Below are 115,343 nucleotides of genomic sequence, written 5' to 3'. Positions count from 1 at the left end.
GCCGGGCTCCTCGGGGTAGCCGCCCTCGACCTTGTGGAGGCACAGGTAGTTCTGCCAGCCCTTGAGCAGCGCGATGCGCGGCGGGCGCGGCAGGCTGTCCGAGAGAGCGTCCGCGACGAGCGGGAGGTCCCGCGTGAGGACCTGCCGCTGGAGCGCGAGCGTCGCGGTCGAGACGACGACGCGCTCGCCGGCCGTCACCGCGTGGTGGACGGCCGGGACGAGGTAGCCGAGCGACTTTCCCGTGCCCGTGCCCGCCTGGACGAGCAGGTGCTCGCCCGTCGCGAACGCGGTCGCGACGCGCTCCGCCATGGTCCGCTGCCCCTCGCGGGGGCTCCCGCCGAGCGCCGCGACCGCGGCTTCGAGGAGCGGTCCGACCGCTGCGGCGACGTCGGTCTCGGTGTCGTCGGGCGTCGGGGTCACCGCGTCATCCTAGCCATCGCGCCGCCCGTGCGGGCGCGCCTCAGGACGGGCTGTGGGCGACCGCGACGGCGTCGAGCTCGGTTGCGAGCGCCTCCCCTGCACGACCGCGCAGGCGTGTGCCCGCGGGCGTGTGCTCCTCGAGGTCGATCTCCCCCTCGTGGTGCATGCGGTGGACGAGGTCGCCGCGCGTGTAGGGCACGGTGAGGTCGATCTCACGGTCGGGCCGCGGCAGCGCCGCGGCGATGTAGGCGAGGAGCTCGGGGATGCCCGCGCCCGTGTGCGCCGAGACGACGAGCGTGCGTCGCTCGCGGCCACGGACGCGCGCGATGACGTCCGGGTCGGCCGCGTCGGCCTTGTTGAGGACGATGACCTCGGGCACGTCGAGCGCGCCCGGGATCTCCGCGAGGACCTCCCGCACCGCCGTGATCTGGCCCTCGGGGTCCGGGTGGGACGCGTCGACGACGTGGAGCAGCAGGTCCGCGTCGGCGACCTCCTCGAGCGTCGAGCGGAACGCCTCGACGAGCTGGTGCGGGAGCGACCTCACGAAGCCGACGGTGTCGGCGAGCGTGTAGATGCGGCCGTCGGCCGTCTGCGTGCGGCGCACCGTCGGGTCGAGCGTCGCGAACAGTGCGTTCTCGACGAGGACGCCCGCGCCCGTGACCGCGTTGAGCAGAGAGGACTTGCCGGCGTTCGTGTAGCCCGCGATCGCGACCGCGGGGATCGCACCCTTGCGACGCGAGGACCGCTTGGCCTCGCGCGCCGGGGCCATCGCCGCGATCTCGCGGCGCAGCTTGGCCATGCGGTCGCGGATGCGCCGGCGGTCGAGCTCGATCTTCGTCTCACCGGGTCCGCGCGAGCCCATGCCGGCCCCCGCGCCACCGACCTGGCCACCGGCCTGGCGGGACATCGAGTCGCCCCAGCCGCGCAGTCGCGGCAGGAGGTACTCGAGCTGCGCGAGCTCGACCTGCGCCTTGCCCTCACGGGACTTCGCGTGCTGCGCGAAGATGTCGAGGATGAGGGCCGTCCGGTCGACGACCTTGACCTTGACGACGTCCTCGAGCGCGCGACGCTGCGAGGGCGCGAGCTCCCCGTCGATGACGACGGTGTCGGCGCCGACGGCCGCGACGATCTCGGCGAGCTGGGCGGACTTGCCCTTGCCGAGATAGGTCGACGGGTCGGGCGTCTGGCGGCGCTGGAGCAGCCCGTCGAGGACCTCGGACCCCGCGGTCTCGGCGAGGGCCGCGAGCTCGCGCAGCGAGATCTCGGCGTCGGTCGCGGACCGGCCGTACCAGAGGCCGACGAGGACGACCTTCTCGAGGCGCAGCTGGCGGTACTCGACCTCGGTGACGTCCTCGAGCTCGGTCGAGAGCCCGCCGACGCGACGCAGGGCCGCGCGCTCGACGAGGTCGAGCTGCTCGCCGTCCGCCCGGGTGTGGACCGTGCTGCCCTCGTCGACGGCGGTCCCCGCCCGGGCCAGCACGCGCGCGACGACGTCGTCGGCGATGTCGCGCTCGGTGCGCGAGGGCTCGGGTGCGGGATGCGTCATGGAGGTCCTTCCGTCGGTGTGGTGCGGCACCAGCGTGTCACGCCCAGGCCCTGCGGGACCAACGATTTCGCAACCGGCGTGACCGATCGCACGGGCCGGGCGCGGTCGCGGGCCCCGGGAGGGCCCGGCCGACGCACTAGGCTCGCGGGGTGAGCGAGGACCACTACTTCACCGCCCGGCCCGCGTCCGCCGACGAGCGCCGTCACGTCACCGTGACGCTCGCCGGCCGCGAGCTCGAGGTCGAGACCGCGGCGGGCGTGTTCTCGCCCGGGCACGTCGACCTCGGCACGCGCGTCCTGCTGCGGACCGTGCCGAAGGCTCCCGCGACGGGCGACCTGCTCGACCTCGGCTGCGGCTGGGGCCCTGTCGCGCTGACGATGGCCCTCGACTCGCCCGGCGCCCGCGTGTGGGCGGTCGACGTCAACGAGCGCGCGCTCGACCTCGTGCGCCGCAACGCGGCACGGCTCGGGCTCACGAACGTGGAGGCCGTGCGGCCCGAGGACGTCCCGGCGGACGTGCGGTTCGCCGCGTTGTGGTCGAACCCGCCGATCCGTGTCGGCAAGGACGTGCTCCACGACATGCTGCGCACATGGCTTCCGCGCATCGCGCCCGGCGCCGAGGGCCTGCTCGTCGTCCAGCGCAACCTCGGCGCGGACTCGCTCGCGGCATGGATCGACCGCGAGGTCGCGCCCGGCACGTCGAAGCTCGCGTCCGCGAAGGGCTTCCGCGTCCTGCGCGTCCCCGGCCCCGAGGCCTGAGCCCGGCTAGAGCATTGGGGCCCGCTCCCGACCGGAGCGTCGGGGGCCTGGCTCCCGGCTAGAGCGTCGCGCCGCGCACGAGCGCCGCGACGTCGACCTCACCGTGCGCGACGAGCTCGGCCGGTCCGGCAAGCTCGACGCGGTCGCCGTCGAGCATCGTCACAGTGACCGTGCCGCCCGGCACGTCGACCCGCCACACGCTCGGGGCCCCGGACCCCGCCCACGTCGCGACCGCGAGCGCCGCGGCGCACGCGCCGGTGCCGCACGAGCGGGTCTCGCCGACGCCGCGCTCGTGCACGCGCATGCGGACGTGCCCGACGACGCCGTCCGGCGTCGCCTCCTCGCCGAGCGGGACGACGAGCTCGACGTTGGTGCCCTCTGGAGGGACCGGCGTGACGGCCGGTGCGCGCGTGAGGTCGAGCGCGTCGAGCTCGGCGTCCGAGGCGAGCGCGACGACGGTGTGGGGGTTGCCCATGTCGACGCTCAGCGCGGGCCGCTCCCCCACGAGCCCTGCCGCGCTCACGAGCGCGTCGTGCCCGGCCGTGCGCGCGGCCTCGCCCCCCGGCAGGTGCCAGACGCCCATGTCGACCGCGTAGCCCTCGACCACGCGCGTGACGTACCGGACGCCGGCGCGGGTCCCGATCGCGAGGCGCGCGCCGTCCGAGAGGTCGGCGAGGCCGAGGTGCTCGAGGAAGCGCACGAAGACGCGCACGCCGTTCCCGCACATCTGGGCGAGGGAGCCGTCGGCGTTGCGGTAGTCCATGAACCACTCCGCGGCCGGGTCGGCCGCGAGCACCGCGGCGCCCTCGGGCAGGTCCGCCGAGCGCACGACACGGATGACGCCGTCACCGCCGACGCCCGCGCGCCGGTCCGCGAGCGCACGCACGAGATCCGCGTCGAGCTCGAGCGTCCCGGTGCGGTCGTCGAGCAGGACGAAGTCGTTCTGCGTGCCGTGGCCCTTGGTGACGGCGAGCGTCGCGGGTGTGGTCATGAACCCAGGCTACGGCGCGTGGGCTCGCCCGTGCGGGGCACGTCCAGCGTGCCCGCGTCCGCGCGGGCGACGACGTCGAGAGCGCGCTCGAGCAGGTCGGGGGCACCCGCGGGGAGCCACACGGTGCGCGCGTCGCGGCCGAACCAGCCCATCTGCTTGCGCGTGAGGCGGCGGGTCGCGGCAGCGGTGGCCTCGCGGGCCTCGGCAGCGGTGAGGCGGCCGGCGAGGTGCTCGAGCGCCTCGGCATACCCGACGGCGCGACGGGCCGTGCGGCCCATGCCCGCGGCGTCGAGCGCCCGGACCTCGTCGAGCAGCCCCTGCTCCCACATCCGCTCGACGCGGGCCTCGACGCGGGCGTCGAGCTCGTCCCGCGGCGAGTCGAGTCCGATCTGCACCGTGGGCCGCAGGTGCTCGGCGACGGGCAGATGGGAGCTGAAGAGGCCGCCGGTGATCTCGATGACCTCGAGCGCGCGCACGATGCGCTTGGTGTTGCCCGGCAGGATGCCCGCGGCGGCGACGGGGTCGAGCCTCGTGAGCTCGTCGTGCAGCGGGCGCGGACCCTCGCTCTCGGCGCGTGCCTCGATGCGGGCGCGCACGCCGGCGTCGGTCGGCGGGAAGTCCATGCGGTCGAGGAGCGACCTCACGTAGAGCCCGGAGCCACCGACGACGATCGCGCGGCAGCCGCGCGCGTCGAGCGCCGCGAGGTCCGCGCGGGCCTCGCGCTGGTAGACGGCGACCGACGCGTCCTGCGCGGGGTCGAGGACGTCGAGCTGGTGGTGCGGCACGCCGCGACGCTCGGGGGCCGTGAGCTTTGCGGTGCCGACGTCCATGCCCCGGTAGAGCTGGTAGGCGTCGGCGTTGACGACCTCGGCCGCGCCCAGGGCGAGGGCCAGGTCGACCCCAAGGTCGGACTTCCCGGTCGCGGTCGGGCCGACGACGGCGACGACGGTTCTCTCGCTCACGAGGCGAGATGTTATCCCGCGGATGTCCGTGGCGTTCGCTAGTGTGACGCCGATGCAGGTCGTAAGCCTGCCCGCCACGAGCAAGGGGACGACATGGGTTTCTTCACCAAGCCGGGGGCCGAGCCCCTCGCGACGAACGCACCGGTGACGCAGGAGCGCATCCAGGCTCTCCTCGAGGCCTCGGGATGGCGCTTCGGCACGGACGACGACGGTGACACCTACGGCTTCTGGGACGGTCACCAGTTCTACTTCTTCCTCATGGGCAAGCAGGAGGAGATCCTCCAGATCCGCGGGCGCTACGCCGGCACCGTCCCGCTCTCGGAGCAGACCTCGGTCCTGCCGCTCGTCGACGAGTTCAACCGCGACCGCATCTGGCCGAAGGTCTACACGCGGCCGGACGACTCGGAGACGGGCGTCTACACCGAGGTCTCGACGGACCTCGAGCACGGCGTCGCGGACGACCAGCTCGACCAGCTGCTCAAGTGCGGCATCTTCACGGGCATCCAGTTCTTCGACCACCTCAGCGAGGCGCACCCCGACTGGGCCCCGGCGGACTCGGAGTGACCTCCGCGGCCCGCGAGGGCGCACCAGACTCGCGGGCCGCGTTCCAGGTCGACCTCCACGGCGTCGTCGACCTCCTGGCCCGCCATCTCTACTCGAGCCCGCGCGTCTACCTGCGCGAGCTCCTCCAGAACGGCGTCGACGCGCTCACCGCGCGCGGTCTGCTGCCCGAGGCTCAGCGCGGTGCGGGCGGCATCCTCGTGACGCCGTGCGCCGACGGGTCGCTCGAGGTGCGCGACGACGGCGTGGGCCTCACGCCGACCGAGGCCGTCGAGCTGCTCGCGACGATCGGCCGGTCCTCCAAGCGCGACGAGGACCTCGGTGCGGGACGTGAGGAGTTTCTCGGCCAGTTCGGCATCGGGCTGCTCTCCGCGTTCATGGTCGCCGAGACGATCGAGCTCGTCTCGCGCTCGGCCCGCGACACCGGCGCGCCGCCCGTGCGATGGCTCGGGCACGCCGACGGCCGCTACGAGCTCGCCGAGATCGCGCACGACGACCCGGACGTCCCCGCGGACGGAGGAAGCCTCGTCCGGCTGCACCCCCGCCGCGACATGGAGCACTGGCTCGCGGCAGAGACCGTCATGGCGCTCGCCGAGGACGTCGGCGGGCTGCTGCCCGTCCCCGTGATCGTCACGACGACGCTCGAGGACGGGACGTCCGTGGGGCGTCGCGTGAGCGCTCCCGCGCTCCCCTGGGCCACGGGCACGGCGCCGGCGGTCGAGCGCGACCGACGGCTCACCGCGTACGCCGAGCGCACGCTCGGCTTCACGCCGCTCGCCCGCATCGACCTCGACATCCCGCTCGCAGGCCTCACGGGCGTCGCGTACGTCCTGCCCGCGGCGCTCGCGCCGACGAGCACTGCGCACCACCGTGTCTACCTGAGGCGCATGCTGCTCTCGACTGCGACGGCCGACCTGCTGCCGCCCTGGGCGTTCTTCGTGCGGTGCGTCGTCGACGTCGCGGCCCTGCGCCCGACGGCCTCCCGCGAGGGCCTCTACGACGACGAGGTGCTCGTCGCGACGCGTGACGCGCTCGGCCGTCAGGTGCGCGCGTGGCTGCTCGCCACGCTCGCCGAGCGCTCACCGCTCGCGACGGCGTTCCTGCGCACGCACCACCTCGCGGTGCGCGCGCTCGCGCTCCAGGACGACGAGATGCTCGAGCTCGCGGCCCAGGTGCTCCCGTTCGAGTCGACCCTCGGCACGACGACGCTCGCGGACGCGGCCGACCGGCTCGCGGGCGAGCGGCTGCTCTTCACGACCGACCTCGAGGAGTTCCGTCGGCTCGCGCCCGTCGCCGCCGCCCAGGACCTGCTGCTCGTCAACGGCGGCTATGTTTACGACGACGAGCTCCTTGCCCGCGTCGCGGCGCGCTTCCCCGCGTGGCGCGTCTCCCGCGTCGCGGCGGACGACGTCGCGCACACGCTCGAGGAGGTCGAGCCGCTGCGCGAGCTCGAGGTGACCGACGCGCTCGCGGCGGCGTCCACGGCGCTCGGGTCGGCCGACTGCGACGTCGTGCTGCGCCGCTTCGAGCCGACGACGCTGCCCGCGCTGCTCCTGCGTGACACCGAGGGCGACCACGCACGCGCCGCGGCCGCGACGGCCGCTGCGGCGGACGACCTGTGGGGAGGCATCGTCGCGGGGCTCGCGAAGCCCGCGCGTCCCCGGCGGCTCGTCCTCAACGACGACAACGCGACCGTGCGCGCGCTGCTCGCCGGCGACGCCGGCCCCGTGCAGGACGCGGGCGTCCACGCGCTCTACGTCACGAGCCTGCTCGCCTCGGGCCGACCCCTGCACGACGGCGAGGCGCGTCTGCTCGACGGCGCGCTACGTACCCTGCTCGACGGCGCGTTCGCGCCGCCGTCGTCGACCGACCCCTCTGCACCGCCGCACGAAGGAGACCCCCGATGACCCGTTCGAGCTTCGAGGCCGGCACGGCCCTCAACGCCGTCAACAACCTCCCGTACGGCGCGACGCGCTCGGCCGCGGCCCTCGCCGAGGTCGAGCAGATCGAGGCCGAGGGTCCCGCCGAGGTGCTCGCCTACGCGTACAACACCCTCGTCGACTCCTACGTGTGGGGCGAGGAGGTCGACAAGGCCTTCGTCCCCTTCACCCGCGCGCTGCGCCTCTACGACGAGCGTCCCGACCTCTTCGACGAGCAGGACTCCCACTCGCTGTTCTGGTCGTTCAAGTGGATGACCGGGCACCTCATCGACTTTCCGACGGTGACCGCGGAGCAGATCGCGGCGACGCTCGCCGACATGGAGCAGCGCTTCGCCGTCTCGGGTCGCGGCATGAACGCAGTACGGCTCAGCGCCTACAAGTGGCTGCGACACTCGAGCCCCGACGACGCGGCCGTCGACGCCGCCTACGACGCGTGGGTCGCCACGCCGCGCGACGACTACTCGCAGTGCGAGGCGTGCGAGCCTGGCGACCGGGCCGCCTACCTCGTCGACGTCGGACGGAGCGAGGAGGCCGCACGCCTCATCGAGTCCGTGCTCCCCGACGACCCACACTGTGCGACCGAACCTGCCGACATGCTCTCCTACCTGCAGCTCGCGTACCTCGAGCTCGGTGACGTCGAGGGCGTGCGGCGCGCCCACTTCCGCGGCGTCCGCCACCTCGACGGCCCCTACGACCTCTCGGGCCCGACCTCGCGGTATGTCGAGGTGCTCGCGCGCACCGGGAACACCGAGCGGGCGCTACGCATGCTCGAGCGCATCGCCGACGTCGTCACCGGATCGCGCGACCCGGGCGCGCGCCTCGCCGTCCTCACCCACGTCGGGATCGCCGCCCGCGTGCTCGAGGCGGACGAGCCGCGGACCGCGGTGTCGCTCCCGGGCGTGCCGGCGTCCGACGTCGCCGGCCTCGCGGCCTGGGTCGACGTGCAGGCCGACGAGATCGCGGCCGCGTTCGACGCCCGCAACGGCAACGACGTCGCCTCCCGGCACCTCGCTGACGCGCGGGAGCGGGCGGGCCGGACGCTCGACGTCGACCTCGGCGTGCTGAGCTTCGACGCGGCCCCGGCGGCGGGCGCCGCGCCGGCCGCCGCCTCCGAGGACGACAGCGACGAGGACGTGGTCGAGAGACTCCTCGAGGCGGCGGCCGAGGCCGAGGAGGACGAGCCGCTCGCCGCGGCCGGCCTCTACCGCGAGGCGGCCCGGGAGGCCGAGGCGGCCGGGCTCCTCCACACGGCAGGCATCGCCCTCGCCGAGGCTGCGGCCCTCGCGGCCCGGCTCGACGACCACGACGGTGCAGCGACCGGCTTCCGACGTGCGCTCGCGCTCCTCGTCGCGGACGAGGTCGACCCACGCGACATCGGCCAGATCGCGCGGGCCGCGGCGCGCTCGACGACCCGGGACGACGACGTCACGGCGCTCCTCGGGACGATCGACAGGCTCGTCGCGCAGCTCACGGAGCCCGCGGCGGACGCCGCGACGGCGCCCGGCCACGGCAGCGCGCTCCCGGAGCGGGAGGTCCGCCTCAACGGGCTCGAGGCCCTCGAGCTGCGCGACACCCGCGCCCGGCTGCTCGCGACGGTGGGTCGCTTCACGGAGGCCGCCGCCGAGGCCCGCGCGACCGCGGAGGCGCACCGCGCCGCGGGGGTTCGGGTCGACGAGGCCCACGCAACGTGGCTCCTCGGGAAGAGCCTTGCCGCCGCGGGCGACCTCGCCGGCTCTCTCGAGCCGCTCGCGGCGGCCGCGACGCTCTTCAGCGCGACGAGGCAGACGCGGCTCGCGTCGTCCGTGAGCGACGAGGCGCTCGACGTGCTCGGCCGCCTCGGTCGTGCGGACGAGGGGCCTGCGCTCCTCGCGCGCATCGCGGACGACGCTCGCTGACGGACGTGGGACCGGCCCCGTCACGCGGTGAGCGAACGGTGCCGGTCCACGCCGCGACGTCCCCGTGGAACGACTAGCCTGCTGGCATGTCCTTTTGGAGCCGTCGACCCAAGAACACGCCGGAGCCGTCCGCACAGCGGCCCGCGAAGCCCGAGCCCGTGCCCGTCTCGCCGTTCGACGGGGCCGACCCCTCACCGACCACGTCGGACCCCGGTCTGTTCCCCACGCCGATCACGTCCGAGCGCCTCGCGCAGATCCTGCGCGCTGACGGCGCGCACTTCGGCGTCGACGACGACGGCGACTGCATCGGCTTCTGGCAGCTGCGCATGTTCCTCTTCGTCCTCTACGGGGACGTGCCGACCTTCCTCCAGATCCGCGGGACGTGGAGCCGCGAGGCGAGCATCGAGCGCCTCGACGAGATCCTCGACTTCATCAACGACTGGAACACCGAGCGGATCTGGCCGAAGGCCTACGTCCGCGTGCGCGACGACGGCGCCGTCTCCGTGAGCGCCGAGGTCGCGGTCGACCTCGAGAAGGGCGCCAACGACGCCCAGATCCGTCAGATCGTCAGGTGCGGCCTCGCCTCGGGCACGTCGTTCTTCGACGCGCTCGACGAGCGCTACCCCGACCCCGTCGCCCAGTCCCCCGCCCTGTGAGGTCCACCGTGCACACCCCCAACACCGGCCCCGTGCCGCTCCCGCTGACCCGCGAGATGGTCCAGGGCATCCTGGATGCGCACGAGTTCCACTACGTCACGGACGACGACGGCGACTTCGGCGGGAACTGGGACGAGCACCGCGTGTGGTTCATGCTCATGGGCGACAAGGAAGAGATCTTCCAGGTCCGCGGCACGTGGAGCCGCTCGGTCGAGCCCGAGCACAAGGCGACGCTCCTGCGGGCGCTCAACGAGTGGAACCGCGAGCGCGTCTTTCCCAAGATGTATGCGCGCGTCAACACGGAGACGGACCTGCTCGACGTGCACGCCGAGTCCTCGACCGACCTCGAGCACGGTGTGACCGCGGAGCAGCTCGACGTCATCCTCATGTCCGGCCTCGAGACCGCGATGATGGCGTTCGAGCACCTCGACACGCAGGCGCCGTCCTTCGGGCTGCCCGAGCTCCCGCCGGCGGGCGAGGAGCAGTCCGAGGGCTGAGCCGCCGCGACGCAGGTCCGACGACAGACGCCCGCCACGATTCTTCGTGGCGGGCGTCTGTGCGTGCGGGTCCGGCGGTGCCGGCCCTCGGGCCCGAGGTGACGGGCGTGTCAGGACCGTCGGACGACGGGGTCAGGACCGCCGGACGACGGGGAGCCCGAGGACGACGGGCGTGCCGGGTGCGGGTGCCGAGCCGTGCGAGTGCTCGTCGCCGCCGAGGCCGAGGCGGGCACGCTCGCGCGTGACCCACGCGTCGCCCGAGCGCGTGCGACGGACCTCGAAGCGGTCGTCGCCCTCGGTGCGGTCGGCGACGAGGTGGTAGGGCGCGGTGCGCGTGATGCGCGTGACGACAAGATCGCCCGGACGCGGCAGGCGCGGGCCGACGTCGTCGGCGAGGCGCGGGTCGTCGATGCCCTCGACGGCGTGCGGAGCACCCGCGGGCAGCTCGACGTGGACGAGCCTGTTGTCGCGGGCGCGACCCGTGACGCGGTGGGTCTCGGAGTCCTTGCGGCCCGTGCTCTCGGCGACGAGGACCTCGACCTCGCGGCCGAGCTGGGCCGCGGAACCCTCCTCGGAGATGCGGTCCTGCAGCGCGACGAGACGCTCGAAGCGCTCCTGGACGACCTCCTTGGGCAGCTGGTCCGGGAGGTCTGCGGCGGGCGTGCCGGGCCGCGGGGAGTACTGGAACGTGAAGGCGTTGGTGAAGCGGGCGGCCTCGACGACGCGGAGGGTCTCGAGGAAGTCCTCCTCGGTCTCCCCCGGGAACCCGACGATGATGTCGGTGCTCACGGCCGCGTCGGGCATGCGCTCACGGACCTTCTCGAGGATGCCGAGGAACTTCTCCGAGCGGTATGAGCGTCGCATGGCGCGCAGGACGCGGTCGGAGCCGGACTGCAGCGGGAAGTGGAGCTGCGGCATGACGTTGTGGGTCTCGGCCATCGCGTCGATGACGTCGTCCGTGAACGCGGCGGGGTGCGGGCTCGTGAAGCGGACGCGCTCGAGGCCCTCGATCTGGCCGCACGCGCGCAGGAGCTTCGCGAACGCGCCACGGTCGCCGAACTCGACGCCGTAGGAGTTGACGTTCTGGCCCAGCAGCGTGACCTCGATCGCGCCCGCGGCGACGAGGGCCTCGACCTCGGCGAGCACCTGGCCCGGTCGGCGGTCGCGCTCCTTGCCGCGTAGGTGGGGCACGATGCAGAACGTGCACGTGTTGTTGCAGCCGACGGAGATCGACACCCAGCCCGCGTAGACGGACTCGCGGCGCGTCGGGAGCGTCGACGGGAAGACCTGGAGGGACTCCGCGATCTCGACCTCGGCGGCCGCGTTGTGGCGCGAGCGCTCGAGAAGGACGGGCAGCGCGTCGAGGTTGTGCGTGCCGAAGACGACATCGACCCACGGGGCACGGTCGACGATGCCGGCGCGGTCCTTCTGCGCGAGGCAGCCGCCGACGGCGATCTGCATGCCGGGGCGGTCGCGCTTCATCTCGGCGAGCTGGCCGAGGTTGCCGTAGAGCTTGCTCGCCGCGTTCTCACGGACGGCGCACGTGTTGATGACGACGACGTCGGCGCGGCTCGCGGCCTCGTCGACGGCGCTCGCGCGGACGTAGCCGGCCTCCTCGAGCATGCCGGACATGTGCTCGGAGTCGTGGACGTTCATCTGGCAGCCGAGCGTGCGCACCATGTAGGTGCGTGCGGCAGTGGCGTCGGCTGCGGGTGCAGCGGGCGCGGCGTGGGGTGCGGGCGTCGTGGACATCGCCGTCCATCCTAAGCCGCGGTCCGACCTTGCCCCGCGCGGCCCCTCCCCCGACCGCGCGACCGCACCGGGGTGATCGGCAGGGTGACTTTGCCGGGTTGTGACGCGTTCGTGACCCCTTGCTGTGGCGCACGTCACAGCAGGTCAGTACGGTCGACAGATGGAAGACGTCACAGGCGGGACCATCGATCCTGGCGCCAGGCCGCTCGTCGAGCTCGTCGACGTGCAGAAGCACTTCGGCGAGCTCCACGTGCTCAAGGACATCAACCTCACCGTCAGCAAGGGCGAGGTCGTCGTCGTCATCGGGCCCTCCGGCTCGGGCAAGTCGACGCTCTGCCGCACCATCAACCGGCTCGAGCCGATCGACTCCGGCACGATCCACGTCGACGGCTCCGAGCTCCCCGAGGAGGGCAAGGCGCTCGCGAGGCACCGTGCCGACGTCGGCATGGTCTTCCAGTCCTTCAACCTCTTCGCGCACCGCTCCGTCCTCGACAACGTCACGCTCGGCCCGGTCAAGGCCCGCGGCATCCCCGCCGCCCAGGCGAAGGCCGAGGCCATGACGCTGCTCGAGCGCGTCGGCGTCGCGAACCAGGCGAGCAAGCTGCCCGCGGCGCTCTCGGGAGGCCAGCAGCAGCGCGTCGCGATCGCCCGCTCCCTCGCGATGCACCCCAAGGTCATGCTCTTCGACGAGCCGACCTCGGCCCTCGATCCCGAGATGATCAACGAGGTCCTCGACGTCATGATCGACCTCGCGCACGAGGGCATGACGATGATCGTCGTCACCCACGAGATGGGCTTCGCCCGCAAGGCGGCCGACCGCGTCGTCTTCATGGCCGACGGTCAGATCGTCGAGGAGGCGTCGCCCGAGGAGTTCTTCACGGCTCCGCGCTCCGCCCGCGCCAAGGACTTCCTCTCGAAGATCCTCACCCACTGATCCCCCGTCACCGACGGCCCCGCCGTCACCTTCCGCAGCACGGTCGACACAAGGAGAAGCACATGCGCACCAAGGTCATCGCCGCACTCGGGTCCGTCGCGCTCGCCGCCACCCTGCTCGCAGGGTGCGGGGGCGACGACGACGACAAGATCACCGTCGGTATCAAGTTCGACCAGCCCGGGCTCGGGCTCAAGTCGGGCGACACGTACTCCGGCTTCGACGTCGACGTCGCACGCTACGTCGCCAAGGAGCTCGGCTTCAGCGCCGAGCAGATCACCTTCAAGGAGTCCCCGTCGCCGCAGCGCGAGAACCTCCTGCAGTCCGGACAGGTCGACATGATCGTCGCCACCTACTCGATCACGGACACCCGCAAGGAGAAGGTGTCGTTCGCGGGTCCGTACTTCGTCGCCGGCCAGGGCCTCCTCGTCCAGGAGAGCAACACCGACATCACGGGGCCTGAGACCCTCAACGGCAAGAAGCTCTGCTCCGTGCAGGGATCGACGCCCGCGCAGAAGATCAAGGACGAGTTCGCGTCCGAGGTACAGCTCCAGGAGTTCGACACGTACTCCAAGTGCGTCGAGCAGCTCGCCGCGGGCACGATCGACGCCGTGACCACCGACGACATCATCCTCGCCGGCTTTGCGGCCCAGACCCAGTACAAGGGCAAGCTCAAGGTCGTCGGCACGACCTTCTCCCAGGAGAACTACGGCATCGGCCTGCCCAAGGGCTCCGACAGGTGCCAGAAGGTCACCGACGCGATCACGAAGATGATCTCGTCCGGCGAGTGGGCCAAGGCCCTCGAGGCCAACACGGGCGCGGCCTACACGCCCAACAAGGACCTCAACCCGCCGACCCCCGCCGCCTGCTCCTGACCACGTCCCGTCGGCCGCGCACGCGCGCGGCCGACGGGCCCTCCCCAGGAGGTGATCGACCTGGCCCCGCTCCACGACACCGTCGGGACGCTCTTCAGCGACTACGACGTGCTCGGCGCGTTCTGGATGACAGTGCGTCTCACGGGCTACTCGCTTGTCGGCTCGCTCGTCCTCGGCACGCTGCTCGCCGTCATGCGCGTCTCACCGATCCCCTCGCTGCAGCTCGGTGGCTCGATCTACGTCAACCTCGTGCGGAACACGCCGCTCACGCTCATCATCGTGGGCTGCTCGCTCGGCCTCTACACCCAGCTCGGACTCGTCCTCGCCGACCCCGACTCGCACACGTTCATCGTCGACCAGAACTTCCGCCTCGCGGTCGTCGGGCTCTCGCTCTACCACGCGGCGTTCGTCTGCGAGGCGCTGCGCTCGGGCGTCAACACGGTGCCGCTGGGCCAGGCCGAGGCCGCCCGGTCGATCGGCCTGACGTTCACCCAGTCGCTCACGCTCGTCGTCCTGCCCCAGGCCTTCCGCGGGGCCGTCGCGCCGCTCGGCAACGTCGTCATAGCGCTTACGAAGAACACGACCGTCGCCGCGACGATCGGCGTCGCCGAGGCTTCCTACCTCATGAAGGTGATGATCGAGTTCCGGCCCGACGTCCTCTTCCTCATCTTCGGCATCTTCGCCCTCGGGTTCGTGTGCCTCGTCCTGCCGGTCGGGATCCTCATGACGGCGCTCTCGCGCAGGCTGGCGGTGGCCCGATGACCACTGCGTCCCCGCTCTTCGACGCTCCCGGCCCCCGCACCCGGCGCCTCTTCGCCGTCGCCAACGTCGTCGCCGTCGTCGTGCTCGGGGCAGGCCTCGCGTGGGTCGTCTGGACGCTGGGGCGCAACGGACAGCTCACCGCCGCGAAGTGGACGCCGTTCCTCGAGAGCTCGACGTGGATCGACTACCTCCTGCCCGGCCTCCTCGGCACGCTCGGCGCCGCCGCGATCTCCGTCGTGCTCGCGGGCGTTCTCGGGATCGTCCTCGGCCTCGGGCGACTCTCGGAGAACCGCTGGATCTCCGGGACCGCAGGCGCGATCGTCGAGTTCTTCCGCGCCGTCCCCGTGCTGCTCATGATGGTCTTCTCGTACTGGCTGCTCGTCAGCTACCGGCTCGTGCCGTCCGACCAGCTCGCACTCACGGCCGTCGTCATCTCGCTCACGGTCTACAACGGCTCGGTCGTCGCCGAGCTCGTACGCTCGGGCATCACGTCGCTGCCGCGCGGACAACGCGAGGCAGGCCTGTCGATCGGTCTCACGCACGGGCAGACCGTCCGGACCATCCTCCTGCCCCAGGGAGTCGTCGCGATGTTGCCTGCACTCGTCAGCCAGCTCGTCGTCGTCGTCAAGGACTCCGCTCTCGGCTATCTCATCGGGTACGCCGAGCTGCTGCGGCAGGCCGAGTACCTCGCGACGAACTTCGCGAACTACATCCCCGCAGTCATCGTCATCGCCGCGATGTTCATCGTCGTGAACTTCTCCGTCGGACTCTTCGCCGACAGGCTTGCGCGCCGCCTGCGCTCGCGCACCTCGGGCGCCGTGACCACACAGGTGCCGGGGCTCGTCGCAGCCGACGACTGAGGTCCCATCTGGCGCCCGTGCGCGCCGCTGTCACGCCGTCCGCGTCGTCCCGTCCGGGACGACGCGGACGCTGCCGTGCACGGGTCGGGAGTCCGTCGGCGGCTCTCCGACCTCGTCGACCGTGTGCCCGCTGCACGGAACTGTCGTGACGTCGGCACGCTCGACCCGCTCCACGGCGAACCATCGCATCGCGTCGCGCAGCCGGCACCAACCCACGAGGTACCACGCACCGCCGCGCCGAGCGAGGAGCACCGGCTCGACGTCGCGGAACGTCGTCGAACCCTTGCCGGAGGTGTAGCGGATCCGCACGACGCGCTGGGAGGCCATCGCCTCCTCGAGCGCGGACCACACACGGCGTGACGCGCGGGACGACGGCGAGTCGACCCACACGCGGCCAGCGAGGTCGAGCGCCCGGGCCCGCGTGCGCGGATCGAGGACGTCGACGATCTTTTCGATCCCGGCAGCGGCGAGATCGGCATAGGGCGCGTCACGCGACGCAGAGACGGCAGCCATGAGGGCGACCGCCTGCGCCGGGGACAGGGTGACCGGCAGAAGGGACGTCCCTGCCGCCAGGCCGTAGCCGCCACCCGGCCCTCGGCGCGACCACACCGGCGCACCGCTCGCCTCGAGCGCGTCGAGGTCACGCTTGACGGTACGTTCCGAGACCCCGAACTCGGCCGCGATCTGCGCGGCCGTGCAGCCGCGTGCGCCGCGCCTGCGGAGAAGCTCGGTGAGGGCATGGAGGCGCTCTGCGCGTCTCACCGGGCACCCCGCGACAGATTCATGACAGAGATCGTGACACACCGCTGTCCGGGTGGCGTGCGACGGTCGTACCATGACCACCACGACGCACCGTCCGACCATCCTTCTCGTCCCCGGCTACTGGCTCGGGGCATGGGCATGGGACGAGGTCATCGAGCACCTTCTCCCGCACCACCCTGGCACCGTCCCGGTGACCCTGCCTGGCCTCGACCCCGACGATCCTCGGCGGAGCGAGGCAACCCTCGAGGGGCAGGTGTTCGCGCTCCTCGACCTTCTCGCGCTGCACGGCGTCACCGAGGCGCAGCCGGCCGTCCTCGTCGCGCACAGCGGTGCGAACGCGCCCGTGAGCCTCCTGCTCGACCGGCACCCCACGCTCGTCGCACGCGTCGTCTGGGTCGACTCGGGGCCCCTGGCACCCGGGCAGGCCGAGGAGCCCGGGAGCGCCGAGGAGCCGCGCGAGCCGGGTGCGGGCGAGGTCCCCGACGGGGTCGACGCCGCGCTCGAGCTGCCGCCGTTCGACGTGCTGGCCCAAGGTGCGAGCATCGAAGGGTTGGACGCCGCGATGCTCGCGAGATTCCGTGCCCGCGCCGTGCCCGAGCCGGGAGGCGTGGTGCGTGCGGCGGTGACGCTCACCCACGATGCGCGCCGCGCGGTGCCGACCACGCTCGTGTGCTGCTCGATCCCTGGCTCTCAGGTGCGTGAGCTTGCGGCTGCGGGCCACCCGATGTTCGCCGAGGTCGCGCTGCTCGAACAGGTCGATGTCGTCGACCTACCGACGGGTCACTGGCCCATGTGGAGCCGCCCGCGCGAGCTCGCGGAGATCATCGCGGCCGAGGCCGCCCGGGTGGGCTGACCCGCCGGGCGAAGTCAGCCGGCCGTCGCGGTCGCCCGGAGCTCGCGGACGACGGTGACCCGCACCTCGCCCGGCACCGCCTGGGTCTCGGAGATCGCCGACGCGATCCGCTCGGCGAGCGACGTGAGCTCGTCGTCGCCGACGACGTCGGGCTCGACGACGACGCGGACGTCGTGGCCCGAGGAGAGTGCGAGGGCGCGTGCGACGCCGGGGTGGGCGGCCACGGCGCGTTCGAGTGCCTCGAGCCGTTCGACGTGCGTCTCGGCGTCCTCGCGCCGCGCGCCGGGTCGCGACGCGGAGATGGCGTCGGCGATCTGCACGACGACGGCCTCGACGGACTCGGCCTCGACCTCGCCGTGGTGGGCGGCGATCGCGTTGACGACGACGTCGCTCTCCCCGCACCGTGCCGCGAGCTCTGCGCCTGCGCGGGCGTGGGATCCCCGCTCGCCCGAGGGCACGGCCTTGCCGACGTCGTGGAGGAAGGCGGCGCGCGCGGCAACCTCGGCGTCAGCTCCGATCTCGGCGGCGATGGTCCTCGCGAGCAGCGCGCTCTCGACGAGGTGCTGCTGGACGACCTGGCCGTAGGACGTACGGAGGCGCAGCCTGCCGATGTGCTCCTCGAGGTCGGGGTGGAGCGGCCGGATACGGGCCTCGTCGATCGCAGACCGTGCGGAGTCACGGCTGCGTTCGGCGGCCTCAGCCGTCACGGTCGCGACGACCCGCTCCATGCGCTCGAGGTTGATCCTTCCGTCCGCGAGCATGCGCTCGAGGCTCTGCTGCGCGATCTCACGACGCTCGGCGTCGAAGCTCGAGAGCTGCACGTGGTCGTCGGACTCGTCGACGATGAGGTTGACGCCCGTGAGCGCCTCGAACGCCTTGATGTTGCGTCCGTCGCGGCCGATGATCGGGCCCTTGAGGTCGGGCGAGGGCAACGGGACGACGGTGACGGAGAGCTGGCTCGAGGTCGGGACCGCGAGCCTCTCGACGGCGGTCGTGAGGATCTCTCTCGCGCGCGCTGCGGACTCCGTGCGCAGTCGACGTTCGCTCCTGCGCAGACGCGACTCGACGTCACGAGCTGCCTGGTCGGCGAGGGCGTCGGCGAGGCGTGCCCGCGCGTCGGCGACGGTCGTGCCGGCGAGCTGGGCGAGGTCCTCGGCCACGCGAGCCTCGTGCGCTGCGCGCTGCGCTGCAAGCTCCGACTCCTGGACGCGGAGGGTCTCGGTGCGGGTGTCGAGGCGTGCCACGAGCTGTTCGACCCGCGCGCTCGCATCGGCGAGTCGGGCGCGGTCAGACTCGAGCCGCGAGCGTTCGTCGTCGAGCCGCACTGTCCGCCGGTCGGCCTCGACGGCCCGGGACTGAATCTCGTCCTTGAGCGAGGCGACGTCCTCGCGGGCCTGGGCGCGCACCGCGGCGGCCTCGCGACGCGCGACGAGCACGAGGACGAGCGCGACGAGACACGCGAGCAGCAGCACGAGCACGAGCAGAAGCGCGGGCCAGTCCTCGATCACGTCAGCTCCTCCCCTGGGCGGACATCGTCGGACACGGTGGCGTCCATCCTCACGGGTGAACGTAGCGGAGCGCACGATCGTTCCGCCTGACGAACGTCCCGCAGAGAGCCTCGTGCGACCGACGTCACTGAAACGCACGAGGTCACGGCACCCACGGGCGGGTCAGTCGGACCGGTCGGTCTCTGTCGAATCGTCGAGCGCACCCTCGAGGCCCGCACGCGCGGCGTCGAGGCAGAGCGTGGGCGGATAGCCCTTCCGGCCGAGGAAACCGACGAGCCGTCGCAGCGCGACGTCCCGCTCGAGCCCCACGAGCCGACGGGCGCGCACGCGGGCGAGGTCGAATGCCGACCGCCGCTCGTCCTCATCGTCGACCTGGATGAGCGCCTCCTCCGCGACGTCCGCCGCGATGCCCTTGCGTCGCAGCTCCGTCGCGATGCGCCGGCGTGCGGCGCCCGACTCCTGGCTCCGTGTCCGCACGATCGCCTGCGCGAGCGCCGCGTCGTCGATGAGACCGACGTCGGTGAAGCGGTCGAGCAGCCTCTCGGCGACGTCCTCGGGGACATCGCGCGAGGCCAGCCCGGCCGCCAGCTGCTGACGTGACCGCGCCGACGCCGTGAGCGACCGCAGAAGATACTCCCGGGCCGCGTCCTCGACCTCGAGGTCGGTCGGCGCAGGCTGCGAGACCCCGCGCTCGTCCATCGGCGCACCACGCTCCGTCCGCCGCAGACGCGGCGCCCGTCGCGGAGCGGCAGGTTCCGGGGTCCCGCCGGCCGGCACCGCGGCGATCGCTGCCCTGAGGGCGTCGATCGTCACGGCGCCGGACCGGCGGGTCCGGGGCGTGGTCCCGGGTGCGGGCGCTGACCCGTCGCCGGACGTGCCCGTCACAGGCTCGCGGGTCAGAAGTCGACCTTCGCGGCCTTGGCCCGGCCCTTCTTCGGGGCCGCCTCGGCAGCAGGGGCCTCGGGGTCTGCCCCCGCGACGCCCTCGGCAGGGGCCTCGGACGGCGGGATGATGCCCAGCTTCTCCTTGATGCGGCGCTCGATCTCAGCAGCGAGCTCGGGGTTGTCGCGGAGGAAGCCCCGCGAGTTCTCCTTGCCCTGGCCGAGCTGGTCGCCCTCGTAGGTGTACCAGGAGCCGGACTTGCGGACGATGCCGTGCTCGACGCCGAGGTCGATGAGGCTTCCCTCGCGCGAGATGCCGACACCGTAGAGGATGTCGAACTCCGCCTGCTTGAAGGGCGGGGCCATCTTGTTCTTGACGACCTTGACGCGCGTGCGGTTACCGACCGCGTCCGTACCCTCCTTGAGGGTCTCGATGCGGCGGATGTCCATGCGGACCGACGCGTAGAACTTCAGCGCCTTACCACCCGTCGTCGTCTCCGGTGAGCCGAAGAACACACCGATCTTCTCGCGAAGCTGATTGATGAAGATCGCGGTCGTGCCCGTCGAGGACAGGGCGCCCGTGAGCTTGCGGAGCGCCTGCGACATGAGGCGGGCCTGGAGACCGACGTGGCTGTCACCCATCTCGCCCTCGATCTCCGCCTTGGGCACGAGCGCGGCGACCGAGTCGACGACGATGATGTCGATCGCGCCCGAGCGGACGAGCATGTCCATGATCTCGAGCGCCTGCTCGCCGGTGTCCGGCTGGGAGACGAGGAGCGCGTCCGTGTCGACGCCGAGCTTCTTCGCGTACTCCGGGTCGAGCGCGTGCTCGGCGTCGATGAACGCAGCGATGCCGCCCTGGCGCTGCGCGTTGGCGACCGCGTGGAGCGCGACTGTCGTCTTGCCGCTCGACTCGGGGCCGTAGATCTCGACGATGCGCCCACGAGGCAGGCCTCCGATGCCGAGCGCGACGTCGAGCGCGATCGATCCCGTCGGGACGACCTCGACCGCGGGGCGGTCGTCGTCACCGAGACGCATGATCGAGCCCTTGCCGAACTGGCGGTCGATCTGGCTGAGCGCTGCCTCGAGCGCCTTCTCGCGGTCCGCGGATGCTGCCATGGTTCACCTCTGTCGTTCGGGGCGGCGCGTGCCGCCGGAGAAGCTCTGCGATCTTGATGGGCCCGACACTAGGACGACCCACCGACATTCACGTGCGATCGCTGCGAGGACGTGGACCGCCCGGCCGCCGTCGACCTCTGTGGTCAACAGTACCGAACACATGTTCGACCGTCGAACGTGCTGCTCCGGCGTGTCGCGCGGCTGCGTGTCGCCGCAGGTCCGGAACGCCCCGGGGGGCCGAGGGTCGGCGCGTCCGGCACCAGCCGGTGCGTGCGCGGCAGGCAGCAGACCTCCGGACTCAGCGCGGCGGAGCCTGCCGGTGCGGGTCGCTCCCCCAGCGCTCGGCGTCAGGCACCTGCATGGCGTCGCACAGGGCGTGCCACACGAGACGCGGCTCGACGCCGTCCTCGATCGAACGCGCGGCGGTGCGGCCGCCCAGCTCCTCGAGCACCTGGTCCCCCGCGATCGACCGCCCGTAGGCGCGCCCGAAGACGTCATCGACCAGGTCCCAGAACTCGCGATACCTCACGCCCCCAGGGTGCCACGCCGTCGTCGCCCCGTTCGCGCACGTCCCACGCCGAATGTCGGTGGTCCGCGCCACAATGGTCCCCGTGACACCCACTCCCCGGACCACCGACCTGCTCGCCGGGTTCGGCGCGCCCACGCGCGCCTGGTTCGGTGGCGCGTTCGCCGCGCCGACGCAGGTCCAGACGGAGGCCTGGTCCGCGATCCGGGGCGGATCCCACGCCCTCGTCATCGCACCGACAGGCTCGGGCAAGACGCTCGCGGCGTTCCTCTGGGCGATCGACCGCATCCTCGCGCGCGACGCGTCGTCGGACGGACCGCGGACGGACCGCATCCTCTACGTCTCGCCGCTCAAGGCTCTCGCAGCGGACGTCGAGCGCAACCTCGCGAGCCCGCTCACGGGCATCCGCAACGCGGCGGCGGCGGCCGGCACGTCGCTGCCGCCCGTCACCGTCGGCACCAGGACGGGTGACACCACGCCCTCCGAGCGACGCCGGCTCGCGGTGCATCCGCCCGACATCCTCATCACGACGCCCGAGTCGCTCTTCCTCATGCTCACCTCGTCCGCACGCGAGGGGCTGCGAGAGGTCGGCACGGTCGTCGTCGACGAGATCCACGCCGTCGCGGGCACCAAGCGCGGCGCCCACCTCGCGCTCTCCCTCGAGCGGCTCGACCTCCTTCTGGACTCGCCCGCGCAACGCATCGGTCTCTCGGCGACCGCCCGCCCCACGTCCGTCGTCGCAGAGCTCCTCGCAGGTCACCGCACGACAGCCGACGGAGGCCGTCCGGTCGTCGTCGTCGAGCCACCCGCACGGCGCCAGGTCGACCTCGAGATCGTCGTGCCCGTCGAGGACCTCACTGACATCGGAGCGACGCCGCTGCCCGGTGCCGAGGCAGCCGACGACGGCCCCGACCTCACGGGCGCCGCGACGTCGCCGCTCGCGCGCGCATCGGTGTGGCCCCACGTCGAGGAACGCATCGTCGACCTTGCCACGACGAGCCGCTCGACGATCGTCTTCACGAACTCCCGACGGGGTGCCGAGCGCCTCACCTCGCGTCTCAACGAGATCTGGGCACGACGCCAGGGGCTCGACGTGCCCGACACGGGCGCGTCGCAGCCCGCGGCCGTCCCTGGTCAGGCAGGAACGTCAGCGGGGGTCGACGGGGTCTTCGCGCGTGCGCACCACGGTTCGATGTCCCGTGCCGAGCGCTCGTTCACGGAGGGCGAGCTCAAGGCCGGCCGTCTGCCCGTCGTCGTCGCGACGAGCTCTCTCGAGCTCGGCATCGACATGGGCAGCGTCGACCTCGTCGTCCTCGTCGGCTCCCCGCCCTCGGTCGCGTCAGGCCTCCAGCGCGTCGGGCGCGCGGGCCATGCCGTCGGGGTGCCGAGCCACGGCGTCCTGGTGCCGACGCACACGGGCGACCTCGTGCCGGCCGCCGTGACGGCCGCACGCATGCGGGCGGGCGAGCTCGAACCGTTGCGGCTCGTGCGCAACCCGCTCGACGTCCTCGCGCAGCAGATCGTCGCGATGGTCGCGCTCGAGGACTGGCCCCTCGACGAGCTCGAGGCGACCGTGCGCCGCGCCGCGCCGTTCGCACAGCTGCCGGGCTCGGCGCTGCGCGGGGTCCTCGACATGCTCACGGGCCGCTACCCGTCGGAGGCGTTCGGCGAGCTCCGCGCACGGCTCACCTGGGACCGCGGGCGGGACGTCCTCCAGGCGCGACCGGGCGCTCAGCGGCTCGCGGTGACGAGCGGCGGCACGATCCCCGACCGCGGGCTCTACGGCGTCTTCCTCGCGGCATCTGCGCCCGCCGGCGCCACGGACGAGGTGCGCGCCGACACGACGCCCCGCTCGCGCGGTGGACGCCGCGTCGGCGAGCTCGACGAGGAGATGGTGTACGAGTCACGCGTCGGCGACACGATCACGCTCGGCTCGACGACGTGGCGCATCGACGAGATCACCCCCGACCGCGTCCTCGTGACGCCCGCGCCCGGCCTGCCGGGCCGCATGCCGTTCTGGAAGGGAGACTCCCCCGCGCGTCCCGCAGAGCTCGGGCGCGCGATCGGCGCGTGGACGCGCACGACGGTCGCGCGAGTCATCCCCGTGGCCCCGGCCCGCACGGAGTCGGCGCTCGCGCACCTCGCGGAGGAGGGGCTCGACCCGTGGGCGGCCGGCAACGTCGTCGGGCACCTGCGTGAGCAGCACGCCGCGACGGGCGTCGTGCCGGACGACCGCACGATCGTCGTCGAGCGCTTCCGTGACGAGATCGGCGACTGGCGCGTCGTCGTCCACAGCCCCTTCGGGGCGCGCATCCACGCGCCGTGGGCGCTCCTGCTCGGCGCCCGGCTCCGCGAGCGTTACGGGGTCGACGTCGCGGCCATGCACGCGGACGACGGCATCGTCCTGCGCCTGCCCGACATCGGGCTCGACGGCGTCGGGGCCGACGGCACGTGGTCAGGAGTCCTCACGGACGGCGCTGCGCCCGAGGTCGCCGACGAGCTCTTCACGGACCCCGCCGACGTCGCGGGGCAGGTGCGCGACGCGCTCACCGGCTCGGCGCACTTCGCGGCACGCTTCCGCGAGGCCGCGGCGCGTGCGCTCCTGCTGCCCAGGCGCTCGCCCGACCGTCGGCAGCCCCTGTGGCAGCAGCGGCAGCGCTCCGCGCAGCTGCTCGAGGTCGCGGCGGGCTACCCCGAGTTCCCGATCGTCCACGAGGCCGCGCGCGAGTGCCTCCAGGACGACTTCGACGTCGAGTCGCTCACGACGCTCATGGCGGACGTCGCCGCGGGGCGCATCGACGTCGTCCACGTCGACACGACGCAGCCCTCGCCGTTCGCCCGCTCCCTCCTGCTCGGCTACACCGCGCAGAACCTCTATGGCGCCGACGCGCCGCTCGCCGAGCAGCGGGCCGCGACGCTCGCGCTCGACCCGACCCTGCTCGACGAGCTGCTCGGAGGCTCGTCGGGCGCCCAGCTCGCGGACCTCCTCGACCCGACGGCCGTCGAGCAGGTCGCGGCCGAGCTCGACGGGCTCGCCCCGGAGCGCCGCGCACGCGGGCACGAGGGGCTGCTCGACCTGCTGCGGCGCCGCGGGCCGTCGTCGCTCGCGGAGCTCGTCGCGCGGTCGGAGGACGGCGCGGACGTCGCCGAATGGCTCGCGACGCTCCGGTCGTCACGCCAGGTCGCCGTCGTGCGGCTGCCAGGTCTCGCGCACGCGACCGCAGCTGACGACGCCGAACGGTGGCTCGCCGTCGAGGACGCGGCCCGCGTGCGGGACGCGCTCGGCGCAGCGCTCCCGGTCGGGCTGCCCGACGCGCTCCTGGCACCCGTCGACGATCCGCTCGGTGACCTCGTGCGGCGGCACGCCCGCACGCACGTGCCGTTCCCCGCGGACGACGTCGCGGCGCGCTACGGCCTGCCCGTCGCCGTCGTGAGGGAGATCCTCGACCGGCTCGTCGCGGCGGGGGAGCTCGTCCGCGGCCGCATGCTGCCGGCAGTGCTCGGCGGCACGGGCGCGGAGTACGCGGACCGTGACGTCGTGCGACGGCTGCGCAGGAGGTCGCTCGCGCTGCTGCGTGCCGAGGTCGAGCCCGCGCCCGCGGCGGCGCTCGGGCTGTTCCTGCCGCGCTGGCAGCGGATCGGCGACCTGCGCGGCCGCGCCGGGCTGCTGCGCGCGATCGAGCAGCTCGCAGGCGCGCCCGTGCCGGCCTCGGACCTCGAGCAGCGGATCCTTCCCGGCCGGGTCGTCGACTACTCCCCCGCCCTGCTCGACGCGCTCACGACGAGCGGCGAGGTGCTGTGGGCCGGGCACGCGCCGCTCTCCGCACCCGGCAAGGGCGCGGGCGACGGCATCGTGAGCCTCCACCTCGCGGACACCGCGCCGCTCACGCTGCCCGTGCCGTCCGACGTTCCCGGTCCGGCCGCGACGGCCTACGTCCTCACCGCGCTCGACGGCTCGGGTGCACACTTCCTCGACCGGGTCGTCGACCGCGCCCGCCTCGCGGCCGAGGACGCGGACGACCGGGCCGCGCTCGGGGACGATCCCTCCGAGGCGGTCCGGGAGGCACTGTGGCACCTCGTGTGGACGGGGCGCGCGACGAACGACTCGCTCGGCCCGCTGCGGGCTCTCCTCGGCGCGTCCTCGCGCGCCCCACGCACCCCGGCTCGGCCGGTCCACCGTCCGCGCGGACGCTTCGGGCTCGCGGCGCTCTCGCGCCCGCCGTCGTCCGAGGTGCTCCACGGCGGTGGCCGCTGGTCGCTCCTGCCCACCGTCGAGCCCGACCCGACGGTGCGCGCGCACGCGCTCGCCATGGTGCTGCTCGACCGGCACGGCATCGTCACGCGCGCGCTCGCGCCCGCTGAGCAGGTCGTCGGACGCTACCCCGACCTCTACAAGGTGCTCACGGCGCTCGAGGCCGCAGGGCAGGTCCGTCGCGGCTACTTCGTCGAGCACCTCGGCGGCTCGCAGTTCGCTGTGCCCGGTGCGGTTGACGTGCTGCGGGACGACGCGCGTGCTGTCGAGCGGCGGACCGCGGGTGCGCCGGCCGAGGCCTCGGTCCGCGACGGTGCGGCGGTCGAACCCGGCATCGTCCTCGCGGCGTGCGACCCTGCCAACCCGTACGGGGCCGCGCTCGTCTGGCCTGCAAGCACGACCGAGGTGCGCCACCGCCCCGGGCGCAAGGCGGGCGCCGCGGTCGTCCTCGTCGACGGCGTGCTCGCCCTCTACGTCGAGCGCGGCGGGCGCACGCTGCTGTCGTTCACCGACGACGCAGGTCTGCTCGGGCGCGCGGCGCACGCGCTCGCCGCCTCCGCCGCGACGGGCTACCTCGGGCGCATGACGGTGCGACACGTCGACGGCACCGAGGTGTTCGGGCTCGGCGGGCCGGTCGTCGAGGCGCTCACGGGCGCGGGCTTCGCACTCACGCCGCGGGGCCTGCGCGTCCGCGGAGCGGTCCGGCCATGACGCCGTCGCAGGGAGGCATCCGTGCCCGAGGGTGACGTCCTGCGGCTCACGGCCGCGCGCCTCGACGCCGCGCTGCGCGGCGCGGTCCTCGTGCGAGCCGAGCTCCGCTGGGCCGACCTGGGCGACGTCGACCTCACGGGCCGCGAGGTCACCGAGGTCACCGCGTACGGCAAGAACCTGCTCGTGCGCACGACGGACGGCTGGACGGTCCATGCTCACCTGCGTATGGAGGGCCGCTGGTACGTCGCGCGCACGGGGACGCCCGAGGCGTCGGGCAGGGCGCCGCACGTCAGGGCCGTGCTCGCCTCAGCACGGTGGACAGCGCTCGGCGAGAACCTCGGCATGCTCCACGTCGTCCGGACGCGCGACGAGGGCCGCCTGCTCGGGCACCTCGGGCCCGACCTCCTCGCGGACGACCTCGACGTCCCCGCGGCGGCGCTGCGGCTGCGCGACGCGGGCGACGGCCCGGGGGTGAGCGTCGCGGAGGCTCTCCTCGACCAGCGTCGCGTCGCGGGCATCGGCACGATCTACGCGGCCGAGTCGCTCTTCGCACGTCGCACCGACCCGTGGCGGACCGTCGGCACCCTCGGTCCGGACGAGCTTGCCGCGCTGCTCCTCACCGCGCGCACGCGCATGGCGCGCGTCGTCGCGCACGGGCTCGGCGCGCTCGACGCCCGGGCCCACGGACGCGTCGGGCGGCCGTGCGTGCGCTGCCGCACCGCGATCGCGGTGGGACAGGCACGCAGGCCGCCCTTCGAACGTCCGATCTTCTACTGCCCGCGGTGCCAGGCACCGCAGCCAGGTGTCAGCCGATCGGTGTGAGCTCCCGCCGGGCCGGGATCCGGCCCACCGCGGTCGCGAAGTCGTCCGGGACCGTGTCCGGGACGAACAGACCCTCGGCGACCGCAACCCGGTCGCTCACCTCGCGCAGCACGGTCGACAGCGGGACGTCGAGCGCCTCGCAGATCGAACCGAGCAGCTCCGAGGAGGCTTCCTTCTGGCCACGCTCGACCTCGCTGAGGTAGCCGAGCGACACACGTGCCGCGGACGACACCTCGCGCAGGGTACGACCCTGCCGCTGGCGCGCGTCACGCAGGACATCACCGATCTCTCGTCGCAGGACGATCATCTGGCGCCCCCTCTCCGTCGTTCCACTCCGCTGCGTCACGGTCTGGTGAGGATACAACGTCCCACGGACAGCCTCGCGACGTCCGGCCGGTCCGCGCGCAGCGCGAGACGGCCCCTTCGTGGCGATCGTGGCTGTCCTGGTCGTCGTGTCCATGTCCTGTCCAACTACCGCAGGGCCGCGAGTGTTCCCGATGTGCCGGGACTCACCCGGTGACGATCTCGTGAAGCATCTCGAGCGCGGCGGCCGTCGCCCGGGCGCGGATCTCCGTGCGGTCGCCCGGCAGGTCGAGCCGGCGCTCACGGACGAGGCCGTCGAGCGACGCCGCGACGTGGACCCGACCTGCGGGGACCCCGTCCTGTGGGCCGGGGCCCGCGACGCCCGTCGTCGCGACGCCGCACCGTGCGCCGAGCACGCGCGCCACGCCGAGCGCCATCTGGCGCACGACCTCCGGGTCGACGGGCCCGCACGTCGCGAGGAGCGCCCGGTCGACGCCGAGGACGGACGCCTTGACGTCGGTCGCGTACGCCACGATCCCGCCGCGGACGACGTCCGAGGCCCCCGCCGGGGTGACGAGGGCGCTGCACACGAGGCCGCCCGTGAGCGACTCCGCGACCGCGACGGTGAGGCCCCGCTCGCGTGCCGCGGCAAGCACGGCTCCGGCCGCCGCGACGAGGTCCGGCGCAAGGTGTTCGAGCGCGAGGGGGTCCGTCGCGCCGGGTTCCTGCTCGACAGGTTTCGTCACGCGTGGCCGTCGCGCACGACGGGGTTGCGCAGGGTGCGGACGACGTAGTCGACGCCCGTGACGAGCGTGACGGCGACCGCGAGGCCCATGACCGCGTATCCCGCGGTGTGGACGAGCTCCGGCAGGACACCGCGCGGCAGGAGGAGGATCGCGAGGGCGACCGACTGCAGGACGGTCTTAAGCTTGCCGCCGCGCGACGCGGCGAGCACGAACCGGTCCATGACGAGCAGGCGCATGACCGTGATGCCGAGCTCGCGCACGAGGATGAGGATGGTCACCCACCACCACAGCTCGCCGAGCAGCGAGAGCCCGACGAGCGCGGTACCGATGAGCGCCTTGTCGGCGATCGGGTCGAGAAGCTTGCCGAGGTCGGTGACGAGGCCCCGGCTGCGTGCGAGGTGGCCGTCGACCTTGTCGGTCGCAGCCGCGACGACGAAGAGGACGGTCGCGACCGACCGCCAGAGCGTCGAGCCACCGCCGTCGACGAGGAGCGCCCACGCGACGAACGGGACCATGGCGATGCGGGCCGCCGTCACCGCGTTCGCGATGTTCCACTGCGTGCGCCACATGCTCACGTTGCTCTGCGTCATCCTCACAGGATAGGCGCTGGCACCCACCGCGGCGGGCGGTAGTCTCCCCTGTGTGATGCGCCATGCCCAGAACCGCTCCGCCCACGCGACGGCCCCCCGGAGATGGGCCGCCGTCGCGGCATCCGTCGCGGTCGTGGGGGTCGCCACGGCGCTGGTCGCACCCGGCCTCCTCGACGGCCGCACGGACGCCGACGTCCCGGTGACGACGACCGGCGCGCCGGCGCCGACGGCCACCTCACCCTCCCCGGAGCCGTCGCCGACGCCCACGCAGGTCCCGGACGTCGACCTCACGATCCTCGCGGCGGGCGACGTCCTGCCGCACTCGCCCGTCATGGCGTCCGCCCGCATGGGTTCGGGCTACGACTTCAGGCCGTTGCTCGCGGGCCTCGACTCGTGGGTGCAGGGGGCGGACCTCGCGCTGTGCCACATGGAGGTCCCGGTCGCTCCCGAGGGCAAGCAGGTCTCCGGCTACCCGATGTTCGGTACGACGCCCGCGCTCGTGCGCGACCTTGCTGCTCAGGGCTGGGACGGCTGCTCGACCGCGTCGAACCACTCGGTCGACAAGGGGTTCGCGGGCCTGGCACGCACGCTCGACGTCTTCGATGCCGAGGGTCTCGGCCACACCGGCACGGCCCGCACGAAGGCCGAGTCCGCGACGGCCCAGCGCTACGTGCTCGAGTCGGAGGGTCAGAAGACGGTCGTCGCGCACCTCTCCGCGGCCTATGGCACGAACGGCATGCCGGTCGACGGCGACAAGCCGTGGTCCGTGACGATGCTCGACGCGGACGCGATGATCGCGTCCGCGCGCGCCGAGCGTGAGCGTGGCGCCGACCTCGTCCTCGTCTCGATGCACGCGGGCGCCGAGTACGTCACGGCCCCCACCGAGGCCCAGAAGGAGTTCGCCGACGCGCTCGCGCGCTCGGGCCAGGTCGACCTGCTCATCGGTCACCACGCGCACGTCCCGCAGCCTTTCGCGGAGCTCGACGGCGGCCCGGACGGCGCCGGCATGTGGGTCGGCTACGGCCTCGGCAACATGATCTCCAACCAGGACGGCAACTGCTGCGTCGCCCAGACCGCCAACGGTCTCCTCATGCTCGCGAAGGTCCACCGCACGGCCGGCGGCCCCGCCCGCGTCACGGGCGTCAGCTGGGTCGGCATCACCGTCGACCGTCTCGGCGGTCACCGCGTCCATGCGTTCGCGGACCTCGACGGCAAGGTCGGCAAGCTCTCCGCGGCGGCACTCGCGACCCGCGAGGAGGACGTGCGACGCGCGGTCGACGGCTCCGCCCCCGAGCTGCGCGAGGCGCCCATCGCGACCGCGACCGTCACGGTCGAGAAGCGCGCGACGCAGAACGACTGAGCGCCGGTCCCCGACGGCGACCGACGGCCCACCGCCTCGGTAGCTGCCGTCGCCGAGCGCCAGGAACCGTCAGCGTCCCGTGAGCGACCAGGCGTCCTCGGAGCCGTCCTCGTCGTCGCCGTCGTTCCAGTCCTCGACGACGGGCGGAAGACCCGAGTCGACGCCGTCCGCGTAGCGGTCCACGGGAGCCTCCTGGTCGAACGCCCGCTCGCCGGTCGCGGGCGCGTCCTCGCCACGGAGCATCGCGAGCGCGGCCGGCAGGCCCTCGGGCTGGACGAGCACGTCGCGCGCCTTCGAGCCTTCCGACGGGCCGACGATCTCGCGCGACTCGAGCAGGTCCATGAGGCGTCCGGCCTTGGCGAAGCCGACGCGCAGCTTGCGCTGGAGCATCGACGTCGAGCCGAACTGCGACGTGATGACGAGCTCGGCAGCCTGGAGCAGCACGTCGAGGTCGTCGCCGATGTCGTCGTCGATCTGCTTCTTCGCCGCGGCGACCGTGACGTCCTCGCGGTAGACGGGCTTGAGCTGCTCCTTGACGTGCGCGACGACCGCCGCGATCTCCTTCTCCTCGACCCACGCGCCCTGGACACGCGCGGGCTTGGCCTCGCCCATGGGCATGAAGAGCGCGTCACCCTGACCGATGAGCTTCTCGGCGCCGGGCTGGTCGAGGACGACGCGGGAGTCGGTGAGGGAGCTCGTCGCGAACGCGAGGCGGGAGGGCACGTTGGCCTTGATGAGGCCAGTGACGACGTCGACGGACGGGCGCTGTGTCGCGAGGACGAGGTGGATGCCTGCGGCGCGCGCGAGCTGCGTGATGCGCTGGATCGAGGCCTCGACGTCGCGCGGGGCGACCATCATGAGGTCCGCGAGCTCGTCGACGACGACGAGGAGGTACGGGTACGGCGCGATCTTGCGCTCCGAGCCAGGCAGAGGCGTGACCTTGCCCGCGCGGACCGCCGCGTTGAAGTCGTCGATGTGCTTGTAGCCGAACATCGCGAGGTCGTCGTAGCGCGCGTCCATCTCTCGCACGACCCACTCGAGGGCTTCCGCGGCCTTCTTGGGGCTCGTGATGATGGGCGTGATGAGGTGCGGGATGCCCTCGTAGATCGTCAGCTCGACGCGCTTGGGGTCGACGAGGACCATGCGCACCTGGTCAGGGGTCGCGCGCATGAGCAGCGAGACGATCATCGAGTTGACGAAGCTCGACTTGCCGGCGCCCGTCGCGCCGGCGACGAGGATGTGCGGCATCTTGGCGAGGTTCGCGACGACGTAGCCGCCCTCGACGTCCTTGCCGATGCCGATGACCATGGGGTGCTCGGTGCGGCGCGCGACCGAGGAGCGCAGGACGTCGCCGAGGACGACGGTCTCGCGGTCGGCGTTGGGGATCTCGATGCCGATCGCGGACTTGCCGGGGATGGGCGAGAGGATGCGGACGTCCGCGCTCGCGACGGCGTAGGCGATGTTCTTCGAGAGGTTGGTGATCTTCTCGACCTTCGTGCCGAGGCCGAGCTCGACCTCGTAGCGCGTGACCGTCGGGCCGCGGGAGAAGCCCGTGACCTTCGCGTCGATGCCGAACTGCTCGAAGACGTTCGTGAGGGACTCGACGACGCGGTCGTTCGCGGCGGAGCGCACCTTGTGGGGCGGGCCGGTGAGGAGAGTCTCCTCCCCCGGCAGGACGTAGACGATGTCGCCGCCGAGCATGGGCTGCTCGCCGCGGGGCACGGCGGTCGTCGGCGGCGCCTCCGGCTCGGGGGCAGGGACGTGCGCCGCGACGTTCGCGGGTGCCGTCGGCGCGGTCGGCGCGGTCGGGGAGGCAGCAGGCGGCGCGGGGACGTCGGGCACGACGTCGTGGCCGAGGACCGCGGTCGCGTCGGTCGCGCCGGGTCCGCCCTCGCGCATCGCGGCGGACTCGAAGGGACGTGCGCCCTCGCCCTCGGCGAGAGCCGTGGTGGGGGTCGAGTCCGCGTCCGGCTCACGGCGTCGTCCGAAGCGTCGGCGGCGCGGCGCGGCCTCGATCTCGTCGGAGCCGTCGTGGCGGGAGACGCCCGCAGCGAGCTCGAGCGGTCCCGCGTCGTCGGCCTCCTCGCCCTCGGCCACCTCGAGCCGGAGCAGCCTGCGCACGCGCGGGACGATCTGGTTGATGGGCGTCGCTGTGAGAACGAGCAGCCCGAAGAACGCGAGCAGGAGAAGCACCGGCACGGCGATCCACGCGCTGAGCGCGGCGACGAGCGAGTTGCCGACCGCGTAGCCGAGGATGCCGCCGGCCTCCTGGAGACCCTCCCAGCCGGCCTTCGGTGCGGGACGGCCGGAGGCGATGGCGACGATGCCGCACACGGCGACGAGGATCGCGGTGATGCCGATGGCCTTGCGGCTCGTCTCCGCGCCCTCCTGCGGGGCGCGCATGAACCGTACGGCGAGCCAGCCGAGCAGGACGGGCAGGACGACGCCGACGACGCCGAGCAGGCCCGCCACACCGAGGTGCACCCACTCCATGACGTAGCCCTCGAGCCCGAACCACTCGCGGCCCGCGACGATGATCGTCAGCGCGAGCAGGAGCAGCGCGACGCCGTCGCGCCGGTGCGCGGGGTCGAGGTCGCGCGCGCCGCGGCCGACGCTGCGGAAGCCGCCGCCGACGAGGTGCGCGGTGCCCATCCAGGCGCCCTTGGCCATGCGGAGCGGCAGCGCGGGCTGCGTCGGCTCCGGGTCCGGGATGCGCCTGGACGACGACGAGCCCTTCGCGGACGAGCCTCTTGAGGACGAGCCGCCGGACCGTGCGCCGCCCGAGCCACCCGAGCCGCGCGACGGCGCGCCGGCGCTGCGCGCCGGCGTCGAGCCGCGCTTCGCGGAGGGTGCTGAGGAGCCACGTGTCGCCATGGTCCCGAACCTACCAACCACCACCGACACAGCCCGGGAGCGGCACGGCGGAGAACGTCACACACCCGGGTACGGCGAAGCCCCCGGACCGTACGGTCCGGGGGCTTCGCCGAGCAGCAGCCGTCAGGCCTCGACGACCACCGGGACGATCATGGGGCGGCGACGTAGACGGTTCGAGACGAACCGCCCGACGACCCGGCGCATGACCTGCTGGAGCTGGTGCGTGTCGACGTTCCCGCCCGCGGCCGCCTCCTCGAGGGAGTCGGAGAGCTGCGGGAGGATCGAGTCGAACACGGCCTCGTCCTCGGCGAACCCGCGCGCGTGGATCTCGGGGCCCGCGACGATCTTGCCGGTCGAGGAGTCGATGACCGCGAAGATCGAGATGAAGCCCTCCTCGCCGAGGATCCGGCGGTCCTTGAGCTCGGCGTCCGTGAGCTCGCCGACGCTCGAACCGTCGACGTACACGTAGCCGCACGGCACCGCACCGACGATCGACGCCTTGCCGTCGACGAGGTCGATGACGAACCCGTCCTCGGCGAGCACGACACGCTCGGGCGGGACGCCCGTGCGCACGGCGAGCGCCCCGTTGGCGACGAGGTGGCGCACCTCGCCGTGGATCGGCATGACGTTGCGCGGCCGCAGGATGTTGTAGCAGTAGATGAGCTCGCCCGCGCTCGCGTGGCCCGAGACGTGCACCTTGGCGTTGCCCGAGTGCACGACGCGCGCACCGAGGCGCGTGAGGCCGTTGATGACGCGGAACACCGAGGACTCGTTGCCCGGGATGAGCGAGGACGCGAGGATCACCGTGTCGCCGGGGCCGACGGACACCTTGTGGTCGCGGTTGGCGATGCGGCTGAGCGCGGCCATCGGTTCGCCCTGCGAGCCCGTGCACATGAGGACGACCTGGTCGTCCGGGAGCGTGTCGACCTTCTTGAGGTCGACGAGCAGGCCGTCGGGCACGTGGAGGTAGCCGAGCTCGGACGCGATCCCCATGTTGCGGACCATCGAACGGCCGACGAACGCGACCTTGCGGCCGTGGGAGTGCGCCGCGTTGAGGACCTGCTGCACGCGGTGGACGTGCGAGGCGAAGGACGCGACGACGATGCGGCCGTCGCACTGGTCGAAGACACCCTCGAGGACGGGGCCGATCTCCTGCTCGCCCGTGACGAAGCCCGGGACCTCGGCGTTCGTCGAGTCGACCATGAAGAGGTCGACGCCCTTCTCGCCGAGGCGCGCGAACGCGCGCAGGTCGGTGATGCGACCGTCGAGCGGGAGCTGGTCCATCTTGAAGTCGCCCGTGTTGAGGACGGTGCCTGCCGGCGTCGTCACGGCGACGGCGAGCGCGTCGGGGATCGAGTGGTTGACCGCGATGAACTCGCAGTCGAACACGCCGATGGACTCCGTCTGCCCCTCCTTGACCGCGAGGGTCACGGGGGTGATCCGGTGCTCCTTGAGCTTGGCCTCGATGAACGCGAGCGTGAGCTGCGAGCCGACGACGGGGATGTCGCGGCGCATGCGCAGGAGGTACGGGACACCGCCGATGTGGTCCTCGTGGCCGTGCGTGAGGATGATCGCCTCGATGTCGTCGAGACGGTCGGCGATGTACTCGAAGTCCGGGAGGATGAGGTCGACGCCCGGCTGGTGGTCCTCGGGGAAGAGGACGCCGCAGTCGATGACGAGGAGACGGCCGTCGAACTCGAGGACGGACATGTTGCGTCCGACCTCACCGAGCCCGCCGAGCGGGACGACCCGCAGCCCGCCTGCGGGGAGCGGCGGGGGTGCGGGCAGCTCGGGGTGAGCGTTGCTCATGGGGGTGCCTTTCAGTGGGACGGGTCGAGCAGTCCCGCAGCCACGAGGTGACCGCGGACGACGGCGACCTCGTCGTCGGTGGCTGCCACCTGGGGCAGCCGGAGGTTCCGGGTGGGCACGAGGCCCAGGAGCTCGCACGCGGCCTTCGCCATGACGGCCTGGAAGCCCGCGCCGTTGACGGCGTCGATGGCCTCGGTGATCGTCGAGAAGACGGACCAGGCGCGTGCGTGGTCGCCCTCGTCGAAAGCGCGCGTGATCTCGGCGAGCTGGTCGCCCACGACGTGGCCGACGACGGAGACGATGCCGCTCGCGCCGTACGCGAGGTAGGCCGGGTAGAGGGCGTCGTCGCCGCAGTACCAGGCGAGGCCGGTCGACGCGATGAGCTTCGACGCGCCGTAGATGTCGCCCGTCGCATCCTTGATCGCGACGACGTTGTCGTGCTCGGCCAGGCGCGCGATGGTGAGGGGCGCGAAGCGCACTCCGGTGCGACCGGGCACGTCGTAGAGCATGACGGGCACGTCCGTGGCCTCGGCGACCGCGAGCGCGTGACGGTAGACGCCCTCCTGGGAGGGGCGCGAGTAGTACGGGGAGACGACGAGGAGGCCGTGCGCGCCTGCCTCGGCGGACTGCTCGGCCATGCGGATGGCGTGGGCGGTGTCGTTGGAGCTCGCGCCCGCGACGATGCGCGCACGGTCGCCGACGGCCTCGACGACGGCCGCGACGAGCTCGGCCTTCTCGGGGGCGTGGGTCGTGGGCGACTCTCCCGTCGTGCCGTTGATGACGAGACCGTCGTGACCGTGGTCGACGAGGTGCTTCGCGAGCGAGACCCCGGCCTCGACGTCGACGGCGCCGTCCGGCGTCATCGGGGTGACCATCGCGGTGAGCACTGCGCCGAACGGGCGCGCGGGGGTCTGCGTCATGGAGGTCAACCTATCGCGACACGACCACCGGGCGCTGCTGGGCACGCTCTGCGGGCATCGGCACGCGCCCAGGTCCGGACCTCCTCTCGTCGAGCCGTGGAGGTTGGTAGCATCGCGGCCTATGGGGCAGGGGAACGACGACGTCGTGCGCGTGGACGCGGACGCAGCTACGCACCGGAGCGACGAGACCGCCGGGGAGCACGTGCACCCCGGCAGGCGGACCGTCCTGCGCGGCGTCGCGACCGTGGCGGTCGCCGGGGCGCTCGGCGCCGCGGGCGGCGCCGTCGCCGAGGCCTCCCGGAAGGACCACCGCTCCCCCGTCTACCGCGTCTCGCCTCGGCCGGAGACCCGCACGACCGCGTGCGGTGCACGCGTCGTGTGGCGGACGGGGTGCGCCGAGCCGTTCGTCGCGCTGACGTTCGACGACGGGCCCGACCCCCGGTGGACGCCGACCGTCCTCGAGCTCCTCGCGCGGCACGACGCCCGCGCGACGTTCTTCCAGCACGGCTCGGCCGCGCTCGAGCACCCGGACGTCGCCCGCGCGGTCGTCGACGGTGGCCACGAGGTCGGCTCGCACGGCTGGGACCACACCGACCTCACGCGCTTCGAGCCCGCCGAGTGCCTCGACGTGCTCGGGCGTACGCACGACGCGCTCGTCCGGGCGACAGGCACGACGCCTCGCTGGCTGCGCCCGCCGTACGGGCGGATGGACGCCCCCGTGCTCTACGCCGCGGCCGAGCTCGGCTACGACGTGGCCCTGTGGTCGCACCACCTGCCGACCGACGGCGCCGAGGCGAAGGTCGACCGCGACCTCGCGACCGCGAGCCCGGGCATGGTCATCCTCTGCCACGACGGCCGCGGCACCCCTGCGCCGTCGCTCTACGTCGCGGTGGAGCGGCTCGTGAGGACGCTCACGGAGCGCGGCATGCGCTTCGTGACGATGAGCGAGATCTACGACGCAGCACCCGCGCACGCCTGACCGGCCGAGCCGCCGCCTGCCCCGACGACCGGTCGTGCGCGCGGCCCCGGCTCAGGCGCCGGTGCGCTCGTGGCGTTCGGCGGCGTAGCGCTCGACGGCATAGCGCTCGACGGCGTAGCGCATGCCGTTCGCAGCGGTCGTCCAGCCCGTGCCCGGCTCGCGAGCGACGAGCGTCCAGCCCTCCCCGATCTCGGGTGCCCGGACGTCGACCTGGTAGACGTCGTCGATCATCGTGACGACGAGCTCGTCGGCGAGGTCGATGGCCTGCGCGTACACCTGCCCGCCGCCGATGATCCACGCGCGCTCGCCCGCGACGCGCTCGAGCGCCTCGGCGAGCGTCGGGACGATCTCCGCGCCCGGCGCCTCGTAGCCGGTGTCGCGCGTGAGGACGATGTTGCGGCGCCCCGGCAGGGGCCGGACACGGTCCGGCAGCGACTCCCACTGCTTGCGACCCATGACGACCGCGTGCCCGCGAGTCTGCTCGCGGAAGAACGCGAGGTCCTCGGGCAGGTGCCAGGGAAGGTCGCCCCCCATGCCGATGCCGCCCGCGGCGTCCTGGGCCCAGATCATGCCGAGCCACGTGCCGGGCGGGCGCTCGTTCACACCGCCACCTGGGCGGAGATCGCCGGGTGGTGCGCGTAGCCCTCGACGACGACGTCGTCGAAGCCGTAGTCGAGGATCGAGGCGGCCTTGCGCAGCTCGAGCGTCGGGAACGCGAACGGCTCGCGGCTCAGCTGCTCGCGCACCTGCGCGTGGTGGTTGTCGTAGACGTGGACGTCGCCGCCGGTCCACACGAAGTCGCCGACCTCGTAGCCCGCCTGCTGCGCGACCATGTGCGTGAGCAGCGCGTAGGAGGCGATGTTGAACGGCACGCCGAGGAACATGTCTGCCGAGCGCTGGTAGAGCTGGCACGAGAGCCGGCCGTCGGCGACGTAGAACTGGAAGAACGCGTGGCAGGGCGCGAGCGCCATCCTGTCGAGCTCTGCGACGTTCCACGCCGAGACGATGTGGCGTCGCGAGTCAGGGTTCGCCCGGAGGTCCTCGACGACCTTGGTGATCTGGTCGACGTGCCCGCCGTCGGGCGTCGGCCATGAGCGCCACTGGACGCCGTAGACGGGGCCGAGCTCGCCGTCGGCGTCCGCCCACTCGTTCCAGATGCGGATGCCGTGCTCCTGGAGCCAGCGCACGTTGGAGTCGCCACGGAGGAACCACAGGAGCTCGCCGACGACCGAGCGCACGTGGACGCGCTTCGTCGTGACGAGCGGGAAGCCCTGCGCGAGGTCCCAGCGCAGCTGCCGGCCGAAGACCGAGCGCGTGCCAGTGCCGGTGCGGTCAGCCTTGGGCGTGCCGTGCTCGAGCACGTCGCGCAGGAGATCCTCGTACTGGGTATCCGGGCTCCGGGTCATGCCGGGAAGCCTACGGGATCACCCTGCGCCGTCCTCGGACGCGGCGCATGATGGACGCATGGCCCCGACGACGCAGCTCCCCCACGACCTCCCCACCGGTTCCCTCGTCGGCGGCGCGTGGTTGCCGGCGTCGAGCACGTTCGAGGTGCACGACCCCGCGACGGGCGACGTGCTCGCCGAGGTCGCCGACGCGGACGGCGCGACGGCGCTCGCGGCGCTCGACGCCGCGGCCGAGGCCGCTCCCGCGTGGCGCGCCACGTCCCCACGGGCACGCGCCGACGTCCTCCACGACGTCCACCGCACGCTGCTCGCGCGCGGTGAGGAGATTGCCGCACTCATCACGTCCGAGGGCGGCAAGCCGCTCGCCGAGTCGCGCGCCGAGCTCGACTACGGCGCCGACTACGTCCGCTGGTACGCCGAGCAGGCGGTGCGTGTCGACGGCCTCGTCCGCACGGCCCCTGCGGGCGGCGTCCGCCAGATCGTCTCGCGGCGCCCCGTCGGGCCCTCGCTGCTCGTCACGCCGTGGAACTTCCCCCTCGCGATGATCGCGCGCAAGGTCGCGCCCGCGCTCGCCGCAGGCTGCACCGTCGTCGTCAAGCCCGCACGCCTCACCCCGCTGACGACGCTGCTCGTCGCCGAGGTCGTACGCACGACGCTCGCCGCGCACGGCCTGCCGACGGGCGTCCTCAACGTCGTCACGGGCACGAGCGCGAGCGCGCTCGTCGATCCGCTCCTCGCCGACCACCGGCTGCGCAAGCTCTCGTTCACGGGCTCGACCGAGGTCGGCCGCACGCTCCTCGCGGGCGCGGCCCAGGGCATCGTGCGCACGTCGATGGAGCTCGGCGGCAACGCGCCGTTCCTCGTGTGCGACGACGCCGACCTCGACCTCGCTGTGACGAGCCTGCTCCAGGCGAAGATGCGGAACTCGGGGCAGACGTGCGTCGCGGCGAACCGCATCTACGCGCAGGACGGCATCGCCGACGAGCTCACGGCCCGGCTCACCGACGCGTTCGCGCGGCTCGTCGTCGGCCCCGGGTCCCGTGACGGCGTCACGGTCGGCCCGCTCATCGAGGCGTCGGCCGCCGACAGCATGGAGCAGACCGTCGCGGCCGCGCTCGCCGACGGCGCGCGCGTGACAACGGGTGGCGACCGCCCGGGCGGCCCGGGCCACTTCTTCGCGCCGACGATCCTCGCCGACGTCCCCGCCGACAGCGCCGTGCTGCGCGGGGAGATCTTCGGCCCCGTCGCGCCCGTCACCCGCTTCGGCACGCTCGACGAGGGCATCACGCTCGCGAACGACACCGACGCGGGCCTCGTCGCCTACGCCCACACGCGCGACCTCCACGCCGCGATGCGGCTCGCGGACGAGCTCGAGGCAGGGATGATCGGACTCAACCGCGGCATGGTCTCCGACGCGAGCGCGCCCTTCGGCGGGGTGAAGATGTCAGGCCTCGGGCGCGAGGGTGGCGAGGCAGGTCTCGAGGAGTACCTCGAGACCGTCTACGTCGCGCTCTGACCAGGATCCGGGACGTCCGTGCGTCCGTATCGTGCACACCCGGTCGCCCCGCGACGAAGGTGCACCTAGCCTGAGGCCCCCACGACTGACGACCGGAAGGCCGCCATGAGCGAGCTCAGCACCCCCACGCCCGACCCGACCCTCGCCGGCCCGCGCTACAGCTCGTCGCTCGGCGCGATGATCTTCGCCTCCCGCTGGCTGCAGGCCCCGCTCTACCTCGGCCTCATCATCGCGCAGGTCGTCTACGTGTGGCAGTTCCTCAAGGAGCTCTGGCACCTGCTCGTCGGCGGGTTCACGGGCGTCCACACGACCGAGGACCCCGTGACCCACGCGGTCGTCGAGCACGCGTTCGGCGCCGAGGAGATCATGCTCGCCGTGCTCGGGCTCGTCGACGTCGTCATGATCTCCAACCTCCTCATCATGGTGATCGTCGGCGGGTACGAGACCTTCGTGTCCCGCATGCGCCTCGACGGGCACCCCGACCAGCCCGAGTGGCTCAGCCACGTCAACGCCAACGTCCTCAAGACGAAGCTCGCGATGTCGATCATCGGCATCTCGTCCGTCCACCTCCTACGGACGTTCATCGAGTCGAGCTCCGGCCGCATCACGGGCGAGATCATGCTCTGGCAGACCGTCATCCACCTCGCGTTCGTCGTCTCGGCGCTCGCGCTCGCATGGATCGACCGCATGTCGCTCACGGCGCACCAGCGCGCCGCCAACGCCGCCGCGGCCCACTGACGCGCCGCACGCAGCAGCTCGCAGGCACCCGCTCGCAGCGGGACTGTCAGCGGGACGTCCGCGGTCGGGAGAGACTGGACCCATGAGCCTGTTCTCCCCGACCGCGGACGTCTCCGTCCGCCCGGCTGTCCCGGGCGACGAGGTCGCGATGGCCGACCTCCAGATCGCCGCGTGGCGCGCGACGCACGCCGAGGCGCTCGGCGCCGACGTCCTCGACCGTCTCGACCTCGACGGCTTCCGCACGCAGTGGGCGACGGCCGTCGGCACGCCGCCCGGCCCCGGCTTCGCCGTGCTCGTCGCGTGCGCCGGCCCGCGGGTCGTCGGCTACATCGCACTCTCCCCCGGCGCGATCGCCGGCTTCGAGGTCGCGCCCGACGAACGTCGCAAGGGCCACGGCTCACGCCTGCTGTCCGCAGCCGTCGACCGGCTGCGCCAGGACGGAGCCGAGGAGGTCTCGGCATGGGTGCTCGCGGGCGACGACGGCCGCGCGCACTTCCTCGAAGGCGCGGGCATGGCGCACGACGGCCGACGTCGGACGCTCGACGTCGGCGGGCGCGAGGTCGTCGAGAGCCGCTGGAGCGCGACGCTCTGACCGCCCCTCAGCCCTGCGACCGCCCGTGCAGCCGTGCCGCGTCACGGAGCATCGCGCGGGCGCGGCGCCGGTCCCCCGACGCGTCGTACGCGAACGCGAGGTGGTACCAGGCACGCCAGTCCTCAGGGGCGGCCTCGGCCCGGGCCTTCACCTCGGCGAACGCCTCGTCGGCCGCGGCGCGGTCGATGCGGCCGCCGGGCGAGCGCGGGAGGTCGTCGACCGGCAGCTCGTCCGCGGCCGCGAGCTCGTCAGCCATGCGCTGCACGTGCGCGGCGAGCGACCACTCGCGCCATATGAGAGAGATGACGAGCAGCGGGATCGCGAGCACGCCGACGCCGAGCGCGATGCCGATCGGCTCACCCGTGCGGAGAAGCGCGACGCCGCGCCCCGCGATCGCCCACGCGTAGATCCCGAGGAGCACCGTCACCGCGAGTGCGGGCACGAGCCCGCGACGCACCTTGCCCACGGTCAGGAGAGGTCGAGGACGTTCTCGAGGCCGACCGTGAGGCCCGGCCGTGAGCCGATCTCACGGACGCCCAGGAGCACGCCCGGCATGAACGAGACCCGGTCGAAGGAGTCCTGACGGATCGTCAGCTGCTCGCCGACGTTGCCGAGGAGGATCTCCTCGTGCGCGACGAGCCCGCGCAGACGCACCGCGTGCACACGGACGCCCTCGACATCCATGCCGCGCGCCTCCCAGCCGTCCTCGGTCGCGTCAGGGCTCGGCGCGAAGCCCGCCTCCGCGCGAGCGGCGGCGATCGCGTGCGCCGTGTGGCGCGCGGTGCCGCTCGGGGCGTCGACCTTGTCGGGGTGGTGGAGCTCGACGACCTCGACCGACTCGAAGTAGCGCGCCGCCTTCGCGGCGAACGTCATGGCGAGGACCGCGGACAGCCCGAAGTTCGGGGCGATGAGCACGCCCACCCCCGTGCCCTCCGCCGCCCTGCGCGCGAGGTGCTCCGTCACGCGCCCCCGGGACGCGTCGTCCCAGCCGGTCGTGCCGACGACGACGTGGACGCCCGCGTCGATCGCGGCGTGCACGTTGGCCTCCGTCACCGCGGGGATCGTGAAGTCGACGACGACGTCCGCGCCGCTCGCCGCGAGCCCGCCGGCGATGTCGTCGCCAGCGTCGAGCCGAGCGACGAGCTCGAGGTCTGGCGCCGCCTCAACAGCCACGCAGACGTTGGTCCCCATGCGTCCCGCGGCACCGAGCACCGCCACCTTGATCGTTGAAGTCACGGGACCACCCTAGACGTCCTGCGCGGCGCGGGCGTGCGCGTCCCAGGGCTCAAGCCGGACATGGCGGCTGTCGACACACGAGCATGAGCCTTCCCGACTTCACGCGCGAACCAGTCGCCACACGGGTGTCCGCCACAGCACTAGTCGTCCTCGTCGGCACGCTCGCCGTCACCACCGTGGCTCTCCTCGCCCGCCAGGCCGGCGACCCGATCCCGACCCTCGGCCACGGCCCTGCCGTCCTTGTCGCATCGCTGCTCGTCGTCCTCCTCGTGAGGACGCCGCGCGGCGTGGTGCGCTCCCTCGCGCTCGGAACCGTCGTCGCGCTCGTCATCGCCGGGACCCTCGTGCCCGCGGTGACGTTGCGTCACGACACGCTCGCCGTCTACACGGCTCTCGGCCAGGTCGTCCCGGACCCCGCCACCGGACCCGACGGCTACCTCGTCGCCCTCCTTGCATCCGCGACGGTCATCGGCACGGCGTTCGCCGCATCGCGAGCGTCCGTCCAGGTCGCGCCCGTGAGAGCGTCGCCCACGACACGTACCGTCTGGCTGACGATCGCCGGCGGGCTGGTCGTCCTCCTCGGGATCCGCGCGCTCTTCCTCGTCCTGCCCGACGGCGAGGCGGTCCTCAGCACGACGCTGGGCGATCTCCACCTCACGCGGCTCCGCCTCGAGCCGTGGCCGCTCGTCCTTGGCGTCGTCGCCACCGTCAGCCGCGCCGCGCGAAGCGGGGCCGACATGCGCTGGTCGGTAGCGCTCCTCGTCGCGACCGCGTTCCACGTCGGCTCACCCACGCGCTGGGGTACCTCGGTCTCAGGACCGCTCGACAAGGTGCTCTACACCTTCGGTGTCGTCAACCACTCAGTGTCGAACGGCTGGGACGGGTCGGCCGTCCTCGCCGCGCTCCTCATCGTCGCCGCAGGCGCGGCGATGATCTTCGCGGCGCGCCTCGACCGCGCTCCCGCACCCCTCACTGGCGACACCGCCTGACCCCGCCCGGACATAGAGATCAGGGGCGGAGGCTGCCACAGGGCAGCCGCCGCCCCTGATCCTGGGAGCTGCGCGAAGAGTGCGGGTCAGCTCCCGAAGGGACCGACGCGGACCGTCGTGCGCGGGCGTGACGCAAGCTCCTGCGCGAGCGACTGGACGTCCGCGAGCGTCACGGCCCCGACACGCTCGAGCGCCTCGTCGACCGAGAGCAGCTCACCGTACGTGAGCTCGGACTTGCCGAGACGCGTCATGCGCGAGCCCGAGTCCTCGAGCCCGAGGACGAGCCCGCCGCGGAGCTGGCCCTGCGACCTGCGGAGCTCGGCCTCCGTGATACCGCTGTCAGCGAGCTTCTCGAGCTCGGCGACGAGCAGAGCCGTCACCTCGTCGACCCGCGACGGCGCACAGCCTGCGTAGAGGCCGAAGACGCCCGCGCCGGCGTAGCCGGACGCGAACGAGTACGTCGAGTAGGCAAGGCCGCGCTTCTCGCGGATCTCCTGGAAGAGACGCGACGACATGCCGCCGCCGAGCGTCGCGTTGAGCACCGTCATGACGTACCGACGCTCGTCGGACGCCTTGAGACCGACCGTGCCGAGCACGACGTTCGCCTGCTCGACGGGACGCGAGATCTCGACCTGCGCGACCCCGGCGGGGAGCACCACGTCACCCAGGTCGTCGCCGCGTCGCGGACGCGGCGCCGCACCGGCGTCGAGCGTCCAGCCGCCGGCGACGGCCGCCTCGGAGACCTGTCGGCAGAGGTCGTCGTGGTCGACGCTTCCTGCCGCCGTCACGACGAGCGTCTCGGGACGGTAGTGCCACCGGTAGTGCTCCCACACGGCGTCCCGCGGGACGTCGCGGATCGCCTGGGGCGTACCACCGATCGGGCGTCCGAGCGGCGTGTCGCCGAGGACCGCCTTGGAGAACTCCTCGTGGACGACGTCGGTCGGGTCGTCGTCGTTCATGGCGAGCTCTTCGAGGATGACGCCGCGCTCGGTCTCGAGCTCGCCCTCCTCGAGCCGCGCCGACGTCATCATGTCCATGATGACGTCGACCGCCATGGGCAGGTCCTGGTCGAGCACCCGTGCGTAGTAGCAGGTGCTCTCCTTGGCGGTCGCGGCGTTGGCCTCGCCCCCCACGGCGTCGAAGGACTCGGCGATCGCCATCGCGTCTCGGCGCTCGGTGCCCTTGAAGAGCAGGTGCTCGAGGAAGTGCGTCGAGCCGAAGTGGCCCGACGTCTCGTCACGGGAGCCGACGCCGACCCACATGCCAATGCTTGCCGAGCGCTGGCCCGGCATGGACTCGGTGAGGACGCGAATACCGCCGGGCAGGACGGACCGTCGAATGACGGTGCCGTCCTGCCCGGCGGTCAGCTCGCTCCCCGGCTCACCCGCACGGGTGAGAGGAAGGTTCCAGCTCACGTCAGGCGTCGTCCCCGGCGCCCTCGTCCTCGACGACCGCGTGGAGCGACAGCTTGCCGCGCGGGTCGATCTCGCCGATCTCGACCTGGACCTTCTGGCCGATCGCAAGGACGTCCTCGACGTTCTCGACACGCTTGCCGCCGACGAGGCGACGGATCTGGCTGATGTGCAGCAGACCGTCCTTGCCGGGCGACAGCGAGACGAACGCGCCGAACGTCGTCGTCTTGACGACGGTGCCGACGAAGCGCTCACCGATCTCGGGGACGTGCGGGTTGGCGATCGCGTTGATCGCCGCGCGCGCGGCCTCGGCGGACGGGCCGTCGGTGGCACCGATGTACACGGTGCCGTCGTCCTCGATCGAGATGTCCGCGCCGGTCTCGTCCTGGATCTGGTTGATCATCTTGCCCTTCGGGCCGATGACCTCGCCGATCTTGTCGACGGGGACCTTCACGGTGATGACGCGCGGGGCGAACGGCGACATCTCGTCCGGCACGTCGATGGCCTCGTCGATGACGTCGAGGATCGCGAGGCGAGCCTCCTTCGCCTGCGTGAGCGCACCGGCGAGAACCTCGGCGGGGATGCCGTCGAGCTTCGTGTCGAGCTGGATGGCCGTGACGAACTTGCGCGTGCCGGCGACCTTGAAGTCCATGTCGCCGAACGCGTCCTCGGCACCGAGGATGTCGGTGAGCGCCGCGTAGCGGGTCTCGCCGTTCACGGTGTCGGAGACGAGGCCCATGGCGATGCCCGCGACGGGCGCGCGCAGCGGGACACCGGCGTTGAGCAGCGACAGGGTCGCGGCGCAGACGGAGCCCATCGACGTCGAGCCGTTGGAGCCGAGAGCCTCGGACACCTGGCGGATCGCGTAGGGGAAGTCCTCGCGGCCCGGGAGCACGGGCACGATCGCGCGCTCGGCGAGCGCGCCGTGGCCGATCTCGCGGCGCTTGGGCGAGCCCACGCGGCCGGTCTCGCCGGTCGAGTAGGGCGGGAAGTTGTAGTGGTGCATGTAGCGCTTGCGCGTCTCGGGGGCGAGCGTGTCGAGCTGCTGCTCCATGCGGAGCATGTTGAGCGTCGTCACACCGAGGATCTGCGTCTCGCCACGCTCGAAGAGCGCCGAGCCGTGGACGCGCGGGAGGACCTCGACCTCGGCCGAGAGCGTGCGGATGTCCCGCAGGCCACGGCCGTCGATGCGGAAGCCGTCCGTGAGGATGCGCTGGCGGATGAGCTGCTTCTGCAGCGAGCGGTACGCCGCCGAGAGCTCCTTCTCGCGACCCTCGAAGTCGCCCGAGAGCTGCGCGACGATCTCAGCCTTGATCTCGTCGAGGCGGTTCTCGCGGTCCTGCTTGTCCGCGATCGAGAGAGCGTCCCCGAGGGCGGCGGTCGCCGCGGCCTCGACGGCCGCGAACGCGTCGGCCTGGTAGTCGGGGAACGTCGGGAAGACCTGGGTCTCCTTGGCCGCGGCCTGCGCGAGCGCGACCTGAGCCTCGACGAGCGCCTTGATGAAGGGCTTCGACGCCTCGAGACCCTGGGCGACGACCTCCTCGGTCGGCGCGACGGCGCCCTCGTCGTGGATGAGGTTCCACGACGCCTCGGGGGCCTCGGCCTCGATCATCGCGATCGCGACGTCGTCACCGACGACGCGGCCGGCGACGACCATGTCGAAGGTCGCGCGCTCACGCTCGGAGTAGCGCGGGAACGCGACCCACTGGCCGTCGATGAGCGCGATGCGCACACCGGCGACGGGGCCCGAGAACGGCAGGCCGGAGAGCTGCGTCGACGCCGAGGCGGCGTTGATCGCGAGCGTGTCGTACGAGTCGTCCGGGTGGATCGCCATGACGGTGAGGACGACCTGGACCTCGTTGCGCAGGCCCTTGACGAAGAGCGGGCGCAGCGGGCGGTCGACGAGACGGCACGCGAGGATGGCCTCGGTCGAGGGGCGGCCCTCACGACGGAAGAACGAGCCGGGGATCTTGCCCGCGGCGTACTGGCGCTCCTCGACGTCGATCGTCAGGGGGAAGAAGTCGAAGTGGTCCTTCGGGTACTTGCCGGCCGTCGTTGCCGACAGGAGCATGGTGTCGCCGTCGAGGTAGGCGACGACGGCGCCGGCGGCCTGCTTGGCCAGGCGGCCCGTCTCGAAGCGGACGGTGCGGGTGCCGAAGCGACCGTTGTCGATCACGGCCTCGGCGAACTGGATCTCGGGACCCTCCATGGGGTGCCCTCCTCTCGTTCGGCCCCGCGACCCCACGGTCTTCGATCGAGGCCCACGCAACGCTGGTGCGGTGTCGGGGGCCACTACCGAGGACCGGACGAGGCGGTCGGGGCGGGTGGTGCGGGTGGGTGCGACGGCCGGACGGCCGTCACGGGTGGTGCGGGTGGTGCAGGTGGTGACACCGAGCCAGCCCGGACCCATGGGGTCCGGGCTGGCTCGGGAAGTGTCAGCGGCGCAGGCCGAGGCGCTCGATGAGGCTGCGGTAGCGCGCGATGTCGACCTTCTGGAGGTAGCCGAGGAGGCGGCGACGCTGGCCGACGAGGAGGAGCAGGCCACGACGGCTGTGGTGGTCGTGCTTGTGCTCCTTGAGGTGCTCCGTGAGGTCCTTGATGCGCTGCGTGAGCATCGCGATCTGGACCTCGGGGGAACCGGTGTCGCCCTCGTGGGTCGCGTACTCGGACATGATGGACTGCTTGGTGGCCTTGTCGAGGGGCACGATTCTCCTAGTGTTCTGCTCGTTGCGCGGCGCGCCGGGGCTGATCCTCCGGGCACTCTCTGTCCGCGGCCGTTCGAACGGCGAGGTCAAGCCTACCAGCACGGCAGGGCCGGCCCGTGGTGACGCACACCACCCAGGACGCAGGCCGCGGGCCGCGCAGCGCCCGGCTCAGCGGGCGGTCGTCACGGCGCTGATCCGCACCGTCTTCCGGTCGAGCGTCTTGACCGTGACGGTCCCCGAGAACTTCTTCGGGAGCCTCACCGTGTACCGCACGAGGTGCTTCGTCCTGCTCGACGACGTCGAGAACGTCGCGACCCGCTTGGTGCCCGTGTAGACCGCGACGCGTCCGTAGCCACGTCCGCTCGCCGCGGTCACCTGGATCGTCCGGACGTCCTTGGACCTCGTCACGCGCAGGCGCGCGCTCTTCGCCTTGGTCGACCAGGCCACCCCGCGCAGGTAGCGCGTGTCACGGACCGTCGACCAGCCGACCTTCCCCGTCGACCGCTGCACCGAGCTCGGCGCGACGTGCCTCGTGATGAGGGGGAACGACGCCCGCGCCGAGCGACCACTCTTGCCCACCGCGACGACCGCGACCTCGGCGGTGCGTCCGTAGCCCAGGCGCAGCGTGTAGGAACGGGACGTCGTGCGCTTGGCGACGCGCCATGCACCGAGCTTGGCGCCGTGCGCGGCGGAGCGGACGAGGACCTCATAGCTCGTCGCGCGGGCCGCCGCGTTCCAGCGCAGCGTCGAGTCGGCCACGAGACGGACCGGCGCGACCGTGGCGCCGGGCGCCCGGAGCGTCGGCTTGGCGGGTGCGGCCGGGAGCGGCGTCGGGACGGGCGTCGGGGCGGGGGTCGGGACGGGCGTCGGGGCGGGGGTCGGGCTCTGCGTGCCGCCGCCTCCGGGCGGGGACGAGACCGGGTCGCCGGTCGTCGCCCAGCGCGGGAACGCGAGCGACGTGAGCGCGACGCGCGACGCGCTGTCGAGCGTCCGCACCGTGACGGTCCCGGAGACGGCCTTCGGAACGTCGACGACGCGGACGGCCGCGGGCGCGACTGTCGGCGCGTCCCAGCTGACCTCTCCGAGCACGGTCGAGCCGACGGCGACGCTCGCACGACCGTTGCCGGGGCCCTCCTCGCCGACGAGGACGATCCGGCGCGCGCCACGCACCGAGGTCACCTTGACCGTGGCGCCCTTGCCGGTCGTCGCGCGCAGCGCGCCGTCGACAGCACCGTTCGCGGTCTGCGCCTTCCAGCTCGGCGAGAACGCGAGCGAGGACTGCGCGACCGGACGGGTCGCGCGGACGAGGTCGACCATCGCGCCACGCTCCCCCGAGGCCGCGATCGCCCGCACGACGACGAGACGGTTGACGCCGGGGCTCACGGTGAGCGTCGCCCTCGGGTTCGTCACGGTCGCGATCGTGCGCCAGCCACGAGCGTCGGCGAACGCGGCGCCGTGCGACGCCGGGCGCTCGAGGAGCTCGTAGCCGACCGCGCCCACGACGGGCTGCCACGTGTAGACCTGCTGAGTCGTCAGCTGTGCGGGGCTCTGCTGGGTCGTGTGCGCGTCGGGCACGGGCGCGGGCAGGACGGGCTGCGCAGGGCCGTGCTGTGCGAGCGCCGCGTCGACGAGCGCGTCGACGCGGTCACGGATGCTGCCGAGCTTGGCGTAGAGCGTCTTGCCGGGGCACGCCGTGATGTTCGTGTCGCGGTGCCCCTGGATGACGTTGACAGTGATCGTCTCGCCGGGCTTGGCGTGGACACCGCTCTTGGTGCTCGTGCCGGTGTAGAGCCGCGCGGTTCCGCGCGGGTCGAGCCCGTGCTCGTACGCCTTCCACGCGAGGAGCTGTGCGATCGACTCGAGCATGGCCGCCGAGGGTCCGTCGACCTTGCCGTTGGGCTTGCCCACGGGGAGGTTGTCGGCGTTCTCGAAGTTGCCGATCGCGGAGATGCCGATCGTCGTCGTGTTATAACCACCGGCCTGCGCACCGATCGGCAGCGTGTCGATCGCACCGTAGCGGCCCTCGTAGAGGGTCCCGAAGCGGTCGACGAGGAACTGGTAGCCGATGTCCGGCCACTTCATCGACTGCGTGTGGTAGGCGTACACGCTGCGGACGAGCTTCGCCGCGTCCTTCTGCGCATAGTCGTTGCGGTTGACCGTGTGGTGGACGTACATCGCCGCGAGGCTCGCCGACTGGTCCTGCGGGCCCCACGAGCTGCGGAGCTTCTCGTCGGCACCCCACTCGGCGCGCGTGACGACCTTCGGTCGCAGCACCGCACCTGTCGCGGCCGAGGCCGTCGCGAGCGCGCCCGTCGTACCGACGGCGGCATCCGCGCGCGAGCTGCCTGCGTCGACGAGGTCGATGCGCAGCCCTGCCGGCTCGCGTCCCGAGGCAGTGCGGACGCGTGCCTGGACGCCGTCGGCGCCCGCTGAGACGAGGGGCTCGGTGCCCGCGCGGTCGGACGTCGCGAGCGCCTCGCTCACCGGCAGCGCGACCCACTCGCTCCACTCACCGCCCTCGCGGATGCGCACCGTGATCTCGAGGATCTCCTCGCCCGACGACGCGTCCCACGTGACACCGGCCGCGGTGAAGGTCCCTGTGCGCGTGAGCGGCGTGAGCGCCGCCAGGTCAGGGTCGCTCGCGTCGCTGAGCGGCGCGAGCTCCTCGGCCTCGACGACAGGAGTGGGTGCGAGCGCGTCCTCGACCGCGACGGCATGCTCGGTCGCCGCGTCCACGAGGCCCTCGGGCGGTGCGTCGAGCGCGCCCGGCTGGGCCGCGGCGCGCGCGTCGACCCCCTCGATCGCGACGCTCGCGAGCTCGGGCGTCACGGGTGTCGCGACGGCGACGGGCATCGAGACGACCGGAAGCGCGAGGCCCGCCACGGTCAGAGCGGCGACGGTCGCAGCCGAGACGAGCCTGCGCATGCGAGTTCCCCTGATCAGTCGGCGTCGGTCGGCGTTGACGACCGACCCGCGACGAACGATAACAAGGCGGCGGGGATTCTCACAGGCCACAGGCGTCCCTCGAGACACGCTGCGCGACGGGCACGAGCACCGTCACCGTGCCGGTCCACTGCTGGCCGCGACGACGACGCAGGTCAGCGACGCGCGGCGGGGCGATCGTCGGCCGCGAGCACCTCGCGCACCTGCTCGACGTCCGCGTCCATCTGCGTGACGAGCTCCTCGACGGACGTGAAACGCAGCGTCGGGCGCAGGTGCCGGACGAGTTCGAGCTCGACGACCTCGCCGTAGAGATCAAGATCCGTGCGGTCGAGCACGTACGCCTCGACACGGCGCTGGGTCCCGTCGAACGTCGGGTTCGTACCGATCGAGACGGCGGCGGGCAGAACGGCCTCCGGACCTCCCCCGGCGCGGAGCATCCAGCCGGCGTACACGCCGTCCGCAGGCACGAGCCCCTCGACGTCCTGGGAGAGGTTCGCCGTCGGGAAGCCGATCGTGCGGCCCCGGGCATCGCCGTGGACGACCTCGGCCCGCAGCCGGTGGTGCCGGCCGAGGATCCGCGCCGCCCGGGTCACGTCGCCGTCGTCCAGCAGGCGCCGGGCCGCGGTCGACGACCAGCGCCCGCCGCCGACGCCGAGGTCCTCGACCGTGACGACGTCGAAGCCGTGCTCGGCCCCGAGCGCGGCGAGCGTCTCAAGGTTGCCGGAGTTGCCCGCGCCCAGACGCACGTCGCGACCGACGACGACGGCCGACGCCCCGAGCCCGCGCACGAAGCAGGACTCGACGAACTCCCGCGGCGACTGCGCCGCGAGCTCGAGCGTGTAGTCGAGCTCGAGGACACCGTCGAGACCCGTCGCGCCGAGCAGCTCGCGCCGCTGGGACGGGCTCGTCACGAGGCGCAGGGGCTCCTCGGGCAGGTGCACCGCCCGCGGGTGCGGCGTGAACGTCACCGCGACCGCGGCAGCGCCACGGGCCCGGGCACGCTCGACGACGACACCGAGCACCTCCTGGTGCCCGAGGTGCACGCCGTCGAAGTTGCCGATCGTCACGACCGTCGGGCCGAGGTCCGTCGGGACCTCCGCGAGCGAGCGCCACACGCGAGCCCTGCCGTCGTCGACGGGCACGTCCTCGGGCGTCACCTCGTCGGGCGTCATGAAGACGGTCACCGGCTTGAGCCACGCCCCCGAACGCTCGAGCACCGCGACGAGCCTGCCGGCGCCGTCGACGCCCGCAACGGTCGACGCCGTCGTCGTACCTCGCGCGAGACGCCGGCCGTGGACCACCGCGAGAGCGTCCTCCGCGGTGAGCGTGTGCCTCGGCATCGTCCCGGCCAGCGCGTCGGCCGCGCCGACGACGGGCACCGGGAGGTGCTCGAGCTCCGCCCGGGCCACCAGGGCGTCGAGCGAGTGCGCGTCCTCGATCCGCACGCCGCCCACGCGCGTGCGCCGCAGCGCCGTGAGGTGCGCACCCACGCCGAGCGCCGCGCCGAGATCCCGCGCGAGCGCACGCACGTACGTGCCGGACGAGCACTCGACCGTCGCGTCGACGTCGAGCATCGTCACGCCGTCGACCTCGACCCGGCGCGGCTCCCCGAGCTCGAACCGCGCGACGGTCACCGGTCGCGCCTCGAGCTCGACGTCCTCCCCGGCCCGCGCGAGGTCGTACGCACGCCGGCCGTCGACCTTGATCGCTGAGACCGTGCTCGGCACCTGGAGGATCTCGCCAGTGAGGCCCGCAGCGACCTCGAGCAGCGCGTCGGCAGTCACGTGGCCTGCGTCGGAGGTCGTCACGACGTCGCCCTGCGCGTCGTCCGTCGACGTCGACCGGCCGAGCCGGATCGTCGTCACGTACTCCTTGTCCGCTCCCACGAGGTACGTGAGGGCGCGCGTCGCGCGCCCGACCCCGAGGACGAGGACGCCCGTCGCCATGGGGTCGAGCGTCCCCGCGTGACCGACCTTGCGCGTCCGCGCGAGCCAGCGGACCTTCGCGACGACGTCGTGGCTCGTCATGCCGGCCGGCTTGTCGACGACGACGACGCCGTCCGGCGCGGGGGGCCAGGCACGGGTGTCAGGGCGGCGAGGAGCACGGGGGGTCACGTCGGCCAACGGTATCAGCGAGCGTCGGCCCCACCCCCGCCCGCACGGGCCTGCGCCACGTGATGGACGGCACGCCGTCACGACCCCCGAGACGGCCGCAGGGCCCGGAGCATGCGCTCCGGGCCCTGCGGGTGGTCGTGCGAGGCTCAGGCCTCGTCGTCCTCGTCGTCCTCAGGACGGCGGTACGGGTCGGCCTCACCGGCAAAGGTCGCGCCACGGCGCGACTGCTCGAGCTCGGCGTCACGACGACGCGCCTCGTCGAGCGCGGCCTCGAGGTGGGCCGCGGTCTCCGGGACCGCGTCGAGGTGGAACTCGATCGTCGGCGTGAGCCGCGTCCCGAGCTGCTTGCCGACCTCGGAACGGATGATGCCCGTCGCGCTCTTCAGAGCAGCGGCGGAACCCGTCCGGGCGTCCTCGTCACCGAGGACCGTGTAGAAGATCGAGGCGGACTGCAGGTCACCGGTGACACGCACGTCGGTGATCGTCACGAAGCCGAGACGCGGATCCTTGATCCGCGTGTCGAGCATGCGCGCGACGACCTCCTTGATGCGGTCGGCCACCTTGCGTGCGCGGGGGCTGTCAGACATGTGCGTCTCCCTTCACGACCGTCGTCGACGGTCGAGGTCCTGGATCCCGGGGGCGCCGGAGCACCGGTGCCACGAGGGCACCGGCGCTCCGGCCCGGAATCACGCGCGAGGCTTCTCGCGCATCTCCCACGTCTCGATGACGTCCTCGGCCTGGAGGTCGTTGAACGACCCGAGTCCGATACCGCACTCGTAGCCCTCGCGGACCTCGGTCGCGTCGTCCTTGAACCGCTTGAGCGACTCGATCGAGAGGTTGTCGCCGATGACGACGCCGCCACGCAGGACGCGCGCCTTGGTGTTGCGACGGATGATGCCCGACCGGACGATCGAACCGGCGATGTTGCCGAACTTCGAGGAGCGGAAGACCTCGCGAATCTCCGCGGAGCCCAGCTGCACCTCCTCGTACTCCGGCTTGAGGAGGCCCTTCATGGCCGCCTCGACGTCGTCGATCGCCTGGTAGATCACCGAGTAGAACTTGATGTCGACACCCTCGCGGTCCGCCATCTCGGCGACACGCTCCGCGGTGCGGACGTTGAAGCCGATGATGACGGCGTTGTCGACCGTCGCGAGGTTGACGTCGTTCTGCGTGATCGCACCGACACCGCGGTGGATGACACGCAGCTGGACCTCTTCGCCGACGTCGATCTTGAGCAGCGAGTCCTCGAGGGCCTCGACCGCACCGGAGACGTCACCCTTGATGACGAGGTTGAGCGTCTCGACCTTGCCGAGCTCGAGGGCCTTCGTGAAGTCCTCGAGGCTGATGCGCTTGCGACGCTTCGCGAGGGTCGCCGCACGCTCGGCCGCCGAACGCTTCTCAGCGATCTGGCGGGCCGTGCGGTCGTCCGACGCCACGAGGAAGTTGTCGCCAGCGCGCGGCACCGACGTGAGACCGAGCACCTGGACCGGACGCGACGGGGTCGCCTCGTCGACGGTGTTGCCGTGCTCGTCGAACATCGCACGCACACGGCCGTAGGCCGTGCCCGCGACGATCGCGTCGCCGACGCGGAGCGTGCCCTGCTGGACGAGGACCGTCGCGACCGCACCGCGGCCCTTGTCGAGGTTCGCCTCGATCGCGACACCGCGCGCGTCCTTGTTGGGGTTCGCACGCATGTCGAGCGCGGCGTCCGCCGTGAGGAGGACCGCCTCGATGAGCTCGTCGATGTGCAGACCCTGACGCGCGGAGACGTCGACGAACATCGTGTCGCCGCCGTACTCCTCAGCCACCAGGTTGTACTCGGTGAGCTGCTGACGGATCTTCGCGGGGTTCGCGGACTCCTTGTCGATCTTGTTGACCGCGACGACGATCGGGACACCGGCGGCCTGGGCGTGGTTGAGCGCCTCGACCGTCTGCGGCATGACGCCGTCGTCGGCCGCGACCACGAGGATCGCGATGTCGGTGACCTCGGCACCACGGGCACGCATGGCCGTGAAGGCCTCGTGACCCGGGGTGTCGATGAACGTCAGCGCACGGTCGATGCCCTCGTGCTCACGACGCACCTGGTAGGCACCGATGTGCTGCGTGATGCCGCCGGCCTCGCCCGAGACGACGTCGGTCCGGCGGATCGCGTCGAGAAGACGCGTCTTGCCGTGGTCGACGTGGCCCATGACGGTGACGACCGGAGGACGCGGGAGCAGGTCCTCGTCGGACTCGCCCTCGAGCTCGGCGTCAAGGTCGATGTCGAAGGCCTCGAGCAGCTCGCGGTCCTCCTCCTCGGCCGAGACCATCTCGATGACGTAGCCGAGCTCGGCGCCGAGCGACCCGAAGGTGTCCTCGTCGAGCGACTGCGTCGCGGTCGCCATCTCACCGAGGTGGAAGAGCACCGTGACGAGCGAGGCGGGGTTCGCGTCGATCTTGTCGGCGAAGTCGTTGAGCGACGAGCCGTGACGCAGGCGGACGATCGTCGAGCCGTCCCCACGGGGGACCTGCACGCCGCCGAGCGACGGCGCCTGCATCTGCTCGAACTCCTGCCGCTTCGCGCGCTTCGACTTCCGTCCGCGCACGGGGCGGCCGCCGGCGCGCCCGAAGGCACCCTGCGTGCTGCCACGACCGGCACCACCGGGACGACCGCCGCCACCGCCGCCGGGACGACCGGCGAAGCCGCCGCCGCCACCAGCACCGGGGCCACCGCCGCCGGGACGAGCTGCACCGCCGCCGCCACCGCCGTAGCCGCCGCGACCGCCGCCGCCACCGGGACGTCCGCCACCCGCACCTGCGCCGGCACCCGCGCCCGGACGACCGAGCTGCGTCTTGCCGGGCATCATGCCGGGGTTAGGACGGGGACCACCCGGACGCGGGGCGCCCGGACGGGGACCGCCGGGACGGGGACCGCCGGAGCGCTCGCCCGTCGCGGCAGCGTCGGACGCCGCAGGAGCCGGACGCGCACCGGGACGGGGCATGCCCTGGCTGGGCGCGAACGGGTTGTTGCCCGGGCGGGGACCGCCGGAGCGCTCGCCACGGGGCATCCCCTGGCTGGGCGCGAACGGGTTGTTGCCCGGGCGCGGACCGCGAGCGGGACGCTCGGACGCGGGGCCGGGACGGGGCGCGCCGGGACGCGGCGCGGCCGGGGCCGCGGCCGCAGGGGCGGACGGGGCCGGAGCTGCAGGTGCGGGGGTCGGTGCCGCCGGGGCGGCGGGCGCGGGCGCCGCAGGTGCCTCGGCGACGGGCGCGGGCGCCTCGGGTGCCGGGGCGGCCTTCGCGGGCGCCTTGGGCGCCGCAGGACGCTTCGCGGGCGCCTCGGCAGCGGCCTCGGGGGCCTTTGCCGGGAGCGCGTCGCGCAGACGACGAACGACGGGTGCTTCGATGGTCGACGACGCCGACCTGACGAACTCACCCATGTCGTTGAGCTTCGTCATGAGCTCCTTGCTCTCCACACCGAGCTCCTTGGCGAGCTCGTACACGCGGATCTTTGCCACTTCTCTCCTGTCTGGGTCCCGCCCCGGACAGGGAGGGACCTACTTAGTGCTGGGGGCTCATCGCTGAGTACTCATCGGGTGCCCATCGGCCTCTGACCCGCTTTCCTTGGTGAAGTCCTGACCGAGCGCGACCTGGTGGTCACGCGCGTCCAGCGTTGTCCTGCCACGCGTGCTCGACCGCAGAGGTGATCCGCAGCGCACGCACCACTGCCCGCCGTCTGTCGGCGAGCTCGTGGCAACGAGGGTCCGGGTGGACCCACGCTCCCCGCCCCGGGAGGGACCGACGCTCGTCGACGACGACCCTGGGGGTCGCGCCGGGCGAGGCGTCGTCCACGACGAGGCGGACGAGCGCGTCACGCGCGTCCTTCCGTCGGCACCCCACGCACGTCCGGACCGGGCCCGCCACGGGCGCCTCGAGGGCGCGCGGGGACGAGGTCATGTGGTCCGTCGAAGGGGGTGCGTCAGGCACGGCGCGTGATCGCACGTCGTCCAGTCTAGCGCCCCTCGCCGTCGGCGTCGGCAGGCGCGCCCTCGGTGCCCGCGTCGACGACCCCGTCGGAGCGGATGTCGATGCGCCAACCCGTGAGCTTCGCGGCGAGACGGGCGTTCTGCCCCTCCTTGCCGATCGCGAGCGAAAGCTGGTAGTCCGGCACGACGACGCGCGCGGCACGAGCCGCGAGGTCGACGACCTCGACCGACGTGACCTTCGAGGGCGACAGCGCGTTCGCGACGAACCGCGCCGGGTCCTCGGCCCAGTCGACGATGTCGATCTTCTCGCCGTGGAGCTCGGCCATGACGGCGCGCACGCGCTGGCCCATGGGGCCGATGCAGGCGCCCTTGGCGTTGACGCCCGGAACCGTCGAGCGGACCGCGATCTTCGTGCGGTGACCCGACTCACGGGCGATCGCGACGATCTCGACGGTGCCGTCGGCAACCTCGGGCACCTCCATCTCGAAGAGCCGTCGCACGAGCCCCGGGTGCGTGCGCGACAGGACGATCTGCGCGCCCTTGAGGCCGCGCGTCACCTCGACGACGAACGAGCGCAGCCGCTCGCCGTGGACGTAGCGCTCCGTCGCAACCTGCTCGTGCTGCGGCAGCACGGCCTCCGTGCCGCCGACGTCGACGAGCACGACACGCGGGTCGCGGCCCTGCTGGATGATGCCACCGAGGAGCTCGCCCTCCTTGTCGCGGAACTGCCCGAGCACCTGGTCGTCCTCCGCATCGCGCAGACGCTGGACGATGACCTGGCGCGCGGTCGCGGTCGCGACGCGGCCGAAGCCCGAGGGCGTGTGGTCGAACTCAGGTCCGAGCTCGCGCAGCGTGCGCGTCGTCGGCTCGGCGTCCGGGTCCTCCGGGTCGGCCTCGACCGGGACCTGCGTGACGATCTCCTCGCGTGCGAGGACCGTGACGCGGCCCGAGCGGCGGTCGACCTCGACGCGCGCGTGCGCGTATGCGTCGGGGGTGCGCAGGTAGGCGGAGCGCAGGGCCTCCTCGATCGCGGAGACGAGCACGTCGAGCGGGATCTCCCGCTCGCTCTCGAGCAGCCGCAGCGCGGTCATGTCGATGTCCATCGATCAGTCCTCCACGTCGTCGTCGTCGCCCAGGTCGACCTCGTCGATGCGACGCATCTCGAGCTCGACACGACCGCGACGCACGTCGGCGAGCGGCAGGCGGTGGGTGGTGCCGGCCTCGTCGTCAAGGACGAGCGCGTCGTCCTCGACGTCCGTGAGGCGGCCGGTGACCTCGGCCCCGTCGCGCGTCTCGACGCGGACGAGCCGGGTGCGGGCGCGGCGGAAGTGCCGCGCCTCGGTGAGCGTGCGCGTCGCGCCGGGCGACGACACCTCGAGCTGGTAGGCGTGCGGCAGGACGTCCGACGCATCGAGCGCGTCCGAGACGGCGCGCGAGACCTCGGCGACGCGCTCGAGCGGCAGCGAGCCGACCTCGTCGTCGCGCAGGTCCACCGTCACGCGCACGACGCTGCGCGTCGCAGGACCCGTGATCGTCACGTCCTCGAGGAAGAGGTCGGCGGACGCGACGGCGTCGGCGATCGCCGCGGTCACGGCCGCGGCGAGGTCCTCGTGCTGAGGTGCCATGGGAGTCTCCTGTCGATCCAGGCGCACCCGCACCTGACGAACGACCGGTGTGATGTTGTGCGCGCAGCCCACAGCCTATCGGGTGAGCGGGCCCTGGTCGCGGTCCTCACCCTGGCGGAACGTGCGACGTGCCTCACGCCGCACGGCGAGCGAGGCCCGGGACAGGGCCGTCCGCGTGGCATGATCGGCTCCGATGGACACGCCTTCCCGCCCTGCTCCCGTGCGCCGCGCCGCCCGCGCCACGGCCCTCGTCGCGCTCGCGCTCGCCCTGGCGGGCTGCGGGGTCCGGCTCGAGACCCCGCCGCCGAGCGAACCGTCGCTCACCGCGGTCGAGGCCGCCCGTCGCGCGGCCGTCACGGACGTCCTCGACGTCCGTGCGACCGCACGCGCCGCGGCCGCCGGTGCGAAGGACCGCACCGCGAAGATCCTCGAGGAGGTCGTGCGCGCCGCCGACGTGCAGGAGGTCCAGCTCGGCGGCGTCTACGACTCGGGCCTCGTCGCGGCCGACGGCTCGCCCGCTCCCCTGCCGACCGGCACGGCCGCGGGCGACGACCCGGCGGCCGTCGTCGAGCTCCTCGGGCAGGCCGCCTCGCGCGCCCGTGCCGGGCTCGAGACCTCGGAGGACCCCGGCTTCGCACGTCTCACGGGGTCGATGAGCATCGCGCACCTCGTCGCCTCGCGCGCGCTCGCCGCCGCGGCCGACGTCGAGGCGCCGGAGACCGAGCTCCCCGCCGTCGCGCCCGTGCCGACCGCCCTCGAGGGCGTGCCGGCTGCCGACCTTACGGCGCTCGTCGTCGCCGAGGACTCCGCCGGCTACATGCTCGAGGTCCTCGCGTCCCGCCTCACGGACCCGCAGCGCTCTGCGGCGCTCGCCCGCGCCGCGACCCACCGCTCGCGCGCCGACGCCTGGGCCAGGGCTGCCGGGCTCGCCGGCACGCCCGAGGACCCGCGGCGCGTCGCATACGACCTGCCCGACGGCATCACCGCGGCCGAGCCCGACACCGCGCTCGTCGGTTCGGCCGAGGCAGCTCTCACGACCGACCTCGTCACGCTCGTCGCCGTCGTCCCGGCCGCGACGCGCGCCGCGATGATCGACCTCGCCGCCGACACGTGGTCGGCCGCGCTCACGTGGGGCGCCGCGCGCGTCCCTTTACCCGGTATGCCGGAGCTCGCCACCGCGAAGGGCTGACGCCCCGCAGGAACACGCCGGCTCAACGCCCGACGAGCCCGAGGTCGAGCGCGCGCACGACGGCCCGCGTCCGGTCCCGCACGCCGAGCTTGAGCATGATCGCCGAGACGTGGTTCTTCACCGTGCCCTCGGCGAGGTGGAGGCCACGAGCGATCTCCCGGTTCGACCAGCCCGCGGCGAGCAGCCGCAGCACCTCGCTCTCCCGCGGCGTCATGGTGACGGCCGGACCCGCCGGGACGTGCTCGGCGAGCGGCGCGGCCGCGAGGCGGTCGAGCACCCGGGCCGTCACCGCGGGCTGCACGAGCCGCTCGCCGCGTGCGAGCGTCCGGACCGCCTCGACGACCTCGTCGAGCGTCACGTCCTTGAGCAGGTAGCCACGCGCCCCGGCGCGCAGCGCCGCGACGACGAGGTCGTCGTCGTCGAACGTCGTGAGGACGAGCACAGCAGGCCGGTGCTCGGCCTGCGCGAGGGCCTCGAGCGTGCCGAGCCCGTCGAGCACGGGCATGCGGAGGTCGAGCAGGAGGACGTCGGGACGCAGCGCTGCGACGACCTCGAGCGCCTCGCGCCCGTCGGACGCCTCCCCCACGACCTCGATGCCGTCAGCAAGGCCGAGGAGCGCCGCGAGCCCCGCGCGGACGAGCGTCTGGTCGTCCGCGAGGACGACCCGCACGGACGCGCTCACGCGACGTCCCGGGTCTCGGCGCAGCCGTCCAGCGGGACACGCACACGCAGGACGAGCCCCACGCCCGCGGCCGCGACGACCTCGACGTTCCCGCCGAGCGCGTCGACACGCTCTCGCATGCCGCGCAGTCCGTTGCCCTCGACGACCCCGTCGGCGCCGCGACCGTCGTCATGCACCTCGACGAGCACCTCTCCGCCCGAGCGACGTACGAGGACGTCGACGCGCCCGGCACCCGCGTGGCGCACGGCATTCGTCACGCCCTCCTGGACGCAGCGCAGCACGACGTGCGCGCAGCCCGGCACGAGGTTCCCGACGCCCTCCGTCGCGACGACGACGCGCGGGTGCGGCACGGCGTCCGCAACCGCCGCGAGCGCCGCGACGAGATCCGTCGGCTCGTCGTCCCGGAGTCGCGCGACGACGGCGCGCACGTCGCCGAGAAGCGACTTCGCAGCCCCGCGCGCCGCCTCGACGTGGACCGCCGCCTGCCCGTCGGTGAGGTGGGAGGCGACCTCGAGGTGCACCGCGAGCCCCGCGAGCTGGTGGCCGACGAGGTCGTGCAGCTCGCGCGAGATCCGCAGCCGCTCGGCCGCGCGCGACGCCTCCGCGAGATCGTCGCGCGCTGCCCGCAGCTCCTCGTGCGCGGCGGTGAGCTCTGCGAGCGCCTCGGCGTTCTGCTCCCGCAGGCGCCGCTCGGACGCCGACGAGTAGCCCGTCACCGCCGCGAAGACGACGAGACCCGCGTACATCGTCGTGAGGATGAACGCGAAGGACGGCGAACCCTCGGACCGCAGCGCGACCACCGCGATGAGCGCGACGTACCCGACGCACACCCCGACGACCCAAGGGCGCGCCAGGGAGAGCCCCACGGTGGCTGCCGCGACGGAGAGCGGAACTCCCGAGACCCCTCCGCGCGGGTCGAGGAGGAACGCTACGGCAGCGGCGAGGACGACCCCTCCGACGAGCCACACCTCCGGGACACGCAGCTCGTCCTCGGCGAAGGCCAGGACGACGAACAGCACGAGGCCCACGAGGTAGGCGACCCACCACGCGCCGGAGAGCTGCGGCGAGCCCGGCGTGAGCACGTACATCCCCGGCATGAGGTAGGCCCCCGTGCCCGCGACCGCGAGCAGCAGGCCACCCACGTTCCTGCCGCCGGACCTGCGCAGCGGCGCGGGTGCCGTCGCGTCGGGCGCGTCGTCACGCGCGCGTGTCGGTCCTGTCACGTCACCACCCTACGGAGCGGAGGCGGGTCCTGACCCGTGCCAGGAGTCATGGGTCACGACCCGGACGGCCATGACCGACGGCACTGTGGCGGCCCTGGTCGACCCACTAGCGTCGAGGACGGCGGGGAGGAGCCCGTCACGGAGGCCGGCCCGACCGGCCCGACCCAGGAGGCACCATGCACGTGATCGAGGCACACGGCCTGCGTCGCACGTTCGGCGACGTCGTCGCGGTCGACGGGATCGACCTCGTCGTCGAGCCGGGCGAGGTCGTCGCCGTGCTCGGCCCCAACGGCGCCGGCAAGACGACGACGATCGAGATGCTGCTCGGCATGCGCACACCCACTGCGGGGACCGTCACGGTCCTCGGCGGGGAACCGACCGACCGCGCTGTCAGGGCGCGTGTCGGTGCGATGCTCCAGGACACCGACGCGCCCGGCTCGCTCACCGCGGCCGAGGTCGTCGACCTCGTCGGCGCCTACCACCCCGTCCGTATCCCGACCGCGCTCGCGCTCGAGCGCGCCGACCTCACCGAGCATGCGCACAAACGGGTCTCCCAGCTCTCGGGCGGACAGCGTCAGCGCCTCTCGTTCGCGATCGCCATGGTCGGCGACCCCGACGTCCTCTACCTCGACGAGCCGACCGCAGCGCTCGACGTCGCCGCGCGCGTCGAGCTGTGGGAGCACGTCCGGGCGTTCGCGGCGCTCGGCCGGACCGTCGTCTACTCGACGCACAACCTCGCTGAGGTCAAGGGGACCGCGAGCCGCGTCGTCGTCATCGACCGCGGCCGGATCCTCGCCGACGGCACGCCCGACGACGTCCGGCGGCTCGTCGAGGGCGCGACGATCGCCCTGACGACCGATGCCTCCGCCGCCGTGCTCGGGGCGCTGCCGGGCCTGCGCAGCGTCGAGGACCCGGGCGGCGCCGTGCGTGCCGTCGTCCTTCACGTCACCGACCCCGTCGCCGCGCTGCGCACGCTGCTCGCCTCGGACGCGCACGTGAGCGCGCTCGAGGTCACCGAGGCGAGCCTCGAGGACGCGTTCTTCGCCCTCACCGGGTCCGCGCACGCCGACGCTCGCACCCCCCAGACGGCCGAGGAGGCCCTGCGATGACCACGCTCGACCACGTCCGCTCCCCCGAGGCCTACGCGGGCCCCGGCCCCTTCGGCGTCCTCGCCGCCCAGGTGCGCGCCGAGGTGCTCCGCTACCGGCGTCTGCCCGAGTACGTCGTCGGGGTCGTCGTCCTGCCCGTCATCCTCTTCGCGATGTTCGGCCTGCCCAACGCCGAGCAGACGCTCCCGGGCGGCACGAGCGTCGTCGCCCTGCTGTTCGTGTCCTTCGCGTGCTACGGCATCGTCTCGCAGGCGCTCTTCACGTTCGGCGCCGACCTCGCCGAGGAACGCCAGCAGGGCTGGCTGCGTCGCCTGCGCGCGACGCCCATGCCGATGGGCGTGTACTTCGGCGGCAAGCTCGCACTGTCGCTCGTCTGGTCGCTCGTGACGATCACGGGCATCGCGCTCCTCGCGCAGCTCGCGGGGGACGCCGGGTTCTCGCCCGCACGGCTGGCGACGACCGTCGGCGTCCTGCTGCTGGGCACGGTGTGCTTCTCCCCCATGGGGTCCGCGATCGCCTACTGGGCACGGCCGCGTGCGGTGACGACGATCGTCAACCTCGTCTTCCTGCCGCTGTCGTTCCTCTCCGGGTTCTTCTTCCCGCTCTCGCAGCTGCCGGACGTGCTCCAGGGGGTCGCGCCGTGGCTGCCGACGTACCACTTCGGGCAGCTCGCCTGGGGTGCCATGGCTCCGGCCGACGACATCTCGCTGTTCGGCGCGACGACCGGCGGATCGACGTGGCTCCACGTGGTCGTCGTCGTCGGCTGGGGCGTCGCGTGCACGGTGCTCACGGCGCTCGGCTACCGCCGTGACCTCGACCGCGAACGCTCCTGAGCACACCCCTTCCCCCTCGCGACTCGTAGCGGTTCTGCACACTCCCGCAGCGTGCAGGGACGCTACGAGTTGCCAAGCTCCTTCGACTCGAAGGTTCTGAGCACCGTTCGATGGTGCTCCAGCCCCACGAGTCGCCACGGTTCGTCGACTCGTAGCGGTTCCGCACACTCCCGCAGCGTGCAGGGACGCTACGAGTCGCCAGGGGGACGACGGCGGCCTCTGCACACGTCATGTGCAGAGGCCGCCGTCGTGCTTGACCGGGATCAGTCGGCGAGGAGCTCCGCGACGCGCGCAGCGACAGTCTCGACGACCGCGGCGACCTCGAGCTGCTCGGCCTCGCCCGCACGCGGACGGACCTCGACCACACCATCGGCGAGGCCGCGGCCCACGACGACGAGCAGCGGGACACCCAGGAGCTCGGCGTCGGCGAACTTCACGCCCGGCGACACCTTGGGACGGTCGTCGTAGAGCACCTCGACGCCGCGCGCCGAGAGCTCCGTCGCGATGCGCTCGGCCTCCGCGAAGACGGCCGCGTCCTTGCCCGTCGCGACGATGTGGACGTGCGCGGGGGCAACGTGGGCGGGCCAGGCCAGGCCCCGCTCGTCGTTGTTGGCCTCGGCGAGCGCCGCGAGCACACGCGTCACACCGACGCCGTAGGAGCCCATCGTCACGGTGACCTGCTTGCCGTTGACGTCGAGCACCTTGAGCCCGAGCGACTCGGAGTACTTGCGACCGAGCTGGAAGATGTGGCCGATCTCGATGCCGCGCGCGAACTCGAGCTCGCCCGAGCCGTCGGGCGCGACGTCACCCGGGCGGACCTCGGCGGCCTCGACCGTGCCGTCGCCGACGAAGTCGCGGCCTGCGACGAGGTCGACGACGTGCGCGTCGACCGCGTTGGCGCCCGTGACCCAGCGCGTGCCGGTGACGACGCGGGGGTCGAGCAGGTACCGGGTCGCGTCCTCGTCACCCGTGTGGGCGCGACCGAGGACCTGCGGGCCGATGAAGCCCTTGACGAGCGTCGGGTTCTTCGCGAAGTCCGCGTCGGTCGCGGGCTCGACCTCGGCCGGCGCGAACGACGCCTCGGCGCGCTTGAGGTCGATCTCGCGGTCGCCGGGCACGCCGACGACGACGATCTCGCGCTCCCCGTCCGGGTGGGTGAGGGCGAGCACGACGTTCTTCAGCGTGTCCGCGGCCGACCACGTGCGACCGTCGGTGCGCGGGTGGGAGGCGTCGAGCAGCGCGACGAGCGAACCGATCGTCGACGCGTCGGGCGTCGGGACGACCGACGCTGCGGGGACCTCGGAGAAGTCGAGCGCGGCCGGGACCGGCGTGACGACAGCCTCGACGTTCGCGGCGTAGCCGCCGGCCGTCCGCACGAACGTGTCCTCGCCGATGGGGCTCGGCGAGAGGAACTCCTCCGAGCGCGAGCCGCCCATGGCGCCCGCGGTCGCGGCGACGATGACGTACTCGAGACCGAGGCGCGTGAAGATCCGCTCGTACGCGTCACGCTGCGCCTGGTAGGAGGCGTCGAGGCCCGCGTCGTCGATGTCGAACGAGTACGCGTCCTTCATGATGAACTCGCGCCCACGGATGAGGCCCGCGCGCGGACGCGCCTCGTCGCGGTACTTCGTCTGCACCTGGAAGAGCGTGAGCGGCAGGTCCTTGTACGACGAGTACAGGTCCTTGACGAGGAGCGTGAACATCTCCTCGTGCGTCGGCGCGAGCAGGTAGTCGGCGTCCTTGCGGTCCTGGAGCCGGAAGAGGTTGGGGCCGTACTCGGTCCAGCGGCCCGTCGCCTCATAGGGCTCGCGCGGCAGCAGCGCGGGGAAGTGGACCTCCTGCGCACCCGCCGCGACCATCTCCTCGCGCACGACAGCCTCGACCTTCGCGAGGACGCGCAGGCCGAGCGGGAGCCACGAGTAGATGCCGGGGGCCGCCCGGCGGATGTAGCCCGCGCGGACGAGGAGCCTGTGGCTCGCCACCTCCGCGTCGGCAGGGTCTTCGCGCAGCGTGCGCAGGAACAACGTGGACATCCGCAGGAGCATGGGGTCGATCCTACCGCCGCCGGGCGCCACGACCGCGCGCGGGTCCCGCGTCAGAAGAGGACGGTCGCGAACGTCCCGACCTGCTCGAAGCCGACCCTCCGGTACGTCGCGATCGCACGCTCGTTGAACGAGTTCACGTAGAGCGAGACGACGCCGAAGCGTTCGAGCGTGCCCGCGACGACGGCCGCCATCGCGGGCGCCGCGATCCCCTCGCCCCTCCGCGCCGGGGTCACCCACACGCCCTGCACCTGCGCGACAGGGCCCGCGATCGCCCCGAGCTCGGCCTTGAAGACGACATGCTCGCGCGCCGGGAGCCCGCTGCGGACAGCGGCACCCACCACTGCGTCCGTCGGTCCGAGGTCCACGCGCGCACCCGGCGCGGTGCGGACGAACGTCCGTCCCTGCTCCGCGAGCGACCGCACCCGCTCGACGTACGCCCCCGGGGCCGCACCGAGCGGCGAGTAGCCGACCTCCTCGAGGAACATCGCGACGCTCGCGGGCAGCAGCGCCGCGAGCTCGTCGGGCGACGCGAGCCTCACCTCGGGGTCGGGCTCGATGTCCGGGGAGCGGTCGAGAACGAGCGACGGCTGCTCGGGACGCACGTCCCGCACCGGCCCCCACGAGGAACCGAGCCGGTCCCACAGCCCGAGCACGTGCTCTGCGGGCCCGACGATCGACGACGCCCTCCGTCCGCCACGTCGGAGCTCGACGCCGAACGCGTCGAGCGCGGACTCGGCCTCGGCGCCCACGAGGTCACCCAGCACGGGCACGACGTTCGCACCGACCCAGCACAGCGCGCGCGGCTCCCCCGTCGCCGGGTAGAGCCAGCCGTGGCCGCCCGCCACCGCGAGCCCGCCGAGCAGGGCAGGTCGCAGCCGCGACGCCGCGAGGATCGAGGCCACGGGGTCCGCCGCGCACAGCGCGAGCGCGGCCGGGACGTCCGCGTCCGTGAGGACCCGGACCGCAGATCCCGTCGCGGCGCCCTGGCCGCGGAACCACCGTCCCATGAGGCGATTGTGCCGCACGTCCCGTCGTGTCGCGGGGACCGGCGTGCATCGTGCGTGGGAACGCGCGAAGCCCGGCGGGAGGACCCGCCGGGCTTCGTCCGTGGTGGTGCTGGGGTCAGCGACCGACGCTCACCGACGGGGCCGTGCCCTCGACGGGCTCCATCGAGGCCGCGATGCGCATGGCCTCCTCGATGAGGGTCTCGACGATGGCGTGCTCGGGGACCGTCTTGATGACCTCGCCCTTGACGAAGATCTGACCCTTGCCGTTGCCCGACGCGACGCCGAGGTCGGCCTCGCGCGCCTCGCCCGGGCCGTTGACGACGCAGCCCATGACCGCGACGCGCAGCGGGACCTCGAGGCCCTCGAGGCCCGCGGTCACCTGCTCGGCGAGCGTGTAGACGTCGACCTGCGCGCGCCCGCACGACGGGCACGAGACGATCTCGAGCTTGCGCTCCTTGAGGTTGAGCGACTGGAGGATCTGGATGCCGACCTTGACCTCCTCGACCGGCGGGGCCGAGAGGGAAACGCGGATCGTGTCGCCGATGCCCCTGCTGAGCAGGGCGCCGAATGCCGTCGCGGACTTGATCGTGCCCTGGAACGCAGGGCCGGCCTCGGTCACACCGAGGTGGAGGGGCCAGTCGCCGCGCTCGGCGAGGAGCTCGTAGGCGCGCACCATGACGACGGGGTCGTTGTGCTTGACGGAGATCTTGAAGTCGTGGAAGTCGTGCTCCTCGAAGAGCGACGCCTCCCACACGGCCGACTCGACGAGGGCCTCGGGCGTCGCCTTGCCGTACTTCTGCAGCAGGCGCGGGTCGAGGGACCCGGCGTTGACGCCGATGCGGAGCGACGTGCCGGCGTCCTTGGCCGCCTGCGCGATCTGCTTGACCTGGTCATCGAACTTGCGGATGTTGCCCGGGTTGACGCGCACGGCCGCGCAGCCGGCGTCGATCGCCGCGAAGACGTACTTCGGCTGGAAGTGGATGTCGGCGATGACGGGGATCTGCGACTTCCTCGCGATGATCGGCAGCGCCTCGGCGTCGTCCTGCGACGGGCACGCGACGCGCACGATGTCGCAGCCCGCGGCCGTGAGCTCGGCGATCTGCTGAAGGGTCGCGTTGATGTCCGTCGTCGGGGTCGTCGTCATGGACTGCACCGAGATCGGTGCGCCTCCGCCGACGGGGACGGACCCGACGTTGATGCGACGGGTGGGTCGACGCGGGGCCAGGACGGGAGGTGCTTCCTTGACCGCCGGCATGCCAAGACTGATCGGTACGCTCACCCCGCCAGTATCCCCCGTCCGGGCGTCCTGACGTGCATGACACCAGCCACGTGCACGATTCCCACGCAGCCGCGGTGGCGCACGTCACGCGCCGGGCTGTCGCGAGGGCGTCAGCCGATCGTCACCGGTCGCACGATGTCGGCGACGACGAGCAGCACGCTCATCCCGATGAGCAGGACGAAGACGCCGTAGGCGACCGGCATCATGCGGGCGGTGTCCGCGGGCCCCGGGTCGGGCCGTCCGCGACGGCGCGCGATCTGGCGCTTCGCACCCTCGTAGAGCGCCCCGGCGACGTGCCCGCCGTCGAGCGGGAGCAGCGGGACGAGGTTGAAGACGAAGAGCGCGACGTTGAGGCTCGCGAGGAGCGAGAGCCACACCGCGACGCGGTCGCCGATGCCGACCTCGTCGCCGCCGATCGTCCCGACCTCGCCCGCGACGCGCCCGACGCCGACGATGCTCATGACCGACTCCGCTGAGCGCTCCCCACCCGTGACGAGCGTCCGCGCGACGTCCCAGACCTGTCCGGGCAGCGTGACGACGATGCCGGCGGTGCCCGAGACCTGCGCCCAGAGCTGCTGCGGCACGGCTGCGAGCGACCTGTCGGCCTCGACCGTCGGCTGGACGCCGACGTACGTCGACGTCACTGTCCGCTCCGAGCCGTCGTCGGCAAGGATCGGTGCTCCGGTGGCGTCGACGACGGCGCGCGTGAGCTCGACGGGCACGAGGTCGAGGGTGAGCCGCTCCCCCGCGCGCTCGACGACGACGGTCGTCGGGTGCGGGCCGACGGCCGCGATCTGTGCCGTGAGCTCCTCCCAGCCGTCGACGGAGCGCCCGCCGTACTCGACGACGCGGTCGCCAGGCTCGAGGCCCGCGAGCGACGCCGGCGACCCGGGGGCCCCGTCCGCGCACGTGTCCGTCACGGAGGTCGTCGTCGGCGCGCACGGCACGACCGCAGCGAGCGTCGACGTCGCGCTCGCGACCCCCCAGCCGAGCGTGACGACGCTGAGGAGCACCGCCGCGATGACGAGGTTCATGAACGGCCCGCCGAGCATGACGACGAGCTTCTTGGGCGCCGAGAGGTTGTAGAACGCCCGCGCCTCCTCGCCCGGGAGGATCTCTTCGGCCGAGACCTCGCGTGCGTCCTCGGCCATCTCCTCGAAGCGGCCGCGGCGAGGCGTCGCACCGACAGGGACGGGCCGCGCGGGTGCGTACATGCCCACGAGACGCACAAAGCCGCCGAGCGGGATCCACTTGAACCCGTACTCGGTCTCACCGCGCGTCCACGACCGGATCGTCGGACCGAACCCGACCATGAACTGGCTCACGCGCACGCCGAAGCGCTTGGCGGGCACCATGTGCCCGACCTCGTGGAGCGCGATCGACGCGAGCATGCCGACGACGAACACGAGGACGCCGATGACGTAGCCCATGCGACCACCTTCCTTCCGACGGCCGCGCGGCCGTGAGCGTGCGCCTCAGGCGCGGGCGAGCAGCTCGTGGGCACGCGCACGCGCCCACGTCTCAGTCTCGAGCACGAGGCTGGGAACGAGATGGGAGGTTCCAGGGCCGTCGTGCTCGCCGAGCACCTGCTCGACCGTCGAGACGATGTCGAGGAAGCCGATGCGCCCGGCGAGGAAGGCGTCGACGCACTCCTCGTTGACCGCGTTGAGCACCGCAGGGTGCGTCGCGGACGCGGCGACGGCCTCGCGCGCGAGCCGCACCGCACGGAACGTCGACTCGTCGAGCGGTTCGAAGGTCCACTGCTGAGCCTGCGCCCAGTCGCACGCGGGCGCGACGTCCGCGACGCGCTCGGGCCACGAGAGGCCGAGCGCGATGGGCAGACGCATGTCGGGCGGCGAGGCCTGCGCGATCGTCGAGCCGTCGTGGAACTCGACCATCGAGTGGACGACGGACTGCGGGTGGACGACGACCGTGATGTCCGCGACAGGCACGTCGAAGAGCAGGTGGGCCTCGATGAGCTCGAGACCCTTGTTCATCATCGACGCCGAGTTCACCGTGACGACCGGACCCATCGACCAGGTCGGGTGGTTGAGCGCCTGCTCCGCCGTGACGGCGGCCATCTGCTCCCGCGTCCAGCCGCGGAAGGGGCCGCCCGACGCCGTGAGGATGAGCCGGCGCACCTCGTCGCGTCGGCCACCGCGCAGGGACTGGGCGATCGCCGAGTGCTCCGAGTCGACCGGCACGAGCTGGTCCGGGCGCGACACCGCGTCCTTGACGAGCGCGCCGCCGACGACGAGCGACTCCTTGTTCGCGAGCGCGAGCGTCGAGCCCGCGTGGAGAGCTGCGAGCGTCGGCGCGAGGCCGACAGATCCGGTGATGCCGTTGAGGACGACGTCCGCGCCCGACGCTGCGACCTGGGTCGCCGCGTCCGGCCCGCCGAGCACCTCGACGCCCCGTGCGTCCTCGCCGAGCTCGGCGAGGAGAGCGTCACGCCTGGACGCGTCAGCGACGGCGACGACCTCTGCGCGCGTCTGGCGCACCTGGCTCGCGAGCAGCGCGACGTCGCCCCCGCCCGCGGCCAGGCCGCGGACCCGGAAGCGCTCGGGGTTGCGCGCCACGACGTCGAGCGCCTGCGTGCCGATCGACCCGGTCGACCCGAGCAGCGCGAGCGACCGCGGCTCCGCGGTCACTCGACCCCCAGCAGCACCTCGACGGCACGGGTGAGGAACGCGTCGACGGCGCCGACACCGTAGCCGTCTCGGCCGCGCCGCGTCCGGAAGCGAGCCTCGCGCACCTCGGCGCTCGTGAGCGCCTCGCCGCGGTCGAAGTAGCCGACGAGGCGCGCGCACAGCGCGTCGACGTCGTCGGCGTCGTACGACGCCTCGCCACGCGCGCCGGGCGCGAAGCGCTCGCCGTCGGGACGGCCGAGACGCCCGTAGAGGGTGCGCGCCTTCTCCGCGAGCTGCGCCATCCACGCCTGCTGGCCGTGCGTCGCGACGAACTCGGCGCGCTCGCGCGCGACGAACGCCGCCTCGAGCCTGTCGAGCGCCGCGTCGACCGCAGTCGTCTCGTAGGCGTTGCGTCGCACGACGGGGAACGCGACCCGGTGGATCGCCGCCGCGTCGAGCGTCGCGCCGCCGGGGACGTCGCTGCCCTCGTACTCGGCGCGGGCACGCGCGAACAGGGCGTCGACCTCGTCCGCGGCGTACCCGCGGCGCAGCCCCGTCGTCGTGGGGAAGGTTCCGGTCATGAGGCCTCCTCAGCAGCCAGCTGGCCGCATGCGCCGTCGATGTCGGAGCCGCGCGTGTCACGGATCGTCGTGGGGATGCCGTGGCCGCGCAGGCGGGCCACGAACTCCTCCTCGACGGCCGGGTCGCTCGCGGTCCACTTCGAGCCAGGGGTCGGGTTGAGCGGGATCGGGTTGGCGTGCACCCAGCCGTGACCGCGCGCGTTGAGCTTCTTGCCGAGCAGGTCGGCCCGCCACGCGTGGTCGTTGATGTCGCGGATGAGCGCGTACTCGATGCTCACACGCCGGCCCGTGACCTCGTAGTAGGCGCGCGCCGCGTCGAGCGTCTCGTCGACCGACCAGCGGGTGTTGACGGGGACGAGCTCCGAGCGCAGCTCGTCGTCGGGCGCGTGAAGCGACAGCGCGAGCGTGAGCGGCAGGCCCTCCTGGGCGAGCCTCTTCATCGCGGGCACGAGCCCCACGGTCGACACCGTGATGTTGCGCGCCGACATGCCCATGCCGTCGGGCACCGGCGCGACGAGCTGGCGGATCGTGCCCATGACGGCCTTGTAGTTGGCGAGCGGCTCGCCCATGCCCATGAACACGAGGTTCGTCAGACGGCCCGGTCCGCCCGGGATCTCTCCGCGGTCGAGCGAGCGCGCAGCCTCGCGGACCTGCTCGACGATCTCCGCGGTCGAGAGGTTCCGCGTGAGTCCCAGCTGGCCGGTCGCGCAGAACGGGCACGCCATGCCGCAGCCGGCCTGGCTCGAGACGCACAGCGTCGAACGGTGCGGGTAGCGCATGAGCACGGACTCGACGCGAGCCTGGTCGAACATGCGCCACAGCGTCTTCACGGTCGTGCCACCGTCGGCCTCCATGACACGCGTGCTGCGCAGCAGCGGCGGGAAGAACGCCTCGACGAGCCGGTCGCGCGTGGCCGCGGGGAGGTCGGTCATCTCGGCGGGGTCAGCGCTGAGGTGGCCGTAGTAGTGCTGGCCGATCTGCTTGGCCCGGAACGCCTTCTCGCCCACGCCCGTGACGACCTCGACGCGCTCGGCGGGTGTGAGGTCGGCGAAGTGGCGCGGCGGCTTGCCGCGCCGCCCTGCAGCGGGGGTCGAGAGGTCGAGCGTCACGGGTACGCGGCGGTCGGTCATGTGAATCAGCTTCCGGTGGGACGGTTCAGCCGCCGAGGGCGGCCGACAGCATGAGGTACGCGAAGGGCGCGGTGAGCAGGAGCGAGTCGAGACGGTCGAGGATCCCGCCGTGGCCGGGCAGGAGCGTGCCCATGTCCTTGAGGCCGAGATCGCGCTTGAGGAGCGACTCGGCGAGGTCGCCGAACGTCCCGGTGATCGGGGTCGCGAGGCCGAGCACGAGGCCCCACCACCACGGTGCGTCGAGCAGCACCATGCCGACGACGCCGACGAGGGAGGCGAGGAGGAACGAGCCGGCGAGGCCTTCCCAGCTCTTCTTCGGAGAGATCGCCGGCGCGAGCGGGTGCTTGCCGAAGCGCACGCCCGCGAAGAACCCGCCCGTGTCGCTCGCGACGGGCAGGAGGATGAAGAGCAGCACGCGCCACGTGCCCTCGGGCTGCGCGAGCATGAGCATCGCGAAGCCCGCCATGAGCGGCAGGTAGGCCGTCGCGAACGTCGCCGCCGCAGCGTCGCGCAGGCCGCGGGGGCCGTAGCCGTCGAGCGCGCGCCACACGAGCGCTCCGAGGACCGTGAGCACGAACGACACGAACATCGCCTCCGTGCCCGCGACGTACGCGGACACGAGGATCCCGGCCGCACCGACCCACAGCGGGGCGAGCGGCAGGTGGACGTCGCGCCGGACGAACGCCTGGGAGAGCTCCCAGAGCGCGCCGCCGACGGCGAGGACCGCGAGGCCCACGAAGGCCGGGGGCCACACGAAGAGGGCCAGGCCGACCACGACGAGAAGGCCTGCGCCGACCGCGACCGCCGTGGGCAGGTCGCGGCCGGAGCGGCCGGCGGTCGTGGTGGGCGTCGCGCCCTCGGGCATCTCGGTCATCAGACCTCGAGAAGCTCCGTCTCCTTGGCGGCGAGGATCGCGTCGACCTCGTCCGTGTGACGCTTCGTCAGGCCGTCGAGCTCCTTCTCGGCGCGCGTGACCTCGTCCTCGCCCGCGTCGCCGTCCTTGACGAGCCGGTCGAGGATGTCCTTCGCCTTGCGGCGCACGGCACGGATCGAGACGCGGGCGTCCTCCGCCTTCGCCTTGGCGAGCTTGACGTAGTCGCGGCGACGCTCCTCCGTGAGGGAGGGCAGCACGACGCGGACGACGTTGCCGTCGTTGGACGGGTTGACGCCGAGGTCGGAGTCGCGCAGCGCCTTCTCGATCGCGGACATCGCGGTCTTGTCGAAGGGCGAGATGAGGACCGTCCGGGCCTCCGTGACGTTGAACGACGCGAGCTGCTGCAGGGGCGTGGGCGACCCGTAGTACTCGACGAAGATCTTCGCGAACATCGCGGCGTTCGCCCGACCCGTGCGGATCGCGGCGAAGTCCTCCTTGGCGACCTCCACGGCCTTGTCCATCTTCTCCTCGGCCTCGAGAAGGGTCTCGTCGATCACCGGTGCTCCTTGTCTGAGCCGCCCGGAGGCGGCACGTACGGGTTCGTCGTGCAGAGGTCTGGTCAGGTGCGTGCGGGCTCTCAGCCCGCAGTCACCACGGTCCCGATGTTCTCACCCAGGAGCGCCCGGGTCACGTTGCCGGGCTCGCTCATGCCGAACACGCGCATCTTCGCGCCGTTGTCCATGCAGAGGCTGAAGGCGGTCGAGTCGACGACCTTGAGGCCGCGCTGGAGCGCGTCGGAGTACGTGAGCGTGTCGAGACGCGTCGCGCTCGGGTCGGTGTTGGGGTCCGCGGTGTAGACGCCGTCGACACCGTTCTTGCCCATGAGGACCTCGTCGCAGCGGGTCTCCAGCGCGCGCTGGACGGCGACCGTGTCGGTCGAGAAGTACGGCATGCCGGCGCCCGCGCCGAAGATGACGACGCGGCCCTTCTCCATGTGGCGGATCGCGCGCAGGGGGATGTAGTTCTCGGCGACCTGGCCCATGGCGATCGCGGTCTGCACACGCGTCGAGCGGCCGGCCTGCTCGAGGAAGTCCTGGAGGGCGAGGCAGTTCATCACCGTGCCGAGCATGCCCATGTAGTCGGCGCGCGCGCGGTCGAGCCCGCGCTGCGAGAGCTCAGCGCCGCGGAAGAAGTTGCCGCCACCGACGACGATCGCGATCTGCACGCCGCGGGCCGCAGCGGCGGCGATCTCGGCGGCGATCCGCTGGACGACGTCGGGCGCGAGACCGATCTGGCCACCCCCGAACATCTCGCCCGAGAGCTTGAGAAGGACTCGGCGGGGTGCGACGGACTCGGTCATCGGGACTCCTCGGTGCTACGTGGGTGGCGTTGGGCAGGTGCGCCGTCGGCCCGGCCCCGGGAGCGGGGCCGGGCCGACGGTGATGACGACCGGGTCAGTTGCCGACGCGGAAGCGGACGTACGACACGATCGTGCCGCCTGCCTCCTTCGCGACCTGACCGACCTTCTTCGACGGGTCCTTCGCGAGCGGCTGCTCGAGCAGGACGACGTCCTCGAAGAACTTGCCGAGACGGTTCTCGGCGATCTTCTCGATGATGTGCTCGGGCTTGTTGCCGCCCTCGTTGCGCGCGGTCTCCGAGGCGATGCGACGCTCGTTCTCGACCTTCTCCGCGGGGACGTCCTCGCGGGCGAGGAACTCGGGGGCGAGCGCTGCGACGTGCTGCGCGACGTCCTTGGCGATCTCTGCGCCGGGGAGGTCGGTGACGACGAGGACACCGATCGAAGGCGGCAGGTCCTTGGCCGTGCGGTGGACGTAGCTCGTCACCTTGGCGCCCGAGACGGACGCGACGCGGCGCAGGACGACCTTCTCACCGATGCCGGCGGCCAGCGTCGTGATGGTGTCCGCGACGGTGCCCGCGGCGGTCGGGGCGGCGAGGGCGCTCTCGACGTCGGTCGCACCCGCGGCGACGACGGCCGCGAGGACCGTGCTCGCGAGGTCGATGAACTTCTCGTTCTTCGCGACGAAGTCGGTCTCGCAGTTGAGCTCGATGATCGTGCCGGTCTCGCCCGCGTCGGTCGTCTGGATGTCGACGGCGACGAGGCCCTCGGTGGTCTCGCGGTCCTCGCGCTTCGAGACGCCCTTGAGGCCCTTGATGCGGAGGAGCTCGAGCGCCTTCTCCGAGTTGCCGTCAGCCTCGTCAAGAGCCTTCTTGACGTCGAGCATGCCGGCGCCCGTGCGCTCGCGCAGAGCCTTGATGTCAGCGGCGGTGTAGTTCGCCATGGGTGGTCACCCTTTGCGTTCGGTCTGGACGGTGGTCGGTGGTGGACCGGTGCGGCCGGGCGGTAGACCGCCCGGCCGCACGTGGGTCACTCGGCCGCGGGGGCCTCAGCAGCCTCGGCCACGACGGCCTCGGCGGCGGGCACCTCGGCGGCGGGAACCTCAGCAGCGGCAGGGGCCTCAGCAGCGTCGCCCGCGAGGAGCTCCTGCTCCCACTCGGCGAGAGGCTCGGCCGGCGCCTCGGAGCCGGAACGGCCCTGGGCGCGCGAGACGAGACCGTCCGCGACGGCGTCGGCGATCACGCGGGTGAGGAGACCGACGGCGCGGATCGCGTCGTCGTTGCCCGGGATCTTGTAGTCGACGACGTCGGGGTCGCAGTTGGTGTCGAGGATCGCGACGACCGGGATGTTGAGCTTGCGCGCCTCGTCGACCGCAAGGTGCTCCTTGTTCGTGTCGACGATCCACACGGCGGAGGGAACCTTCGCCATGTCGCGGATGCCGCCGAGCGTCTTCGTGAGCTTCTCCTTCTCACGACGGAGCACGAGGAGCTCCTTCTTCGTGAGGTTCGAGCCGGCGACGTCGTCGAAGTCGATCTGCTCGAGCTCCTTCATGCGCTGCAGACGCTTGTGCACGGTGCCGAAGTTCGTGAGCATGCCACCGAGCCAGCGGTGGTTGACGTAGGGCATCCCGACGCGCGTGGCCTGCTCGGCGACGGCCTCCTGGGCCTGCTTCTTCGTGCCGACGAAGAGGATCGAGCCGCCGTGGGCGACCGTCTGCTTGACGAACTCGTAGGCCGTGTCGATGTACGACAGCGACTGCTGGAGGTCGACGATGTAGATCCCGTTGCGCTCCGTGAAGATGAATCGCTTCATCTTCGGGTTCCAGCGACGGGTCTGGTGACCGAAGTGGACACCGCTCTCGAGGAGCTGGCGCATGGTCACGACTGCCATGGCACTTCCTTCCGGCACGGTGGCGGATCCTCCGCCCGTCCGTGCACGTCCAGCGGCCCTGTCGGGCCGCGAGGTGGTTGTCGACCCTGCACCGGGCGGCGAGGGTCCCTGGCACCCCGTCACGCGAGCACCGGCCGAGGCCGGACCACGTCGCGTGACCCTGGGCGGCCCGGCGCGAGACGCGACGGACGTTGACCAGGAGGGAGGTGCGCGATGTCTCCGGGGCGCGTGCAGGCACGGCACACCCGGAGCAGGATCCATCGTACCCGACGCCGCCCTGCTCGACGGACCGCGCCCGGTGTGACGAAGCCACCACCCGGCGCCTCCGGTGCCTGCCCCGACCTGACCACCGCCGGGCCGTGCGCGGCACCCGTCCACAGCACGGCGCCGACGATGTGCAGCAGGTCGACACGGCAGGTCGGATGGGGCGATGACCGCACCCGAGGCCCGTCCTCAGATCCCACCCACGCTCACCCGTTCCGGACCGCTGCGGCGATCGAGCTCACGGGTGAGGCTCGTCGCCGCCCTCGGTGTCGCGACGCTCGTGTGCGCGCCGGCGGCCTCGGCGGCCCGCTCCCCCGCAGCCACGACATCGGCCCCGGACCCCGTGGCCACCGCGCTGCCCTGGCGGACGCCCGTGACCGGCACCGTCGCACGGACCGCGCAGATCCCCAGCAGCCCGTGGGCGTCCGGTCATCGCGGGCTCGACATGCTTGCCACGCCGGGCGTCGGCGTCGTCGCGCCGGCGGACGGCATCGTCGGGTTCGTCGGGCGCGTCGCCGGACGCGGCGTCGTCGTCCTCGAGCACGACGGAGGTCTGCGCTCATCCTTCGAGCCCGTGTCGACGGTCGTCACCGTCGGGACGCGCGTCGCCGCCGGGGACGTCGTCGCCCGGGTCGACGGGGCACCCGGGCACTGCGCCCCGCTCACGTGCCTCCACTGGGGCGTCCGTCTCGGAGAGCGTTACCTCGACCCCGCCGCGCTCCTCGCGCGACCGCGGATCGTACTCATGCCGTTGCGGGCATGAGTACGCCGCAGGCGCCGTCCCCCGGACGGTGCCCGCGGCGTACGAACGTGCCGGGCTTCCCTGGGCCCGGCAGTGAACCCGTCAGCCGCGCTCGACCTCGCCGAGGAGCTGACGGAGCCGCACGACGGCGGCCGAGTGGACCTGCGAGATCCTCGACTCGGTGACCCCGAGGATCGCGCCGATCTCTGCGAGCGTCCGGTTCTGGAAGTAGTAGAGCGTGAGGACGAGCTTCTCGCGGTCCGTCAGCTGGCAGATCGCGCGGCCGAGGAGATACTTCGACTCCTTCGCCTCGAAGCTGCGCGCCGGGTCGTCGCCGTGACCCTGGACGACCGTGTCGAGGATCGACATCGGCTCGGCACGCTCGGCGCCCACGGCGAGCAGCTCGTCGAGCGCGACGACGTTCGCACGCGAGACCTGCGCGTGGACCGCGCGGACGTCGACGACCGGCACACCGAGGTGCGTCGCGACCTCGTCGTCAGTCGGGCGACGGTGCCACAGCGCCTCGAGCTCCGCGTGCGCGCGGTCGATCGCGCGCGCCTTCGAGCGCACCGAGCGCGGGACCCAGTCGATCTGACGAAGCTCGTCGATGACCGCGCCACGGATACGTGCCGACGCGTACGTCTCGAACTTGATCTCGCGGTCGAGCTCGAACTTCTCGATCGCGTCGATGAGACCGAACATGCCGTAGGAGACGAGGTCGGCGTGCTCGACCGAGCTCGGCAGACGCATCGCGATGCGGGAGGCGACCATGGAGACGAGCGGCGCGTAGTGCACGATGAGCTCTTCGCGACGCTGCGGGGAGCCGGTGCTCTTGTACTCGACCCAGATCTCCGCGACGGCGTCACGAGGCGCGAGGTCCGCCTCGAGGTCGGCGAGGACGATGTCGGTGGCGTCGTGCTCCGTTGCAGGACGCGGAAGACCGGTGGTGGTCATGGTGTCTCCGGCTGTTCTCACGCGCGGGGGTGCGCGAGCTCGTAGGACGAGCGAAGCCGCTCGGCGCTGACGTGGGTGTACTTCTGCGTGGTGGCGAGGGCCGCGTGACCCAGCACCTCCTGCACCCCGCGGAGGTCGGAACCCCCGGCGAGGAGATGAGTGGCGGCGGAGTGCCGCAGCCCGTGCGGGGCGATGTCGACGACGCCGGCCAGCCCGGCGAGGTTGTGGACGACCTGACGGATCTGGCGCTGTCCCCAGCGCTGCCCGCGCGTCCCGAGGAGGAGAGCGGGCTCGGCCGCGTCCGTGACGAGGACGGGGCGGCCGCTCTCGAGCCACGCGTGCACGGCACGGCCGGCCGGCAGCCCGAACGGGACGATGCGCTCGCGCGCACCCTTGCCCATGACACGGACGGTGCGCTCGGCGAGCTGGACGTCGGCGACGTCGACGCCGACGAGCTCGCCGACACGGATGCCCGTCGCATAGAGCATCTCGACCGCAGCCCAGTCGCGCAGGTGCGCGGGGTCGCCGCTCTCTGCGCGCGAGCGCGCAGTCTCCATGAGCTTGCGCGCCGCGTCGACGTCGAGGACGGTGGGCAGCATGCGGTCGCTGCGCGGGCTCGCGAGGCGCACCGCGGGGTCCGACGTGACACGTCCTGAGCGGCAGGCCCACTCGAAGAAGGAGCGGACTGAGGCGCCCCGGCGGGCCAGGGTCGCACGGGAGAGGTTCCGCTCGCTCATGTCTGCGAGCCAGGCGCGAAGCAGCGCGAGGTCGACGTCGGCGGGGCCCTCGATGCCGAGCGATGCGGCGTACGTCGCAAGCTGCTCAACGTCGCTCCGGTAGGCGCGCACGGTGTGGGCAGCGAGGCCGCGCTGGACGCCGAGGTCCACGCAGAAACGGGCGAGCGGCTCGTCCCACCCGCCCGCAGCCTGGTACCCAGAGGTCGCGTGCACGAGAAGAGAGTGGCCCGACCTGCGGCGTCGATCAAGTACCTGTTCGTGGGAAGCAGTCACGAGATGTCTGGTTCGTACGAGAAACAGGCGAACTACTGAGCCGCATCACAGAAAACGCACGAGTCGTGGCGCGATCAAACTCGGCGCGCTTGAGCCAGATCGCGCCAGAACTTGTTCACCGATCGCGCCGACCGCCCGTCGCGGCCCGCACGATCCGGCCACCCGTGACGCGTCGGGCGATCTGCCCAGGTCACAGCACCTAACGCGCAGCCGGACGGCGTCCTGTCACGGTGAGCGCCCACCCTCCTGCGGCCCGAGCGACGAGCCCCGCGAGCTCGAGCTCGCCGAGCGCGGCCAGCACGTCCGCGGCCGACAGCCCGACCGTCGGGACGAGCTCGTCGAGCGTGCTCGTCCGCCGGGCGTCCAGACCGTCGACGACCATGCGTGCGGCCTCTCCGAGGCCGTCCTGCGGATCGGTCCCAGCCCCATGCCCACCAGGTCCGGACGGAGCGCCGCCGGGCAGGAGCTCGAGGACGTCGGCCACCGAGGTCACGCACACGGCGTCCTGCTCCCGGAGCAGGCGGTGGCATCCCGTCGACGCCATCGACGTCACCGGGCCGGGCACCGCCCCGACGGGCCTCAGGAGCCCTGCGGCGAGCGATGCCGTCGAGAGTGAGCCCGAACGCCACGCGGCCTCGACGACGACCGTCGCCGACGCGAGCGCCGCTATGAGCCGGTTGCGACGCAGGAAGCGCGAGCGCGTCGGCGTCGCACCGACCGGAACCTCCGCGACGACGGCTCCGCCACGCACGAGCACCCGCTCGAGCAGATCGGTGTTGCCGGCCGGGTAGAGCCGGTCGACCCCGCCCGCCATGACCGCGACCGTCGGACCGTCACCGGCGAGCGCCCCGCGGTGCGCCGCCGCGTCGATCCCGTACGCGCCGCCGGAGACGACCGGGTGGCCGCGATCGGCGAGGCCGCACGCGAGATCGGCGGCGACAGCGGTGCCGTAGCTCGTCGCGGCCCGCGCGCCGACCAGCGCGACAGCAGGCGGACCGGCGAGCGCAGCGGGGTCTCCACGGACCCACAGGCACGCGGGAGCCTCCGGCCCGAGGTCGTCGAGCCCCGTGGGCCACGCGTCGTCGCCACGGACGAGCACCCGGCCACCCAGCCGTTGCAGCGCGAGCGCGTCACGGTCGGTGTCGATGCGTCCGAGCCTCGGCCCCCAGCGGTCGACCGCCGCCAGGAGCCTGCGGGCCGAGAGCTCGTCGGGCGCATCCTCGAGCCGGTCGCGCAGGCGCGCCACGGCCCGCGCACGCGTGCCAGGCTCGCACGCAGCCCGCAGCCACGCGAGCGCCGCGACGGGGCCGACCGCGAGCAGGAGCGTCCCTGCGGTCCGGTCACCAGGCTCGACGAGGCCGCTCCAGGCGGCCGCTGCCCGACGCACGGCCGCGCGGTCCCTGTCGGGCGCTCCGGGCGGCACGAGCCCCGTCACGCGACCGCTCCGCGCGTCCGCAGTGCGAGCGCCCGCCCGACGTCCTCACGTCCGGGACGCTCGAGCCCCGCGAGGTCGGCGACGGTCCACGCGATGCGCAGGACACGATCGGCGCCCCGCAGCGAGATCATGCCGCGGTCGAGCGCCCGGTCGACGTCGGCGAGCACCCCGCCTCCGCGGCCGAGCATGCCCCGGAGGTGTCGGCCCGGAACCTCGCCGTTGAGCCGCCACGGCGTGCCCGCAAGACGCTCCTGGGCGGCGAGCCGGGCCGTCGCGACCCGGGCCGCGACGGTCGCGCTCGACTCCCCCGGCTCCGCCCGGTCGAGGTCGACGCGGCTCACGCCCGCGACCTCGACCTGGAGGTCCACGCGGTCGAGCAGCGGCCCCTGGACGCGCGAGAAGTAGCGGCGCCGCTGCACCGGCGTGCACGTGCACTGCAGGCCCTGACCGACGGCGAGCCCGCACGGGCACGGGTTCGCGGCGAGGACGAGCTGGAAGCGCGCGGGGAACCGGGCGGAGCCGCCCGCCCGGTGGATAACGAGCTCGCCGTCCTCGAGCGGCTGGCGCAACGTCTGCAGGACGCGCGCGCCGAACTCGGGACACTCGTCGAGGAAGAGGACGCCGCGGTGCGCACGCGAGGCCGCACCTGGCCGTGGCACGCCGCTGCCACCTCCGACGAGCGCGGCGGCGGTCGCGGTGTGGTGCGGGTCCTCGTACGGCGGGCGACGCACGAGGCCGTCGCCTGCGTCGAAGGTGCCCGCGACCGAGTGGACCGCGGTCACCTCGACCGCCTCCGCCTCGGAGAGGTCCGGCAGCAGGCCAGGCAGGCGTGAGGCGAGCATCGTCTTGCCTGCTCCCGGCGGCCCCACCATGAGCAGGTGGTGCCCGCCTGCGGCAGCGATCTCGAGGGCGGCCCGCGCCTCGTGCTGTCCCAGGACGTCCTCGAGGTCGCCCGCGGGCTCGTGCTGCACCCGTGCAGGCCGCATCGCCGGGGTCGGCACTGCGGCGGGCTCGGCGATGTCCGCCCCGTAGGCGTACGCGAGCTCCGCGAGGCACGACACGCCACGGACCTCCGCGCCCGGCACGAGCCGCGCCTCGGCGACGTCGGCCGCTGCGACGACGACCCGTCGCACGCCTGCCGCGACCGCCGCCGCGACCGCGGGCAGCACGCCCCGGACCGGGTGGACGCGACCGTCGAGCCCGAGCTCGCCCAGGTGGACGACGCCGCGGGGGGCAGAGACGTCGACGATCCGCGCCCCCGCGAGCACGGCGACGGCGATCGCGAGGTCGAAGCCCGCGCCGTGCTTGGGCAGCGATGCCGGCGAGAGGTTGACCGTGACACGCATCTGCGGCCACGGCAGGCCGCTCGACGTCACGGCAGCGCGCACACGGTCGCGCGCCTCGCTCAGGGCCGTGTCCGGCAGCCCGATGAGCGTGAAGCCCGGCACGGTCGCAGCCAGGTGAGCCTCGACCCCGACGACGTGCCCCGTCATCCCGACGAGCGCGACGCCGCGCGACGTCCCGAGGCCCATCAGAGGATCCCACGCAGGTGCTCGACCCGCGGCGGCTCGCCCGGGCACAGCCACACCGCGACGACGTCGACACGCACGCGCGCGGGATGCTGGGAGTGCTCCGCGAGCCACTGCCCCGTGAGGCGTCGCAGGCGCGCCGCCTTCGCGGGCGTCACCGCCTCGGCAGGATGCCCGAACCCCGTGCCGGTCCGGGTCTTCACCTCGACGACGACGAGGTCGTCCCCCTCGAGCGCGACGATGTCGAGCTCCCCGGCGTGCCCGCGCCAGTTGCGCTCGAGCACGCACCACCCGTCGTCCTCGAGGCGCCGGGCCACGAGGTCCTCCCCCGCGCGTCCCACCGCCTGCCGGTCCGTCGTCCGTCCGTGCGCCACCATGGCCACCACCTCCGTGACAGAGGGTGGGGTGCCTGACGGGCAGGTCGCATCCGCGCCCTGCCGATCCGTGGACGGGGTGTCGTAGAGCCCTCCCTGTGGGCAGCCACGCCGGACGCGGCCCGGCGGGCCGCGCACCGTCAGATCGAGAGCTCGGGCCGAGCCAGCTCCTCGACGTTGACGTCCTTGAACGTCACCACGCGCACCGACTTCACGAAGCGCGCCGTGCGGTAGACGTCCCACACCCACGCGTCCGCGAGCGTCAGCTCGAAGTACACCTCTCCCGCGGCCGACCTCACCTGGAGGTCCACCTGGTTGGCGAGGTAGAACCGTCGCTCGGTCTCGACGACGTAGGAGAACAGGCTGACGACGTCCCGGTACTCCCGGTAGAGCGCCAGCTCCATGTCGGTCTCGTAGTTCTCGAGGTCTTCCGCACTCACGCGACCATCATCCCCCATCCGGGACGGCACCGGGCACCGCGTCGCGCGGCGGCAGGCTCCACGACCGACGGTGCTCGTCGCACGGACCGACGCGACGCAGCTCCGCGAGGTGGTCGGGCGAGCCGTAGCCCTTGTTCGACGCCCAGCCGAAGCCCGGGTGGCGGGTGTGAGCCTCCGCCATGAGGCGGTCGCGCGCCTGCTTCGCGAGCACGCTCGCCGCGGACACCGACGCGCAGCGCAGGTCGCCCTTGACGAGCGTCCGCACCTCGCGCACGACAGCGTCGTCCTCAGGGTCGTCGGCCGCGAAGAGGTCGTCCTGGCCCGCGGCCGTGAGCCAGTCGTGCGAGCCGTCGAGCAGCACCGCACGCACCGTCGGACCGGCGACCTGCGCGGCACGCAGCGCACGCAGACCTGCTGACCGCAGCGCAGCGACGATGCCGTGCGCGTCGATCTCTGCGGGCGAGGCATGCCCGACGCCCCACGCGAGCACCCAGCCCGCGACGGCAGGCTCGATGCGTGCGCGCGCGGACGGGCTTAGCAGCTTGGAGTCCGTGAGACCCGCCGGGAAGGGCTCGGCGAGAGTCGTCGTCGAGACGACCGCGCACCCCACCGTCACGGGCCCGGCGAGCGCGCCGCGCCCGACCTCGTCCATGCCCGCGACGACCTCGACGCCCTCCGCGAGCCACGCGGACTCGACGAGCGTGTCGGGCGGCTGCCTCACGGTGTCGGGGACGGCGCCGGGACGCCTGCGAAGACGTCGCCCGGGTTGCGCATGAACGCGATGCGGTCGATCGGCCACACCTTGGCGAACGCGACACCCACGACGTTGTCGAGCGGGACGAAGCCACCGCCAGCCTTGCCGCCGTTGTACCGCGAGTCGCCCGAGTGCTGCCGGTTGTCGCCGAGGACCCACAGCGAGTCCGCCGGCACCGTGACGTCGAACTCCGTCTGGCTCGGGATCGCCCCGGCCGCGAGGTATTCCGACTCGTCGATCGGGACGCCGTTGACCGAGACCAGGCCCGCGTCGGTGCAGCACGTCACGCGGTCGCCCGGGAGCCCGACGACCCGCTTGATGAGGTGCTCCCCCGCGTCCTGCGGCCGCAGACCGACGATCGTCAGCGGTGTGCTCAGCCACGACGGCATGTTGTCGGCACGGCTCACCGGCACGCCGTCGAGCCAGCCGCCAGGGTCCTTGAAGACGACGACGTCGCCGCGCGAGAGGTCGAACGGTCCCGGTGTGAGCTTCGAGACGAGCACGCGGTCACCTGCGACGAGCGTGTCCTCCATCGACTCCGACGGGATCATGAACGGCTGCACGAGGAACGTCTTGACGACGAACGACAGGACGAGCGCCGAGACGAGGATGATGACCGTCTCCTTGACCGCCGCGGAGAACCGCGACCGCCGGTGCATCGTCCCGCGTGGACGCATCTGCCCCGGGTCGTCGGGCGAGCCGTCGCCCGCGGGCGACTCGTGCGTGTCGTTCTCGTGGATCACGGGGTCCACTGTCGCACCCCGCGCCCCTCGAGGCACAACCGGGCCGCGGACCGGGCACGTCGCTCGACCCGGTCGCCCGGGCCACGGCCCAGCAACGGGAACGCCCGAGGGCGGGCGACCTGTCGGTCGCCCGCCCTCAGCGGTGCTGCGTGGGACTCAGGCCTTGGGGCCGAAGTCGCGCTTCTCCTTGATGCGCGCGGCCTTGCCGCGGAGCTTGCGGAGGTAGTAGAGCTTGGCGCGACGGACGTCACCGCGCGTGACGACCTCGATCGACTCGATGACGGGCGAGTTCACGGGGAACGTACGCTCGACGCCGACGCCGAAGGAGATCTTGCGGATCGTGAACGTCTCGCGGATGCCGCCGTTGCGACGCGAGATGACGACGCCCTGGAACGCCTGGACGCGCGAGCGGTTGCCCTCGACGACCTTGACGTTGACCTTGAGGGTGTCGCCGGCGCGGAACTCGGGGATGTCGGTGCGCAGCTGGGCTGCGTCGACGGAGTCAAGGATGTGCATGATTGCTCCTCGTCCTGCCACAGGTCAGGGACGTGATCGTGGGCCTGCGAAGGGCCCGTCGGTCCGAAAGGGTGGTGCGTGACGGGCGGACCCGTCCTGGCGTGAGGCGCTCCCCTGTGGCAGAGGCCGGCGCGCACCGACGTCCTATCCTGCCACATCGGGGCCTGTCGGCGGTAACCCGCCGGGCGCGGGCCCCACGTGCGTCGCGTCACGCGACGTCGCGCTACTCCCCCGCCGGACGCACGCCGTCGGGGTGCACCCACCAACCGAGGTCGCCGAGCGTCGCCCGGTCCTTCTTGTCAAGCCGAGCGGGGTCGAGCGCCGCGATCATGTCAGGTCGACGCTCCGCGGTGCGCGCGAGCGCCTGGTCGCGCCGCCAGCGGGCGACCTTGCCGTGGTGACCGCTCATGAGGACGTCGGGGATCACGAGACCCTCCCACTCGACGGGACGCGTGTAGACCGGGTACTCGAGGAGCCCCTCGGCCGAGTGCGACTCCTCGACGACCGACTCGGCGTTGCCGAGCACGCCCGGGATCAGCCTGGCGACGGCCTCGACCATGACGAGCGTCGCGACCTCGCCCCCGTTGAGGACGTAGTCGCCGATCGACGCCTCCTCGACGATAACGCCGCGCGCCCGGTGGTGCTCGGCGACGCGTGCGTCGATCCCCTCGTAGCGTCCGCACGCGAAGACGAGGTGCTCGCGCGTCGCCCAGTCCTCGGCGGTGCGCTGCGTGAACGTCGGCCCGGACGGCGTCGGGACGACGAGCGTCGCGCCCTCCGTGAGGACGTCGTCGAGCGCCGCACCCCACACGTCGGGGCGCATGACCATGCCGGCGCCGCCGCCCGCGGGCGTGTCGTCGACCGTGCGGTGACGGTCGTGGGCCCAGTCGCGCAGGTCGTGGACCCGCAGGTCGAGCAGGCCCGACGTGCGGGCCTTGCCGACGAGCGAGAGCTCGAGCGCGTCGAGGTAGGCGGGGAAGATCGAGACGACGTCGACGCGCACGCTCAGCGCTCCTCGTCGCTCGCGCGGTCGTCGGACGAGCCGGGCGTCGGCGGGACGACCTCGAGGTTCGCGACGTCGGACGCGAGCAGGCCGCCGGGGGGCGTGAGGACGACGCGGCCACCCGCGACGTCGACCGTCGGGACGATCGCGTGGACGAACGGCACGAGCGTCCGCTCGCCGCCCGTCTCGAGGACGACGAGCATGTCGTGGGCCGGCAGGTGCTCGAGGCCCTTGACGGTTCCGACGACGGTGCCGTCGGCGAGCTCGGCGCGCAGCCCGACGAGCTCGTGCGGGTACCACGCGTCCTCCTCGTCGGAGTCCTCTGCGTCGACGACGAGCTCGATGCCGCGAGCGTTCTCCGCAGCCGTGCGGTCGGGGATCTCGACGAACGCCGCGTACCAGCGATCGCCCGCAGTACGCGTGTACTCGATCGTGAGCGGGCCGGCCGAGGCGGGGACGGTCTCGAAGACCGTGCCGTCGGCGAGCCGCTCGTCGGGGATGTCGGTGCGGAGCTCGAGCGCGATCTCGCCACGCAGCCCGTGGGGCTTGCCGAGGCGGGCGACGGTGAGGCGCTGGCTGGTCATGGGGGCTCCGGTCGTCAGGTGGTGGGACGCGTCAGGCCCGGCCCTTGGAGGGCCGGGCCTGACGTGGTCGTGCTGGGGTCGCGCGTGCTCAGCGGCGGTCGACGTCGACGACGTCGACGCGCACAGGCTCGTCGGCGAGAGCGCCGACGACGGTGCGCAGAGCGCGCGCGGTGCGCCCGGAGCGTCCGATGACGCGACCGAGGTCGTCGGGGTGCACGCGCACCTCGAGCAGGTCGCCGCGGCGCGTGGCCTTGGCCTTGACCTGGACGTCGTCAGGGTTGTCCACGATGCCGCGGACGAGGTGCTCCAGGGCGTCGGCGAGCATCAGGCCTGCTCCTCCGAGGACTCCTCCGCGGGAGCCTCGTCGGCGGGGGCCTCGGCCGGGGCGGCGGCAGCAGCCTTGGCCTCGGCGGCCTTGGCCTTTACCTTCTCGGCCTGCTCGGCGGCGGCGGCGATCGCGGCGGCGGGGTCGACCTTGTCACCCTTGACGCGCAGCGTGCCCTCGGCACCCGGGAGGCCCTTGAACTTCTGCCAGTCACCCGTGATCTTGAGGAGGACGGCGACCTGCTCGGTCGGCTGTGCGCCGACGCTGAGCCAGTACTGCGCACGCTCCGAGTTGATCTCGATGAGCGAGGGCTCCTCGGTGGGGTGGTACTTGCCGATCTCCTCGATGACGCGACCGTCGCGCTTGGTGCGCGAGTCGGCGACGACGACACGGTAGAACGGGGCGCGCATCTTGCCGAAGCGCTTGAGGCGGATCTTGGTGGCCACTGTGTGGTCTCTCCTGGTTCGTGTATGGGCGGACCCTCGCGCACGCCGGTGGGGCCGGAGGTCGTGAGCGTCCAGGACGCGGCGTCGCACGGAGAGAGGGGCCGGGCACACCGAGTACAGCGCACCATTCTGCCAGATGCCCGGCGCTGCTCCAACCACTCGCCACGCACGTTCTGCGTGCGCCGCGTCACCCCTCCCCCTCCCGACGGATTGACGGGAAGGTGCGGGATCAGGACCCGGCGGGGCCGGGACCCTCAGCGGACGCGGCGGCCGCGGAGGACGACGGCGCTCGGCGCGGCGAGCACCGCGACGTCGTCCGCAGGGTCGGCCGGGAACACGACGACGTCGGCCTCCGCACCCTCGCCGAGCGGAGGCACACCGAGGTAGTCGCGTGTCCGCCAGCTCGCCGCAGCGAGGACGTCGGCCGCCGGGATGCCTGCCGCGGCAAGCTCGGCGCACTCGGCGGCGATGCGCCCGTGGCCGATCGTGCCACCTGCGTCCGTGCCGACGAGCAGCCGCACGCCCGCGTCGAAGAGGTCCCGCACGTGCTTGAACCGGCGCACGTGCATGCGGCGCATGTGGGCGGCATACACCGGGTAGCGGCCGTCGGCCTGCTGCGCGATCGCCTCGAAGCGCTCGATCTGCAGGAGCGTCGGCGTCACCGCGATCCCCCGCGCCGCGACCTCGTCGATCATCGACGCGGTGAGGCCCGTGCCGTGCTCGAGGCAGTCGACGCCCGCCGCGAGCAGCCCGGGCAGGGCCTCCTCGGCGAACGTGTGCGCAGTGACGCGCGCACCGGCCGCATGCGCCCGCGCGACGGCGTCCGCGAGGACGTCGTCGGGCCACAGCGGTCGCAGGTCGGCCGTCGCGCCCTCGGAGCGCTCGATCCAGTCGGCGACGATCTTCACCCATCCGTCGCCACTCGCGGCCTCCTCGGCCACGGCGTCGGGTAGCTCCCTCACGCCCGCGAGCTCGCGGCCGTAGTCACGCAGGTAGCGCTTGGGCAGCGCGAGATGCGCGCCGCAGCGCACGAGGCGCGGCAGGTCGGGCTCGTCGTGCACCCATGCCGTGTCGAGCGGCGAGCCCGCGTCCCGCACGAGCAGCACGCCGGCGTCGCGATCGGCGAGCGCCTGCGCGCGCGCCGCCGCCCGGTCGGTCGCTCCGGTCGACTCGAGACCCACGTGGCAGTGGACGTCGACGAGCCCTGGCACCGCCCAGCCCTCGACGCGCGTCGCGTCGCCGCGTGGCCGATCGAAGGTGAGACGACCGCCGACGACCCAGGCCTCGGCCCGCACGTCGTCGTCACCGAGCCGCACGGGCCCGGCGAGGTGGAGCGTCTCCACGCGGCTCACCTCCCCGTGCTGCGCGTCAGCCGCCGAGCAGCTTGCGCAGCTCGTCCATGTCCGGGGCCGCGTCCGACGCCGCACCGCCACCGCCGAGCCCGAACGCCGAGCCTGCGGCCGCCTGCGGCGCCTCGGCGATCCCGGCTTCCTGCTGGGCCCGCTTGGCCGGATTGCCCGAACGCGCCTTCTTGCGGGCCGGTGCCTGCGCGCGGCCCTTCGACTTCTTGCCGCCCATGCCCGGCAGGGCACCCATGCCGGGCATGCCCGCGCCACCGCCGCGTGCCATCTGCTTCATCATCTTCTGAGCGCCCTCGAAGCGCTCGAGCAGCTGGTTGACCGCCGACGCGGTCGTGCCCGCACCCTTGGCGATGCGTGCGCGCCGCGAGCCGTTGATGATCTTGTGGTTGCGGCGCTCACCCGGGGTCATCGACCGCACGATCGCCTCGACACGGTCGACCTCGCGCTCGTCGAAGTTGTCGAGCGCCTCACGCATCTGGCCCATGCCCGGCAGCATGCCGAGCATCTTCTTCATCGAGCCCATGTTGCGCATGGCCTGCATCTGGGAGAGGAAGTCCTCGAGAGTGAAGTCGTCGCCCTGCGCGAGCTTCGCCGCCATCTTCTCGGCCTGATCGGCGTCGAACGCCTTCTCGGCCTGCTCGATGAGCGTGAGGACGTCACCCATGTCGAGGATGCGCGACGCCATGCGGTCAGGGTGGAACGCCTCGAAGTCGGTGAGCTTCTCACCGGTCGACGCGAAGAGGATCGGGCGACCCGTCACGCGGGCGACCGAGAGCGCGGCACCGCCGCGCGCGTCGCCGTCGAGCTTCGAGAGGACGACACCCGTGAAGTCGACGCCCTCGGCGAACGCATTCGCCGTGGCGACCGCGTCCTGACCGATCATCGCGTCGATGACGAAGAGGACCTCGTCGGGCTGCGTCGCGTCACGGATGTCACGCGCCTGCGCCATGAGCTCTGTGTCGACGCCGAGGCGGCCGGCGGTGTCGATGATGACGACGTCGTGCTGGCGCGAGCGCGCCGTCTCGACGCCGGCGCGCGCGACGGCGACCGGGTCGCCCGTCGGGACCTCGTCCTCCCCCGCGACGCCCGGGTGCGGCGCGTACACGGGCGCGCCCGCTCGCTCGCCGACGACCTTGAGCTGGGTGACCGCGTTGGGACGCTGAAGGTCAGCCGCGACGAGGAGCGGCGTGTGGCCCTTCTCCTTGAGGTGGAGCGCGAGCTTGCCCGCGAGCGTCGTCTTGCCGGCGCCCTGGAGGCCCGCGAGCATGATGACCGTCGGCGGGTTCTTCGCGAGCGTGAGACCGCGCTGGCCCTCGCCGCCGAGGATCGCGACGAGCTCCTCGTTGACGATCTTCACGACCTGCTGCGCCGGGTTGAGCGCGCCCGAGACCTCGACGGACAGCGCCCGCTCGCGTACCGCGGCGGCGAACTCCCGCACGACGGGGACCGCGACGTCGGCGTCGAGGAGCGCGCGACGGATCTCGCGCACGGTCGCGTCGATGTCCGCCTCGGAGAGGCGTCCGCGCGAGCGGAGGTTCTTGAACGTCGACGTCAGGCGGTCGGACAGGGTGGCGAACACCGGGGCATCCCTCACGATCACGGGGCTGTAGGTCAGCCGCCAGCCTACCCGTCCATGGCCGCGAGTCCTCGCGCGGCGAGGTCGTCGACGAGACGGGCCCGCCACGCGGTCCAGCCGTGCGGACCGAGCGACGACGAGTCGGCCTCCGTGAGGGCCCGCAGGATCCGCAGCAGGTCGGGGCGCCCGGCGACGGCCTCGCACAGCTCGGCGACCGTCGCCGGGTCGTCCGGGTCCGCGCTCGTCGCAAGGCGCGCGAGCGTGAGGTGGTGGCGCACGAGAAGCGTGACGTCGCTGACCACGCCGTCGTCGACGCCGCAGCGGCCGAGGATCTGCGGCACCAGTGCAGCGCCCGCGACGGAGTGGTCCGCCGCGCCCGCCCGCTTGCCGATGTCGTGGAGGAACGTCGCGAGCAGCAGCGTGCGGCGCTCGTCGGGCGCGAGACCGTCGACGTGCCCGGCGCGCGCCGCGACCTCGACGAGGTGCCGGTCGACCGTGTGCCGGTGCGCGGGCGAGCGCTGCGGACGGTTGCGCACCCCCGCCCACTCGGGGATCCACGTCGTCACGACGCCCGCGAGGTCGAGCGCCTCCCACACGGGCACCTGCGCCTCCCGGCCGCCGAGCAGCGCGAGGAGGTGCTGTCGCGCGACGGCGGGCCAGGGTTCGGGCAGCGGAGGGCACGCGCGCAGGTTGCCCGCCGTGACGGGCGAGAGGGGCAGGCCGGTCCGCACCGAGGTCGCGGCCGCGCGCAACGGGAGCAGCGGGTCGCGCTCGGGCGCGGCGTCCACCGCGAGGACGAGCTCGCCGTCGAACTCGACGAGGCCGTCCGCGACGGCCCGCAGGCGCGGCGCGACGCGCCGACCCCGGACGACGCGCGGTCCCAGCACGACCGTCCGCGTGAGTGCGTGACGCGCACGGCGCGCAGTCGTCTCGAGCGCCGCCGTCACGGTGCGGCCCGCCTCCGCGAGGCCCGCGAGCAGCTCGTCGGTCGCGGCGAGGGCGGCGTCGTCCGAGTCGGGCGAGGCACGCTCCGCGCGAGCGTCGTCGCCCATGGCACCGCTCTCCCCCGGCGCGAGCCCCAGGACCCGCGCGACCTCGGCCTGGTCGGCCTTGAGCAGCAGGTTCGTCGGGCGACCCGTGACGGACGCGAGCGCGTCACGCACCGTGAGCAGGTGCCCGAGCGCAGCGTCGACGTCGCCGTGCGGCCGGTCCGTGAGCCACGAAGCGGCGAGCGCCGCGAGGACCGTCGCGTCCCGTAGCCCGCCGCGCGCCTCCTTGAGGTCTGGCTCGACGAGGTACGCGAGCTCACCCTTTCGCTCGGCCCGCTCGCCCACCGACGCGAGCAGCTCGGGCAGACGGCGCCGCGCCGCGCCGCGCCAGTCCGCGAGGACAGCGGACGCGGCCCGCGCGGTGAGAGTCGCGTCCCCCGCGGCGTGCCGGGTGTCGAGGAGCCCGACGACCGCGGGCACGTCGCTCGTCGCCACGCGGCGGCACTGCGCGAGCGAACGCACCGCATGGTCGATCTCGAGCCCCGCGTCCCAGAGCGGGTACCAGAGCCGCTCGGCGACGCGCCGCACCCGGTCGGCGTCGCGGCTGCGGCCCTCGTGGAGCAGCACGAGGTCGAGGTCCGAGCACGGCCCCGTGTGGCCGCGCGCGAGCGACCCGACGACCGCGAGGGCGAGCCCCTCACCGTCGTCGCCGTCGAGCACCTCGTCCCACAGCCCCGCGAGGAGCGTGAGCGTCACGTCCGTCGCGCGCTCCCGCAGCGCCGCCGAGGCGGTGTCCGTGAGCGGGGCCGGGGACGAACGCCACAGGTCGAGCCGGAAGGACCGCAGGTCCCGCACCCCGGCGGGGTGCGGGACCTGCTGCCCCGGGCCGACCTCACACGGCGTGAGGTCGTCGGGCACGGTCGCTCCTCTCAGAGGGCGTCGGAGCCGGACTCACCGGTCCGGACGCGGACGACGTCCTCGACCGGCACGACCCACACCTTGCCGTCGCCGATCCGGCCCGTCTGGGCCGCGCCGACGATCGCCTCGACGACGGCCGCAGCCACGGCGTCGTCGACGACGAGCTCGACACGGATCTTCGGCACGAGGTCGACCGTGTACTCCGCACCGCGGTAGACCTCGGTGTGGCCCTTCTGCCGGCCGTAGCCGCTCGCCTCGCTCACGGTCATGCCGCGTACCCCTGCGGCCTCGATGGCCTTCTTCACCTCGTCGAGGCGGTGGGGCTGGATGACTCCGGTGATGAGCTTCATGTTTCTCACGCCTCTCGGATGACTCGGCCGGAGCCGATCGTCTCGTATGCCTGCTCGCCGTGCTCGGCGAGGTCGATTCCCCCGACCTCGGCCTCCTCGGAGACCCTCCAGCCGATCATCTTCTTGATGCCGAACCCGAGGACTCCGGTGACGACGCCAGAGACGAGGATGGCGACGAGCGCGATGACCACCTGGACGACGAGGAGCTTGACGCCGTCGCCGAAGAACAGGCCGCCCTCGGAGGCGAGGAACCCGATGCCGACGGTGCCGACGAGGCCACCGACGAGGTGGACGCCGACGACGTCGAGCGAGTCGTCGAAGCCGAGGCGGTACTTGATCCCGACGGCCATCGCGCAGCAGGCGCCGGCGATCGCGCCGAGGACGAGCGACGTGACCGGGTTGAGCACGCCGGCGGCCGGCGTGATCGCGACGAGGCCGGCCACGATGCCTGACGCGGCACCGAGCGAGGTCGCGTGACCGTCGCGGATCTTCTCGACGAGCAGCCAGGCGAGGATCGCCGCGGCCGTGGCCGACGTCGTGTTGACCCAGGCGAGGCCCGCGGCACCGTCGGCCGCGAAGGCCGAGCCCGCGTTGAAGCCGAACCAGCCGAACCACAGCAGCGCCGCGCCGAGCATGACGAACGGGAGGTTGTGCGGGCGCATCGGCTCGGTGCCGAAGCCCTTGCGCTTGCCGATGATGAGCGCCAGGACGAGGCCCGCGACACCGGCGTTGATGTGGACGACCGTGCCGCCCGCGAAGTCGACCGGGGCTACCGCGGCCGCGCCGTCGACGACGCCGAAGATCTTCGCGGCGATGCCGTCCTCAGAGCCGGACAGGAGGCCACCGCCCCACACCATGTGGGCCATCGGGAAGTACGCGAGCGTCACCCAGAGCGGCACGAAGACCATCCACGAGCCGAACTTCACGCGGTCGGCGATCGCACCCGAGATGAGCGCGGTCGTGATGATCGCGAACGTCACCTGGAAGGCGACGTCGATGACCTGCGGGTAGTTCCCGACCCCCGCGATCCACTCGCCGTTCGCGTCCTGCAGGGTCCCGACGAGACCGAACTGGTCGAACGGGTTGCCGAACAGGCCGAGCACGGACGAGCCGTACGACATCGACCAGCCCCACAGGACGTAGATGACGCCGATGACGGCCATCGCCCCGAACGACATCATCATCATGTTGAGCACGGACCTGCTCCGGACCATGCCTCCGTAGAAGAAGGCAAGACCGGGCGTCATGAGCAGCACGAGGGACGCTGACATCAGCATCCAGGCGGCCGCTCCGGTGTCGAATTCCATGACGTTCTCCCATCGCCAGCCCCTCGGCCGGCCCGGGACCTACATTCGTGCGCGCACGTTTCGACGGCGGGCGGGCGATGTTCCAGACGTGTGACACTCGGTGCCCGCGCGTGAACATCATGTTTCACGCCGCTCGATATGCGTTAAAGATCCGTTGTGGATGGGAGCGCTGCCTCACGTGCGTCGCAGACGACGAAGGGCCGCGACCTCGCAGGTCGCGGCCCTTCGTGCTGCCCACGGGGCGTCAGTCGCCGAGCAGCCCGTCGACGAACGCCTCGGGCTCGAACGGTGCGAGATCGTCCGGGCCCTCGCCGAGGCCGACGAGCTTGACCGGGACGCCGAGCTCGCGCTGCACCGCGACGACGATGCCACCCTTCGCGGTGCCGTCGAGCTTCGTGAGCACGATGCCCGTGACGCCCGCGACCTCGCCGAAGACGCGGGCCTGCATGAGGCCGTTCTGACCCGTCGTCGCATCGAGCACGAGAAGGACCTCGCGCAGCGGGGCCTCCTTCTCGATGACCCGACGGATCTTGCCGAGCTCGTCCATGAGCCCCGACTTGTTCTGGAGGCGGCCGGCGGTGTCGACGAGCACGACGTCGACGCCGTCGGTGCGCCCGCGCCGCACGGCGTCGAACGCGACGGCGGCGGGGTCCGCGCCGTCCTTGTCCGAGCGCACGACGGGCACGCCGACACGCGATCCCCACGTCTCGAGCTGGTCGGCCGCGGCCGCGCGGAACGTGTCCGCCGCACCCAGGACGACCTCGGACCCCTCGGCCACGAGGACGCGCGCGAGCTTGCCGACCGTCGTCGTCTTGCCCGTGCCGTTCACGCCGACGACGAGCACGACCGACGGCACGCGCGCACCGTCCTCGCCGAGGGTCGGGTCGGTCGCCAGCGACCGGTCGAGGCTCGGGTCCACGAGGTCGAGCAGCGCGGTGCGCAGCATCGCGCGCACCTGCGCAGGGTCGGAGACGCCGTAGACGCGGACCTGCGTGCGCAGCGCGTCGATGAGCTCGGCCGACGGGCCCGCGCCGACGTCGGCGAGCAGGAGCGTCTCCTCGAGCTCGTCCCAGTCGTCCTCGGAGAGGTGGTCGCGCGAGAGGACCGCGAGCAGGCGCGCGCCGAGCGGCGAGCCCGAGCGTGCGAGCCGCGCCCGCAGACGGGCGAGGCGGCCCGTGACGGGCTCGGGGACGTCGAGGGCGGGCGCCTCGACCTCGGCCGAGGCCTCGGGAAGCGTCGGCACGGTGTCGACAGGGGCAGTCTCGGCGTCGGTGTCGGTCGCCTCGGGCGTCGTCGGTGCGGGCCGCTCAGCGGGTCGGGGCTCCTGCGGACGACGCGAGAGTCGGGGGGCGAGCAGCGCGGCACCGCCGGCAAGGCCGAGGAGCACGACGCCGAGGACGATCCAGATCCAGAAGTTCTCGGGCATGGCCCTAGTCTCTCAGGTCGAGCCGGGTGGCTGCGCGGCGCTCCGCGCGCCGGATCAGCTCGCGCGGGACGTCGTGCGCGAGGCCGCGGCCTTCGCCGCGGTCGCGGCGCGCCCGACGCGGTCGACGAGGACCTCGGCGTCGAGATACCCCGTACCAGGCGTGACGTTCGCGGCGAAGAAGTCGTCCAGCGACGTCTCGACCGGCTCGGCGCTCACGACGCGCTCGAGCTCGTCGCTCGCGGCGGGCGTCGTCAACGGGCGCCGGCGGCGCACGACGTCCCACGCGCGGCGCGTGTCCTGGCGCAGACCGCGCGCACCACGTCCCGTGCCGAAGCGCTCGGTCGTCAGGAAGGCGGCTGCAGCGATGACGAGAGCTGCTGCAGCAAGGGCGACGACGAAGGTGAGGATGTACTCGGGCACCACTCTATTGTGGGACGACTTTGCGGCCCGGGCCCGTGCGCGCGCCCCGTTGCCCGCGACCCGCACAGGATCTCCACGGCCGGACGACCGCGCCCGCACGCGCCGTCCCTCAGGCCACGTCCTCCCGCAGCCGCTGGCTCACGACGGTCGTCACACCGTCGCGCATCGTCACGCCGTAGAGCGCGTCCGCGATCTCCATCGTGCGCTTCTGGTGCGTGACGACGATGAGCTGGGAGTCCTCCTGCAGCTCACGGAAGACCTCGAGGAGGCGGCCGAGGTTCGTGTCGTCGAGCGCGGCCTCGACCTCGTCCATGACATAGAACGGGCTCGGCCGCGCCTTGAAGATCGCGACGAGCAGCGCGACCGCCGTGAGGGAACGCTCGCCACCCGAGAGCAGCGAGAGCCGCTTGACCTTCTTGCCCGCGGGGCGCGCCTCGACCTCGAGGCCCGTCGTCAGCATGTTCTCCGGGTCCGTGAGGACAAGGCGCCCCTCGCCGCCCGGGAACATCCGAGCGAAGACGCGCTCGAACTGCGCGGCGGTGTCGCGGAACGCGTCGGCGAAGACGCGCTCGACGCGATCGTCGATCTCCTTGACGATCTGCAGCAGGTCGGCGCGCGAGCGCTTGAGGTCATCGAGCTGCTCGACGAGGAAGCGGTGACGCTCCTCGAGCGCGGCGAACTCCTCGAGGGCAAGAGGATTGACGCGGCCGAGGCGCGCGAGGTCTCGCTCGGCGCGTGCGAGACGCTTCTCCTGCTCGGTGCGCACGTAGGGCCGCGTCACGGGGGTGCCGTCCTCGTCGACCTCGGGCGTGCCGTCCTCGGCGAGCGCGGGCACGGGCCGGTCAGGGCCGTGCTCGTCGACGAGGACCTCGGGGTCGAGGCCGAGCTCGGCGACGGCGCGCTCGTGGAGCTGCTCGATGCGCAGGAGCTGCTGGGCGCGGGCGAGCTCGTCGCGGTGCGCGACGTCGGTGAGATCGCGCAGGCGACCCGCGTGGGACTCGACGCGGGCGCGGACCTCGGCAAGACGGCCGTCGCGCGCGGTGCGCTCGGCCTCGGCCTGCTCGCGGGCGACGGTCGCGGCCGCGAGCGACTCCTCGGCCGTGCGGACTGCGAGGGCTGCACCCGTCGCGACGGCCTGCGCGCGCGACGCCTGCGCGGCCCGACGGGCGGCACGTCGCTGAGCCTTCTCGGCGGCCTGCCGCTCGGCAGCCGCCGCTCGGTCGAGCGAGGCGGCACGGCCCGCGAGGGCGCGGGCGCGCTCCTCGCTCGTGCGCAGCGTGAGGCGGGCCTCGGTCTCGGCGGCCCGCGCCTCGGTCGCGCGCTGCTGGGCGGCGTCGCGGGCGGCGGTCGCCTCGGCGACAGCCTCCTCGGAGTCGGCAGGCTCGGCCTCGGCGACCTCGAGGCGTGCAGCGAGCTCGGCGTGCTCGGCCTGCTCGGCGACGAGCGCGGCCTGCGCCTGCTCGAGAGCGGCCCCCGCCCGGTCGGCCTCGGCCTGCGCGGCACGGACACCCGCGCCGAGATGACCGAGCCGCTCGGCGATCGCGGCGATCGCGGCGTCGGACTCGTGGAGCCGGTCGAGCGCCTCCTCGTGGACGTCGGACGCCTCGGCCTCGCGGGCCGCGGCGGTCTCGATCCGCGCGGCGAGGTCCGTCTCGCGCCGCTCCGCGTCCGCGAGCGCGGCCCGCGACGCGTCGAGCGCAGCCTGGAGATGGAGGACGGACGGCGCGGCGGCCGAGCCGCCGTGCGCGCGGACAGCGCCAAGGACGTCGCCCGCGCGCGTCACCGCGGTGAGCGCGGGGTGCGCGGTGACAAGGGTGCGCGCGGCGACGAGGTCGTCGACGACGACGTGGCCCGCGAGCAGCGTGCGAACGGCGCCAGCGAGGGCAGCGGACGTCGTGACGACGTCGGCGAGCAGGACGGAGCCGTCGGGCACGGTCGGACCCTCAGGAGCATCGACGCCCGCGACGACGAGGCTCGCGCGGCCGGCGTCGTCGGTGCGCAGCCAGCGCACGACGTCGACCGCTCCCCCGACCGAGCCGACAGCGAGCGCGTCAGCAACAGGCCCGAGCGCGGCCGCGACGGCCTCCTCGTAGCCGGGCTCGACCGTGAGGAGCGCCGCAAGGGAGCCGAGAACCTCGGCGAGCGCCACGTCGTCGGACGCGAGCACCGCGCCGACCGCGTCCTTGCGGTCGAGGCTCAGCTCGAGCGTCTCGGTGCGAGCACGCGCCGTCACGGCGTCCTGGCGTGCCGTCGCTAGCCGCTCGCGCAGGTCCGTGAGCGTCGCGCGCGCAGCCTCGAGCACCTCGAGCGCGGCCTCGTGCGCCGCGTCGAGCCCTTCCTCGCCCTCCTCGACGTCCTCGACCTCGGTCTCGAGGAGGCCGAGCTCACCCGCGGCGGCCTCGCCGCGCGCCCTGGCGGCGTCGGCCGCCTCGCGCAGCCGCTCGATCTCCGCGGCGCGTGCCTCCGCGCGCGAACGCTTCGCGGCAACCTGCCCGGCGAGCCGGGCGAGCCCCTCGCGACGGTCGGCCGCTCCCCGAAGGAGCGTCGCGACGGCCCGCTCGGCGTCCTTCGCGGCCGTCTCCGCGACGGTGCGCGCCTCGAGTGCAGCGTCGAGCGTCGCGCGCGCCGCCTCGACCTCGGCCTGCAGCTCCGCCTCCGACGCGCGCACACGCTCTGCCTGCTCCTCGAGCACACGCGGGTCCGAGCGCTGCTCGGCGGGCTCAGGCGCCCCGAGGAGTCGCACGCGCTCCGTCGCGAGCTGCTGCGTGCCGCGCAGCCGCTCGCGCAACGACGAGAGCCGGTACCAGGTCTCCGCGATCTCCGTGAGGCGCGGCGCGGCCTCGGCCGCGGCAGCCTCGAGCGCCGCGAGCTCGCTTCGCGCCTCGGCGAGCTCCCGCTCGACGCGCTCCGTCTCGGCGCGCAGCGCCGTCTCGTCGGCCTTCTCCTGCTCGAGCGTCGAGGTGAGCTGGACGAGGTCGTCCGCGAGGAGCCTCGCACGCGCATCACGCACGTCCGCCTGCACCGCCTGGGCACGCCGTGCGACCTCCGCCTGCTTTCCGAGGGGGCCCAGCTGCCGCCGGATCTCCGTCGTGAGGTCGCCGAGACGCACGAGGTTGCCCTGCATCGAGTCGAGCTTGCGGAGCGCCTTCTCCTTGCGCTTGCGGTGCTTGAGGACGCCCGCGGCCTCCTCGATGAACCCGCGACGCTCCTCCGGGGTCGCCCGCAGCACCGAGTCGAGGCGACCCTGCCCGACGATGACGTGCATCTCGCGGCCGAGGCCAGAGTCCGAGAGGAGCTCCTGGATGTCGAGCAGCCGGCACTGCGCACCGTTGATCTGGTACTCGGACCCGCCGTTGCGGAAGAGGGTGCGGGTGATCGTCACCTCGGAGTACTCGATCGGCAGGGCACCGTCGGAGTTGTCGATCGTCAACGACACCTCGGCGCGACCGAGCGGCGGACGGCCCGACGTCCCCGCAAAGATGACGTCCTCCATCTTGCCGCCACGCAGGGTCTTGGCGCCCTGCTCCCCCATGACCCACGCGAGGGCATCGACGACGTTGGACTTGCCCGAGCCGTTGGGCCCGACGACGCACGTGACACCGGGCTCGAGGCTCAGCGTCGTCGCTGACGCGAAGCTCTTGAACCCGCGCAGGGTGAGCGTCTTGAGGTGCACGGGGACGAGCCTATCGGCGCATGCAGCAAGAAAGGCTCAACCCCGGCCCCCTCAGCTGAGGACGGAGCGCACCTCACGGGTCTCAAACCTTGCCGAAGAGTGGGTCGTCGACCCCGTGCCGTCGATCGGACGCCACCCGTCCGTGCCCATGACCCGGAACCGGCCCGACCACGTCGTCGTCAACGTCACCCGGTACTCGCCGACCGTCGTGTACGTGTGCGTCACGGTTCGGTCCGGGTACGCCGCACCCGGTTCCCTCGACGTCACCGGCTCACAACCGTCTCCCGAGTCCCACGAGAAGAGTGTCGGAGTCAGCTCGAGCTCGACCTCCGTCCCGAGCACGGTCGTCCGCATGTGCTCGACGCCCGCGTCCGTGAAGTACGTCATGGGGACCTGCACCGTGAACCACGTCGTCACCGGCGCGATCCGCGCCCGCTTCGCGGGGATCTTCAACGTCCTGAGCTCGCGGGCCATCGCCTCGGCAAGATCGTCCACCGGTTCGATCTCCCGCGCACAGGGACCGTTGAGCAGCCGCCAGCCCGACCAGTCCTCCGCCGTGCCACCCGACGGCCGGACCCGGTACTTCATGGGCGTCACCACGACCGAGCCCTCCGGGCAGACGAACGCCGTGGGCGCCTCGCACCAGGCCCGCAGATCAGGCTCCGCCACCGGGATCGTGATGATCTGGCAGTCCTCGATCTGCCACGGATGTCTCTGAACCAGAGTGTCGGGCGGCGCCGGTTCGTCACGAGGGGTTCCGGTGCCGCCTACGTCCTCGTCGCGAACACGGACCTTCGAGTCATCGTCGAAGTCCGAACCCAGCCCAGCGAGGCGGACAAGAGGCAACACCTCGGCACCCGCCATGGCCGCTGCACAAGGACTCGACGCGAGGCATCCGAGCGAGGACGCCGCGAGGAACGCACCCCAGACCCCGGCACGAAGTCGACGCCTCGTGGCACGCTCAACGATGGGCCTCACTCGTCAACAGTGGTGTCAATGGCGGTGACCGCAAACTCGTCCCCGACCGCGACTTCGACGAGCGCATCGCCGTCGAAGGACCTGAGCTCCGACTTCTCTCCATCGTGCTCGGTGATCGTGGTCAGCGTCTGCGTCATCGTGAGTCGCCACGCCTGGTGTCCGGGGTTCGTGCTCTCGAGGAGCGTGGCGACCTGGATCGCGAACTTGCCACCGGTCACTTCTGCATCGGCCTCGGCAAAGGTAACGATGTTGTCGTCGAGCAGTTGACACATGTGGCAGTTTTTGCCGGACACCGACCGAAGGGGCGCCGGATCCCCCGACTCGAGCCCGTACTCGTAAGCCTTGAAGAAGTTCTCGATGGTGACGAACGATGCGTCGATCTCGTCGGCAGGCAGCGGCTGGAGCCCGGCGGGGTTTGGCTCGACACTCGGGGTCGGCGCCGGCGCCGGCGACGCCGAGGGGGTCGCTGCCGCGGTCGGTGCGGCCGTCGTCGGAGCGGGCCTCAGCAGGGGCTCGTCCTCACCGCACGCGCCGAGCACGAGCGCGAGCACAGCGCTCGCGACGCACGCGACCACAGCGCGTGAGCGGGCATCGTGCGGACGAGTGGCAGGCGTGGGCATAGCGTCCTCCGGGTCGGGTTCGTCGTCGAACCTAGGGCCCATCTCGGACGAACGCATGCGGAGGTGTCGGACTGTGGACAACCTGACACACATGAGACCGCGCCGCCGACCGCGGGCACGGTCGACGGCGCGGAGCAGTTCACGCTGCGCGGGCTACACCGTCACAGGCCCGGGAACCACAGGCCGATCTCGCGTGCGGCCGACTCGGGCGAGTCGGAGCCGTGGACGAGGTTCTGCGCGACGGGCAGGCCCCAGTCACGGCCGAGGTCGCCACGGATGGTGCCGGGCGCGGCGGACGTCGGGTCGGTCGTGCCCGCGAGCGAGCGGAAGCCCTCGATGACGCGGTGGCCCTCGACGACGGCCGCGACGAGCGGGCCCGAGCCCATGAAGTCGACGAGGGGAGCGTAGAAAGGCTTGCCCTCGTGCTCGGCGTAGTGCTCCTCGAGGAGCGCGTCCGGCGCCGTGCGCAGCTCGAGCGCGACGAGGCGGTAGCCCTTCGCCTCGATGCGGCGCAGGATCTCACCGGTGAGGCCGCGGGAGACGCCGTCGGGCTTGACGAGGACAAGGGTGCGCTGGATGGAACTCATACGTCCGACCTTACCGTCCGGACCCGGCGCGCACCGCAGGTCCGCGTTGCGCCGAGGGGTGAGACGTCAGGCGTCGGGAGCGGTCTCGGGGTGAGCGGCGTCGTACTCGGCGCGCTCCCGGTCGATGCGCCCGCCGAGGCGCAGCGACATCACCCACAGCACCGCGAAGACGGCCCCGACGATGAACATCATCGGCACGACGAGTCCGGTCGCGAGGACGACGACCTGCACGACCGAGCCCGCGACGAGCCCTTCGGGGCTCCCCACGAAGCGAGAGAGGACAACAAGAACGACCATGAGGATGGCGCCGGCCGTCCAGATCGTCGCGTCCGACATCTCCGGAACGGCGTCCACACCGGCGCCCGTCACGCCCTGGAGACCCATCGCGACGAAGCACGCGAAGAGCACGACGAACGCCTCGAGCACGAGGATCGTCGAGGTGAACTGCTTGCGGGCGGACGGCTTGGCCTCGATGGGCTGGCCGGGGACGGGGAGACCGGAGGACGCGTGCACGCCCCGAAGGATACCCGCGCCTGCTGGACGCGGGCCCGGACCCGCCGCCCCCGGCCTGTGGCTCAGACCTCGCCGAAGCCCGACGTGACGAGCTCGACGACCGCGTCGACCGACTCCGACGCACCGGCGCCGTGAGCCGTGACCTCGAGCTCCGCGCCCGCTGTGGCGCCGAGCGCCATGAGCGCGAGGACGCTCGTCGCGTCGACGCCGCCGAGCGTCACCGCGGCGGGCAGGCCCGCCGCGAGCTTCGCGACCTCGGCCGCAGGCCGGGCGTGCAGGCCGTGCGGGTTGACGACGGTGACGCTCCGGGCGACGACGCCGTCCGCGCCGTCGTCGGACGCAGGAGAGCCGGGCACCGGACCGTCGGGAACCGGACCGTCAGGCACCGCCCCCGCCGCCTGCGCGACCGAGCCGGCAGCCCCACGCACGACGCCGACGAGCTCCTCCGCACCCGCGCCGCCCTGGGCCGCGACGGCCGCTGCGACCGCACCCTCGACGAACGGCCCGGGAGCAAGGTGCGTCCGGGCCGCGACGTCGTCGTCGACCATCTCGAGGACCGTCTGCGTCGTCAGCACGGCCGAGCCGAGGTCCGCAAGCACGAGGACCTCCCCCGGCGCACCGACGACGGCAGCCTCGATGCGCTCGAAGTCGGTCCCGAGCGAACCGTCGGCAAGGCCGCCGACCGGGACGATGTCGACGTCGGGCGCCATCTGGCCCGCGAGCTCCGCGAGCCCGCAGGCCAGCGCGTCCGCGTGCGAGACGAGGACGATACGCGTCCGTGCAGCGGTCATCCCCGGGCCACCTCAATCGCTGCGGTGAGCAGCACGACGGTCGAGCGCGCACCCGGGTCGAGGTGCCCCTGGCTGCGCTCGCCGAGGTAGCTCGCACGGCCCTTCGTCGCGAGGAGCGGCACCGTCGAGGCGGCACCCTCCTCCGCTCCCCGCAACGCGGCCTCGAGCACACCGGTCGGGTCGGCCCCGGCATCGCGCGCCTCCGCCGCCGCGGCGGCGGCGGGCGTCCACGCGTCGACCATCGTCTTCTCCCCGACGGCGGCCTTGCCGCGCGCGACGAGGCCCTCGAGCGCGGCCTCGAGCAGCGCCACGACGTCGTCCGGCCCGAGCTCGGGCACGGCCGTGACCTTCGCGGCCCGCAGGAACGCCGTGCCGTACAACGGCCCCGCCGCCCCGCCGACCGTCGACATGAGCGTCGTCGCGACGAGCTTGAGGACGTCGCCCACCGTCTCGGCGGGCGCGTCCGGGACCTTCGCCGCGACGGCCTGGAAACCGCGGTCCATGTTGACGCCGTGGTCGGAGTCGCCGATCTGCCGGTCGAGCTCCGTGAGCTCGTCCTTCGCGTCTGCCACGGCCGCTGCCGCCGCCAGCACCCAGGCGCGTGCCCACGCCACGTCGAGAACCCCCGTCACGGCGCTCACCAGCGCAGCGCCGGCGTGTGCACGGGTGCGTCCCACAGCCCTGTGAGCTCGTCGTCGAGCCGCATGACCGTCACCGAGCAGCCCTGCATCTCGAGCGACGTCACGTACGAGCCGACGAGCGACCGCTCGACGGTGACGCCACGCTCCTCGAGCAGACGGCGTGCCGCGCGGTAGACGACGTAGAGCTCCGAGGACGGCGTGCCACCCATGCCGTTGACGAACAGCAGGACCTTCTCGCCGCTCGCGAGGCCGAGGTCGTCGGCCACCGGGTCGACGAGCATCTTCGTGATCTCGTCCGCGGGCGCCGCCTTGATGCGGTGCCGTCCCGGCTCGCCGTGGATGCCGATGCCGATCTCGATCTCGTCGTCGGCCAGGTCAAAGCTCGGCCGTCCGACGTGCGGGACCGTCGGCGCGTGCAGAGCGACGCCCATCGACCGCACCGCGGCCGACGCCCGCTCGGCGAGCGCCGCGACCGTGTCGAGGTCGTCGCCGCGCGCCGCGGCCGCGCCCGCGATCTTCTCGACCATGACCGTGCCGCCGACGCCGCGGCGACCCGCCGTGTAGAGCGAGTCCTCGACCGCGACGTCGTCGTGCACGAGCACCGTGCGCACCGTGACGCCCTCGGCGTCCGCAAGCTCCGCGGCCGTCTCGAAGTTCAGCACGTCGCCCGTGTAGTTCTTGACGATCGCGAGCACGCCCCCGCCCGCGTCGGCCGCGACGAACGCCGCTCCGACCTGGTCGGGCGTCGGCGAGGTGAAGACTGCACCCGGCACGGCGGCGTCGAGCATGCCCTCGCCGACGAAGCCCGCGTGCAGCGGCTCGTGCCCCGCACCACCGCCCGAGACGACCGCGACCGTCCCGTGCGGCGGACGATTCCGCCGCAGGACGAAGAGCGGGTCCGTGCGAACCTCGACGAGGTCCGCGTGCGCGAGGCCAAACCCTTCGACGGACTCGTCGACGGCCTTGGCGGGATCGTTGAGCAGCTTCTTCATGGCACACCCTCCGTCTGAGCGGTGCACGGGAGCGCCCGGCACCGTCGCCTACGGGCGTCCGAGCAGGATGCGCGCCTCCGCCGCGAGGATGACCGAACCTGCGACGACGACGCCGGCTCCCGCGCCGACACCCACCGTGTCCTCACTCTCCGCCAAGGTCGCAGCCGTGTCGAGGGCAGAGGCGAGGTCTGGGAGGACGTGCACGCGATCCTCGCCGAAGACCTCCTCGGCGAGCGCCCCGAGCTCCTCGGCGGGCGTCGCGCGCACCGAGTGCACCTCCGTGACGACAAGCTCGTCGACGTGCGGCTCGAGCACCGAGAGGATGCCCTCGGCGTCCTTGTCCGCGAGGATCGCGACGACCGCGACGACACGCGTGAGGCCGAACGTCTCCTCGAGCGCCTCGACGAGCGTCTCGGCACCGGCAGGGTTGTGCGCGGCGTCGATGATGATCGTCGGACTCGACCGAAGGACCTCGAGCCGGCCGGGCGACGTCGCCGCCCGGAACCCCGCCTCGACGACCTCCGCAGGCAGCGCGGCGCCGCCCGTGACGAGCGCCTCGACCGCCGCGAGCCCGAGCAGCGCGTTGTGCGCCTGGTGCGCGCCGTGCAGCGGCAGGTAGATCTCCTGGTAGATGCCGCCCGGCGTGCGCAGGTCGAGGAGCTGGCCACCGACGGCGACGCGCCGCTGGACGACCTCGAGCTCGAGACCCTCGCGCACGAGGCGCGCACCGCGCGCACCCGCCGCGTCGACGATCTCGCGGTCGGCCGCCTCAGGCTGCTCCGAGACGATGACAGTCGCACCGTCCTTGATGATCCCGGCCTTCGTCCGCGCGATCTCCGCGACCGAGTGCCCGAGCCACCGCTCGTGGTCGATCGAGATCGGCGTGATGACCGCGACCTCGGCGTCGACGACGTTCGTCGAGTCCCAGCTACCGCCGAGACCGACCTCGATGATCGCGACGTCCACCGGGGCGTCCGCGAACGCGGCGAACGCCATGACGGTGAGCACCTCGAAGAAGCTCAGGCGCGGTCCGCCCGCGGCGAGCGACTCCTCGTCGACCATCCGCACGTACGGCTCGACATCCCGGAAGATCTCGACGAATCGCCGCTCCGTCACGGGCTCACCGTCGATCGCGATGCGCTCGGTGATGCTCGTGAGGTGCGGGCTCGTGAACCGACCGGTCCGCAGGCCCTGCTCGCGCACGAGCTGCTCGACCATGCGGGCCGTCGACGTCTTGCCATTCGTCCCTGTGAGGTGGATCGACTTGAAGGCTCGCTGCGGGTCGCCGAGCAGCTCGCACACCCGCTCCACGCGTCCGAGCGTCGGCTCGAAGTCGTGCTCGGGGTTGCGGCCGACGATCTCCGCGTAGACGGCCGCGAGCTCGGGGCTGCGGCCGTCGTCGGGCTGCGTGTTCTTCGCCATCATGCGTCCCGCTTCTCGACGTGCACGGACGGCTCGCCTGCGACGACCGTGAGCTCGACCGCCAGGGTCTCCGACGCGACGAGCTCGCGGTTCGCCTCGAGTGCCGCGACCTTGTCCGCCGCGACAGTGAGCGTCAGCGCGATGCGGTCGCCCACGTCGAGACCGGCCGCCTTGCGCGCGTCCTGCACCTCACGGACGACGTCGCGCGCGTAGCCCTCGGCGAGCAGCACGTCGTCGAGCGCGAGGTCGAGGACGACGAAGCCGCCGCCCGCGAGCACGGCAGCACCGACCTCGGCATCCGCGGCGCCGTCGCCGACGACCGTCGCAAGCTCGTACTCGGCCGGCTCGAGCGGCACGTCACCGTCGGGGGTGACGACGACGACCGTGCCGTCGGCCTCCTCGCGCCAGTCCCCCGCCTTCGCGGCCTTGATCGCGGCCTGGACGCCACGGCCCAGGCGCGGGCCTGCAGCCCGCGCGTTGACCGCGAGCCGCTGGACGACGCCATAGCGCGCCCCAGCCTCCGCGTCGAGCCGCTCGAGCTCGACGGCCTTGACGTTGAGCTCGCTCGCGATGATCTCCGCGTACGGCGCGAGGGCCGCCGGGTCCTCGACGACGACCGTGAGGCGCGAGAGCGGCTGGCGCACACGCTGCTTGTGCGCCTTGCGCACTGCGTGGCTCGACGAGACGACGGCACGCACGCGGTCGATCGCGGCGACGAGCGCGTCGTCGGCCGCGAGCACCGTGCCCGCAGCCGTCGCGACGCCTGCCTCGTCGGCGAGCACGGGCCAGTCGACGAGGTGCACCGACCGTCCACCCGTCAGACCCCGCCAGACCTCCTCCGCGAGCAGCGGCGCGAGCGGCGCCATGACGCGCGTGAGCGACTCGAGAGCCGTCCACAGCGTGTCGAACGCGTCGTCGTCCTCCGCCCAGAAGCGGTCGCGCTGGGTGCGCACGTACCAGTTCGTGAGCGCGTCGAGGTAGTCGCGCACCGACTCGCACGCGCCCGCGATGTCGTAGACGTCGAGCTGGGCCGTCACCGTCCGCACGAGGTCCCCGGTACGAGCCAGCAGGTAGCGGTCCATGTCGCCGAGCGACGCGGCACGCTCGGGCGTCACGGCCTTCGCCGTGTAGCCCTCGCCGCCACGGGCCGCGCCCGCGTAGAGCGTGAAGAAGTAGTACGTCGACCACACCGGGAGCAGCACCTGACGCACCGAGTCGCGGATGCCGTCCTCCGTGACGATGAGGTTGCCGCCGCGCAGGATCGGGCTCGACATGAGGAACCAGCGCATCGCGTCCGAGCCGTCACGGTCGAGGACCTCGGAGACGTCCGGGTAGTTGCGCAGCGACTTGCTCATCTTGCGACCGTCGGAGCCCAGCACGATGCCGTGCGAGACCGCCGTGCGGAACGCCGGACGGTCGAAGAGCGCCGTCGACAGGACGTGCAGCAGGTAGAACCAGCCGCGCGTCTGGCCGATGTACTCGACGATGAAGTCGCCCGGGAAATGGTGCTCGAACCAGTCGGTGTTCTCGAACGGATAGTGCACCTGCGCGAACGGCATCGAGCCCGAGTCGAACCACACGTCAAGGACGTCGGGGATGCGGCGCATCGTCGCCCTGCCCGACGGGTCGTCCGGGTTGGGACGCACGAGGTCGTCGATGTACGGACGGTGGAGGTCAGGCTCCCCGGCCTCGTTCGTCGGCACACGGCCGAAGTCCGCCTCGAGCTCCGCGAGCGAGCCGTAGACGTCCGTGCGCGGGAACGCCGGGTCGTCCGACACCCACACGGGGATCGGCGTGCCGAAGTAACGGTTGCGCGAGATCGACCAGTCACGCGCACCCGCGAGCCACTTGCCGAACTGCCCGTGCTTGATGTGCTCGGGCGTCCAGGTGATCTCCTCGTTGAGCTCGACCATGCGGTCACGGAACTCCGTGACGCGCACGAACCAGCTCGACACCGCCTTGTAGATGAGGGGGTTCCGGCAGCGCCAGCAGTGCGGGTAGGAGTGCTGGTACGTCTCGTGACACAGCACGACCGCCCGGCGCTCGGCCGGGATCGCCGCGAGCGGGCCAGTGCCGTCCTTGAGGTCACGGATGATCAGCGGGTTCGCGTCGAAGACCTGCTCGCCGACATAGTCGGGCACGAGGGCCGTGAAGCAGCCGCGCGCGTCGATCGGCACGACGGGCACGATGCCGGCCGCGTCGCACGCGTCCTTGTCGTCCTCGCCGAACGCCGGGGCGAGGTGCACGAGACCCGTGCCGTCCTCGGTCGAGACCCAGTCCGCCGCGAGCACCTGGTGCGCGGCAGGGTTCTCGGCGTCGTCCGCGAAGTACGCGAACGGCGGCGTGTAGCGGCGCCCGGCAAGCTCAGCGCCCGTGAGGGTGCGCAGGACGGCCGCCTGCGGGTCGTCGCCCAGGCCGAGCTCCGCGGCGTACGCGCCCAGGCGCGCCGCGCCGAGCAGCACCTCCTGGCCAGTGACGACCGAGCCCTCGCCCGCACGCACGACGACGTACTCGACGTCCGGCCCCACCGCGAGCGCCAGGTTCGACGGCAAGGTCCACGGCGTCGTCGTCCAGATGAGCGCAAGCTCGCCCGACTCGAGCCGCACACCCACCGTGAGCGCCGGGTCCTGACGCGACTGGTACACGTCGTCGTCCATGCGCAGCTCGTGGTTCGACAGCGGCGTCTCGTCGCGCCAGCAGTACGGCAGCACCCGGTAGCCCTCGTACGCAAGGCCCTTGTCGTGCAGGCTCTTGAACGCCCACAGGACCGACTCCATGTACGTGACGTCGAGCGTCTTGTAGTCATTGTCGAAGTCCACCCAGCGCGCCTGGCGCGTGACGTACTCCTGCCACTCCTTCGTGTACCGGAGCACGGACGTGCGGCACGCCTCGTTGAACGCCGCGATGCCCATGGCCTCGATCTCGGACTTGTCCGTGATCCCCAGCACGCGCTCGGCCTCGAGCTCCGCCGGCAGACCGTGCGTGTCCCAGCCGAACCGGCGCTCCACACGGCGGCCACGCATCGTCATGTAGCGCGGCACGACGTCCTTCGCGTAGCCCGTGAGCAGGTGGCCGTAGTGCGGCAGACCGTTCGCGAAGGGCGGGCCGTCGTAGAAGACGAACTCGTTGTCGCCGTCCGTGCCCGCGGGACGCTGGTCGATCGACGCCTGGAACGTGCCGTCGGCGTCCCAGTACGCGAGGACGTCGCGCTCGAGGGAGGGAAGATCCGGGCTCGCCGGGACGGCGGAGTCGCGGTGGAGGGGGTACGCCATGACTAGCTCCTGCGGGTGGTCGCGTGCTGCTGCAAAGTGCTGCAGGGACGACGTCACCGCCGCGGTACCACCCCGCTTGACCCCACCTCGCTCCGAGGAGCGCGGCACGGACCGCTCGACCGGCTGTCACGGGCCGTCCCCGTCCGGCTCTACTGAGACTCCCAAAGGAGTCCGTTCTTCCGGAGGCTCGCCGGTGATGGCCGGGTCGACGCCTGTGGGCACCACCTTACCCTCACCCGCCGGCGACGTGCCGAGGGGATCGCGCCGCGGGCGGTCGCCCGCGTCAGGCTCGGGCAAGCCTGCGTCGCGTGAACGCCTCGATGTCACGAGCGACGAGCTCCTCGACCGTCGCGATCGCGGGGCCGAAGATCGAGCGGACGAGGGCGTCGTCGCGGGTCATGGTCGTGCTGGCAGGGGCGCTCAGGAGAGTCGTGGGCATGGCGGGTCCTCGGATGCGGTGCGGGTGCGGGCTGGGGTCGCGTCGTCAGCGACAGCGACAGCACGCACCGGCGAGGAGCGCCGGGGCCGCCGCGGGCACGACGACGCAGCACATTCGCTGCGTCGGGGTCCCGTGGCTCTGGCTCATGGGCACGAGGATGCCGGAACGCGTCGGGCATGCGAAGCATCGCCGTCGGCGTCCCGGATGGTGAGATCTGGCGCAGGGTAGCGCCCTGGTTCTTTGCATCTGGTCCGGGGCCGTCGGCGCCGGGTCCGGGCCGTCGGTGCCGGTGCCGTCAGGCCTAGTTGCGGGCGACGAGCGTGTTCGACGCCTGCGCGCGCGGCCGGATGATCATCGAGTCGATGTTGACGTGGTGCGGACGCGTGAGCGTCCACACGACGGCGTCGGCGACGTCCGACGCGACGAGCGGTGCGTCGACACCCGCGTAGACGGCGGCGGCCTTCTCCGCGTCGCCGTCGTACCGCACGAGCGAGAACTCCTCCGTCGCGACCATGCCCGGCGCGATCTCGATGACACGCACGGGCTCTCCGACGAGCTCGAGGCGCAGCGTGCTCGCGATGATGCGCTCGGCGTGCTTCGCGGCGACGTAGCCGGCACCGCCGGGGTACGTGTCGTGCGCGGCCGTCGAGGTGAGGACGACGACGTCGCCACGCCCGGACTCGCGCAACGACGGCAGCAGGGCGCGCGTGAGACGCAGCGTGCCGAGAACGTTCGTCTCGTACATCTGACGCCACCGATCGAGGTCGGCATCGGCGACGGAGTCCGTCCCGAGGGCGCCGCCCGCGATGTTGACGACCGCGTTGAGCGGGCCGTCGGCCGTCACGCGCGCGACGGCCGGAGCGACCGAGGCGTCGTCCGTGACGTCGCACGCGATCGCGGTCGCGCCCGTGCGAGCCGCGAGCTCCTCGAGCCGATCGACGCGTCGGGCAAGGGCGAAGACGTCCCAGCCGGCGGCGCGCAGCAACTCGACCGTCGCGAGGCCGATCCCCGAGGACGCACCGGTGACGACGGCCCGCAGGCTCGGCGTCATCGGATGCGTGGCGCGGCGGCGGCCGGCGCGCGTCGGGAGCTTCTCGACGGTGTCCTCGCCGTGCTCGTCGACGTCGTAGGGGTTGATGGGGCGCACCACAGTGGCGTCGGCAGGATCGGCGTCAGGAATGGGCTCGATGTCGTGGGTTGCCACCGTCCCGTCCGTCGCGTCGGCGGACACCGCGGAACCGGACGTCGGACCGCCGAGGAGGCCGCGTACGCGCTCGGCGATCTCGTCGCGGACGAGGCGCATGCGCTCCACCCCTTCGACGCCGCGCTCCGACGGCTCGTCGAGCACCCACCTCACGACCGGGGTGCCGTCGTGCGCCTGGACGTCGGCCTGCTCACCAAGCACGACGACGACGTCGGCCGCCGCGATCATCTCGTCCGTGACCAGCTGCGGGACGTGCTCGGAGATGTCGACCCCGACCTCAGCGAGCGCGGCGACGGACTCGCCGTTGAGCGACTCCCCGGGCGCGGTCCCGGCCGAGACGAAGGTCGCGCCGGGCGCGAACGCACGCGCGAGCCCCTCCGCCATGGGCGACTTGCCGCCGTTGCGGCTGCACACGAACAGGACTGACCCGGGGACCTCGCTCATGACATCCATGGTCGCACCACCCACGGACATCGGTCGCCACGAACGCCTGCCCTGCACCCTCCCGACACCTGACGCGGGGCCTGTGGACAACGATTCTATCCACAGATCTCAGCCTGGAGATGCGATCGAACACACGTTCCATATCGTTGATCACATGACACCGGACCCGCACCCCGAGGAGCGCGAACCCACGCGCTCCGTCGCCCCTGACGGGGCGCTGTTCTCAGGTGCGCCGGGAGCGTTCGTCATGCCCGGCGCCCTGGACAGCGCGAGCGGCAACGACAGCACTGATGGCTTCGACGGCGCTGATGGTAGGGCCGGCAGCAGTGGCAACGGCACCCGCGACTACGGTGGCGGCACTTCACCCAACGTGACGCGGAGCGCCCAGGACGGGCGCGGCGGGAGCCAGGGCGGCTCGGACACCCGTCAACGAGCGGGGACCTCGAGCACCCCGCTCCCTGAGCTCACCTCCCACTCCGACTTCCTCGCGTGGCAGGAGCATCTCGCCGACGCGCACGGCGCAGCCTTGCGCGTCATCGAATCGATCGAGGCGGAGCAGCGTGCGACGTCGGCCCTACGACTGCAGACCATGGCGGTGCTGGCGCACCTCAGCGAGGCCGCTGCCCAGGTGGTGTGGGACCCGGTCGCCGGAAGGTCTCGCGTCCAGACCCGGGCCAGCGAGATCCACGCGGCGCGAAGATCGACGGTCGCCGAGGTCGCGACACGCACCCGTACGGCCGAGGGCCACGTCGTGGCCGAGTGGGACCTGGCACAGCACGTGACGGTTCAGCACCCCCATGCCGTCGACGACCTGGCCGCGGGACTGCTGTCGGCGCAGCACCTCAAGGTCATCGCCGAGGAGAGCGCCGTCGTGCCGGTCGAGCACCGCGAGTCCTTCGGGAAGATGCTCGCGACGCAGGCCCGCAACCGGACTCCCGGCCAACTCCGGGCATGGGCGCGCCGACATCGCGAGCTGGCACAACCCGGGTCGCTCAACCTCCGGCACCGAGCAGCGCGCGCAGGCAGGTACGTGACCCTCGAGCCGGGCAGGGACGGCATGGCGTGGCTGAGCGCGCACCTCTCCGCGGTCGCGGCAGCTGCGGTGTTCGACAGGCTCACGGCCGCAGCAGTGGCCTGCCAAGGACCGGAGGAGTCACGGACCCTGGCGCAGCTGCGGGCCGACGCCCTGGCGGACTACGTGCTCGCCGAGGCGCCGGCCCCAGGACCCGAGGGGTGCACCGCAGTCGCCGAACCTGCGGACGGCATGGCGACGTTCAACGTCAACACCTCGCCGAGGCAGCTCCGCCGAGCCGGTCACCCGCCTTCGGAGGCCGCCGAAGGACCTCCATCGATCCCCGTCGTCCCTTTCGAGGAGTCCGCCCGCGCGGTGCTCGCCCGGACTCCGCTCGAGCGGAAGATCGCGGTCTCCACACACCTCGCCGACGCCGATGACGTCCGCAACGTCATGTCCCGCGCGTGCGACGCAGACATCTTCGGGATCAGGCCTGCGGTCTCGGTGACCGTTCCCCACACCCTTCTGCTCGCTACGGCCTCCACGTCCGAGGCCGATCCGGCTGAGGGCCGATCGCAGGATCCGCGTCCGCGAGAGCCACGTCCTCACGCGGGCAAGACGCTCGAACCGCATTCACACGGCGCGCATCCGCACGACCCACACCTCCACGGCGCGCATCCGCACGACCTGTCGCCGCAGACACCCGAGCGAAGCCCAGCGGCCGACTCCTTGCCGACGGCCGCGCTTCGTCCGACGGCCGAGCTCGTCGGCCACGGTCCCCTCGACGACGACACCGCCCTCGAGCTGCTCGCCGCTGCGCCGTCGCTCCGCCGGATCCTCACCGACCCGCACACAGGCATCGCGCTCGACTTGTCCCGCACGGCCTACGCCACTCCGGCACCGCTCCGGGCGTTCCTCGCGCTGCGTGACGTCACGTGCCGTTTCACCGGGTGTCGTCGGCCTGCGATGCGTTCCGACGTCGACCACGTCCACGACTGGGCCGACGGCGGAGAGTCGAGTGCCGACAACCTCGTGCACCTGTGCCGGGCGCACCACAGGCTCAAGCACACCTCGGGGTGGACGAGCCACGTCCTCACGATCGACGACCTCGCCAAACTGGACCCGGCCGACCACGCGGACTCTCCCGAGCTCGCTGCTGTCGTCGCCAGCGCCAGGGTGGCCGTCACCTCGGTCGTCGACACCAGCCCCTCGGACAGGGGCGAGATCGAGCGCCGGCTCGCTCCATCCGTTGTGCGCTGGACCGATCCGCACGGCCACGTCACCGACACGGTCGCGGAGCTACGTCCCGGGCGCTCCGATGCGGTCGCCGCGCCACCACACGGCACGCAGGCGCACGCCGAGAGCCCGCCCCCGGGCACGCCAACAGGCTCGTCACCAAGTCCGCCCACGGACCCGTCACAGCGCCCACTCACCGGCCCGCCACCTTCCCCGCCAACAGGCTCGTCACCGAGCTCGCCCACCGGCCCGCCACCTGACCCGCCAACAGACTCGTCGCCGAGTACTCCCACCAACCCGCCAGCCGGCCACGAAGGAGAAGCACCGCCACCGTTCTGACCACTCATCTGTCGATGCGCATCTGCAGCGGCACCTCTGCCCGCTGGATTCTGCCAGTCCGTAACTGATCGCGAGCGCGTACTCGGGCGGTTCGTCCGGCGTAACCGTCCACAGGTGAGGCCTGCCCCGGTCCTCGTGCACTCGTGCCCCTAGGCTGGGTCCCGCGGCGGCCGCCGCCTGCACACTCGGAGGAGCAACGACATGACGATCGGTTTCATCGGTGCCGGCACGATGGCGTCCGCGATCATCTCGGGAATCGTTGGCCGTGGTGTCGTCGCGGCGCACGACGTCGTCGTGCACGACCCGCACGGCGCAGCCTCGGCGGCTCTCGCGGAGAAGCTCGGCGTGCGCGTCGCCGACTCCAACGAGGCGCTCGTCGACGCCGTCGACACGGTCGTCCTCGCGATCAAGCCGCAGGTCTTCGGCCAGGTCCTTCCCCCGCTCGCGTCGGCCCTCGCGGAGAACGGCACGCTCGTCGTGTCGATCGCCGCCGGGACCCCGCTCGCACGTATCGGGTCGCTCCTCGGCGAGCACGGCAGCTCGCAGCCCGTCGTCCGCGTCATGCCGAACGTCAACGCCCAGATCGGCGCAGGCATGGCCGCCGTCGCCGGTAACGACGTCGCGACCGAGGCCCAGGTCGCCGAGGTCGTCGAGCTCTTCCGTGCTGTCGGCGACGCGATCGAGCTGCCCGAGTCGTCGTTCTCGATGTTCACCGCGATCGCGGGCTCGGCACCCGCCTACGCTTTCCTCTTCATCGACGCCCTCGCGCGCGGTGCCCTCAAGGCCGGGATGCCGAAGGCGCTCGCTACGCGCATCGCCGCGCAGACAGTCTTCGGGTCCGCCCAGATGATCCTCGAGTCGGGCGAGCACCCGTGGACGCTCGTCGACAAGGTCTGCTCTCCCGGCGGCACGACGATCGCCGGGCTCATGGCGCTCGAGGACGGCGGCTTCGTCTCGACCGTCGTCGACTCGGTGAGCGCGACGATCGAGCGCGACCTCGAGCTCGGCGCCGGCGGCTAGTCTCCGAGCGCGAGGTCGCGCGCGATCGTCGCCGGCAGCTAGTCCTCGACCGCAGACCGCCTCGGGCGGCGACGTCGGTCGCGGTCCGCCGCCGGTCGGCGGTCTCGTCAACCTCGTCCGGCAGCCGGGCCGTGTCCGGGACCGAGGCCGGGTCGAGGTCGGGGTCGGGGTCGGGGTCCGGGTCCGGACATGGGATCGAGGTCGGGTCCAGGTCGGAGTCCGGGTCCGGGTCCGGGTCCGGCAACGGGAACGCGTCCGGGTCGGAGTCTGGGTCGGAATTCGGTTCGCAGTCCGGTTCGCAGTCCGGGTCCGATTCCGAGCTCGAGTCCGGGGACCACGATGCCCACAGCGACCCTCGGTCATACCCGACGCGCGACGGTACGCTGGGAGTCGACCCACCCGGCACCGAGTCGTCGGGCGGCGCGGCCCGGATATGGGCCGTCGGTCGTGGATGCCCTTCGCGCGTCCGTCCCTCAGCCACCGTCGTGCGTGACGACCGGGCGAGCGCGTGGCCCCCCGACAGGACCCTTCGTCGCCGGGCCGCCGACGTTCCCGCCGCGGACGCTTCGCGCACCACGCCCCGTCTCGCGCGAACTCTGCACGCGCCGCCACTCGGAGACCTTGTGCCTCGTTCCTTCACCGCTCGGTCGGCTCGCACCACGGCACCTCTCGGTCTGCCTGGCGTCGGGCGGCACCCCAGCGCCTCGCGGTCCCCCGTGGCGGCGCCGAACCCCCGCTCGTCGGCTCTCAGCTCGTCAGAGCCCAGCCCGTCGGGCCCACGCAGGTCAGAGCCCCGCTCGACAGAGCCCGCCTCGTCAGAGGCACACCCGTCAGAGCCCCGCTCGCCGGAGCTCGGTTCGCCGGAGCCCCGTTCGCCGGAACCCGTTTCATCGCGCCAGGCTCGACGACGCCGTTCGCCCATCATCGCCGCGTCGTCCACCCGCTCGTCCGGCACGAGCTCGTCGCACCGGACCCGTCGACGCCGCTCGGCTGTCGTCGCCGCAACCGTCGCTGCCAGCGCCCTCGCCCTGTCGGCCTGCACGCAGTCCGACGCCCAGGTCCCGGCCCCGGGCCCGACAACCACCGGTACAGCGTCGGCCGCCCCCGGCGCGACGACCTACCCGCTGACCATCGACAACTGCGGCACCAAGGTGACGTTCACACAGCGCCCCGGGCGGATCCTCACGATCAAGTCGGCGACGA

102 protein-coding genes and 1 pseudogene (2 of these 103 only partly in view) are annotated in these 115,343 nt (G+C 72.7%); 26 read left to right on the top strand and 77 right to left on the bottom strand.

The genetic code is table 11. The annotated features are described in order from the left end of the window. Both G7063_RS06370 and hflX read right to left on the bottom strand, forming a co-directional pair. On the bottom strand, nucleotides 1-420 hold the 5' portion of the coding sequence (locus G7063_RS06370; RefSeq protein WP_240916210.1) for an ATP-dependent DNA helicase. Its footprint begins 1,626 nt before the window's first position; the window shows 420 of its 2,046 coding nt (coding positions 1-420); its start codon is at nucleotides 418-420; its stop codon lies off the left edge, out of view. A gap of 40 nt (nucleotides 421-460) precedes the next feature. Beyond that, the gene (gene hflX, locus G7063_RS06365) at nucleotides 461-1,966 is read right to left on the bottom strand and encodes a GTPase HflX (RefSeq protein WP_166413647.1); all 1,506 of its coding nucleotides are present in this window, start codon (nucleotides 1,964-1,966) and stop codon (nucleotides 461-463) included. A gap of 149 nt (nucleotides 1,967-2,115) precedes the next feature. Between hflX and G7063_RS06360 the strand changes: the two genes are divergently transcribed. Beyond that, nucleotides 2,116-2,724: a class I SAM-dependent methyltransferase gene (locus G7063_RS06360; protein WP_166413646.1), complete on the top strand. Its 609-nt coding sequence runs from the start codon at nucleotides 2,116-2,118 to the stop codon at nucleotides 2,722-2,724. Nucleotides 2,725-2,782: 58 nt separating this feature from the next. On the opposite strand, the gene dapF is transcribed toward G7063_RS06360, so the two are convergent. Together dapF and miaA are read right to left on the bottom strand one after the other, a co-directional pair. Beyond that, nucleotides 2,783-3,715, bottom strand: coding sequence for a diaminopimelate epimerase (gene dapF, locus G7063_RS06355; RefSeq protein ID WP_166413645.1), 933 nt, complete (start codon nucleotides 3,713-3,715; stop codon nucleotides 2,783-2,785). Next, nucleotides 3,712-4,677, bottom strand: coding sequence for a tRNA (adenosine(37)-N6)-dimethylallyltransferase MiaA (miaA, locus tag G7063_RS06350; RefSeq protein ID WP_166413644.1), 966 nt, complete (start codon nucleotides 4,675-4,677; stop codon nucleotides 3,712-3,714). The genes dapF and miaA overlap by 4 nt, the downstream gene beginning before the upstream one ends. Before the next feature lie 93 nt (nucleotides 4,678-4,770). On the opposite strand from miaA, the gene G7063_RS06345 reads away from it, so the two are divergent. From G7063_RS06345 to G7063_RS06325, 5 genes are all read left to right on the top strand, one after another. Then, on the top strand, nucleotides 4,771-5,241 hold the full coding sequence (locus G7063_RS06345) for a YbjN domain-containing protein (protein ID WP_166413643.1): 471 nt from the start codon (nucleotides 4,771-4,773) through the stop codon (nucleotides 5,239-5,241). Next, complete coding sequence (locus tag G7063_RS06340) at nucleotides 5,238-7,145, top strand: HSP90 family protein (protein WP_166413642.1); 1,908 nt, start codon at nucleotides 5,238-5,240, stop codon at nucleotides 7,143-7,145. Before G7063_RS06345 ends, G7063_RS06340 begins: the two co-directional genes overlap by 4 nt. After that, nucleotides 7,142-9,073 (top strand): hypothetical protein, encoded by a 1,932-nt coding sequence (locus tag G7063_RS06335; protein WP_166413641.1) that lies wholly within the window; start codon nucleotides 7,142-7,144, stop codon nucleotides 9,071-9,073. Before G7063_RS06340 ends, G7063_RS06335 begins: the two co-directional genes overlap by 4 nt. An 86-nt stretch (nucleotides 9,074-9,159) precedes the next feature. After that, nucleotides 9,160-9,729, top strand: coding sequence for a YbjN domain-containing protein (locus G7063_RS06330; protein ID WP_166413640.1), 570 nt, complete (start codon nucleotides 9,160-9,162; stop codon nucleotides 9,727-9,729). An 8-nt stretch (nucleotides 9,730-9,737) separates the two neighbouring features. Continuing rightward, nucleotides 9,738-10,226: a YbjN domain-containing protein gene (locus G7063_RS06325; RefSeq protein ID WP_166413639.1), complete on the top strand. Its 489-nt coding sequence runs from the start codon at nucleotides 9,738-9,740 to the stop codon at nucleotides 10,224-10,226. A gap of 132 nt (nucleotides 10,227-10,358) precedes the next feature. Here G7063_RS06325 and miaB read toward each other — a convergent pair whose 3' ends face one another. Next, nucleotides 10,359-11,978, bottom strand: a complete 1,620-nt coding sequence (gene miaB, locus G7063_RS06320; protein ID WP_166413638.1) for a tRNA (N6-isopentenyl adenosine(37)-C2)-methylthiotransferase MiaB — start codon at nucleotides 11,976-11,978, stop codon at nucleotides 10,359-10,361. Between the two features lie 160 nt (nucleotides 11,979-12,138). Between miaB and G7063_RS06315 the strand changes: the two genes are divergently transcribed. The 4 genes from G7063_RS06315 to G7063_RS06300 all read left to right on the top strand — a co-directional run bounded on the left by G7063_RS06315 (nucleotide 12,139) and on the right by G7063_RS06300 (nucleotide 15,406). Then, nucleotides 12,139-12,912, top strand: a complete 774-nt coding sequence (locus G7063_RS06315; RefSeq protein ID WP_166413637.1) for an amino acid ABC transporter ATP-binding protein — start codon at nucleotides 12,139-12,141, stop codon at nucleotides 12,910-12,912. A 62-nt stretch (nucleotides 12,913-12,974) separates the two neighbouring features. After that, nucleotides 12,975-13,784, top strand: a complete 810-nt coding sequence (locus G7063_RS06310; protein ID WP_166413636.1) for a glutamate ABC transporter substrate-binding protein — start codon at nucleotides 12,975-12,977, stop codon at nucleotides 13,782-13,784. Between the two features lie 60 nt (nucleotides 13,785-13,844). Continuing rightward, nucleotides 13,845-14,546, top strand: coding sequence for an amino acid ABC transporter permease (locus G7063_RS06305; RefSeq protein WP_370520743.1), 702 nt, complete (start codon nucleotides 13,845-13,847; stop codon nucleotides 14,544-14,546). Further along, complete coding sequence (locus G7063_RS06300) at nucleotides 14,543-15,406, top strand: amino acid ABC transporter permease (RefSeq protein WP_166413635.1); 864 nt, start codon at nucleotides 14,543-14,545, stop codon at nucleotides 15,404-15,406. Before G7063_RS06305 ends, G7063_RS06300 begins: the two co-directional genes overlap by 4 nt. A 30-nt stretch (nucleotides 15,407-15,436) precedes the next feature. Here G7063_RS06300 and G7063_RS06295 read toward each other — a convergent pair whose 3' ends face one another. Further along, complete coding sequence (locus tag G7063_RS06295; protein ID WP_166413634.1) at nucleotides 15,437-16,168, bottom strand: YafY family protein; 732 nt, start codon at nucleotides 16,166-16,168, stop codon at nucleotides 15,437-15,439. Between the two features lie 73 nt (nucleotides 16,169-16,241). Here G7063_RS06295 and G7063_RS06290 point away from each other — a divergent pair, with 73 nt between their 5' ends. Continuing rightward, the gene (locus tag G7063_RS06290; protein ID WP_166413633.1) at nucleotides 16,242-17,021 is read left to right on the top strand and encodes an alpha/beta fold hydrolase; all 780 of its coding nucleotides are present in this window, start codon (nucleotides 16,242-16,244) and stop codon (nucleotides 17,019-17,021) included. A gap of 14 nt (nucleotides 17,022-17,035) precedes the next feature. Here G7063_RS06290 and G7063_RS06285 read toward each other — a convergent pair whose 3' ends face one another. From G7063_RS06285 to G7063_RS06270, 4 genes are all read right to left on the bottom strand, one after another. Further along, on the bottom strand, nucleotides 17,036-18,529 hold the full coding sequence (locus tag G7063_RS06285) for an HD domain-containing protein (protein ID WP_240916209.1): 1,494 nt from the start codon (nucleotides 18,527-18,529) through the stop codon (nucleotides 17,036-17,038). 162 nt (nucleotides 18,530-18,691) lie between these two features. After that, complete coding sequence (locus tag G7063_RS06280; protein WP_166413632.1) at nucleotides 18,692-19,228, bottom strand: regulatory protein RecX; 537 nt, start codon at nucleotides 19,226-19,228, stop codon at nucleotides 18,692-18,694. A gap of 197 nt (nucleotides 19,229-19,425) precedes the next feature. After that, on the bottom strand, nucleotides 19,426-20,529 hold the full coding sequence (gene recA / locus G7063_RS06275; RefSeq protein WP_166413631.1) for a recombinase RecA: 1,104 nt from the start codon (nucleotides 20,527-20,529) through the stop codon (nucleotides 19,426-19,428). Nucleotides 20,530-20,827: 298 nt separating this feature from the next. Next, on the bottom strand, nucleotides 20,828-21,058 hold the full coding sequence (locus tag G7063_RS06270) for a DUF3046 domain-containing protein (protein WP_166413630.1): 231 nt from the start codon (nucleotides 21,056-21,058) through the stop codon (nucleotides 20,828-20,830). A gap of 73 nt (nucleotides 21,059-21,131) precedes the next feature. Here G7063_RS06270 and G7063_RS06265 point away from each other — a divergent pair, with 73 nt between their 5' ends. Further along, on the top strand, nucleotides 21,132-26,018 hold the full coding sequence (locus G7063_RS06265) for a DEAD/DEAH box helicase (protein ID WP_166415230.1): 4,887 nt from the start codon (nucleotides 21,132-21,134) through the stop codon (nucleotides 26,016-26,018). A gap of 21 nt (nucleotides 26,019-26,039) precedes the next feature. Beyond that, nucleotides 26,040-26,840, top strand: a complete 801-nt coding sequence (locus G7063_RS06260) for a DNA-formamidopyrimidine glycosylase family protein (protein WP_166413629.1) — start codon at nucleotides 26,040-26,042, stop codon at nucleotides 26,838-26,840. Here G7063_RS06260 and G7063_RS06255 read toward each other — a convergent pair. The 3 genes from G7063_RS06255 to pgsA all read right to left on the bottom strand — a co-directional run bounded on the left by G7063_RS06255 (nucleotide 26,824) and on the right by pgsA (nucleotide 28,479). After that, the gene (locus G7063_RS06255) at nucleotides 26,824-27,147 is read right to left on the bottom strand and encodes a helix-turn-helix domain-containing protein (protein ID WP_166413628.1); all 324 of its coding nucleotides are present in this window, start codon (nucleotides 27,145-27,147) and stop codon (nucleotides 26,824-26,826) included. The two genes, G7063_RS06260 and G7063_RS06255, sit on opposite strands and share 17 nt — an antisense overlap. Before the next feature lie 202 nt (nucleotides 27,148-27,349). After that, the gene (locus tag G7063_RS06250; RefSeq protein ID WP_166413627.1) at nucleotides 27,350-27,889 is read right to left on the bottom strand and encodes a CinA family protein; all 540 of its coding nucleotides are present in this window, start codon (nucleotides 27,887-27,889) and stop codon (nucleotides 27,350-27,352) included. After that, nucleotides 27,886-28,479 carry a CDP-diacylglycerol--glycerol-3-phosphate 3-phosphatidyltransferase gene (pgsA, locus tag G7063_RS06245; protein ID WP_240916208.1) on the bottom strand — a complete coding sequence of 198 codons (594 nt, stop codon included), beginning with the start codon at nucleotides 28,477-28,479 and terminating at the stop codon, nucleotides 27,886-27,888. The genes G7063_RS06250 and pgsA overlap by 4 nt, the downstream gene beginning before the upstream one ends. A 55-nt stretch (nucleotides 28,480-28,534) precedes the next feature. On the opposite strand from pgsA, the gene G7063_RS06240 reads away from it, so the two are divergent. Continuing rightward, the gene (locus G7063_RS06240) at nucleotides 28,535-29,839 is read left to right on the top strand and encodes a CapA family protein (protein ID WP_206188248.1); all 1,305 of its coding nucleotides are present in this window, start codon (nucleotides 28,535-28,537) and stop codon (nucleotides 29,837-29,839) included. A gap of 69 nt (nucleotides 29,840-29,908) precedes the next feature. Here the strand turns inward: G7063_RS06240 and G7063_RS06235 are convergent, their stop codons facing one another. The 3 genes from G7063_RS06235 to dapA all read right to left on the bottom strand — a co-directional run bounded on the left by G7063_RS06235 (nucleotide 29,909) and on the right by dapA (nucleotide 35,442). After that, on the bottom strand, nucleotides 29,909-32,713 hold the full coding sequence (locus tag G7063_RS06235; protein WP_166413626.1) for a DNA translocase FtsK: 2,805 nt from the start codon (nucleotides 32,711-32,713) through the stop codon (nucleotides 29,909-29,911). Between the two features lie 123 nt (nucleotides 32,714-32,836). Then, entirely contained in the window at nucleotides 32,837-34,522 is a 1,686-nt protein-coding gene (locus G7063_RS06230; protein ID WP_166413625.1) for a ribonuclease J, read from the bottom strand. Nucleotides 34,523-34,533: 11 nt separating this feature from the next. Beyond that, entirely contained in the window at nucleotides 34,534-35,442 is a 909-nt protein-coding gene (gene dapA / locus G7063_RS06225) for a 4-hydroxy-tetrahydrodipicolinate synthase (RefSeq protein WP_166413624.1), read from the bottom strand. A gap of 121 nt (nucleotides 35,443-35,563) precedes the next feature. On the opposite strand from dapA, the gene G7063_RS06220 reads away from it, so the two are divergent. Further along, nucleotides 35,564-36,421 carry a polysaccharide deacetylase family protein gene (locus G7063_RS06220; RefSeq protein WP_166413623.1) on the top strand — a complete coding sequence of 286 codons (858 nt, stop codon included), beginning with the start codon at nucleotides 35,564-35,566 and terminating at the stop codon, nucleotides 36,419-36,421. A 51-nt stretch (nucleotides 36,422-36,472) separates the two neighbouring features. On the opposite strand, the gene G7063_RS06215 is transcribed toward G7063_RS06220, so the two are convergent. After that, entirely contained in the window at nucleotides 36,473-37,024 is a 552-nt protein-coding gene (locus tag G7063_RS06215) for a dihydrofolate reductase (RefSeq protein ID WP_304610655.1), read from the bottom strand. After that, nucleotides 37,021-37,827: a thymidylate synthase gene (locus G7063_RS06210; RefSeq protein WP_166413622.1), complete on the bottom strand. Its 807-nt coding sequence runs from the start codon at nucleotides 37,825-37,827 to the stop codon at nucleotides 37,021-37,023. The genes G7063_RS06215 and G7063_RS06210 overlap by 4 nt, the downstream gene beginning before the upstream one ends. Nucleotides 37,828-37,885: 58 nt before the next feature. Between G7063_RS06210 and G7063_RS06205 the strand changes: the two genes are divergently transcribed. From G7063_RS06205 to G7063_RS06195, 3 genes are all read left to right on the top strand, one after another. Beyond that, nucleotides 37,886-39,343 (top strand): NAD-dependent succinate-semialdehyde dehydrogenase, encoded by a 1,458-nt coding sequence (locus G7063_RS06205; RefSeq protein WP_206188223.1) that lies wholly within the window; start codon nucleotides 37,886-37,888, stop codon nucleotides 39,341-39,343. Between the two features lie 105 nt (nucleotides 39,344-39,448). Next, nucleotides 39,449-40,081, top strand: coding sequence for a TIGR00645 family protein (locus G7063_RS06200; protein WP_166413620.1), 633 nt, complete (start codon nucleotides 39,449-39,451; stop codon nucleotides 40,079-40,081). Nucleotides 40,082-40,163: 82 nt separating this feature from the next. Next, nucleotides 40,164-40,673, top strand: a complete 510-nt coding sequence (locus tag G7063_RS06195; protein WP_166413619.1) for a GNAT family N-acetyltransferase — start codon at nucleotides 40,164-40,166, stop codon at nucleotides 40,671-40,673. A gap of 7 nt (nucleotides 40,674-40,680) precedes the next feature. Here the strand turns inward: G7063_RS06195 and G7063_RS06190 are convergent, their stop codons facing one another. Together G7063_RS06190 and dapB are read right to left on the bottom strand one after the other, a co-directional pair. Continuing rightward, nucleotides 40,681-41,130: a hypothetical protein gene (locus tag G7063_RS06190; protein ID WP_240916207.1), complete on the bottom strand. Its 450-nt coding sequence runs from the start codon at nucleotides 41,128-41,130 to the stop codon at nucleotides 40,681-40,683. Between the two features lie 11 nt (nucleotides 41,131-41,141). Beyond that, nucleotides 41,142-41,909, bottom strand: a complete 768-nt coding sequence (gene dapB / locus G7063_RS06185) for a 4-hydroxy-tetrahydrodipicolinate reductase (protein WP_166413617.1) — start codon at nucleotides 41,907-41,909, stop codon at nucleotides 41,142-41,144. An 83-nt stretch (nucleotides 41,910-41,992) separates the two neighbouring features. On the opposite strand from dapB, the gene G7063_RS06180 reads away from it, so the two are divergent. After that, on the top strand, nucleotides 41,993-42,898 hold the full coding sequence (locus tag G7063_RS06180) for a hypothetical protein (RefSeq protein ID WP_166413616.1): 906 nt from the start codon (nucleotides 41,993-41,995) through the stop codon (nucleotides 42,896-42,898). 86 nt (nucleotides 42,899-42,984) lie between these two features. Here G7063_RS06180 and G7063_RS06175 read toward each other — a convergent pair whose 3' ends face one another. The 10 genes from G7063_RS06175 to rimP all read right to left on the bottom strand — a co-directional run bounded on the left by G7063_RS06175 (nucleotide 42,985) and on the right by rimP (nucleotide 57,662). After that, the gene (locus G7063_RS06175; RefSeq protein WP_166413615.1) at nucleotides 42,985-44,313 is read right to left on the bottom strand and encodes a pitrilysin family protein; all 1,329 of its coding nucleotides are present in this window, start codon (nucleotides 44,311-44,313) and stop codon (nucleotides 42,985-42,987) included. 1 nt (nucleotide 44,314) lies between these two features. Continuing rightward, entirely contained in the window at nucleotides 44,315-46,519 is a 2,205-nt protein-coding gene (locus tag G7063_RS06170) for a polyribonucleotide nucleotidyltransferase (protein ID WP_166413614.1), read from the bottom strand. A 226-nt stretch (nucleotides 46,520-46,745) separates the two neighbouring features. Continuing rightward, nucleotides 46,746-47,015: a 30S ribosomal protein S15 gene (gene rpsO, locus G7063_RS06165; protein ID WP_102508980.1), complete on the bottom strand. Its 270-nt coding sequence runs from the start codon at nucleotides 47,013-47,015 to the stop codon at nucleotides 46,746-46,748. Between the two features lie 168 nt (nucleotides 47,016-47,183). Continuing rightward, entirely contained in the window at nucleotides 47,184-49,940 is a 2,757-nt protein-coding gene (locus tag G7063_RS15440) for an N-acetylmuramoyl-L-alanine amidase (protein ID WP_166413613.1), read from the bottom strand. A gap of 173 nt (nucleotides 49,941-50,113) precedes the next feature. Beyond that, on the bottom strand, nucleotides 50,114-52,072 hold the full coding sequence (locus G7063_RS15500) for a bifunctional riboflavin kinase/FAD synthetase (protein ID WP_206188222.1): 1,959 nt from the start codon (nucleotides 52,070-52,072) through the stop codon (nucleotides 50,114-50,116). 146 nt (nucleotides 52,073-52,218) lie between these two features. Then, nucleotides 52,219-52,659, bottom strand: a complete 441-nt coding sequence (rbfA, locus tag G7063_RS06140) for a 30S ribosome-binding factor RbfA (protein WP_166413612.1) — start codon at nucleotides 52,657-52,659, stop codon at nucleotides 52,219-52,221. Between the two features lie 99 nt (nucleotides 52,660-52,758). Beyond that, a complete protein-coding gene (gene infB, locus G7063_RS06135) occupies nucleotides 52,759-55,569 on the bottom strand; it encodes a translation initiation factor IF-2 (RefSeq protein WP_166413611.1) in 2,811 nt (936 codons plus the stop codon). A 139-nt stretch (nucleotides 55,570-55,708) separates the two neighbouring features. Beyond that, entirely contained in the window at nucleotides 55,709-56,008 is a 300-nt protein-coding gene (locus tag G7063_RS06130; RefSeq protein WP_166413610.1) for a YlxR family protein, read from the bottom strand. A 55-nt stretch (nucleotides 56,009-56,063) separates the two neighbouring features. Continuing rightward, a complete protein-coding gene (gene nusA / locus G7063_RS06125; RefSeq protein WP_166413609.1) occupies nucleotides 56,064-57,140 on the bottom strand; it encodes a transcription termination factor NusA in 1,077 nt (358 codons plus the stop codon). A gap of 3 nt (nucleotides 57,141-57,143) precedes the next feature. Beyond that, nucleotides 57,144-57,662 (bottom strand): ribosome maturation factor RimP, encoded by a 519-nt coding sequence (gene rimP, locus G7063_RS06120; RefSeq protein WP_166413608.1) that lies wholly within the window; start codon nucleotides 57,660-57,662, stop codon nucleotides 57,144-57,146. 193 nt (nucleotides 57,663-57,855) lie between these two features. Between rimP and G7063_RS06115 the strand changes: the two genes are divergently transcribed. Further along, on the top strand, nucleotides 57,856-58,851 hold the full coding sequence (locus G7063_RS06115; RefSeq protein WP_166413607.1) for a DUF4439 domain-containing protein: 996 nt from the start codon (nucleotides 57,856-57,858) through the stop codon (nucleotides 58,849-58,851). 22 nt (nucleotides 58,852-58,873) lie between these two features. On the opposite strand, the gene G7063_RS06110 is transcribed toward G7063_RS06115, so the two are convergent. Beyond that, a complete protein-coding gene (locus G7063_RS06110) occupies nucleotides 58,874-59,533 on the bottom strand; it encodes a response regulator transcription factor (RefSeq protein ID WP_206188221.1) in 660 nt (219 codons plus the stop codon). Then, nucleotides 59,530-60,756, bottom strand: coding sequence for a sensor histidine kinase (locus G7063_RS06105; RefSeq protein WP_166413606.1), 1,227 nt, complete (start codon nucleotides 60,754-60,756; stop codon nucleotides 59,530-59,532). The genes G7063_RS06110 and G7063_RS06105 overlap by 4 nt, the downstream gene beginning before the upstream one ends. A gap of 182 nt (nucleotides 60,757-60,938) precedes the next feature. On the opposite strand from G7063_RS06105, the gene G7063_RS06100 reads away from it, so the two are divergent. Next, complete coding sequence (locus tag G7063_RS06100) at nucleotides 60,939-61,865, top strand: ABC transporter ATP-binding protein (protein WP_240916206.1); 927 nt, start codon at nucleotides 60,939-60,941, stop codon at nucleotides 61,863-61,865. Next, on the top strand, nucleotides 61,862-62,698 hold the full coding sequence (locus tag G7063_RS06095; protein ID WP_166413604.1) for an ABC transporter permease: 837 nt from the start codon (nucleotides 61,862-61,864) through the stop codon (nucleotides 62,696-62,698). Before G7063_RS06100 ends, G7063_RS06095 begins: the two co-directional genes overlap by 4 nt. A gap of 263 nt (nucleotides 62,699-62,961) precedes the next feature. Here G7063_RS06095 and G7063_RS06090 read toward each other — a convergent pair whose 3' ends face one another. The 12 genes from G7063_RS06090 to rpsB all read right to left on the bottom strand — a co-directional run bounded on the left by G7063_RS06090 (nucleotide 62,962) and on the right by rpsB (nucleotide 75,491). Continuing rightward, a complete protein-coding gene (locus tag G7063_RS06090) occupies nucleotides 62,962-64,743 on the bottom strand; it encodes a proline--tRNA ligase (RefSeq protein ID WP_166413603.1) in 1,782 nt (593 codons plus the stop codon). A 50-nt stretch (nucleotides 64,744-64,793) separates the two neighbouring features. Beyond that, on the bottom strand, nucleotides 64,794-65,750 hold the full coding sequence (locus G7063_RS06085) for a DUF4081 domain-containing GNAT family N-acetyltransferase (protein ID WP_166413602.1): 957 nt from the start codon (nucleotides 65,748-65,750) through the stop codon (nucleotides 64,794-64,796). 115 nt (nucleotides 65,751-65,865) lie between these two features. Then, nucleotides 65,866-67,029, bottom strand: a complete 1,164-nt coding sequence (gene ispG, locus G7063_RS06080; RefSeq protein WP_166413601.1) for a flavodoxin-dependent (E)-4-hydroxy-3-methylbut-2-enyl-diphosphate synthase — start codon at nucleotides 67,027-67,029, stop codon at nucleotides 65,866-65,868. Nucleotides 67,030-67,139: 110 nt separating this feature from the next. Then, complete coding sequence (locus tag G7063_RS06075) at nucleotides 67,140-68,459, bottom strand: RIP metalloprotease (protein WP_166413600.1); 1,320 nt, start codon at nucleotides 68,457-68,459, stop codon at nucleotides 67,140-67,142. Between the two features lie 45 nt (nucleotides 68,460-68,504). Continuing rightward, nucleotides 68,505-69,680: a 1-deoxy-D-xylulose-5-phosphate reductoisomerase gene (dxr, locus tag G7063_RS06070; protein WP_166413599.1), complete on the bottom strand. Its 1,176-nt coding sequence runs from the start codon at nucleotides 69,678-69,680 to the stop codon at nucleotides 68,505-68,507. Continuing rightward, on the bottom strand, nucleotides 69,677-70,240 hold the full coding sequence (locus G7063_RS06065; RefSeq protein WP_166413598.1) for a DivIVA domain-containing protein: 564 nt from the start codon (nucleotides 70,238-70,240) through the stop codon (nucleotides 69,677-69,679). Before G7063_RS06065 ends, dxr begins: the two co-directional genes overlap by 4 nt. Continuing rightward, on the bottom strand, nucleotides 70,237-71,370 hold the full coding sequence (gene rlmN / locus G7063_RS06060; RefSeq protein ID WP_166413597.1) for a 23S rRNA (adenine(2503)-C(2))-methyltransferase RlmN: 1,134 nt from the start codon (nucleotides 71,368-71,370) through the stop codon (nucleotides 70,237-70,239). The genes G7063_RS06065 and rlmN overlap by 4 nt, the downstream gene beginning before the upstream one ends. 25 nt (nucleotides 71,371-71,395) lie before the next feature. Then, nucleotides 71,396-72,235, bottom strand: a complete 840-nt coding sequence (locus tag G7063_RS06055) for a phosphatidate cytidylyltransferase (RefSeq protein ID WP_166415224.1) — start codon at nucleotides 72,233-72,235, stop codon at nucleotides 71,396-71,398. 8 nt (nucleotides 72,236-72,243) lie between these two features. Then, a complete protein-coding gene (gene frr, locus G7063_RS06050; protein ID WP_166413596.1) occupies nucleotides 72,244-72,801 on the bottom strand; it encodes a ribosome recycling factor in 558 nt (185 codons plus the stop codon). Between the two features lie 80 nt (nucleotides 72,802-72,881). Continuing rightward, nucleotides 72,882-73,604 (bottom strand): UMP kinase, encoded by a 723-nt coding sequence (gene pyrH, locus G7063_RS06045; RefSeq protein WP_166413595.1) that lies wholly within the window; start codon nucleotides 73,602-73,604, stop codon nucleotides 72,882-72,884. A gap of 94 nt (nucleotides 73,605-73,698) precedes the next feature. After that, nucleotides 73,699-74,544: a translation elongation factor Ts gene (gene tsf, locus G7063_RS06040; protein WP_166413594.1), complete on the bottom strand. Its 846-nt coding sequence runs from the start codon at nucleotides 74,542-74,544 to the stop codon at nucleotides 73,699-73,701. 86 nt (nucleotides 74,545-74,630) lie between these two features. Beyond that, nucleotides 74,631-75,491 (bottom strand): 30S ribosomal protein S2, encoded by an 861-nt coding sequence (rpsB, locus tag G7063_RS06035; protein WP_166413593.1) that lies wholly within the window; start codon nucleotides 75,489-75,491, stop codon nucleotides 74,631-74,633. A 430-nt stretch (nucleotides 75,492-75,921) separates the two neighbouring features. Here rpsB and G7063_RS06030 point away from each other — a divergent pair, with 430 nt between their 5' ends. Next, on the top strand, nucleotides 75,922-76,518 hold the full coding sequence (locus tag G7063_RS06030; RefSeq protein WP_166413592.1) for a M23 family metallopeptidase: 597 nt from the start codon (nucleotides 75,922-75,924) through the stop codon (nucleotides 76,516-76,518). 81 nt (nucleotides 76,519-76,599) lie between these two features. On the opposite strand, the gene G7063_RS06025 is transcribed toward G7063_RS06030, so the two are convergent. The 33 genes and pseudogenes from G7063_RS06025 to G7063_RS15245 all read right to left on the bottom strand — a co-directional run. After that, nucleotides 76,600-77,451, bottom strand: a complete 852-nt coding sequence (locus tag G7063_RS06025) for a FliA/WhiG family RNA polymerase sigma factor (protein WP_166413591.1) — start codon at nucleotides 77,449-77,451, stop codon at nucleotides 76,600-76,602. Between the two features lie 17 nt (nucleotides 77,452-77,468). Next, complete coding sequence (locus tag G7063_RS06020) at nucleotides 77,469-78,401, bottom strand: tyrosine recombinase XerC (RefSeq protein WP_166413590.1); 933 nt, start codon at nucleotides 78,399-78,401, stop codon at nucleotides 77,469-77,471. 259 nt (nucleotides 78,402-78,660) lie between these two features. After that, nucleotides 78,661-79,896: a DNA-processing protein DprA gene (dprA, locus tag G7063_RS06015; RefSeq protein ID WP_240916204.1), complete on the bottom strand. Its 1,236-nt coding sequence runs from the start codon at nucleotides 79,894-79,896 to the stop codon at nucleotides 78,661-78,663. Continuing rightward, the gene (locus G7063_RS06010) at nucleotides 79,893-81,428 is read right to left on the bottom strand and encodes a YifB family Mg chelatase-like AAA ATPase (protein ID WP_166413589.1); all 1,536 of its coding nucleotides are present in this window, start codon (nucleotides 81,426-81,428) and stop codon (nucleotides 79,893-79,895) included. Before G7063_RS06010 ends, dprA begins: the two co-directional genes overlap by 4 nt. Next, complete coding sequence (locus G7063_RS06005) at nucleotides 81,428-81,802, bottom strand: YraN family protein (RefSeq protein WP_166413588.1); 375 nt, start codon at nucleotides 81,800-81,802, stop codon at nucleotides 81,428-81,430. Before G7063_RS06005 ends, G7063_RS06010 begins: the two co-directional genes overlap by 1 nt. Before the next feature lie 137 nt (nucleotides 81,803-81,939). Further along, entirely contained in the window at nucleotides 81,940-82,239 is a 300-nt protein-coding gene (locus tag G7063_RS06000; protein ID WP_102509007.1) for a DUF2469 domain-containing protein, read from the bottom strand. 7 nt (nucleotides 82,240-82,246) lie between these two features. Further along, complete coding sequence (locus tag G7063_RS05995; RefSeq protein ID WP_240916203.1) at nucleotides 82,247-82,960, bottom strand: ribonuclease HII; 714 nt, start codon at nucleotides 82,958-82,960, stop codon at nucleotides 82,247-82,249. Then, the gene (gene lepB / locus G7063_RS05990) at nucleotides 82,957-83,736 is read right to left on the bottom strand and encodes a signal peptidase I (protein WP_370520736.1); all 780 of its coding nucleotides are present in this window, start codon (nucleotides 83,734-83,736) and stop codon (nucleotides 82,957-82,959) included. The genes G7063_RS05995 and lepB overlap by 4 nt, the downstream gene beginning before the upstream one ends. A gap of 156 nt (nucleotides 83,737-83,892) precedes the next feature. Beyond that, nucleotides 83,893-84,252, bottom strand: coding sequence for a 50S ribosomal protein L19 (rplS, locus tag G7063_RS05985; RefSeq protein ID WP_166413587.1), 360 nt, complete (start codon nucleotides 84,250-84,252; stop codon nucleotides 83,893-83,895). Between the two features lie 223 nt (nucleotides 84,253-84,475). After that, nucleotides 84,476-85,255: a tRNA (guanosine(37)-N1)-methyltransferase TrmD gene (trmD, locus tag G7063_RS05980; RefSeq protein ID WP_166413586.1), complete on the bottom strand. Its 780-nt coding sequence runs from the start codon at nucleotides 85,253-85,255 to the stop codon at nucleotides 84,476-84,478. 2 nt (nucleotides 85,256-85,257) lie between these two features. Beyond that, the gene (rimM, locus tag G7063_RS05975) at nucleotides 85,258-85,839 is read right to left on the bottom strand and encodes a ribosome maturation factor RimM (protein ID WP_166413585.1); all 582 of its coding nucleotides are present in this window, start codon (nucleotides 85,837-85,839) and stop codon (nucleotides 85,258-85,260) included. A gap of 88 nt (nucleotides 85,840-85,927) precedes the next feature. Next, nucleotides 85,928-86,164 carry an RNA-binding protein gene (locus G7063_RS05970; protein ID WP_102509011.1) on the bottom strand — a complete coding sequence of 79 codons (237 nt, stop codon included), beginning with the start codon at nucleotides 86,162-86,164 and terminating at the stop codon, nucleotides 85,928-85,930. Beyond that, nucleotides 86,164-86,610, bottom strand: coding sequence for a 30S ribosomal protein S16 (gene rpsP / locus G7063_RS05965; protein WP_166413584.1), 447 nt, complete (start codon nucleotides 86,608-86,610; stop codon nucleotides 86,164-86,166). The genes G7063_RS05970 and rpsP overlap by 1 nt, the downstream gene beginning before the upstream one ends. A gap of 254 nt (nucleotides 86,611-86,864) precedes the next feature. Then, nucleotides 86,865-87,962, bottom strand: a complete 1,098-nt coding sequence (locus G7063_RS05960) for an amidohydrolase family protein (protein ID WP_166413583.1) — start codon at nucleotides 87,960-87,962, stop codon at nucleotides 86,865-86,867. A gap of 16 nt (nucleotides 87,963-87,978) precedes the next feature. Further along, complete coding sequence (ffh, locus tag G7063_RS05955) at nucleotides 87,979-89,550, bottom strand: signal recognition particle protein (protein ID WP_166413582.1); 1,572 nt, start codon at nucleotides 89,548-89,550, stop codon at nucleotides 87,979-87,981. A gap of 44 nt (nucleotides 89,551-89,594) precedes the next feature. Then, entirely contained in the window at nucleotides 89,595-91,454 is a 1,860-nt protein-coding gene (locus G7063_RS05950) for an HD domain-containing protein (RefSeq protein WP_166413581.1), read from the bottom strand. Nucleotides 91,455-91,465: 11 nt separating this feature from the next. Continuing rightward, nucleotides 91,466-91,804: a P-II family nitrogen regulator gene (locus G7063_RS05945; RefSeq protein ID WP_166413580.1), complete on the bottom strand. Its 339-nt coding sequence runs from the start codon at nucleotides 91,802-91,804 to the stop codon at nucleotides 91,466-91,468. 5 nt (nucleotides 91,805-91,809) lie between these two features. Further along, nucleotides 91,810-93,111: an ammonium transporter gene (locus G7063_RS05940; protein WP_166413579.1), complete on the bottom strand. Its 1,302-nt coding sequence runs from the start codon at nucleotides 93,109-93,111 to the stop codon at nucleotides 91,810-91,812. 244 nt (nucleotides 93,112-93,355) lie between these two features. Further along, nucleotides 93,356-94,537 (bottom strand): signal recognition particle-docking protein FtsY, encoded by a 1,182-nt coding sequence (gene ftsY, locus G7063_RS05935; protein WP_166413578.1) that lies wholly within the window; start codon nucleotides 94,535-94,537, stop codon nucleotides 93,356-93,358. Between the two features lie 54 nt (nucleotides 94,538-94,591). Then, nucleotides 94,592-94,957 (bottom strand): hypothetical protein, encoded by a 366-nt coding sequence (locus G7063_RS05930; protein WP_166413577.1) that lies wholly within the window; start codon nucleotides 94,955-94,957, stop codon nucleotides 94,592-94,594. A 109-nt stretch (nucleotides 94,958-95,066) separates the two neighbouring features. Next, nucleotides 95,067-98,630 carry a chromosome segregation protein SMC gene (gene smc / locus G7063_RS05925; protein ID WP_166413576.1) on the bottom strand — a complete coding sequence of 1,188 codons (3,564 nt, stop codon included), beginning with the start codon at nucleotides 98,628-98,630 and terminating at the stop codon, nucleotides 95,067-95,069. Between the two features lie 51 nt (nucleotides 98,631-98,681). After that, nucleotides 98,682-99,299: a PKD domain-containing protein gene (locus G7063_RS05920; protein WP_166413575.1), complete on the bottom strand. Its 618-nt coding sequence runs from the start codon at nucleotides 99,297-99,299 to the stop codon at nucleotides 98,682-98,684. A gap of 305 nt (nucleotides 99,300-99,604) precedes the next feature. Continuing rightward, nucleotides 99,605-100,285: a DUF6318 family protein gene (locus tag G7063_RS05915; RefSeq protein ID WP_166413574.1), complete on the bottom strand. Its 681-nt coding sequence runs from the start codon at nucleotides 100,283-100,285 to the stop codon at nucleotides 99,605-99,607. 104 nt (nucleotides 100,286-100,389) lie between these two features. After that, entirely contained in the window at nucleotides 100,390-100,815 is a 426-nt protein-coding gene (ndk, locus tag G7063_RS05910) for a nucleoside-diphosphate kinase (protein WP_166413573.1), read from the bottom strand. Nucleotides 100,816-100,881: 66 nt separating this feature from the next. Then, entirely contained in the window at nucleotides 100,882-101,328 is a 447-nt protein-coding gene (locus G7063_RS05905) for a DUF4233 domain-containing protein (RefSeq protein ID WP_166413572.1), read from the bottom strand. A gap of 62 nt (nucleotides 101,329-101,390) precedes the next feature. Next, nucleotides 101,391-102,119 carry a dihydroxyacetone kinase phosphoryl donor subunit DhaM gene (gene dhaM / locus G7063_RS05900; RefSeq protein WP_166413571.1) on the bottom strand — a complete coding sequence of 243 codons (729 nt, stop codon included), beginning with the start codon at nucleotides 102,117-102,119 and terminating at the stop codon, nucleotides 101,391-101,393. Next, nucleotides 102,116-102,760, bottom strand: a complete 645-nt coding sequence (dhaL, locus tag G7063_RS05895) for a dihydroxyacetone kinase subunit DhaL (protein WP_206188220.1) — start codon at nucleotides 102,758-102,760, stop codon at nucleotides 102,116-102,118. The genes dhaM and dhaL overlap by 4 nt, the downstream gene beginning before the upstream one ends. Next, entirely contained in the window at nucleotides 102,757-103,752 is a 996-nt protein-coding gene (gene dhaK, locus G7063_RS05890; RefSeq protein WP_166413569.1) for a dihydroxyacetone kinase subunit DhaK, read from the bottom strand. The genes dhaL and dhaK overlap by 4 nt, the downstream gene beginning before the upstream one ends. 48 nt (nucleotides 103,753-103,800) lie before the next feature. Further along, a complete protein-coding gene (locus G7063_RS05885) occupies nucleotides 103,801-105,177 on the bottom strand; it encodes a folylpolyglutamate synthase/dihydrofolate synthase family protein (protein WP_166413568.1) in 1,377 nt (458 codons plus the stop codon). Continuing rightward, nucleotides 105,174-108,446, bottom strand: a complete 3,273-nt coding sequence (gene ileS, locus G7063_RS05880) for an isoleucine--tRNA ligase (RefSeq protein ID WP_166413567.1) — start codon at nucleotides 108,444-108,446, stop codon at nucleotides 105,174-105,176. Before ileS ends, G7063_RS05885 begins: the two co-directional genes overlap by 4 nt. 283 nt (nucleotides 108,447-108,729) lie before the next feature. Then, the gene (locus tag G7063_RS05875; protein ID WP_166413566.1) at nucleotides 108,730-108,885 is read right to left on the bottom strand and encodes a hypothetical protein; all 156 of its coding nucleotides are present in this window, start codon (nucleotides 108,883-108,885) and stop codon (nucleotides 108,730-108,732) included. Nucleotides 108,886-109,186: 301 nt separating this feature from the next. Next, nucleotides 109,187-109,936 (bottom strand): SDR family NAD(P)-dependent oxidoreductase, encoded by a 750-nt coding sequence (locus G7063_RS15250; protein ID WP_166415220.1) that lies wholly within the window; start codon nucleotides 109,934-109,936, stop codon nucleotides 109,187-109,189. A gap of 219 nt (nucleotides 109,937-110,155) precedes the next feature. Beyond that, nucleotides 110,156-110,533, bottom strand: a pseudogene (locus G7063_RS15245) (low molecular weight phosphatase family protein); the annotation flags it as partial. A gap of 154 nt (nucleotides 110,534-110,687) precedes the next feature. On the opposite strand from G7063_RS15245, the gene G7063_RS05860 reads away from it, so the two are divergent. The 3 genes from G7063_RS05860 to G7063_RS05850 form a co-directional block, all read left to right on the top strand. Further along, nucleotides 110,688-113,120 (top strand): HNH endonuclease signature motif containing protein, encoded by a 2,433-nt coding sequence (locus tag G7063_RS05860; RefSeq protein ID WP_166413565.1) that lies wholly within the window; start codon nucleotides 110,688-110,690, stop codon nucleotides 113,118-113,120. A 201-nt stretch (nucleotides 113,121-113,321) separates the two neighbouring features. Beyond that, nucleotides 113,322-114,140 carry a pyrroline-5-carboxylate reductase gene (proC, locus tag G7063_RS05855; protein ID WP_166413564.1) on the top strand — a complete coding sequence of 273 codons (819 nt, stop codon included), beginning with the start codon at nucleotides 113,322-113,324 and terminating at the stop codon, nucleotides 114,138-114,140. A 1,151-nt stretch (nucleotides 114,141-115,291) separates the two neighbouring features. Further along, nucleotides 115,292-115,343, top strand: the start of a protein-coding gene (locus G7063_RS05850) for a putative F420-0 ABC transporter substrate-binding protein (RefSeq protein ID WP_240916202.1). It continues 797 nt past the right edge of the window; 52 of the gene's 849 nt are visible here — the first part of the coding sequence; it begins with the start codon at nucleotides 115,292-115,294; its stop codon lies off the right edge, out of view.

It is taken from the genome of Sanguibacter sp. HDW7 (assembly GCF_011300875.1).
GTDB lineage: Bacteria > Actinomycetota > Actinomycetes > Actinomycetales > Cellulomonadaceae > Flavimobilis.
The sequence above is the reverse complement of the archived record's forward strand: the minus strand, read 5'-3'. Positions and strand labels throughout refer to the sequence as shown.

Coding starts and splice junctions, on each gene's coding strand:
- hflX (WP_166413647.1), bottom strand. CDS start 1,966: ATGACGCATCCCGCACCCGAGCCCTCGCGCACCGAGCGCGACATCGCC.
- dapF (WP_166413645.1), bottom strand. CDS start 3,715: ATGACCACACCCGCGACGCTCGCCGTCACCAAGGGCCACGGCACGCAG.
- G7063_RS06345 (WP_166413643.1), top strand. CDS start 4,771: ATGGGTTTCTTCACCAAGCCGGGGGCCGAGCCCCTCGCGACGAACGCA.
- G7063_RS06335 (WP_166413641.1), top strand. CDS start 7,142: ATGACCCGTTCGAGCTTCGAGGCCGGCACGGCCCTCAACGCCGTCAAC.
- G7063_RS06330 (WP_166413640.1), top strand. CDS start 9,160: ATGTCCTTTTGGAGCCGTCGACCCAAGAACACGCCGGAGCCGTCCGCA.
- miaB (WP_166413638.1), bottom strand. CDS start 11,978: ATGTCCACGACGCCCGCACCCCACGCCGCGCCCGCTGCACCCGCAGCC.
- G7063_RS06315 (WP_166413637.1), top strand. CDS start 12,139: ATGGAAGACGTCACAGGCGGGACCATCGATCCTGGCGCCAGGCCGCTC.
- G7063_RS06310 (WP_166413636.1), top strand. CDS start 12,975: ATGCGCACCAAGGTCATCGCCGCACTCGGGTCCGTCGCGCTCGCCGCC.
- G7063_RS06300 (WP_166413635.1), top strand. CDS start 14,543: ATGACCACTGCGTCCCCGCTCTTCGACGCTCCCGGCCCCCGCACCCGG.
- G7063_RS06290 (WP_166413633.1), top strand. CDS start 16,242: ATGACCACCACGACGCACCGTCCGACCATCCTTCTCGTCCCCGGCTAC.
- G7063_RS06280 (WP_166413632.1), bottom strand. CDS start 19,228: ATGGACGAGCGCGGGGTCTCGCAGCCTGCGCCGACCGACCTCGAGGTC.
- recA (WP_166413631.1), bottom strand. CDS start 20,529: ATGGCAGCATCCGCGGACCGCGAGAAGGCGCTCGAGGCAGCGCTCAGC.
- G7063_RS06265 (WP_166415230.1), top strand. CDS start 21,132: ATGGTCCCCGTGACACCCACTCCCCGGACCACCGACCTGCTCGCCGGG.
- G7063_RS06255 (WP_166413628.1), bottom strand. CDS start 27,147: ATGATCGTCCTGCGACGAGAGATCGGTGATGTCCTGCGTGACGCGCGC.
- pgsA (WP_240916208.1), bottom strand. CDS start 28,479: ATGACGCAGAGCAACGTGAGCATGTGGCGCACGCAGTGGAACATCGCG.
- G7063_RS06240 (WP_206188248.1), top strand. CDS start 28,535: ATGCGCCATGCCCAGAACCGCTCCGCCCACGCGACGGCCCCCCGGAGA.
- G7063_RS06235 (WP_166413626.1), bottom strand. CDS start 32,713: ATGGCGACACGTGGCTCCTCAGCACCCTCCGCGAAGCGCGGCTCGACG.
- G7063_RS06230 (WP_166413625.1), bottom strand. CDS start 34,522: ATGAGCAACGCTCACCCCGAGCTGCCCGCACCCCCGCCGCTCCCCGCA.
- dapA (WP_166413624.1), bottom strand. CDS start 35,442: ATGACGCAGACCCCCGCGCGCCCGTTCGGCGCAGTGCTCACCGCGATG.
- G7063_RS06220 (WP_166413623.1), top strand. CDS start 35,564: ATGGGGCAGGGGAACGACGACGTCGTGCGCGTGGACGCGGACGCAGCT.
- G7063_RS06210 (WP_166413622.1), bottom strand. CDS start 37,827: ATGACCCGGAGCCCGGATACCCAGTACGAGGATCTCCTGCGCGACGTG.
- G7063_RS06205 (WP_206188223.1), top strand. CDS start 37,886: ATGGCCCCGACGACGCAGCTCCCCCACGACCTCCCCACCGGTTCCCTC.
- G7063_RS06200 (WP_166413620.1), top strand. CDS start 39,449: ATGAGCGAGCTCAGCACCCCCACGCCCGACCCGACCCTCGCCGGCCCG.
- G7063_RS06195 (WP_166413619.1), top strand. CDS start 40,164: ATGAGCCTGTTCTCCCCGACCGCGGACGTCTCCGTCCGCCCGGCTGTC.
- G7063_RS06180 (WP_166413616.1), top strand. CDS start 41,993: ATGAGCCTTCCCGACTTCACGCGCGAACCAGTCGCCACACGGGTGTCC.
- G7063_RS06170 (WP_166413614.1), bottom strand. CDS start 46,519: ATGGAGGGTCCCGAGATCCAGTTCGCCGAGGCCGTGATCGACAACGGT.
- G7063_RS15440 (WP_166413613.1), bottom strand. CDS start 49,940: ATGCGCAGGCTCGTCTCGGCTGCGACCGTCGCCGCTCTGACCGTGGCG.
- rbfA (WP_166413612.1), bottom strand. CDS start 52,659: ATGTCTGACAGCCCCCGCGCACGCAAGGTGGCCGACCGCATCAAGGAG.
- G7063_RS06130 (WP_166413610.1), bottom strand. CDS start 56,008: ATGACCTCGTCCCCGCGCGCCCTCGAGGCGCCCGTGGCGGGCCCGGTC.
- nusA (WP_166413609.1), bottom strand. CDS start 57,140: ATGGACATCGACATGACCGCGCTGCGGCTGCTCGAGAGCGAGCGGGAG.
- rimP (WP_166413608.1), bottom strand. CDS start 57,662: ATGGCACCTCAGCACGAGGACCTCGCCGCGGCCGTGACCGCGGCGATC.
- G7063_RS06115 (WP_166413607.1), top strand. CDS start 57,856: ATGGACACGCCTTCCCGCCCTGCTCCCGTGCGCCGCGCCGCCCGCGCC.
- G7063_RS06095 (WP_166413604.1), top strand. CDS start 61,862: ATGACCACGCTCGACCACGTCCGCTCCCCCGAGGCCTACGCGGGCCCC.
- G7063_RS06090 (WP_166413603.1), bottom strand. CDS start 64,743: ATGCTCCTGCGGATGTCCACGTTGTTCCTGCGCACGCTGCGCGAAGAC.
- G7063_RS06085 (WP_166413602.1), bottom strand. CDS start 65,750: ATGGGACGGTGGTTCCGCGGCCAGGGCGCCGCGACGGGATCTGCGGTC.
- G7063_RS06075 (WP_166413600.1), bottom strand. CDS start 68,459: ATGGGCTACGTCATCGGCGTCCTCGTGTTCGTCGTCGGCATGCTCGCG.
- G7063_RS06065 (WP_166413598.1), bottom strand. CDS start 70,240: ATGACCGGAACCTTCCCCACGACGACGGGGCTGCGCCGCGGGTACGCC.
- rlmN (WP_166413597.1), bottom strand. CDS start 71,370: ATGACCGACCGCCGCGTACCCGTGACGCTCGACCTCTCGACCCCCGCT.
- G7063_RS06055 (WP_166415224.1), bottom strand. CDS start 72,235: ATGCCCGAGGGCGCGACGCCCACCACGACCGCCGGCCGCTCCGGCCGC.
- pyrH (WP_166413595.1), bottom strand. CDS start 73,604: ATGACCGAGTCCGTCGCACCCCGCCGAGTCCTTCTCAAGCTCTCGGGC.
- tsf (WP_166413594.1), bottom strand. CDS start 74,544: ATGGCGAACTACACCGCCGCTGACATCAAGGCTCTGCGCGAGCGCACG.
- rpsB (WP_166413593.1), bottom strand. CDS start 75,491: ATGGCAGTCGTGACCATGCGCCAGCTCCTCGAGAGCGGTGTCCACTTC.
- G7063_RS06030 (WP_166413592.1), top strand. CDS start 75,922: ATGACCGCACCCGAGGCCCGTCCTCAGATCCCACCCACGCTCACCCGT.
- G7063_RS06025 (WP_166413591.1), bottom strand. CDS start 77,451: ATGACCACCACCGGTCTTCCGCGTCCTGCAACGGAGCACGACGCCACC.
- G7063_RS06010 (WP_166413589.1), bottom strand. CDS start 81,428: ATGGGCCTCGGGACGTCGCGCGGCGTCGCGCTCGTCGGGATGACGGGG.
- G7063_RS06005 (WP_166413588.1), bottom strand. CDS start 81,802: ATGGTGGCGCACGGACGGACGACGGACCGGCAGGCGGTGGGACGCGCG.
- rplS (WP_166413587.1), bottom strand. CDS start 84,252: ATGCACATCCTTGACTCCGTCGACGCAGCCCAGCTGCGCACCGACATC.
- rimM (WP_166413585.1), bottom strand. CDS start 85,839: ATGACCAGCCAGCGCCTCACCGTCGCCCGCCTCGGCAAGCCCCACGGG.
- G7063_RS05970 (WP_102509011.1), bottom strand. CDS start 86,164: ATGCTCGCCGACGCCCTGGAGCACCTCGTCCGCGGCATCGTGGACAAC.
- G7063_RS05945 (WP_166413580.1), bottom strand. CDS start 91,804: ATGAAGCTCATCACCGGAGTCATCCAGCCCCACCGCCTCGACGAGGTG.
- G7063_RS05940 (WP_166413579.1), bottom strand. CDS start 93,111: ATGGAATTCGACACCGGAGCGGCCGCCTGGATGCTGATGTCAGCGTCC.
- ftsY (WP_166413578.1), bottom strand. CDS start 94,537: ATGCCCGAGAACTTCTGGATCTGGATCGTCCTCGGCGTCGTGCTCCTC.
- G7063_RS05915 (WP_166413574.1), bottom strand. CDS start 100,285: ATGCGTTCGTCCGAGATGGGCCCTAGGTTCGACGACGAACCCGACCCG.
- ndk (WP_166413573.1), bottom strand. CDS start 100,815: ATGAGTTCCATCCAGCGCACCCTTGTCCTCGTCAAGCCCGACGGCGTC.
- dhaM (WP_166413571.1), bottom strand. CDS start 102,119: ATGACCGCTGCACGGACGCGTATCGTCCTCGTCTCGCACGCGGACGCG.
- dhaK (WP_166413569.1), bottom strand. CDS start 103,752: ATGAAGAAGCTGCTCAACGATCCCGCCAAGGCCGTCGACGAGTCCGTC.
- G7063_RS05885 (WP_166413568.1), bottom strand. CDS start 105,177: ATGATGGCGAAGAACACGCAGCCCGACGACGGCCGCAGCCCCGAGCTC.
- ileS (WP_166413567.1), bottom strand. CDS start 108,446: ATGGCGTACCCCCTCCACCGCGACTCCGCCGTCCCGGCGAGCCCGGAT.
- G7063_RS05875 (WP_166413566.1), bottom strand. CDS start 108,885: ATGCCCACGACTCTCCTGAGCGCCCCTGCCAGCACGACCATGACCCGC.
- G7063_RS15250 (WP_166415220.1), bottom strand. CDS start 109,936: ATGACGCCGAGCCTGCGGGCCGTCGTCACCGGTGCGTCCTCGGGGATC.
- G7063_RS05860 (WP_166413565.1), top strand. CDS start 110,688: ATGACACCGGACCCGCACCCCGAGGAGCGCGAACCCACGCGCTCCGTC.
- proC (WP_166413564.1), top strand. CDS start 113,322: ATGACGATCGGTTTCATCGGTGCCGGCACGATGGCGTCCGCGATCATC.